Source organism: Streptomyces nogalater, assembly GCF_039532885.1.
Lineage (GTDB): Bacteria > Actinomycetota > Actinomycetes > Streptomycetales > Streptomycetaceae > Streptomyces > Streptomyces nogalater.
Map to the genome: position 1 here is coordinate 55,447 of NZ_BAAASM010000069.1, position 112,624 is coordinate 168,070.

Annotated in this window: 104 protein-coding genes, 2 tRNA genes, 1 other RNA gene and 1 riboswitch (1 of these 108 cut by a window edge); of the genes, 34 read left to right on the top strand and 73 right to left on the bottom strand. The window is 71.7% G+C overall.

Annotated elements, in window-relative coordinates:
• Positions 1-711 carry the 3' portion of an LLM class F420-dependent oxidoreductase gene (locus ABD350_RS34055; RefSeq protein WP_344352948.1) on the top strand. Its footprint begins 156 nt before the window's first position, so the window shows 711 of its 867 coding nt (coding positions 157-867); its start codon lies beyond the left edge, outside the window; it ends in the stop codon at positions 709-711.
• A 133-nt stretch (positions 712-844) separates the two neighbouring features.
• Here ABD350_RS34055 and ABD350_RS34060 read toward each other — a convergent pair whose 3' ends face one another.
• The 4 genes from ABD350_RS34060 to ABD350_RS34075 form a co-directional block, all read right to left on the bottom strand.
• A complete protein-coding gene (locus ABD350_RS34060; protein WP_344352949.1) occupies positions 845-1,702 on the bottom strand; it encodes a fumarylacetoacetate hydrolase family protein in 858 nt (285 codons plus the stop codon).
• A 137-nt stretch (positions 1,703-1,839) separates the two neighbouring features.
• On the bottom strand, positions 1,840-2,550 hold the full coding sequence (locus tag ABD350_RS34065) for a YidC/Oxa1 family membrane protein insertase (RefSeq protein ID WP_344352951.1): 711 nt from the start codon (positions 2,548-2,550) through the stop codon (positions 1,840-1,842).
• A gap of 193 nt (positions 2,551-2,743) precedes the next feature.
• On the bottom strand, positions 2,744-3,070 hold the full coding sequence (locus ABD350_RS34070; protein WP_344352953.1) for a DUF6412 domain-containing protein: 327 nt from the start codon (positions 3,068-3,070) through the stop codon (positions 2,744-2,746).
• A gap of 43 nt (positions 3,071-3,113) precedes the next feature.
• Entirely contained in the window at positions 3,114-3,653 is a 540-nt protein-coding gene (locus ABD350_RS34075; RefSeq protein ID WP_382466913.1) for a winged helix-turn-helix transcriptional regulator, read from the bottom strand.
• A 159-nt stretch (positions 3,654-3,812) separates the two neighbouring features.
• Between ABD350_RS34075 and ABD350_RS34080 the strand changes: the two genes are divergently transcribed.
• The 3 genes from ABD350_RS34080 (at position 3,813) to ABD350_RS34090 (ending at position 8,029) form a co-directional block, all read left to right on the top strand.
• Entirely contained in the window at positions 3,813-5,222 is a 1,410-nt protein-coding gene (locus tag ABD350_RS34080) for an MFS transporter (protein WP_344352956.1), read from the top strand.
• Positions 5,223-5,553: 331 nt separating this feature from the next.
• On the top strand, positions 5,554-7,026 hold the full coding sequence (locus tag ABD350_RS34085; protein ID WP_344352957.1) for a glycoside hydrolase: 1,473 nt from the start codon (positions 5,554-5,556) through the stop codon (positions 7,024-7,026).
• 103 nt (positions 7,027-7,129) lie between these two features.
• Positions 7,130-8,029 (top strand): LAETG motif-containing sortase-dependent surface protein, encoded by a 900-nt coding sequence (locus tag ABD350_RS34090; protein ID WP_344352959.1) that lies wholly within the window; start codon positions 7,130-7,132, stop codon positions 8,027-8,029.
• Positions 8,030-8,066: 37 nt separating this feature from the next.
• On the opposite strand, the gene ABD350_RS34095 is transcribed toward ABD350_RS34090, so the two are convergent.
• Together ABD350_RS34095 and ABD350_RS34100 are read right to left on the bottom strand one after the other, a co-directional pair.
• Positions 8,067-8,801, bottom strand: coding sequence for a TIGR03943 family putative permease subunit (locus ABD350_RS34095; RefSeq protein WP_344352960.1), 735 nt, complete (start codon positions 8,799-8,801; stop codon positions 8,067-8,069).
• Positions 8,798-9,790, bottom strand: a complete 993-nt coding sequence (locus ABD350_RS34100) for a permease (RefSeq protein WP_344353081.1) — start codon at positions 9,788-9,790, stop codon at positions 8,798-8,800. The genes ABD350_RS34095 and ABD350_RS34100 overlap by 4 nt, the downstream gene beginning before the upstream one ends.
• Positions 9,791-10,224: 434 nt before the next feature.
• Between ABD350_RS34100 and ABD350_RS34105 the strand changes: the two genes are divergently transcribed.
• Positions 10,225-11,238, top strand: coding sequence for a tetratricopeptide repeat protein (locus tag ABD350_RS34105; RefSeq protein ID WP_344352961.1), 1,014 nt, complete (start codon positions 10,225-10,227; stop codon positions 11,236-11,238).
• A gap of 24 nt (positions 11,239-11,262) precedes the next feature.
• A complete protein-coding gene (locus ABD350_RS34110) occupies positions 11,263-11,727 on the top strand; it encodes a very short patch repair endonuclease (protein WP_344352962.1) in 465 nt (154 codons plus the stop codon).
• Here the strand turns inward: ABD350_RS34110 and ABD350_RS34115 are convergent.
• The 5 genes from ABD350_RS34115 to ABD350_RS34135 all read right to left on the bottom strand — a co-directional run bounded on the left by ABD350_RS34115 (position 11,656) and on the right by ABD350_RS34135 (position 16,662).
• Positions 11,656-13,008, bottom strand: coding sequence for a DNA cytosine methyltransferase (locus ABD350_RS34115; RefSeq protein WP_344352963.1), 1,353 nt, complete (start codon positions 13,006-13,008; stop codon positions 11,656-11,658). The genes ABD350_RS34110 and ABD350_RS34115 overlap by 72 nt on opposite strands.
• 166 nt (positions 13,009-13,174) lie before the next feature.
• Positions 13,175-13,738, bottom strand: coding sequence for a class IV adenylate cyclase (locus ABD350_RS34120; RefSeq protein ID WP_344352964.1), 564 nt, complete (start codon positions 13,736-13,738; stop codon positions 13,175-13,177).
• A 10-nt stretch (positions 13,739-13,748) separates the two neighbouring features.
• Positions 13,749-14,411 (bottom strand): class I SAM-dependent methyltransferase, encoded by a 663-nt coding sequence (locus tag ABD350_RS34125; protein ID WP_344352965.1) that lies wholly within the window; start codon positions 14,409-14,411, stop codon positions 13,749-13,751.
• A 551-nt stretch (positions 14,412-14,962) separates the two neighbouring features.
• On the bottom strand, positions 14,963-15,865 hold the full coding sequence (locus tag ABD350_RS34130) for a radical SAM protein (RefSeq protein ID WP_344352966.1): 903 nt from the start codon (positions 15,863-15,865) through the stop codon (positions 14,963-14,965).
• 104 nt (positions 15,866-15,969) lie between these two features.
• The gene (locus tag ABD350_RS34135) at positions 15,970-16,662 is read right to left on the bottom strand and encodes an HAD family hydrolase (protein ID WP_344352967.1); all 693 of its coding nucleotides are present in this window, start codon (positions 16,660-16,662) and stop codon (positions 15,970-15,972) included.
• Positions 16,663-16,757: 95 nt separating this feature from the next.
• On the opposite strand from ABD350_RS34135, the gene ABD350_RS34140 reads away from it, so the two are divergent.
• Complete coding sequence (locus tag ABD350_RS34140; RefSeq protein ID WP_344353082.1) at positions 16,758-17,531, top strand: helix-turn-helix transcriptional regulator; 774 nt, start codon at positions 16,758-16,760, stop codon at positions 17,529-17,531.
• Positions 17,518-17,985: an NUDIX hydrolase gene (locus tag ABD350_RS34145; RefSeq protein WP_344352968.1), complete on the top strand. Its 468-nt coding sequence runs from the start codon at positions 17,518-17,520 to the stop codon at positions 17,983-17,985. The genes ABD350_RS34140 and ABD350_RS34145 overlap by 14 nt, the downstream gene beginning before the upstream one ends.
• On the opposite strand, the gene ABD350_RS34150 is transcribed toward ABD350_RS34145, so the two are convergent.
• The 4 genes from ABD350_RS34150 to ABD350_RS34165 all read right to left on the bottom strand — a co-directional run bounded on the left by ABD350_RS34150 (position 17,973) and on the right by ABD350_RS34165 (position 22,632).
• Positions 17,973-18,536 carry an HD domain-containing protein gene (locus ABD350_RS34150; protein ID WP_344352969.1) on the bottom strand — a complete coding sequence of 188 codons (564 nt, stop codon included), beginning with the start codon at positions 18,534-18,536 and terminating at the stop codon, positions 17,973-17,975. The genes ABD350_RS34145 and ABD350_RS34150 overlap by 13 nt on opposite strands.
• Positions 18,537-18,641: 105 nt before the next feature.
• Positions 18,642-20,447: a DEAD/DEAH box helicase gene (locus ABD350_RS34155; RefSeq protein WP_344352970.1), complete on the bottom strand. Its 1,806-nt coding sequence runs from the start codon at positions 20,445-20,447 to the stop codon at positions 18,642-18,644.
• Positions 20,444-21,877: a ParB N-terminal domain-containing protein gene (locus ABD350_RS34160; RefSeq protein ID WP_344352971.1), complete on the bottom strand. Its 1,434-nt coding sequence runs from the start codon at positions 21,875-21,877 to the stop codon at positions 20,444-20,446. The genes ABD350_RS34155 and ABD350_RS34160 overlap by 4 nt, the downstream gene beginning before the upstream one ends.
• Positions 21,878-21,933: 56 nt before the next feature.
• Entirely contained in the window at positions 21,934-22,632 is a 699-nt protein-coding gene (locus ABD350_RS34165) for a hypothetical protein (RefSeq protein ID WP_344352972.1), read from the bottom strand.
• Between the two features lie 345 nt (positions 22,633-22,977).
• Here ABD350_RS34165 and ABD350_RS34170 point away from each other — a divergent pair, with 345 nt between their 5' ends.
• Positions 22,978-23,979, top strand: a complete 1,002-nt coding sequence (locus ABD350_RS34170; protein WP_344352973.1) for a helix-turn-helix domain-containing protein — start codon at positions 22,978-22,980, stop codon at positions 23,977-23,979.
• Between the two features lie 23 nt (positions 23,980-24,002).
• Here the strand turns inward: ABD350_RS34170 and ABD350_RS34175 are convergent, their stop codons facing one another.
• Complete coding sequence (locus ABD350_RS34175) at positions 24,003-24,635, bottom strand: ATP-binding protein (RefSeq protein WP_344352974.1); 633 nt, start codon at positions 24,633-24,635, stop codon at positions 24,003-24,005.
• 217 nt (positions 24,636-24,852) lie between these two features.
• Here ABD350_RS34175 and ABD350_RS34180 point away from each other — a divergent pair, with 217 nt between their 5' ends.
• The 3 genes from ABD350_RS34180 (at position 24,853) to ABD350_RS34190 (ending at position 26,591) form a co-directional block, all read left to right on the top strand.
• Positions 24,853-25,698: a helix-turn-helix domain-containing protein gene (locus tag ABD350_RS34180; protein WP_344352975.1), complete on the top strand. Its 846-nt coding sequence runs from the start codon at positions 24,853-24,855 to the stop codon at positions 25,696-25,698.
• The gene (locus ABD350_RS34185) at positions 25,699-25,914 is read left to right on the top strand and encodes a DUF397 domain-containing protein (protein ID WP_344352976.1); all 216 of its coding nucleotides are present in this window, start codon (positions 25,699-25,701) and stop codon (positions 25,912-25,914) included. It begins immediately after the preceding gene.
• Between the two features lie 71 nt (positions 25,915-25,985).
• Positions 25,986-26,591 (top strand): DUF5753 domain-containing protein, encoded by a 606-nt coding sequence (locus tag ABD350_RS34190; protein WP_344352977.1) that lies wholly within the window; start codon positions 25,986-25,988, stop codon positions 26,589-26,591.
• A 64-nt stretch (positions 26,592-26,655) separates the two neighbouring features.
• Here ABD350_RS34190 and ABD350_RS34195 read toward each other — a convergent pair whose 3' ends face one another.
• Together ABD350_RS34195 and ABD350_RS34200 are read right to left on the bottom strand one after the other, a co-directional pair.
• Positions 26,656-27,141 (bottom strand): DUF2267 domain-containing protein, encoded by a 486-nt coding sequence (locus ABD350_RS34195; protein WP_344352978.1) that lies wholly within the window; start codon positions 27,139-27,141, stop codon positions 26,656-26,658.
• Positions 27,142-27,461: 320 nt separating this feature from the next.
• A complete protein-coding gene (locus ABD350_RS34200; protein WP_344352979.1) occupies positions 27,462-27,890 on the bottom strand; it encodes an Hsp20/alpha crystallin family protein in 429 nt (142 codons plus the stop codon).
• A 167-nt stretch (positions 27,891-28,057) separates the two neighbouring features.
• On the opposite strand from ABD350_RS34200, the gene ABD350_RS34205 reads away from it, so the two are divergent.
• Positions 28,058-28,360 (top strand): hypothetical protein, encoded by a 303-nt coding sequence (locus ABD350_RS34205; protein WP_344352980.1) that lies wholly within the window; start codon positions 28,058-28,060, stop codon positions 28,358-28,360.
• An 87-nt stretch (positions 28,361-28,447) separates the two neighbouring features.
• Here the strand turns inward: ABD350_RS34205 and ABD350_RS34210 are convergent, their stop codons facing one another.
• Positions 28,448-29,404 (bottom strand): GlxA family transcriptional regulator, encoded by a 957-nt coding sequence (locus ABD350_RS34210; RefSeq protein ID WP_344352981.1) that lies wholly within the window; start codon positions 29,402-29,404, stop codon positions 28,448-28,450.
• A 153-nt stretch (positions 29,405-29,557) separates the two neighbouring features.
• Here ABD350_RS34210 and ABD350_RS34215 point away from each other — a divergent pair, with 153 nt between their 5' ends.
• Positions 29,558-30,019: a hypothetical protein gene (locus ABD350_RS34215; protein ID WP_344352982.1), complete on the top strand. Its 462-nt coding sequence runs from the start codon at positions 29,558-29,560 to the stop codon at positions 30,017-30,019.
• 13 nt (positions 30,020-30,032) lie between these two features.
• Here ABD350_RS34215 and ABD350_RS34220 read toward each other — a convergent pair whose 3' ends face one another.
• Positions 30,033-31,568 carry an MFS transporter gene (locus ABD350_RS34220; RefSeq protein WP_344352983.1) on the bottom strand — a complete coding sequence of 512 codons (1,536 nt, stop codon included), beginning with the start codon at positions 31,566-31,568 and terminating at the stop codon, positions 30,033-30,035.
• 61 nt (positions 31,569-31,629) lie between these two features.
• Complete coding sequence (locus tag ABD350_RS34225) at positions 31,630-32,943, bottom strand: DUF445 domain-containing protein (RefSeq protein WP_344352984.1); 1,314 nt, start codon at positions 32,941-32,943, stop codon at positions 31,630-31,632.
• Between the two features lie 740 nt (positions 32,944-33,683).
• Between ABD350_RS34225 and rdgB the strand changes: the two genes are divergently transcribed.
• Positions 33,684-34,286 carry an RdgB/HAM1 family non-canonical purine NTP pyrophosphatase gene (gene rdgB, locus ABD350_RS34230; protein ID WP_344352985.1) on the top strand — a complete coding sequence of 201 codons (603 nt, stop codon included), beginning with the start codon at positions 33,684-33,686 and terminating at the stop codon, positions 34,284-34,286.
• A gap of 4 nt (positions 34,287-34,290) precedes the next feature.
• Here rdgB and ABD350_RS34235 read toward each other — a convergent pair.
• Positions 34,291-34,377, bottom strand: a tRNA-Leu gene (locus tag ABD350_RS34235).
• 46 nt (positions 34,378-34,423) lie between these two features.
• Positions 34,424-34,891 (bottom strand): thioredoxin-dependent thiol peroxidase, encoded by a 468-nt coding sequence (gene bcp / locus ABD350_RS34240; RefSeq protein ID WP_344352986.1) that lies wholly within the window; start codon positions 34,889-34,891, stop codon positions 34,424-34,426.
• Between the two features lie 103 nt (positions 34,892-34,994).
• Between bcp and ABD350_RS34245 the strand changes: the two genes are divergently transcribed.
• From ABD350_RS34245 to sugE, 3 genes are all read left to right on the top strand, one after another.
• A complete protein-coding gene (locus ABD350_RS34245) occupies positions 34,995-35,324 on the top strand; it encodes a DUF3618 domain-containing protein (RefSeq protein ID WP_344352987.1) in 330 nt (109 codons plus the stop codon).
• A 23-nt stretch (positions 35,325-35,347) separates the two neighbouring features.
• Positions 35,348-35,707 carry a GroES family chaperonin gene (locus ABD350_RS34250; RefSeq protein ID WP_030610388.1) on the top strand — a complete coding sequence of 120 codons (360 nt, stop codon included), beginning with the start codon at positions 35,348-35,350 and terminating at the stop codon, positions 35,705-35,707.
• A 49-nt stretch (positions 35,708-35,756) separates the two neighbouring features.
• A riboswitch (guanidine-III (ykkC-III) riboswitch) is annotated at positions 35,757-35,826 on the top strand.
• 33 nt (positions 35,827-35,859) lie between these two features.
• Positions 35,860-36,180 carry a quaternary ammonium compound efflux SMR transporter SugE gene (sugE, locus tag ABD350_RS34255; protein ID WP_344352988.1) on the top strand — a complete coding sequence of 107 codons (321 nt, stop codon included), beginning with the start codon at positions 35,860-35,862 and terminating at the stop codon, positions 36,178-36,180.
• 21 nt (positions 36,181-36,201) lie between these two features.
• On the opposite strand, the gene ABD350_RS34260 is transcribed toward sugE, so the two are convergent.
• The gene (locus ABD350_RS34260) at positions 36,202-38,619 is read right to left on the bottom strand and encodes a transglycosylase domain-containing protein (protein ID WP_344353083.1); all 2,418 of its coding nucleotides are present in this window, start codon (positions 38,617-38,619) and stop codon (positions 36,202-36,204) included.
• A gap of 1,520 nt (positions 38,620-40,139) precedes the next feature.
• Between ABD350_RS34260 and ABD350_RS34265 the strand changes: the two genes are divergently transcribed.
• The 3 genes from ABD350_RS34265 to ABD350_RS34275 are packed head-to-tail and all read left to right on the top strand — an operon-like array spanning position 40,140 to position 42,724.
• Positions 40,140-40,940, top strand: a complete 801-nt coding sequence (locus ABD350_RS34265) for an ABC transporter permease (RefSeq protein ID WP_344352989.1) — start codon at positions 40,140-40,142, stop codon at positions 40,938-40,940.
• Positions 40,933-41,760: an ABC transporter permease gene (locus ABD350_RS34270; protein WP_344352990.1), complete on the top strand. Its 828-nt coding sequence runs from the start codon at positions 40,933-40,935 to the stop codon at positions 41,758-41,760. The genes ABD350_RS34265 and ABD350_RS34270 overlap by 8 nt, the downstream gene beginning before the upstream one ends.
• Positions 41,741-42,724, top strand: coding sequence for an ABC transporter ATP-binding protein (locus tag ABD350_RS34275; RefSeq protein ID WP_382467094.1), 984 nt, complete (start codon positions 41,741-41,743; stop codon positions 42,722-42,724). Before ABD350_RS34270 ends, ABD350_RS34275 begins: the two co-directional genes overlap by 20 nt.
• Before the next feature lie 42 nt (positions 42,725-42,766).
• Here ABD350_RS34275 and ABD350_RS34280 read toward each other — a convergent pair whose 3' ends face one another.
• From ABD350_RS34280 to ABD350_RS34290, 3 genes are all read right to left on the bottom strand, one after another.
• Positions 42,767-43,174: a hypothetical protein gene (locus ABD350_RS34280; protein ID WP_344352992.1), complete on the bottom strand. Its 408-nt coding sequence runs from the start codon at positions 43,172-43,174 to the stop codon at positions 42,767-42,769.
• A 178-nt stretch (positions 43,175-43,352) separates the two neighbouring features.
• The gene (rph, locus tag ABD350_RS34285; RefSeq protein ID WP_344352993.1) at positions 43,353-44,087 is read right to left on the bottom strand and encodes a ribonuclease PH; all 735 of its coding nucleotides are present in this window, start codon (positions 44,085-44,087) and stop codon (positions 43,353-43,355) included.
• A gap of 77 nt (positions 44,088-44,164) precedes the next feature.
• On the bottom strand, positions 44,165-44,398 hold the full coding sequence (locus tag ABD350_RS34290; RefSeq protein ID WP_030782705.1) for a PTS sugar transporter subunit IIB: 234 nt from the start codon (positions 44,396-44,398) through the stop codon (positions 44,165-44,167).
• 155 nt (positions 44,399-44,553) lie between these two features.
• Between ABD350_RS34290 and ABD350_RS34295 the strand changes: the two genes are divergently transcribed.
• Together ABD350_RS34295 and ABD350_RS34300 are read left to right on the top strand one after the other, a co-directional pair.
• Positions 44,554-45,840: a PTS transporter subunit EIIC gene (locus tag ABD350_RS34295; RefSeq protein WP_344352994.1), complete on the top strand. Its 1,287-nt coding sequence runs from the start codon at positions 44,554-44,556 to the stop codon at positions 45,838-45,840.
• A 179-nt stretch (positions 45,841-46,019) separates the two neighbouring features.
• The gene (locus tag ABD350_RS34300; RefSeq protein ID WP_344352995.1) at positions 46,020-47,282 is read left to right on the top strand and encodes a PTS transporter subunit EIIC; all 1,263 of its coding nucleotides are present in this window, start codon (positions 46,020-46,022) and stop codon (positions 47,280-47,282) included.
• Positions 47,283-47,343: 61 nt separating this feature from the next.
• On the opposite strand, the gene ABD350_RS34305 is transcribed toward ABD350_RS34300, so the two are convergent.
• Positions 47,344-48,096 carry an MBL fold metallo-hydrolase gene (locus tag ABD350_RS34305; protein ID WP_344352996.1) on the bottom strand — a complete coding sequence of 251 codons (753 nt, stop codon included), beginning with the start codon at positions 48,094-48,096 and terminating at the stop codon, positions 47,344-47,346.
• A gap of 239 nt (positions 48,097-48,335) precedes the next feature.
• Here ABD350_RS34305 and ABD350_RS34310 point away from each other — a divergent pair, with 239 nt between their 5' ends.
• A complete protein-coding gene (locus ABD350_RS34310; protein ID WP_344352997.1) occupies positions 48,336-48,794 on the top strand; it encodes a type II toxin-antitoxin system PemK/MazF family toxin in 459 nt (152 codons plus the stop codon).
• Here ABD350_RS34310 and ABD350_RS34315 read toward each other — a convergent pair.
• The 8 genes from ABD350_RS34315 to clpS form a co-directional block, all read right to left on the bottom strand.
• Positions 48,791-49,252 (bottom strand): hypothetical protein, encoded by a 462-nt coding sequence (locus ABD350_RS34315; protein WP_344352998.1) that lies wholly within the window; start codon positions 49,250-49,252, stop codon positions 48,791-48,793. The two genes, ABD350_RS34310 and ABD350_RS34315, sit on opposite strands and share 4 nt — an antisense overlap.
• A 66-nt stretch (positions 49,253-49,318) precedes the next feature.
• Positions 49,319-50,269, bottom strand: a complete 951-nt coding sequence (locus ABD350_RS34320) for a PLP-dependent cysteine synthase family protein (RefSeq protein WP_344352999.1) — start codon at positions 50,267-50,269, stop codon at positions 49,319-49,321.
• A 17-nt stretch (positions 50,270-50,286) separates the two neighbouring features.
• The gene (locus ABD350_RS34325; RefSeq protein ID WP_344353000.1) at positions 50,287-50,565 is read right to left on the bottom strand and encodes a MoaD/ThiS family protein; all 279 of its coding nucleotides are present in this window, start codon (positions 50,563-50,565) and stop codon (positions 50,287-50,289) included.
• A 95-nt stretch (positions 50,566-50,660) separates the two neighbouring features.
• Complete coding sequence (locus ABD350_RS34330; protein WP_342447365.1) at positions 50,661-50,756, bottom strand: putative leader peptide; 96 nt, start codon at positions 50,754-50,756, stop codon at positions 50,661-50,663.
• 79 nt (positions 50,757-50,835) lie between these two features.
• Positions 50,836-51,258 (bottom strand): M67 family metallopeptidase, encoded by a 423-nt coding sequence (locus ABD350_RS34335; protein WP_344353001.1) that lies wholly within the window; start codon positions 51,256-51,258, stop codon positions 50,836-50,838.
• A 146-nt stretch (positions 51,259-51,404) separates the two neighbouring features.
• The gene (locus tag ABD350_RS34340) at positions 51,405-52,829 is read right to left on the bottom strand and encodes an amino acid permease (RefSeq protein WP_344353002.1); all 1,425 of its coding nucleotides are present in this window, start codon (positions 52,827-52,829) and stop codon (positions 51,405-51,407) included.
• 328 nt (positions 52,830-53,157) lie between these two features.
• On the bottom strand, positions 53,158-53,763 hold the full coding sequence (locus tag ABD350_RS34345; protein WP_344353003.1) for a DUF2017 domain-containing protein: 606 nt from the start codon (positions 53,761-53,763) through the stop codon (positions 53,158-53,160).
• A 9-nt stretch (positions 53,764-53,772) separates the two neighbouring features.
• Positions 53,773-54,090: an ATP-dependent Clp protease adapter ClpS gene (gene clpS, locus ABD350_RS34350; protein WP_344353004.1), complete on the bottom strand. Its 318-nt coding sequence runs from the start codon at positions 54,088-54,090 to the stop codon at positions 53,773-53,775.
• Between the two features lie 57 nt (positions 54,091-54,147).
• On the opposite strand from clpS, the gene ABD350_RS34355 reads away from it, so the two are divergent.
• Both ABD350_RS34355 and ABD350_RS34360 read left to right on the top strand, forming a co-directional pair.
• Positions 54,148-55,494 carry a nicotinate phosphoribosyltransferase gene (locus tag ABD350_RS34355; RefSeq protein ID WP_344353005.1) on the top strand — a complete coding sequence of 449 codons (1,347 nt, stop codon included), beginning with the start codon at positions 54,148-54,150 and terminating at the stop codon, positions 55,492-55,494.
• 94 nt (positions 55,495-55,588) lie between these two features.
• On the top strand, positions 55,589-56,182 hold the full coding sequence (locus ABD350_RS34360; RefSeq protein ID WP_344353006.1) for an isochorismatase family protein: 594 nt from the start codon (positions 55,589-55,591) through the stop codon (positions 56,180-56,182).
• 62 nt (positions 56,183-56,244) lie between these two features.
• On the opposite strand, the gene ABD350_RS34365 is transcribed toward ABD350_RS34360, so the two are convergent.
• The 4 genes from ABD350_RS34365 to ABD350_RS34380 form a co-directional block, all read right to left on the bottom strand.
• Positions 56,245-56,577 (bottom strand): hypothetical protein, encoded by a 333-nt coding sequence (locus ABD350_RS34365; RefSeq protein WP_344353007.1) that lies wholly within the window; start codon positions 56,575-56,577, stop codon positions 56,245-56,247.
• Positions 56,578-56,698: 121 nt separating this feature from the next.
• A complete protein-coding gene (locus tag ABD350_RS34370) occupies positions 56,699-59,056 on the bottom strand; it encodes an immune inhibitor A domain-containing protein (protein ID WP_344353008.1) in 2,358 nt (785 codons plus the stop codon).
• A gap of 411 nt (positions 59,057-59,467) precedes the next feature.
• The gene (locus ABD350_RS34375; protein ID WP_344353009.1) at positions 59,468-60,154 is read right to left on the bottom strand and encodes an RDD family protein; all 687 of its coding nucleotides are present in this window, start codon (positions 60,152-60,154) and stop codon (positions 59,468-59,470) included.
• 99 nt (positions 60,155-60,253) lie between these two features.
• Entirely contained in the window at positions 60,254-61,984 is a 1,731-nt protein-coding gene (locus ABD350_RS34380) for an RDD family protein (RefSeq protein ID WP_344353010.1), read from the bottom strand.
• Between the two features lie 233 nt (positions 61,985-62,217).
• On the opposite strand from ABD350_RS34380, the gene ABD350_RS34385 reads away from it, so the two are divergent.
• Positions 62,218-62,631: an SsgA family sporulation/cell division regulator gene (locus tag ABD350_RS34385; RefSeq protein WP_344353011.1), complete on the top strand. Its 414-nt coding sequence runs from the start codon at positions 62,218-62,220 to the stop codon at positions 62,629-62,631.
• 23 nt (positions 62,632-62,654) lie between these two features.
• Here the strand turns inward: ABD350_RS34385 and ABD350_RS34390 are convergent, their stop codons facing one another.
• Positions 62,655-64,061 carry an FAD-binding oxidoreductase gene (locus ABD350_RS34390; RefSeq protein ID WP_344353084.1) on the bottom strand — a complete coding sequence of 469 codons (1,407 nt, stop codon included), beginning with the start codon at positions 64,059-64,061 and terminating at the stop codon, positions 62,655-62,657.
• Positions 64,062-64,153: 92 nt separating this feature from the next.
• Between ABD350_RS34390 and ABD350_RS34395 the strand changes: the two genes are divergently transcribed.
• On the top strand, positions 64,154-65,620 hold the full coding sequence (locus tag ABD350_RS34395; RefSeq protein WP_344353012.1) for a tetratricopeptide repeat protein: 1,467 nt from the start codon (positions 64,154-64,156) through the stop codon (positions 65,618-65,620).
• A gap of 9 nt (positions 65,621-65,629) precedes the next feature.
• Here the strand turns inward: ABD350_RS34395 and hppD are convergent, their stop codons facing one another.
• Complete coding sequence (gene hppD, locus ABD350_RS34400) at positions 65,630-66,778, bottom strand: 4-hydroxyphenylpyruvate dioxygenase (RefSeq protein ID WP_344353013.1); 1,149 nt, start codon at positions 66,776-66,778, stop codon at positions 65,630-65,632.
• A 122-nt stretch (positions 66,779-66,900) separates the two neighbouring features.
• Here hppD and ABD350_RS34405 point away from each other — a divergent pair, with 122 nt between their 5' ends.
• Positions 66,901-67,374 carry an Lrp/AsnC family transcriptional regulator gene (locus ABD350_RS34405; RefSeq protein WP_344353014.1) on the top strand — a complete coding sequence of 158 codons (474 nt, stop codon included), beginning with the start codon at positions 66,901-66,903 and terminating at the stop codon, positions 67,372-67,374.
• Positions 67,375-67,456: 82 nt separating this feature from the next.
• On the opposite strand, the gene ABD350_RS34410 is transcribed toward ABD350_RS34405, so the two are convergent.
• The 4 genes from ABD350_RS34410 to ABD350_RS34425 form a co-directional block, all read right to left on the bottom strand.
• Entirely contained in the window at positions 67,457-68,248 is a 792-nt protein-coding gene (locus ABD350_RS34410; protein WP_344353015.1) for a YlbL family protein, read from the bottom strand.
• 55 nt (positions 68,249-68,303) lie between these two features.
• Positions 68,304-68,945: an IclR family transcriptional regulator gene (locus ABD350_RS34415; protein WP_344353016.1), complete on the bottom strand. Its 642-nt coding sequence runs from the start codon at positions 68,943-68,945 to the stop codon at positions 68,304-68,306.
• A gap of 389 nt (positions 68,946-69,334) precedes the next feature.
• Positions 69,335-71,143 (bottom strand): DEAD/DEAH box helicase, encoded by a 1,809-nt coding sequence (locus tag ABD350_RS34420; RefSeq protein WP_344353017.1) that lies wholly within the window; start codon positions 71,141-71,143, stop codon positions 69,335-69,337.
• Between the two features lie 140 nt (positions 71,144-71,283).
• Positions 71,284-72,729 (bottom strand): MFS transporter, encoded by a 1,446-nt coding sequence (locus tag ABD350_RS34425; protein WP_344353018.1) that lies wholly within the window; start codon positions 72,727-72,729, stop codon positions 71,284-71,286.
• A 177-nt stretch (positions 72,730-72,906) separates the two neighbouring features.
• Between ABD350_RS34425 and ABD350_RS34430 the strand changes: the two genes are divergently transcribed.
• Positions 72,907-72,978, top strand: a tRNA-Cys gene (locus tag ABD350_RS34430).
• Positions 72,979-73,128: 150 nt separating this feature from the next.
• Here ABD350_RS34430 and ABD350_RS34435 read toward each other — a convergent pair.
• The 8 genes from ABD350_RS34435 to ABD350_RS34470 form a co-directional block, all read right to left on the bottom strand.
• On the bottom strand, positions 73,129-74,991 hold the full coding sequence (locus ABD350_RS34435) for a DUF262 domain-containing protein (RefSeq protein WP_344353019.1): 1,863 nt from the start codon (positions 74,989-74,991) through the stop codon (positions 73,129-73,131).
• A 508-nt stretch (positions 74,992-75,499) separates the two neighbouring features.
• Positions 75,500-76,657 (bottom strand): SUKH-4 family immunity protein, encoded by a 1,158-nt coding sequence (locus ABD350_RS34440; RefSeq protein WP_344353020.1) that lies wholly within the window; start codon positions 76,655-76,657, stop codon positions 75,500-75,502.
• Between the two features lie 400 nt (positions 76,658-77,057).
• Positions 77,058-79,367, bottom strand: a complete 2,310-nt coding sequence (locus ABD350_RS34445; protein ID WP_344353021.1) for a xanthine dehydrogenase family protein molybdopterin-binding subunit — start codon at positions 79,365-79,367, stop codon at positions 77,058-77,060.
• Positions 79,364-82,093 carry a 2Fe-2S iron-sulfur cluster-binding protein gene (locus ABD350_RS34450; RefSeq protein ID WP_344353022.1) on the bottom strand — a complete coding sequence of 910 codons (2,730 nt, stop codon included), beginning with the start codon at positions 82,091-82,093 and terminating at the stop codon, positions 79,364-79,366. Before ABD350_RS34450 ends, ABD350_RS34445 begins: the two co-directional genes overlap by 4 nt.
• Entirely contained in the window at positions 82,090-82,983 is an 894-nt protein-coding gene (locus tag ABD350_RS34455) for an FAD binding domain-containing protein (RefSeq protein ID WP_344353023.1), read from the bottom strand. Before ABD350_RS34455 ends, ABD350_RS34450 begins: the two co-directional genes overlap by 4 nt.
• Before the next feature lie 281 nt (positions 82,984-83,264).
• Entirely contained in the window at positions 83,265-84,902 is a 1,638-nt protein-coding gene (locus ABD350_RS34460; protein ID WP_344353024.1) for a beta-N-acetylhexosaminidase, read from the bottom strand.
• Between the two features lie 193 nt (positions 84,903-85,095).
• Entirely contained in the window at positions 85,096-85,386 is a 291-nt protein-coding gene (locus ABD350_RS34465) for a DUF3039 domain-containing protein (RefSeq protein ID WP_093696521.1), read from the bottom strand.
• 29 nt (positions 85,387-85,415) lie between these two features.
• Entirely contained in the window at positions 85,416-85,988 is a 573-nt protein-coding gene (locus tag ABD350_RS34470; RefSeq protein WP_030610520.1) for a YqgE/AlgH family protein, read from the bottom strand.
• 275 nt (positions 85,989-86,263) lie between these two features.
• Here ABD350_RS34470 and murA point away from each other — a divergent pair, with 275 nt between their 5' ends.
• Positions 86,264-87,604, top strand: a complete 1,341-nt coding sequence (gene murA, locus ABD350_RS34475; protein WP_344353025.1) for a UDP-N-acetylglucosamine 1-carboxyvinyltransferase — start codon at positions 86,264-86,266, stop codon at positions 87,602-87,604.
• 204 nt (positions 87,605-87,808) lie between these two features.
• Here murA and ABD350_RS34480 read toward each other — a convergent pair whose 3' ends face one another.
• From ABD350_RS34480 to ABD350_RS34520, 9 genes are all read right to left on the bottom strand, one after another.
• Positions 87,809-88,090: an HU family DNA-binding protein gene (locus ABD350_RS34480; protein WP_023550134.1), complete on the bottom strand. Its 282-nt coding sequence runs from the start codon at positions 88,088-88,090 to the stop codon at positions 87,809-87,811.
• Positions 88,091-88,413: 323 nt separating this feature from the next.
• Positions 88,414-89,829, bottom strand: a complete 1,416-nt coding sequence (locus ABD350_RS34485; protein ID WP_344353026.1) for an NAD-dependent malic enzyme — start codon at positions 89,827-89,829, stop codon at positions 88,414-88,416.
• 731 nt (positions 89,830-90,560) lie between these two features.
• Positions 90,561-92,912 carry a HelD family protein gene (locus ABD350_RS34490; protein ID WP_344353027.1) on the bottom strand — a complete coding sequence of 784 codons (2,352 nt, stop codon included), beginning with the start codon at positions 92,910-92,912 and terminating at the stop codon, positions 90,561-90,563.
• Positions 92,913-93,004: 92 nt separating this feature from the next.
• Entirely contained in the window at positions 93,005-93,772 is a 768-nt protein-coding gene (locus ABD350_RS34495) for a zf-HC2 domain-containing protein (RefSeq protein WP_344353028.1), read from the bottom strand.
• Positions 93,773-93,834: 62 nt separating this feature from the next.
• On the bottom strand, positions 93,835-94,446 hold the full coding sequence (locus tag ABD350_RS34500) for a sigma-70 family RNA polymerase sigma factor (protein ID WP_344353029.1): 612 nt from the start codon (positions 94,444-94,446) through the stop codon (positions 93,835-93,837).
• Between the two features lie 159 nt (positions 94,447-94,605).
• Positions 94,606-95,199: a CGNR zinc finger domain-containing protein gene (locus tag ABD350_RS34505; protein ID WP_344353030.1), complete on the bottom strand. Its 594-nt coding sequence runs from the start codon at positions 95,197-95,199 to the stop codon at positions 94,606-94,608.
• Positions 95,200-95,429: 230 nt separating this feature from the next.
• Positions 95,430-96,581, bottom strand: a complete 1,152-nt coding sequence (locus ABD350_RS34510) for a uroporphyrinogen-III synthase (RefSeq protein ID WP_344353031.1) — start codon at positions 96,579-96,581, stop codon at positions 95,430-95,432.
• 86 nt (positions 96,582-96,667) lie between these two features.
• A complete protein-coding gene (locus ABD350_RS34515) occupies positions 96,668-98,038 on the bottom strand; it encodes a nitrate/nitrite transporter (RefSeq protein ID WP_344353032.1) in 1,371 nt (456 codons plus the stop codon).
• A 478-nt stretch (positions 98,039-98,516) separates the two neighbouring features.
• Positions 98,517-99,302, bottom strand: a complete 786-nt coding sequence (locus ABD350_RS34520) for a hypothetical protein (protein ID WP_344353033.1) — start codon at positions 99,300-99,302, stop codon at positions 98,517-98,519.
• Between the two features lie 172 nt (positions 99,303-99,474).
• On the opposite strand from ABD350_RS34520, the gene ABD350_RS34525 reads away from it, so the two are divergent.
• Positions 99,475-99,810, top strand: coding sequence for a hypothetical protein (locus ABD350_RS34525; RefSeq protein WP_344353085.1), 336 nt, complete (start codon positions 99,475-99,477; stop codon positions 99,808-99,810).
• On the opposite strand, the gene ABD350_RS34530 is transcribed toward ABD350_RS34525, so the two are convergent.
• Positions 99,725-100,777, bottom strand: coding sequence for a LysR family transcriptional regulator (locus ABD350_RS34530; protein WP_344353034.1), 1,053 nt, complete (start codon positions 100,775-100,777; stop codon positions 99,725-99,727). The genes ABD350_RS34525 and ABD350_RS34530 overlap by 86 nt on opposite strands.
• An 83-nt stretch (positions 100,778-100,860) precedes the next feature.
• On the opposite strand from ABD350_RS34530, the gene ABD350_RS34535 reads away from it, so the two are divergent.
• Positions 100,861-102,078, top strand: a complete 1,218-nt coding sequence (locus ABD350_RS34535; RefSeq protein ID WP_344353035.1) for an MFS transporter — start codon at positions 100,861-100,863, stop codon at positions 102,076-102,078.
• Between the two features lie 64 nt (positions 102,079-102,142).
• Here ABD350_RS34535 and ssrA read toward each other — a convergent pair.
• The 5 genes from ssrA to ftsE form a co-directional block, all read right to left on the bottom strand.
• Positions 102,143-102,512: a transfer-messenger RNA gene (gene ssrA / locus ABD350_RS34540) on the bottom strand.
• Between the two features lie 113 nt (positions 102,513-102,625).
• Positions 102,626-103,168 (bottom strand): SsrA-binding protein SmpB, encoded by a 543-nt coding sequence (gene smpB / locus ABD350_RS34545; RefSeq protein WP_344353086.1) that lies wholly within the window; start codon positions 103,166-103,168, stop codon positions 102,626-102,628.
• A gap of 81 nt (positions 103,169-103,249) precedes the next feature.
• Positions 103,250-104,446: a S41 family peptidase gene (locus ABD350_RS34550; protein WP_344353036.1), complete on the bottom strand. Its 1,197-nt coding sequence runs from the start codon at positions 104,444-104,446 to the stop codon at positions 103,250-103,252.
• Between the two features lie 68 nt (positions 104,447-104,514).
• Positions 104,515-105,432, bottom strand: coding sequence for a permease-like cell division protein FtsX (gene ftsX, locus ABD350_RS34555; RefSeq protein ID WP_344353037.1), 918 nt, complete (start codon positions 105,430-105,432; stop codon positions 104,515-104,517).
• Between the two features lie 36 nt (positions 105,433-105,468).
• Complete coding sequence (gene ftsE / locus ABD350_RS34560; protein ID WP_030610589.1) at positions 105,469-106,158, bottom strand: cell division ATP-binding protein FtsE; 690 nt, start codon at positions 106,156-106,158, stop codon at positions 105,469-105,471.
• A 290-nt stretch (positions 106,159-106,448) separates the two neighbouring features.
• Between ftsE and ABD350_RS34565 the strand changes: the two genes are divergently transcribed.
• Positions 106,449-106,649, top strand: coding sequence for a hypothetical protein (locus ABD350_RS34565; protein WP_030782860.1), 201 nt, complete (start codon positions 106,449-106,451; stop codon positions 106,647-106,649).
• 82 nt (positions 106,650-106,731) lie between these two features.
• Here ABD350_RS34565 and ABD350_RS34570 read toward each other — a convergent pair whose 3' ends face one another.
• The 4 genes from ABD350_RS34570 to ABD350_RS34585 all read right to left on the bottom strand — a co-directional run bounded on the left by ABD350_RS34570 (position 106,732) and on the right by ABD350_RS34585 (position 112,274).
• The gene (locus ABD350_RS34570; protein ID WP_344353038.1) at positions 106,732-107,727 is read right to left on the bottom strand and encodes a hypothetical protein; all 996 of its coding nucleotides are present in this window, start codon (positions 107,725-107,727) and stop codon (positions 106,732-106,734) included.
• Between the two features lie 302 nt (positions 107,728-108,029).
• Positions 108,030-109,136: a peptide chain release factor 2 gene (gene prfB / locus ABD350_RS34575; RefSeq protein ID WP_344353039.1), complete on the bottom strand. Its 1,107-nt coding sequence runs from the start codon at positions 109,134-109,136 to the stop codon at positions 108,030-108,032.
• Positions 109,137-109,196: 60 nt separating this feature from the next.
• The gene (locus ABD350_RS34580; RefSeq protein ID WP_344353040.1) at positions 109,197-110,423 is read right to left on the bottom strand and encodes a serine/threonine-protein kinase; all 1,227 of its coding nucleotides are present in this window, start codon (positions 110,421-110,423) and stop codon (positions 109,197-109,199) included.
• Positions 110,424-110,534: 111 nt separating this feature from the next.
• The gene (locus ABD350_RS34585; protein ID WP_344353041.1) at positions 110,535-112,274 is read right to left on the bottom strand and encodes a serine/threonine-protein kinase; all 1,740 of its coding nucleotides are present in this window, start codon (positions 112,272-112,274) and stop codon (positions 110,535-110,537) included.
• Positions 112,275-112,624: the final 350 nt, after the last annotated feature.

Sequence of the window (112,624 nt, forward strand, 5' to 3'; positions counted from 1 at the left end):
GCTGACCACGCGGCCCCGCTCATCGGCGCCACGCGCCGTGTCGTCGTCGGCACCAGCATCCAGAGCGTCTGGCAGCAGGACGCCGCCACCACGGCGGCCGGCTTCGCCGAGCTGGAGACGGCCCACCCCGGCCGGTTCGCGCTGGGCCTCGGGGTGAGCCACGGCCCGCGGGTGAAGGAATACCGCCGCCCGTACACGGCCATGGTCGAGTACCTGGACGAGCTGGACCGGGCGGGCGTGCCCGCCGAGCGGCGGGTGCTGGCCGCGCTGGGCCCCCGGATGCTGGAGCTGTCCCGGGACCGCGCGGCCGGCGCGATCCCCTACCTGACGACGCCGGAACACACCGAGCAGGCCCGGCGGATCCTGGGCGCGGGGCCGCTGCTGGCCCCCGAGCTGAAGGTGGTCCTGGAGTCCGACCCGGCCCGGGCCCGGGAGACGGCCCGCGCCTATCTGGCCCGCTATCTGGAACTGCCCAACTACACCAACAACTTCCTCCGGCTCGGCTTCACGGAGGCGGACGTCGCCGGCGGCGGCAGTGACCGCCTCATCGACGCGGTCTTCGCCTGGGGCGACGAGGCCCGGATCCGCGAGCGCGTCACCGCCTTCCACGAGGCGGGCGCGGACCACGTGGCCCTCCAGGTGGTGACGGCGGACATCGGCGAGGTCCTGCCGAGGGAGGAATGGCGCCGGCTGGCCGCCCTGCTGGGGTAGCCGGGCCGCCGCGTCAGGGGGCGCGGGAAGCCGCGCGACCGGCCCGGAGCCCCACGCACGGGCGACGGCGCCACCGCGGTTCCCGGCGCTCCCGGCGCTCCGGGCGGCACTCCCGGCACTCCCGGAAAAGCGGCTACGCGTCCTTCAGTTCCTGCCGCTGCCGGCCGAGCCCCGCGATCTCCAGCTCCACCACGTCCCCGGCGCGCAGATACGGCTTCGGCTCGGGCGCGCCCATCGCCACCCCGGCCGGCGTGCCCGTGTTGATGACGTCGCCGGGGTACAGGGTCATGAACCGACTGAGGTAGCGCACGACCTCGCCGACCGGGAAGATCTGCTCGGCCGTCGTACCGTCCTGCTTCAGCTCTCCGTTCACCCACAGTCGCAGCGACAGGTCCTGCGGGTCGGCGATCTCGTCGGCCGTCACCAGCCACGGCCCCAGCGGGTTGAACGTCTCGCAGTTCTTGCCCTTGTCCCAGGTCCCGCCCCGCTCGATCTGGAACTCCCGCTCGGAGACGTCGTGCGCCACCGCGTACCCGGCGACGTGCGCGAGCCCCTCCTCCGCCGAGTCCAGGTAGCGGGCCGTACGGCCGATGACGACCGCGAGTTCGACCTCCCAGTCGGTCTTCACCGAGCCGCGTGGCACCAGCACCGTGTCGTCCGGCCCGACCACCGTGTCCGGTGCCTTGAGGAAGACGACCGGCTCGGCGGGCGGCTCGGCACCCGCCTCCCGGGCGTGGTCGTGGTAGTTCAGCCCGATGCACACGACCTTCCCGATGCGGCCGAGCGGGGGGCCGATCCGCAGCCCGGCCGCGTCCAGCGCGGGCAGCTCACCGGAGCCGGCCGCCGCCCGGATCCGGGCGAGCGCCTCCTCGTCGGCGAGGAGCGCGCCGTCGATGTCGTCCACGAGGCCCGACAGGTCCCGGAGGGTCCCCTCGGCGTCGAGCAGTGCGGGGCGCTCGGCCCCGGCCGTACCGACTCGCAGCAGCTTCACGGTCACCATCTCCCTCGATCGCGGGCGCCCGCCGATGTGTGCAGCCATCGGAGGACTGGCCGATCCTCCAATTCCCCCGTCCAGTCCGCAAGACCCTGTTCAGGTACTGGACCGTAACCCGGGACGTCCGGTACCGCTCAGCGGTACAGCAGGGACTGCTCCGCCGCGCTCCACGCCGTACTGGTGACGACGTACAGTGCGGCGGCCAGCGGGACGACCGCGACCGTGACGAGGGTGAAGAAGGACAGCAACGGCGCCACCCGGGTGACCGCGGCGAGGCCGGGCACCTGGTCGCCGCCGGCGACCGGGACCGGCTGTGCGGCCATGGTGCGCCGGGTACGCCGGTAGTTGACGGTGGCGACGGCCGCGACGAGGGCGAACAGACCGAGGTAGACCAGTCCGGCGGGGCCGAACGCCCCGCCGTCGGCGAGCGCGTCGGTCCAGCGTCCGCCGAGCGGCGCCGCGAACAGCCGGTGGTCCAGGAGGGAGTTGGCATCGCCGCCGATCGTGGTGCTGGAGAAGAGGTGGAACAGCAGGAAGAAGGCGGGCAGTTGGAGCAGGCCGGGCAGGCAGCCGGAGAGCGGTGAGACCTTCTTACGGGCGTGCAGTTCCATGACCGCCCGCTGGAGGCGCTCGGGGTCGCGGGCGTGCCGGGCGCGCAGCGCGTCGATCTCCGGCTGGAGCGCGGCGCGGGCGCGCCGGCCGCGGGCGGCGGCCCGGGACAGGGGGTGGACGAGGAGCCGTACCAGCGCGGTGAACAGGACGATCGCGGCGGCCGCCGCGGAGGCGTGGAACAGCGGGGTCAGCAGGTCGGCGAGGTGCTCGACCAGACGGGCGAAGACGGACATGGGTGAGCCCTCCGGGGGTCTCGTCGTGCCGGAAACGGCCGGGAATCAGCAGGGGATTTCGGCGGGGAAACGGCGTGACGAGCCGCGCGGGATCATCCGTCGGCGGATGCGCGGACGTGCGACCCTGCGGCCTCACGGGTGCGCGGACGTACGGATACGCGGGTGCGCGGACGTACGGATACGCGGACGTGCCCTACGCGGCGGTCGTCGCCACTCCGGCGTGTCCGGGGGCCCTGGGCCGTCGCCGGCCGGGTGCGTCGGGGTCGCGCTGGGGCAGGAAGGCCGTACGGCGGGCCCGGTCGCGGATCGCGGTGCGCACGCGGGTCGGGGGTACGACGGGTACGCGCCGCGCGGCCAGCACGGCGCAGGCGGCGAGCGTCGCGGCGACGGCGGCGGTCGCGGCGAGGGCGACGGCGGTGGTGAGACCGCCGGTGCCGAGGAGGGCGGTCTGGAGCAGCAGCAGCTGCGCCACGAACAGCAGGAAGGCTAGGGGGCGGAGGGCGACCGCACTGCCGCGCATCACGTCTCCCCCTCTCTCCTTCGGACTCTCCTTCGTACCGCCGTCAGTGTGCCAGATGCGCCGGTTCGGTCTCCAGGGGCTCCAGCAGCCGCTTCGGCCGCAACAATGCCCTGCTGACCGGGTCGTTGGGAGCGGTGTCCAGTTCCGGCCCCGGCACCATGACGACGTCGGCGACCGGCACGGGGGTTCCGCAGTCGGCACACGTTCCGTACGGTCCGATGTCCCCGCCGCAGTCCGCGTGCCGGAAGGAACGCAGCCGGCCGGCGCCGGCGTGCTCGCGCCCCCACTGGCTCAGGGCGCGCAGGGCGGGCCACAGGGCCGCACCGCGCTCGGTGACGACGTACTCGTCCCGCGGCGGTGCCTCCTGGTACCGGCGCTTTTCGAGGATGCCCTGCTCGGTGAGCGTGCGCAGCCGGTCGGAGAGGACGGCGCGCGGGATGCCCAGGTGGACGAGGAAGTCGTTGTAGCGCCGGACGCCGTAGATGGCGTCGCGGACCACGAGCAGCGTCCAGCGCTCGCCGACGACCTCCAGCGCGCGGGCGATCGAGCACTCCTGCGTCGCGTAGTCCTTGCCCAGTGCCATGCCGTCCACTGTAACCGCACACGGCGAATCGGTTCAGTGAACGAACCGACAGTGCTACGGTGACGGCGACCGAGGTCGATTCAATGACCGAACCCACGCGCACGGGCTCCGCCGGGCCGGTCCGGACCGGACGACGGCCCCGGAAGGACACGACAGACCATGCCCCGGCCCGACTCCGCGACCGGCCCCGCCGCCCCCGGCACCCCACCGGGGGACTCCCCCGCCACCTCCGGGCAAGCGCCCGCACATCCCCGCGCCACCCTGGCCCTGACCAGCGCCGCGACCGCCTTGGCCCTCATGTCGTACACCGCCCCGATGGTGACGCTTCCGGACACCGCGAGCGATCTGGGCACCCCGCTGTCCGCCCAGGCCTGGCTGCTCAACGGCACCCCGCTCGGCCTCGCCGCCCTGCTGCTGGTGGCCGGCAGCCTCGCCGACGACCACGGCCGCCGCCGGATCTTCCTGGCCGGCACCCTGGGCCTCGGCCTCACCACCGCCCTCGCCGCGGTGACCACCTCGACCTGGCAGTTCACCCTGGCCCGCATCGCCCAGGGCTCGGCCAGCGCGGCCCTGCTGGCCAGCGCGCTCGGCCTGATCGTGCACGCCTTCCCCAGCCCGCGCGGCCGGCTGCACGCCACCGGGGTGTGGGGCGCGTTCGTCAGCGGCGGCATCGCCGCGGGCCCGCTGCTCGCGGGCGCGCTGCCGCACTGGCGGCTCGCCTACGGCCTGCTGGGCGCCGCCGCACTGGTGGTGGCCGCGCTCGGCGCCCGGGGACTGACCGAGTCACGCGCCCCGCGCGGCGGCCGGCCGGACGTGCTCGGCGCGCTCACCTTCGGCCTGGCGCTCGCCGCCCTGGTCGCGGCCCTCACCCTGGGCCGGGACGGCTGGCTGCGCGCCCCGGTAGGCCTGCTGCTCGCGACGGCCGTGCTGCTCGTCGCCGCCTTCGCCGCGGTGGAGCGCCGGGCCGCCACCCCGATGATCGACCTCGGGCTGCTGCGCCGGCCCCGCTTCCTGGCCTCCTCCGCGGGCGGCCTGTTCACCGGCCTCGCCGTGATCGGCGTGTTCAGCTACCTGCCGGCGCTGCTCCAGCAGGCCCTGCGCCTGTCACCCCTGGCCACGGCCTGGCTGTTCCTGCTCTGGGCCGGGCTGAGCTTCGCCGTCGCCCTCCAGGTCAGGCATCTGTCCGGCCGCCTCGCCCCGCGCACCCAGCTCGCCCTCGGCTTCATCCTGCACGCGGTCGCCGTGCTGACGATGCTCGGTGCCGTCGGCGCCGGTTCCTGGCCCCGGCTGCTGCCCGGCCTCGTCATCGGCGGGGTCGGCAGCGGGCTGCTCAACGGCGCTCTGCCGCTGCTCGCGGTGGAGTCGGTGCCGCGCGAGCGGGCCGCTATGGGCTCAGGCGCCCAGCAGACCTTCCGCTACATCGGCTCCTGCGCGGGCGTGGCCCTGACCATCGCCCTCGCCACGTCGGCCGGCGACCTGGCCCGGGGCGCGAACCTCGCCCTGCTGGTGTCGGCGGGGCTGGCGGCGGCGGGCGCGGTGAGCGTACTGGCATCACGCAAGGATGCGTGACCCCGCCCGGGGTGCTCGTCGTACCCGTACGCGGGCCCGGCCGGCGAGCACGGGACGGACGGGCCGTACGACCCCCACGCCCCGGGGCCGTCGTACGCGGCAGGACCCGGCCGATGCCGCAGGGGTACGCCGCCGAGCGCGGCTCCGTCCCCAACCGGCCGCGGGCATCGGACGGACCGGCTTTCTCGATGGGTTTGAGAAAGGGCCGTCACAACCCTCGACAGCGTCGTCCGGCAGCCCTGATGCTTCCTGTTGGCATGCCGGGGGGACGAGGCGGCACCGCTTCCAGGACGCGGTGCCGCGGCCGCATGGAGAGGCAGCGAACGCATCCATGATCCGACGCAGAACACTGCTGGCCGCCACGGGCGGCGGCCTGCTCGGCGGCGCACCGGCCACGGGCACGGCCCGGGCGGACTCGACGGTCACCGTCGACCCGTCGGTGTCGTACGGCACATGGGAGGGCTGGGGCACCTCCCTGGCCTGGTGGGCGAACGTCTTCGGCACGCGGGACGACTTCGCCGACATCTTCTTCACGACCAAGGACACGACGTACGACGGCACCTTGCTGCCCGGCCTCGGCCTGAACATCGCCCGCTACAACCTGGGCGCGTGCGGCTGGAACAGCGTGGGCGGCGAGACGATGGCCGTCTCCCCGAACATCCCCTCCTTCAAGCAGATCGAGGGCTACTGGCAGGACTGGACCGACGAGAACCCGGCCTCCGCGGCCTGGAAGTGGACGGCGGACGCCGCCCAGCGGGCCATGCTCGTGAAGGCCACCCGGCGCGGCGCGGTCTCGGAGCTGTTCGCCAACTCCCCCATGTGGTGGATGTGCGCCAACCACAACCCGTCCGGCGCGGCCGACGGCGGCGACAACCTCCAGCCCTGGAACCACCGGCAGCACGCCGCCCACCTCGCCGCCGTCGCCCTGTACGCCCGGCAGCACTGGGGCGTGGACTTCGCGACGGTGGAGCCCTTCAACGAGCCTTCCTCGTCCTGGTGGACCGCCACCGGCACCCAGGAGGGCTGCCACATCGACGCGGCCACCCAGGCGGCCGTACTGCCGTACCTGCGTTCCGAGCTGGACAAACGGGGCCTGGCCGGCACCCGGATCGCCGCGTCCGACGAGACGGGCTACGACCTGGCCCGCACCACCTGGAATTCCTTCTCCGCCACGGTCAAGGGGTACGTCGACCGGGTCAACGTGCACGGCTACCAGGGTTCCGGGGGCCGCCGCGACCTGCTGTACACGGACGTCGTGACCACCTCCCGCAAGGCCCTGTGGAACTCCGAGACCGGCGACGACGACGCCACCGGTCTGACGACGGCGAGCAACCTCCTCTACGACTTCCGCTGGCTGCACCCCACGGCCTGGGTGTACTGGCAGGTGATGGACCCCAGCGCGGGCTGGGCGGCGATCACCTACGACCCGGCCACCCGGCAGCCGGGGGCGGTGCAGACGAAGTACTACGTCCTGGCCCAGTTCACCCGGCACATCCGTCCCGGCATGACGATCCTGGACACCGGTGTGAGCTACGCGGTGGCGGCCCTGGACCGGCCGGCGAAGCGCCTGGTGATCGTGGCCGCGAACACCTCCGCCTCCGCCCGGACCCTGACGTTCGACCTGTCCCGCTTCACCGCGGTCACCGGCGGCCCGGACGGCCTGGTCCCCCGCTGGAACACGGTCACGACGGGCGGCGACCGCTACACCCCCCACTCCGACATCCGCCTGAACGGCAGGACGCCGGCGGTCGCGTTCGCGCCGAAGTCGGTGCAGACCCTCCGGATCGACGGCGTCACCGGGTAAGCCCGACGCTCCGGCCGTACAACCCTGGGCACCGCCGGCCTGTCCTCAAGGTGTACGAAAAGCAACGTCTTGATGCTCTCATCACACCGTGAGGACCGCTTCCATGAAGTACCGTCCGGCCGTGATCGCGGCCGCCGCCTCCGCCGCCCTGCTCGCCGGGACGCCCGCCGCCGGGGCGGCGGAGGGGGACCGTGGCTCCCTGCCCGCCTGCACCGACGTGTCGACCGCGTACGGCGACTACGAACAGCGCGATCTGAAAGCGGCGCTCGACATCACCGCCGACGCGCTGGTGCCGGGCGGCGACTGGACCCCGGCCAAGGGCTCCGTGACCAACCTCGGCAGGCGGGACCTTCCCAAGGTCGACATACACGCCTACCCCTGGCTCCAGACCGAGGACCCGGAGTTCCAGAGCATGTTCAAGTTCGTGGAGGTGGAGATGCGCACGGCGGACGGCGCCTGGCAGCCGGTGAACGACACCGACGCCGTCCTCTCCGTCCCGGTGCCGTCCGGCCGGACCCTGTCCTACGACCTGAGGGTGCGGGTGATCAAGGACGTACCGGCGCGGCTCTACAGCTCCGAATTCAACTTCCTGGCCTCCTTCGCGGACGTGTACCGCTTCCCCGACACCGGCAAGGAGGTGGAGTGCGGGGCCAGCGCCACCGGCTACGACAGGTTCGAGATCCGGCGCGCGACCACCACTCCCAAGCCGACCCCGAGCTCCGCCCAGCCGACGCCGACCGCGTCCCGGTCCTCCGCCACCCCGACGGCCGCACCGGCCTCCGCGTCCCCCACGGGGTCCCCGGCCACCACCCCGTCCGCCTCCGCCTCCCCGACCTCGACGGCGTCGGCCGCCCCCGTCCCCGCGTCCGTCCCCTCCGCCACGGGCGGTGAGCTGGCCGAGACCGGCGGTTCCGACGCCACCCTCCCGCTCGCCGCGGCGGCCGCCGGCCTGGCCGTACTGGGCGCCGCAGCGGTGGCGTTCGCCCGCCGCCGCAGGAACTGACGGACCGGCCGTCGTACGGTGCGACCGCGTGACGGTGTCACCGGGTGACGGTTTCCCCCGGCGGCAGGGCGTCCTGGTAGCCGTTCGTGGGCCGGGGGACCTTCGTGACCGTACGGGCGTCCAGCGCGACCGGCGCGGACGCGGTGCCGAGCGTCCCGCCGGGGTGCCAGGTCCCGGTGACCGTCACCCAGGTGTCGGCGGGCGGCACGGGCCCGCCGTGGACGCGCACCTTGACCGACTGGGCGTCCGCCGCGCAGCAGTTGAGCACGAGCCGGGTCAGCTCCCAGCCGTCGCCGTCGCGGGGGGTGACGAACCCGGTCATCCGGACGACGCGCCCCTCGATGGCCTGACCCCGGTCCTCCCGCACCCGGCTGGTGAAGTCGGAGAGGGTCATGGGCAGGGGCGAGGTGCGCGGCAGCGGACCGAAGTCACCGCGGTGGGCGACGGGCTTCGCCGACTGCCGGGCCGCGGTGAAGGCGCCGAGGGCGGGCGGGGCGTAGCAGAGCAGGCTGAGGGCGGGAAGGAGCAGCAGCCAGGCGACCCCGGGCGGCCCGGAACGACCGTGCCCGTGCCCGTGCCCGTCATCGCCGTCCGTCCCCCTGTCGAGGACGGCACTCGCGAGCCCCAGCAGGAGCAGCACGGCCCCGGTGGCGATGAGCGGGGGCCGCATGCCCTCCTTGACGTACCGCAGGTACAGGTCCGTGACCAGGGAGACGTGCAGCAGCCCGAGCCCGCACAGCACGAGCAGCCCCGCCTGGAGCGTCCGTCTCACAGCAGCACCCCTCCGGCCAGCGTCGAGCACGCGACGGCGACGACCGCGGTGGCGGCGGAGAACCGTACCGCGAAGGCCCGCCCGAAGGTTCCCGCCTGGAGGGCGATGAGCTTCAGGTCGACCATGGGCCCCACCACCATGAACGCCAGCCGCGCCACGGGCGGGAACCCGGTCAGCGAGGCGGCCAGGAAGGCGTCGGCCTCGGAGCACACCGCGAGCAGGACGGCGAGGGCGGCGAGGAACAGCACGGACAGCCAGGGCGAAGTGGAGAAGGTGTCGAGCACGGAGCCCGGGACGGTGACGTTGAAGGTGGCCGCGGCCATGGCGCCGACCACCAGGAACCCTCCGGCGTGCAGGAAGTCGTGCTGGAACCCGCGCCGGAACTCGTCCCACCGGCTGTGTCCCGCCCGGTGCCCGGTGTGCCGCGCGACGGGTCGCAGCCACTCGGCCCGCCCGAACCGCAGCCACAGCCAGCCCATGACGACGGCGGTGGCGAGGGAGGCGAGCAGCCGGGCGAGCACCATGGCGGGGTTCCCGGGGAACGCGATCGCGGTGGCGGTGAGCACGACCGGGTTGACGGCGGGCGCGGAGAGCAGGAACGCGAAGGCGGCGGCCGGGGTGACGCCGCGGCTGATGAGACTGCCGGCGACCGGCACGGAGGCACACTCGCACCCGGGCAGCACGACCCCCGCGACACCGGCCACCGGGACGGCGAGCGCGGGCCGGCGCGGCAGGACGCGGCGGAAGACGCTCTCCGGCACGAAGGCGTTGATCGCCCCGGACAGGGCGGTGCCCAGCACCAGGAACGGCAGCGCCTGCACGGTCACGGCGAGACACACGGTCCGCCAGGCCTGCACGGCCGGGACGTCCCCCCACCGCCCGAGCGCGAAGACGAGAACCCCGGGGAGGACGGCGGCGCCGAGGAGCAGCAGGGGCCAGAAGGGGGGCGGGGCGAGCGTCCGGGGAACCGGCGCTTCGGCGGCCGACATTTCGGCGGCAGATACCTCGGCGGCAGACGCCTTGGCGACAGGCACCTCGGCGGACGACGTCTCGGCGGCAGGCGCTTCGGCGGCAGGCGTCTCGGCGGCGGACACGTCGGCGGACGACGTGTCATGGGTACGGGTCAGCGTCGTGCGGCGGGCCGGTGCGTGAAGGACCGGCACCTCTCGCGCCGTCTTTTCAAGGACGGGCCCCTCCTGGGGATCAGCCGCGCCGCCCAACGGCTCACCCCCTTCCCCGAGACCGCTCGGCTCCGGTACCGGGACCACCCCGCCCCTCTCCCGCACGCGCCGGCCCCCTGTCCTCCCGGGCCCCGGTGGGCCCTTGTGTCCGCCCGCCCGAAGATAGCGGTCGGCCACGGCCGCCCGTCGCCTGCCCCCTGCGCGCCTCACGTTTACCGGCGCCCGGCAGTACGGTGTCCCCCATGCGCCCCGACACGCCTGCCGAGAATGTCGACCACACCGCCGAGGCGGCACGCCTGGAGCGGACCGCCGGCCTCTACCCGGAAGACGCCGAGACCCTCCTCCTGCGGGCGGCGGCCCACCTGGAGCTGGCCGGCGACCGCCCCGCGGCCACCACGCTCTACGACCGCCTGCTGTCGTCCGCCGCGGAACTGGCCGACCCCGCCCTGGTCCGCGCCCTGAAGGCCTCCAACCTGTGGGAGTACGGCCACGAGGCCGAGGCACGGGCGATCATCGAGGGCATCCGCGCGACGGCCCCCCGGGACCCGGCCCCGTGGGTGATCGCGGCGGAGGCCCTGGAATCGCACGACGAGCTGGAGGCGGCGGCGGAGACGTTCACCGAGGGAACCCGCCTGCTGATCCCCGGCCGGACGGAAGCCCCCCTTCCCGCCACCCACCCGCTCCTCCACGGCCGCCACCGCGTCCGCCGCATGCTGGGCCTGCCGCACGACGACTGGGACACCCTGGCGGACACCGTGCACACGGGCCCGGTCCCCCTGGACGAACTCCACGACCCGAAACGGGTGTGGTCGCTGGGCTCGGACAACCCGGCGGAACTGGAGGCGGAGATCTCCCGCCTGCGCGCGGAACTGGGCGCCTACCGGGAGGCGCTGTCCCGCCCGTTCCCGGTGGCGGTCCTGCACTGGCCCGCCCCCGAACTGGAGGAACTCCTCACGGCGTACCCCACCCTGTCCACGGAGTACCCGTCCCACACCGAGCACCTGGCGACCATAGAGTCCTCCTTGCGCGAACTGGCCTCGTCGGGCACGGCCAACCTGGGCATCGTCACCGGCACGGTCCCGTCCTACGAGGCCTTCGCAGCCTCGGAGGCCACCTCCCCGACCGACCCCACCCTGCTCCCGCAGTACGCGACGACCCTGGCGGCCCGGGGGCGTGCGGTGGCTTGGCCTCCGGGGAGGGGGGCGGGGTGCTGGTGCGGGGAGGAGCGGGCTTACGCGGAGTGTCATGGCGTGTGAGGCCAGCGGGCTAGGCTTATCAACGTGTCCGAAGAGCTTCCGTGGAAACCACCAGCAGGCTCCTGGGCCTCATCCGCGGCACGTCGTCGCAACATGCAGGCGATCCGCAGCCGGGACACCAAGCCAGAGACACTGATACGGCGGTTGGTACACGCCCGGGGGCTGCGCTATCGCGTGGCCGCACGCCCTTTGCCAGACCTTCGCCGGACGGCGGACATGGTCTTCGGTCCGGCGAAGGTAGCGGTTTTTATCGACGGCTGCTACTGGCACGGCTGCCCCGAGCATTACGTCCCGCCAAAAACTAACTCCGGCTACTGGTCGGAAAAGGTACTCCGCAATGTAGAGCGGGACCGGGACACCAACCAGCGCCTGGAGAATGCCGGGTGGCTCGTGCTCCGCTTCTGGGAGCACGAGCCGTCAGACGCCTGCGCGGACAAGATCGCTGCGGCTGTGCGACGCCGGAGGGCTGTCAACGGCAGGGACACCTGACACCGGAAAAACCATCTGCTCCGTCTGAGGCGCCCTTGAACCGGCACTCGCGGTATCGAGCTCGTAATCGCGGAGCAGCTCATCGCGGTGCTCAGGCCGCAGCACAGCGGCGATAGCACGCCCGACCGCTTCCGCCACGGGAGGCGGGAAGGCATTGCCCACCTGGCGGTACTGAGCAGTCTTCCGCCCCTGGAACTTCCAGTCCTCCGGGAACCCCTGGATGATCGCGGCCTGCTGCACTGTCAGCATGGGGCCGGCGGGACGGAACAGATCCCGTTCCGGGTCACACTTCTTGGGCTCGTTGGCCACACCCATCCCGTCTACGCCCAGCTGTGCCCAGGCCCGCTTCGCCCTGGTCGGCCCAAGGTCCGCGCCGCCGTGCTTCCTTGAGCCCCCCACGAGAGTGGGAGCGACTCCCGGGCCCAGCTCCGCCGCCTCTGTAGCCTTGCGCAGCCAGTCCAGATACACCTGTTCCCCGGTACGCTCTCCCGGCTTCGCCCGCTCCCCGTGCTTGTTCTTGTTCCAGTACATCCGGCAGCGCTCCTCCATGCTGGCCGCCAGCTCTCCGACTACGGTTGCCCGCTTGCCTTTAAGCTTGGATGGCCACACGAACTGGGCACCGGACTCATTCAGCACGCTTTCATGGATCACGACCAGGATGGCCCGTGGACGCAACTGCGGGACTCCGAAGTTACTCGCATCCATTCGGCGCCACACCTTACGCATGACACGGTCCTGCTCTACAGCAGACCAGCTTTCCTTGATTTCAGGAACCACATAGCCCAGGTCACGCAGCATACCGAGAATGTCTCGACGATAGTCAATGAAAACCTCCGGAGGTTCGAGAATACCCCGGACGTTCTCAATCATCACCGCTCTCGGCCGCAGCTCATCGATAATCCTCAGCGCATCCGGGAACAAGTCGCGCTCGTCATCCTTACCCAAGCGTTTCCCGGCCAGCGAGAAGGGCGGGCATGGGACGCCACCAGCCAGGAGATCCAAGTCCCCCTTCTTAATTCCGGGGGCGGCATTTACCTCCGACTTAAGGAATTCCTTGACATCCATGGGGTTGAGCTCGCTGGCCCGCCGCTCGCCCCACCCCGGCCAGCTGGCCACGTTCGCCCGGAGGGTGGCTACCGCGTGCGGGTCCCACTCCACGAGATCGAGATGCTCGAACCCCGCATTATGCAGCCCAACGGCTTGCCCCCCCGCGCCCGCGCAGATCTCCACCGAGGTCAGTGGCCGGGCGAACTGCGGACGCTCACGACCGCTGGCGCTCATAGTGTTCCTTCCAGGATTGACTCAAACCGGGTCAAGTGTCCCAGAAGACCATTGATCACTTGCTCGCTCCTGAGCACTCGACACCCACGAGTGTCCCACTGTCTCAGCCCTGGCCCCGAAGGGACCAGGGCTGAGGCCATAGAGCATGTGCACCCCTGCGGTCGCTCTAGCCGCGGTGCTTGTCCGTGCCGGAGAACAGCAGGGTCGGCTCGGCGAGGATGTCGCGGCCGGCCTCGCTCTTGTAGATCTCATCAACGCTGCCGAACCGGGCTTCGGAGTAGTCAAGCCCCAGAAGATCGGCGGCCTGCCGGACGGACGCCTCGTCGGGCCCCTCGATCTCCAGAAATGTGGGGAGTCCGGGCCAGGTGTCGAAGTCGAAGGCGACCTCTCCCAGGCGCCACTCCTCGCGGTAGTTCTCCTGGTAGCGGACCTCGGTGAGGCCGACCCGGCGAAGGATGCCGGCCATGGCATGCAGGTCGGCTACCTCGGTCTCGATCTCCTTGGTGCCGTCGATCGTCGTGGCGTCGGTGACCTGCTTGAGCGTAAGCGTCGAGCGGGTGCCCTCGTTCCTCAGACGGAGCCACGCCCCGCCCTCAAGGGAGTCGTTCTCGAAGATCTTGCGGGTGAGGAGGGTGCGGGGGAGCGCCTGGACGGCACCGAGAGCAGCCAGTCTGGCCTGCAGGCCGGTGACGTCGACGGCCAGGAACTTCGCCTCGTACTCGTGCTTCATGGTCCTTCTCTCAGAGACGGTCGGTGAGGGTGGACGAACGGGCCGCCAGAAGCAGACCCATGCGATGGATGTGGTCGTGCGGCTGGCCGATGTGAGGCCGCTCGGTGAACTCGTTCGTGCGCAGGGTGAGCAGCACGTCCCAGTCGCCGGGGAAGTGACGGCGCAGGCGCTCCGGAGAGGTGTAGTGCTCCACCAAGTGATGGCGCTTTCCGACGGGCATCATGAACTCCGCACCGAACACACCGCCCGGGCGGACCAGGCGCTGCATGCGGTCGACGAACTCGGCGAGCGTGCGGTGGTGGTTGGCACTGTAGTGCCACGAGCAGCTCGTCCAGACCGCCTCGCACAGCACGTTCAAGGGTTCCCCCGCGAGAAAGTCCTCTTCGATCACCTGCACACGGTCACGGAGTTCCTCCACCTTGAGCCGGTCGGTCAACCCCATAGCGTGCACCTGGTTGTCACCCGGGAGGTGTACCTCACCTCCGTGCACAGCGAGCGCGTCGCGCTCGATGGCCACTACGCGGTACCCAGCCGCGGCCAGGGGCAGGACGAACTTGCCGTCGCTCGCACCGACGACCGCGACGGTGGAGTCAGGAGCAACGCGTTCCCGCAGGACCGCGAGGAACTGCGGGAAGAAGGTGAGGGTGTGCTCCCACAGGCTCTGTGTCCGCACGGGAGTGCGCTCCTTGCGTATCGGTGGCGGTGATCACGCGGAGGACCTCTTCGGGGGTGAGCCCCGTGGTGTCGATGCGATGTGCCGGGAACGAGGCGTAGGCATCTGTCACTCGGTCCGTGACCGTTTCCAGCAGCGCGTCCCATCGCGATACCGGCTTGTTCCGTGCTGCGAGGCGCCGTCGGCGTTCGTCCTCAGTACAGAGGAGGTGGTAGGTGACGGGTGTAGGCAGCCAGGCCGGCAGGGTGACTCCGAGCCGGGCGCCCAGGGCCCGATGGCTGGTGAGGCACCGGGCGAAGTAGCTCTCCACGACAACCGGAACACCGTTTCTGAGGTGGTACTGGATCTCTTCGGCCGCTGTGAACAGTGCCGAGAGATAGAGACACATCCGCGCTTCGACGTTCGTGCGCTTGTCCATCTCGCGCCTGAGGGGCTGGCAGAAGGCCGGCACGGTAGGGACGAGGGCGGCTTGGCGGGCAGCGGCGAGCATCGGCGCGATCGTCGACTTCCCAGTGCCTCGTAAGCCTTCCAGGCTTTCGAACGTCGGCTGGTCAGACACGGGCGTACACCACGTCCGGTACCGGGAGCGTGAACTCGTCGGTGGCGGAGGGCCGGTGGACGATGCGGTTCGCGGTCTTCTCGTACCAGAACGCGTGGGAATCCTTGCCGACCGCCTTGCAGGACATGGTGAGCGCACCGCGCGGGTCTGCCTCAATGCGGTCGATCTCGCGAAGGCCGCCGGACGGAGCGCAGACCTCCGGAGCACCGTGCTCGGAGAGGTCCTCGTCGACGATCACCTCAAGCGGCAGCCTGGTCTGCGCGAGCTCTTCACGGAGCCGGCCGTAGGCGGTCGTGTCCGTGACCAGCAACTCCGGGTGATCGGCGGCATTGCCTACCGGCCGCAGGTGGTGGAGCTTCAGCTGCTGGACTCCGAGCTGCCCGAGGATGCTGGCGAGAGCGAGGACCTCTCCGATGTTCTGAGAGGTCACGGTCATGGTCGCGCCCGCCGGAACACCGAGGTCCCGTGCCAGGCTGAGCGCGCTGAGGGCACTCTGATAGCTGCCGCGCTTGCGGATGCCGTCGTTTGCCGAGCCGACACCCTCCAGAGAGACCCGGAGCAGGTCCAGGTGCGGCGCGATCCCGGCCAGGTGGCGCTCGATCCGGTAGCCGTTGGTGCAGATCTCGACGCGCAGGCCCAGCTCCCGCTTGGCGTGCCGGACCACCTGGGGGAGCTCCCGGTAGACGAACGGTTCCCCGCCGAGGAGGGTGACGGATTCCGTACCGTACTCGTCTCGCATCAGGGTGAGCAGGCTGACGGCTTCCCCGGCGGTGAAGGCGTCGGAGTACTGAAGCCGCTCGCCGTGGAAGCAGTGCAGGCATGTGAAGTTGCAGCGGTACAGCAGCTGCAGATACAGCATCCGGATTCTCCGGATCCCGGTGATATCCGCGATCACATGGGCTCCTTCGGCTGACTGCCTGTGGGAACCCTGATGGTGGCCGTCCGCGAGGGGACCTCGTCACCGCGTTCGGGGACGGTCCGAGGACGTCCTGGGACGTTTTACGTGCCCGCGAAGGACTCCAGGACGCTGATGACCCGCCTGGTGTCTGACAGGTCGGGCAGGATCTCGTGGGCGCCGGCAGCGGCCAGCTCTTCAGCACTGTGGACGCCGGAGGCAACCGCGAGGATTCCGGACCTCGTGGCCAGGGCGGCCTCCACATCGCGGGGAGTGTCTCCCACCAGGACGACGGGCACATCGGCCGGAACGCCACGGAGCCGCTGCATGCGTTCGCGGGCGACCGCGACAAGTTCGGGGCGGAGTCCGGCGTCCGCTCCGTAGGCGCCCACAGGCAGGTCCAGCAGGGCGTCGAGGCCGAAGGCCGACAGCTTCACCCGCGCGTTGGCGACGATGTTGCCGGTCAGGACGGAGGATACCCAGTCACTACGTGCGGAAGCGGCCTTCAGTACCTCGTGGACCCCTGGCAGAACCGTCCCGCGCATACGCAGATCATTCAGGCGTTCCTGCCCTGCCCGTGTGAGAGCGTCCTCGATCACGGGCCAGTCGGGCACGGGAAGCCCGGCGCGAAGAAACATGTCGCGCATGATGAGCCGGTCCGTGCGCCCCTCGGTGCGCGCCGGCTCCGACGGTTCGCGTCCCGCGAGCGATGAGAAGGCAGCAGCGTATATCTCCTTGCTGACCCCCGCGTTCTCGATGAGGGTGTGGTCGATGTCCCACAGGACGATGAGCTCCATGGCGCCAGGGTAGGCAGTTGGCCGTACTCCGCTGTCTTGACAACGTCCCATAACGTCCTTGCGTGATCACGCAGCGCCCCGCTTCGATGGCTGCCGTGAACGACCGACTGCACTCTGTGCTCGCGCAGCGCGGTGTCTCACCCGAATCGCTCGCGGAAGTCTGCGAGGTGGACCCGAAGACGGTGAGCCGCTGGCTGGGAGGGCGTGTTCCTCACGCACGGCATCGCTTCCGCGTCGCCCGTCATCTGCGCGTGGAGGAGACTTTCCTCTGGCCGGCGCCGCCTCGGCGGTCCGGCCAGGCGCGTGACGGGTCAGGCACCGGGGTGGTCGGCGCCTACCAGAACCGGGCCAGCGTGCCGAGAGAGGTCTGGCTCTCACTGCTGCGAGAGGCCCAGCACGAGATCAGCGTCCTCGTCTTCTCCGGTACGTTCTTCGCGCAGTCCAATCCGCACGTAGCCAAGATGCTCTCCGAGCGCGCTGCGGAGGGGGTCCGGGTACGTCTGTGCTTCGGTGATCCGGACGGTCAGGCCGTCGCGATCCGGGGCCGAGAAGAGGGCATCGGCGACACCCTGGCCGCCAAGATCCGCGCATCACTGACGTATTACCGGCCCCTGCTGGGCGAGGCTGGGTGCGCCGTACGCCTCCACGACACCACGCTCTACACGTCCATGTTCCGCTACGACGACAACCTGCTGGTCAATCCCCACATCTGGGGGCAGCCGGCCAGCGCCAACCCCCTGCTCCACCTCAAGAGGGCCGAATGCACTGGGTGGTTCGACAGTTACGCTCAGAGCTTCGACTGCGTCTGGGCCGCCGCACGGCCGTGGACACCCGACCACGAGAGGACCGCCGCCCATGGGCAGGACTGAGTACTACAACGACCCGGCCGCCCCGAAGGCAAACACCCTCATCCCGGCAAGCAACCTGCTCGTCGTCGACGAGACCGGCGCCATCCTCCTCCAGCGCCGCCGCGACACCGGCCAGTGGGCGCTTCCCGGAGGCGCCCAGGACATCGGCGAGACCGCGGCGGAGTGCGCGGTACGCGAGTGCCTGGAGGAGACCGGCATCATCGCCGAGATCACCGGCTTCCTCGGCGTATACACCAACCCCAATCACATCGTCGCCTACAGCGATGGAGAGGTCCGCCAGCAGTACGAGAACACCTACATCGGCCGCCCCATCGGCGGAACTCCCACGATCAACGACGAGGCGGACGGGGTGCGCTTCGTCCAGCCCGCCGACCTCGACCAGTACGACATCCACCCGAGCATGCGCCAGCAGATCGGGCACTACCTGGCCGGCACCTATCCCTACCTCGGCTGAGCCGCCAGCGCTGCCTCGGTCCTCCGCACGGAAGCGAGGAGCTCCGGCGCCGCACGGCGGATGAACCGGCCAACCACACTGTCCGCGCCATACCGGCTGATGATCTCCGCGATCCGCTCCCGCGCACTGGTCCGGCCGCCGTCGGGCGTCGTCGTCATGTCGCAGTACACGAGAGCGTCCATCAGCAACGGCTCCTCCAGCAACGGAAACTCCAACGCCAACTCGTCCCGCAGCCCGCGCTCCTCAGCCTCCAGCAGGGCAAAAGAGTGGTTCGCGACCAGCCGCACCAGCCGCTCGTCGGCCCCGTGCTCGTCACGGAGGAACCTTGCCCCGTCCAGCGGATGGAATCCCGTCACGGCCAGCCGAGGCGCGTACCCGACGTCGTGCAGGGTGGCGGCAGCGGTCAGCAGGCCGGCGTCCGCGCCAAGAAGCTGCCGGATACCCACCGCGCGCTCAGCCACTCCTCGCGTGTGCGCCCACCGCCGTGGAAGCGCGGCACTGAGCTCGGTTTCCGCTATCCGCGTCGCCCACTCCGTCATCAGTTCGGCCATGCCGGGCTTCCTGCCCCGAAGGGCCCCAGGCCATTCAGGTCACGCAGCCTGGCGTCGTACCGGTGAACCCACCGGCACGACGCAGTCTGACCGGGCGCACCCGCCTCACGCACCGCCGATGTGCCGGAGCAGCGCCTCGATGTCACCGGGCGCCAGTCCAGCCGCTACGGACGGCTCTTCCTCCAGGTCGGCCAGTTGCTGAACCGTGGGGTCATCAAGGATCTTCCCCATGAATTCAAGCTTCTGGTCCAGCCGCACCTCAACGACTTCGTCGATCGTGCCGCGTGCCGCGATCACGGTGACCCTGGTTTCCGTGCCGGGAGCGAGGCCGAGACGGTGGATCCGGTCCAGGCTCTGCAGGTAGCGGCCGGCCATGAAGTCCCGGTCCACGTACACCGCGTCGTGGCACACGTGGTGAAGACTGATCCCCTCTCCCAGGGTCGCCGGGTTGGAGATCAGTACCATGCAGCTGGGATCCTCACGGAATCGACGCAGCTGTTCCTCCCGGTCGGGCGTGCCTCCGTGCACCACAGCCGGGCTGTACTTGTCCAGCATCTGGGCCAGGGTGGTCAGGCTGCGCACGAAGGTCGTCCACACCAGGGTCTTGCGGCCCTGCGCGGCATTCTCGGCGATGATCGCCAATGCTTCCTTGTACTTGGGAGACAGCTCGTAGTCTGGCAGGTTCTGCATCAGCGAATACAGGGAGCTGCCTGCCGGGATCTCCAGCGGAGGCAACTGGTAGGCAAGCGGCTCGTGCCTGGTGGCGCCCTCCAGCAGCAGGGCCGGGCTCGTCGCCGCCATCAGCAGGCGCAGCGCTGTCTTGCCGAGCGCGCTCAAATCGTCGCGTGCGGTGCCGTTGGACATGCCGCCCACCAGAGAGCTGTAGATCTCGGCGTGCAGGGCTGGCATATCGACGTAGCGCATCCGCAGGGTCATCGGCGGCAGGCCGAGCTCCTGCTTGGTCGTGCGGGTGAACAGCGGCCGCAGGACCGTGCTCGCGTAGGCGAGGTCTCCGCCCGCTACCGCCCTGGTGACCGCCCGCTGGCCGTGGCCCGGCCAGACGAAGCCCATGAGGTTCTCCAGGTCCTTGGCGCCGTTCGGAGCTGGCGTTCCGGTCAGGATGAGCCGGCGTTCAGCGAGCGGGCCCAGCGCCATGCATGCGGCACCGTACGTGCCACGGGCACCGAGCTTCATCCGGTGGGCCTCGTCCAGGATGATCATGGACGGGGCGGCCTTCAGCCAGTTCGCCAGGAGCGGCAGTGAACGGTCCAGGCGCTCGTAGTTGACGATGAGCACCTCGGCCCACTCGTCCAGAGAGCCGTCGAGCACATGGGTGCGCAGGGGGTAGTTGAAGCAGACGGCGGTCTCGTAACGCCAGGACTCATATGCCGACTTGGGGCAGACCACCAGCAGTCTGCTTGCGCTGCCCCGGGCCCGCTGAGCGGCGTAGACCGCGAGCGCCACGCGGGTCTTGCCGGCGCCGGGCACACTGAAGTTCGCACCGTGCCCGAGTGAGAGCAGCTTGGCGACGTCACGGCGCTGGAAGGCGTTGAGGTCTTCCTTCCAGGTGTCTCCGAGCATGCTCAGTACGTCATCGGCAGCAACCTCCGGAGGTGCCGCGGAGCCGGCCAGCCGCTCTTCGACCAGCCTGGAGTCCTTGACCACTCCGGACACAAGGTTCCGGAGTTCCGCAGCCCACTCGACACCGGACGGGTCGGGCCAGCTGCTGAGTACGGGCAGGTTGACCAGGAGCTCGTCCAGAGCCACCGAGGCGGAGAGCGGGCCCAGCTGGCCGCCGGTACGGAACCGGGCGGCCAGCTGGACAAGGTCCTGCCGGTACTGCTCTGTGGTCCGCAGGACCACACGGGTACGCGAGTCATCGAACCCGAGGTGCAGGGACGTTTCCGTCACTGGGTGCCCTCCGCGGTGGCGGCTGCGTGGAGCCAGGAGACACCGTCACCGGGGTTCGGGATCCCGCGCCCGGCCTGCTGGGCGAGCTTGCGCAGACTGGCCCGGAGCTTGAGTACGGCCTCGTCGAAGGCCTCCTCGTCCAGGCTGTTCGAGGTGCGGGCCTGAACCAGCTCGATGACGCACTGGTCGATGTTGACGCAGGCGTCCGCGAGCCGGGCCGGCGCGAGCTGCTTGCGCTTGCGGAGCCGCGCGTCACGGCCAGCGTTTTCGATCGCGCGGTCGAAGGCGTCCTTGGCCTGGTCGAGCAAGGCCTGAGCCGAAGCCTTTTCGCTGTCGGGCAGCCCTGCGGTCGTATCGCGGACCGTGGCTGCCGCCCGGAGGATACGGTCGTTCAGCGCACGGGCCGCCGAAACCGCCGACGTGGTCGCCGGCACCTCCAGGTCCAGCCCGGGGATGGACACCGCCTCAGGCTGGGCACCGGTCCCGCTGTCAGCCAGCTCGGACGGCAGCACTTCCTCCAGGTACCCCTCCTTCAGGAATGTCTCGTCGATGTGACGAAGGTCCGTCTTCGAGAAGTTCAGCAGAATGGCGGCCAAACGCCGCTCCTTCAGGATTTCGGCCTGGTCCCGGTCCAGGGTCTCCAGCTTCGCGTACAGACGCTGGAGTTCCTTGAGACGCTCCTGCGCCCCCTCCCAGTCAACGAGCCTCAGCGCGACTCCCCCGCCGCTCGCGCTGCGGTCGTTCAGCTCCTTGATCGTGCTGAGGATCCACCGCTCCTGGTGGTACGTCGCGGTCCGGATCCGGAATTCCTTGGCGATCTGCTCGGGCGTCCGGCCCATCGCCGCCTGCTCTTCCATGGCGATCAGCCGATTGATGTAGGAGTAGTCACGCCGCTGGTCCTGACGGAGCTGGAGCGCCAGCTCCACAGCGTCGATGTCGGCCTGCGTGAACGACGAGGGGAGCACGCCCACCCTCATCGACTGCTTGCCCAGCTCCCGCAGGGCGACGGCACGCGTGTTGCCGTTCACCAGGACGCCGTGGTGGGTGACGAGGCCCGGCTCGTTCTGGCCGAACTTGTCCAGGTCCTCCTTCAGCTTGTCGAAGTCCGGATCCCGCAGATCCGGGTCAGAAGGCTTGGCCTGGAGCAGGCTGCGCAGGTAGTCCTGGCCGGCTTCCCCGAAGGGGTCCTTGTCCAGATTGCGGTCCTGGTCAGGCTTGTGGGTGCGCTGGGCACGGATCCGGTGCGTACCCGGGTTGAGGTAGAGATCGTTCAACGGCAGATCGATGACGTCGACGTGGATCTGCTGCCCGTTCCAGTCGACCGTGACAGTCTCCCGGGTGCCTCCGGCGGCCCTCACCTCCTCCAGCCTCTTCCTGATCAGCTCACTGACCGTCTCCGCGCGCGGCGGCGGCGGGAACTCCCGCACCATGTCCTTCCCCGTCCCTTCTGTTGCCGGTCGTGTCAGTCTGCGTTGCCGGTCCTGGATCAGTCGGCCAGGTCGCCGATGGCCTGCGCTACCGCGGCGCGCGACTCCTGGGGAAGCGTCCGGTAGATGCCCCAGATCTTCTCGATCGGGCTGAACGTCCGCTGGTCGGCAGCGATCCACTTCGCGAAGAGGCGACGCTCCACCGACGAGAAGTTCTCCACGTCGTCGAGCAGCGCCCCGAGGTCAACCTCACGGTCCGCCCCGCCGCCGGTCCCGCACTTCTTGCACTCGGTCACGAGCTGGTAGTCGGCAGTCCCGTCAGACTGGAGCACCTTACGCCGGGAGACGTTGAGCTTGGCGAGCTCGATTCCACCGTCCTCGTACGCTTCGCCGGCACTGATGCCGCACGACCGGCACAGGTGGCTGTCGTCCTGGAGAACCTTGGCACGCTGGGCGGCGGTCAGGCTGGACTTGTGCTTCGGCGCCTTGGACGCGCCAGGAATCCAGACATCGGCACCCCGGGTCACAAACCGCTGTTCCTGCTGGAGCAGGGAGGGGTCGTCGCGGCTCGTGTCGATCCGCCAGCCGTGGTCACGCAGGTCCCTCAGCCTGCGGTCGATCTGCGCGACGTCCGGGAAGGCCTCGCGCAGCTGGGCCTTCGTGAAGATGTTGCCCTCCCCCACGACAGAGACCAGCCACAGCGCTGCCCGGACCATGCTTCCGAACTTCTTGTCCTGGTACGACGGAATTTCATTCATATAACGCCTCCCATGAACTCGTGCCAATGGCACGCCTTTTCATTCGGAGAGTACTGCGCCCGCAACTGACAGTGCACGGCACACGGTCTCCGCGTTCCCCCGCCCCTCGGCGGCTTACCCAGCTGACACCACAACAGCTCGGAAGTCCAGCCCCTTTCCGAGTTGCGCGGGCTAAGCATTTTCTGCGGACTGGACTTGCTCGTAACGAGCAAGTCCAGTCCGCAGAAAAGTGGCGGGAAAGACTGGCGCAGAAGGGCCAGGATGGGGGCACAATTGGCCGGTCACAGACGGGGCTTGGGATGGCACGCTGGCCGCACCTAAGCGCACCCAGGGAGGGGTAATCGCATGTCATCAGCTGGACGCAGTCCGGTCAGGGGGGGCTGGCTGGACCCCGGCAAGGAGTTCAAGGAGGGCGTCCGCCCCGGAAAGCGCCGACTCGGTTTGGCGCTCCGTGAGTTGTGCCGCCAGCTGCAATCGGACGATCCGGGAGAATCAGGAGGAAGACCCCTCAAGCAGGCAGAGGCGGCAAAGCGGCTGGGCTGCGCCGCTGATGAGCTGTCGCGCTATCTGAATGACCACAGAATTCCCCCGCAGGACTTCCTTGAGCGCTTGCACAAGCAGGCTTGCGCCGACGCCGCCATCAGCGGCCAGGACGTTGCCATCCCCCTCGAAGCCCTGCTGGGCCTCCGAACCAGTGCCGTAGCTGAAAAACGAGGCTGCGAGTACTGCCAGGAGATGGGCGGACGAATCAACTCGCTCATCCAGCAGGTGAACGCCCCCTGCCCGGCGTGCGCGGCGCACGAGCGGCAGCAGGAAGCCCGTCGGCGGCAGAGAAAACAGCTCGCCGCCCGGTTGCGGTCCGCCCGGCGAGAGGGGGCAAGACTGCGGATGGAAGTCGCCGACCTGAAGATGACCGTGGCCGATTTGAAGGCCGAGCTGGCTGAAAAGCTGGCCAGTGAAGCCGGCCCGCGAGAACGTCTGGCGGCACAGGACGCCAGTGCTCAGCTGCCGGTCCCCCGTCGGCCGGGGGACCGGCAGCTGAGCACGAGAGACATGTCGGCGGCACGGCAGCTAGTGGCACAGGCTGAGGAGCTGGACGGATCGGGCCGGGAAGACCTCGCCTTCACCTTGCTCCGGCAGGGCACAACAGAGTTGCTGACCCCGGCCGAGACCGCGCTGGTCGTAGTGGAGCTGAGGTACCGGCAGCGTGACCGGCTGGCCGACGACCTGATCCACGTCTACGGCCGGGACCAGGAGGACCAGGACGTCATGGCGGTGGCCCTGGAGCTGCATGAGAAAGGTGCGCCAGATGATGCCGGCGCTGTATTGCGAGCGGCGCTCGGGTAACGCGCCGGCACTGCCCCCGTCCGTCAGGCGGCGTCCGCCTCACCCTCGTAGTACATCTGGGCACGGTCGAGGAAGTCATCCGGGTCATGCCCGCGGGCGGCGGTCCAGTGGAGCAGGTCAGCGATCAACTCGACCGCGGACTCATCAAGGCTGGCTTCGCGGCTACGCCCTTGCCGCCTGGGAGCGTCCTCAGCGCTCTGGTACCTCTCCAGCGCCTGGACAGCCCGCTCAATCCGACGGCAGTCCATGCCCAAGCCGAGTGGGATCTCGCACCAGACCGCCTTGCCGACGGCGGTCAGAAGCACGCCCCAATCAGTGGCCAGGCCGGCCACGAGGTGCAGACCCCGGCCGCACTCGTCGTCGTGTTCCGCCTTCTTGGCGGATGGAAGGGCGGGGCTCCTGTCGTGGACCTCCAGCCGCAGCCGGTCGCCCTTCCATTCCAGCACCAACGTGGCCGCCGCGCCGTCACCTACGTGCTTGACGACATTTGTCGCCAGCTCGGTGACGATCACTTCGGCCTCGTCGGTTACTGCCGGCATCCCCCACCTTGCCAGCTGTCTGGCGGCCGTGTGCCGCAGCGGGCCTACCTCAACCGCCGCCGCTTTGAAGGGCAAGACGCAGCGCAGTCGGCCATCGGTCGTTCCGGAGATGGGCATGACCACCCTCCCTCCCAGGCTACGCACATGCCCGCGCCTGCCGTATCCGAACGGCTGCAGTGCGTAGCGGTCTGAGCTAGAGCATGGCACAGGAGAACTCTCACCATGCAACTTCTCACGGGCCTCGATCGAGTGAATCCGGTGGTGAGGCCAGTTCAGCGCTCCCTAGCCTGAGGGATCTCCGGGCCGCGTACCCGGCCCACGGTGAAGGAGCCGAATGTCCGAGCGAACCACCACACGCCGACGCCAGCTTGGCGCGACCTTGCGCAAGCTGCGTGCTCGCAAAGGGCTGACGCTTGAGGAGGCCGGACGGCTCGTCGGCGTCTCAAAGGCGACGGTCAGCCGGTACGAAACCCAGGCGGGTCCGGTCAGGTGGATCGTCGTTGAAGCTCTGTGCCGGGAGTACGGAGCGACTGAGGCCGAGGCGAAGGCCGTGATCGGCCTGGCGAGGGACGCCAAGCAGCAGGGCTGGTGGAACTCCTTCGCGGACTCCATCCCCGAGAGCATGAACCTGCTGCTCACCCTGGAGGACGAGGCAGTCCGCGAGAGCCACTTCTCCTGCGTCTACGTGCCCGGTCTCCTCCAGACGAGGGCCTACAGCACCGCGGTTCAGAAGGCCAACGAAGTACCTCTGGGCCAAGAGGAGATCGAGCGTCTGGTCGACATCCGCATGAAACGGCAGGAGATTCTCACCCGTCCGAAGCCGCCACGGCTGTGGGCGATCCTCGATGAGTCAGTCATCCGCCGTGTCGTCGGATCGTCCCGGATCATGAAGGAGCAGCTCGGCCGACTGCTCGAAGCGAACGCCTCGCCCCACATCACCCTCCAGATACTGCCGTTCGCCAAGGGAGCTCACGCCGCGGCGCTGGGAAGCTTCGTCATCATCGGCGGGCCCGAGCCGGCCCTCGACGTGGTGTATGTCGACTTCCACGCCGGCTCTCTCTTCCTGGAGAAGGATGAGGAACTGGACCGCTACAGACTTGCGTTCGAGTACCTTCAGGCACAAGCGTTGGACATGGAAGCCTCGTCCGCCATGATCCACGGTGCCCTCAAGGAGCTGTGAATGTACGTCGGCGCTCAGCCCGAGTCCGAGCCCAGGTGGTTCAAGTCGTCGTACAGCGGTGGCAACACAACCGAGTGCGTTGAGTGTGCGCGCACCGGCACCGGCATCCGCGTCCGGGACTCGAAGTGCGCCGATGGGCCGGTCCTCACCGTTCACTCTGCCGCCTGGCTCTCCTTCGTGGCGTCGTTGGCTCAGCCACGGCCGCAGGACGGCTGAGGGCGTTCGGCATACAGCAGCGCCTTTGAGGAGCTGGAATACAGAACCGTGTTCTCGTGAGGAGAGACAACGTGACCAGCGCGATCCCTTGGCAGCAGCGGCTGTCCACCGGCACGGAAGACATCCAGGACGAAGTGATCCGCTGGTACCAGCAGACGCGGCACGGCAAGGCGTACGTCCCCGGCATGATCTGGGGCACGCTTCAGACCGATGCCTACGCGACTGTCATCCTCCGCAGGGTTGTCACGTTCCTCGGCGTGCCGGACGACGTGCCGGCAGGAGTGGCCAAGCGCATGGAGCGTCAACAGGTCCTCTACGACGGGGAACATCACTACGACGTCATCCTCGGCGAGCAGGCCTTGTACACGAACGTCGGGGGCCCAGGGGTCATGCGCGAACAGATGGAGCGCCTGCTCGGCGACATGGACCTGCCCTCGCTCCGTCTCGGCATTCTCCCGGCCACCGCCGAGGTGGACGTCGTCCCCATGCCCGGCTTCAACATGTACGACGGCCGGCGAGCCCACTATGAACTCGTCTCGTCCGGCGTCGACGTAACCGACCCGGACGAAGTCGCCTTGCACGACAAGGCATTCGACGCCATGAGCCGTGCGGCCAGTTATGGAGATGCCGCCCGCGGTCTGATCAGCAAGGCCCTGGCCTTCTGGAGCGAGGGCTAACGCATCGGGACGTTTCCCTGGGCGCCGTCCATTGCCTTCGCGGCGCCCAGGGCCCCCGTACCGCCTACGCCATAGCCGCCAGTTCCGCCCGTCCGAACAGCAGCGCGTAGCCCGGGGGCAGTTGGGTCAGGACCCGTGTGGTCAGGGGTTCGCCGATTCGGGTGGCGAGGACGCTCAGGACCGAGCTGACGTCCCAGCGGGCCGTGGCCGGGGTCGCGCCCTCGATGCGGGTGGCGACCGAGTCGACGAACTCGCGGGCCGTCAGGGGGTGGGACGCGGGGATCTGGGAGGCGATGACCCGGCCGGCCTCGCGCGGGAGCGCCTGCGCCAGGTTCACGCGTTCGTCGCCGGTGACGTGGCCACCCAGGGCCGACAGGACGATGCGGGTGATGCGTTCCGCCTCCGCCCTCGTCGTGTACTGGCCCGCCTCGCGCACCGCCTCGGTCAGCTCCAGCCAGCCGGTGTCCTCGGCCGCGTCCCGGGTGCGGGGGCGGGGCGGAGGGGTCTGGGCGGGGACGGTGATTCTCGGCTGCGGGGTGGTCACGGTCATCGTGCTGGCTCCTCCTCCGGAACACTGCGGGGCACCGGCAACCGGGTACCCCGTAACGCGACGGGCATGAGCGGGAGTTCGGCCAAAGTGCGGCGTGTGGTGTCTCTGGTGGTGTGTGGTTCCTTGTGGCGTGTTGTGCTGATTTATCGGCGTGTTGCCGGGTGTGGGCTTCCTCGTCGGGTGATGCGGCAAGGGGGCGCGTTCGCCCGCGCCCCCCGCCCGGTCGCGTCCCGGGTCCCGCTCCGGCCGCGGGACGCGTCCGCACCGGCGACGGCCGCCGGCCGGCGGCAATGCCGGCCGGCGGGCGGTGCCGGCCGGGCTCAGCCGCTGATCTGCCTGCGGCCCGATCCTCCGCCGGTGATCTGGATACGGCGGGGCTTGGCCTGTTCGGCCACCGGGATGCGCAGGGTCAGGACGCCGGCGTCGTACGAGGCGTCGATGCGGTTCGTGTCGAGCGTGTCCCCCAGGAACAGCTGGCGGGTGAAGGTGCCCGTCGGCCGCTCGGCCACCAGCATCTCCGCGTCGTCCGGAGCGGGGCCGCGCCGTTCGGCACGGACGTCGAGGACGTTGCGCTCGACGTCCAGCTCGATCGTCTCGGGGTCGATGCCGGGCAGGTCGAAGTGGACGAGGAACTCGTCCCCGGACCGGTAGGCGTCCATCGGCATCACGGCCGGGCCCGCGGCGTTCGCGCCGAGCACCTGCTGCGCGAGCCGGTCGAGTTCACGGAACGGATCCGTGCGCATGAGCATCACAGGTCACTCCTCTCTTCAGGCGCTGCGTGCGATGCCCTTCGGCTTCTTATATAACTCTCCGCTGGAAACTTGACAAGCCTCGACTCAGGTTCATTCCGCCCTCCGACCTGCGCGTTAGCCTCGGGGCGGACATCACGGATAACGAGGGTTACCAGGAGGCACTCATGGCCAGGGTTCCCAGCGCGGTCGTCGCCGCCACCGGGCTCGTCGGCGGCTACGGCGTCGCCCGTTGGACCAAGAAGCGGCAGCTGGGCGGGGCCGTGCTGGCCGTCGCCGGGGCCGCCGCCGCGCAGCAGTGGCGCGCGCGGGCCGGCGGGAAGGCCGCGGGCGCGCTCACCGCCGCGTACGTCGCCGCCTTCGCCGGCTCCCACCCGCTGGCCAAGAAGGTCGGCGCCTGGCCGGCCGTCCTCGGTGTCGCCGGCGCCGTCGCCGCCGCCTCCTGGGCCGTCGCCGACCGCAAGGCCTGACGGCCACAGAGCAGCATTGGCCGCAGAGCAACCGGCCACAGCAACACAACGGCTACCGCGCTACTGCGGCTACGGTTACCGCTGCCCCTACGACGCCCTCCCCTCCGCCCGGAACGCCCTCCGGTACCCCTGCGGGCTCGTGCCCACCACTTTCCGGAAGCGTTCCCGGAAGGCCGTGGGGGAGCCGAAACCCGTCTGGGCCGCGATCCGTTCCACGGGGTGGTCCGTCGTCTCCAGCAGGTACTGGGCCCGCCGCACCCGGGCCCGGTGCAGCCACTGGAGCGGCGTCGTACCGGTCTGGTCGCGGAAGCGGCGGTTGAGGGTACGGGTGCTCATGCCGGCCTTCGACGCCATCTCGTCCAGCGTCAGATCACGGTCGCAGTGGTCCTCCAGCCAGCGCAGCAGCGGCTCCAGGGTCGCGCCGGCCGGTGCCGGGGGCAGGTCCCGCACGATGAACTGGGCCTGCCCGCCCTCCCGTTCCAGCGGCATCACGGACATCCGGGCCGCGTGCGCCGCGACCGCCGAGCCGAAGTCCCTGCGGATCATGTGCAGGCACATGTCCAGGGCCGCCGCCGCGCCCGCCGACGTCAGGAACCGGCCGTTGTCGACGTAGAGCACGTTCGGGTCGACGGTCACCTCCGGGTACCGCGCCGCCAGTTGTCCGGCCGCGTACCAGTGGGTCGTCGCGCGCAGCCCGTCCAGCAGGCCCGTCGCCGCGAAGAGGAACGCGCCCACGCAGATCGACGCGATCCGGGTGCCGTTCGCCGCCGCCGCGCGCAGCGCCTCGGCCACCCCGGGCGGCAGCGTCTCCGGCAGGTCCGCGACGCCCGGCAGGATGATCGTGTCGGCCTCCGCGAGCGCCTCCAGGCCGTACGGCGCGCGGACCGTGAAGGCCCCCGCCGCGACCTCCTCCCCCACCCCGCACACCCGCACCCGGTACGGCCGCCGGCCGTCGGGCAGCCGGGCGCAGCCGAAGGTGTCGACGGGGGCGGACAGATCGAACGGGATGACGCCGTCCAGCGCCAGTACGGCCACGGTGTGCATGGCAGGAAGCTAGCCGTACGACGGGTTGCCGCCAACCCCCGCCGAGCAGGAGGAACGCGGGGTGTACGCCTGCCGGTACCGGTGGCGGGAATCCGTCGGCAGGTGGCAATCCGGCCGCTTCTGCGTGCTCCCGCCGCGCCCTAGCGTCGCCCCGTGACCAAGTTCCTCCTCGCCGTGCACGTCATTGCCGCGATCCTCGCCATCGGGCCCGTCGCCGTCGCCGCCAGCATGTTCCCGCCCGTCGCCCGCCGGGGCGCGGCCGCTACCGGCCCCGGCTCCACCGACGCCACCGCGAGCCTTCATCTGCTGCACCGGATATGCCGTGTCTACGCCGTCGTCGGCGTCGTCGTCCCCGTCTTCGGTTTCGCCACCGCGAGCCGCATGGGCGTGCTCGGCAGCGCCTGGCTGATCGTGTCCATCGCGCTGACCGTCCTCGCCGCCCTCGTCCTGGCCGCGCTGATCCTCCCGGCCCAGACGGCCCTGCTGGAGGCCGGTGGCGGCGGCACCCGGAACCCCACCGCCCGGCTCGCCCAGTACACCGGCCTCTTCAACCTCCTCTGGGCCGCCGTCACCGTGCTGATGATCGTCCGGCCGGGCTCCACCACCGGCGCCTGACGCTCGTCGACGCTCACGGCCTGCTGGCCGCCGGCGGTGCCGTAGGGCCACTGCCCCGGGAAGGCCGCGCCGCCGCCTTCGCCCGGCTCGCCACCGCCGTCAGCGGGCGGGCGATGTCCTCCAGGGAGCGGCGTTCGGCCCGTACCGCCAGGAACGCCGCGACCAGGCCGGCCGCGCACATCAGCGCCGCGCCGATGGAGAACGCCAGGACCGTGTCGCGCACCCGGCCGGTGCCCGTGAGGTCGGCGAACAGCAGCGGGCCGCTGATGCCGCCGGCCGCCGTGCCGATCGCGTAGAAGAAGGCGATGGACATGGCGCGGGTCTCCATCGGGAAGATCTCCGACACCGTCAGATAGGCGCTGGAGGCGCCCGCGGAAGCGAAGAACAGCACCGCGCACCAGCAGGCGGTCAGCGTGGCCGCGTTCAGCGCGCCCCGGTCGAACAGCCAGGCCGTGCCGAACAGCAGCAGGCCCGACAGCAGGTAGGTCGAGGAGATCATCACACGCCGGCCGACCGTGTCGAAGAGCTTGCCGAGCAGCAGCGGGCCGCAGAAGTTGCCGGCCGCGATCACCGCGAAGTAGTAGCCGGTGCGGTCGGAGGGGATGTCGTAGAACTTGGTCAGGATCGCGCCGAAGCCGAAGGTGATGGCGTTGTACAGGAACGCCTGGCCGATGAAGAGGGAGAAGCCGAGGACCGCGCGCCTGCGGTAGCGGCCGAAGACCGTGCGGGCGATCTCCAGGAAGGAGACGCTCTTGCGCTGGTGGATCTCCAGCTCGCCCTCGGCGTCCGGCAGCCGTTCGCCGCGCTCTTGCTCCACCCGGCGTTCGATGCCGGAGACGATCTCCTCGGCCTCCCGGTCCCGGCCGTGGATCAGCAGCCAGCGCGGGCTCTCCGGGACGTGCCGCCGTACCAGGAGGATGACGAGGGCGAGGACGGCGCCGAGGGCGAAGGTCAGCCGCCAGCCGAGGTTCGCGGCCAGCAGGTCGGTGTTGAGCGCGACGATCGACAGCAGGGAGCCGCCGACCGCGCCCAGCCAGAAGCTGCCGTTGATGATCAGGTCGACCCGGCCGCGGTAGTCCGCCGGGATCAGCTCGTCGATCGCGGAGTTGATCGCCGCGTACTCGCCGCCGATGCCGAAGCCGGTCAGGAAGCGGAACAGGAAGAACCACCAGGCTTCCCAGGACACGGCGGTCAGGGCGGTCGCGGCCAGATACACCGCCAGGGTGATCATGAAGAGGTTCCGGCGGCCGAACCGGTCGGTCAGCCGGCCCCAGAACAGGGCTCCGGCGCAGGCGCCCGCGACATAGAGCGCGGCGGCGACGCCGGTGACCTGCCCGGAGGAGATCGCCAGGCCGCTGCCGGACTCCGACAGCCGGCCGGCGATGTTGCCGACGACCGTGACCTCCAGGCCGTCCAGGATCCATACGGTGCCCAGCCCGATCACGACGGACCAGTGCCAGCGGGACCAGGGCAGCCGGTCCAGCCGGGCGGGGATGTTCGTGGTGATCGTCCGGCCGGTCCGCGCCGGCGGCGTCTCCGCTTCGCTCATGGGCTCCCTCCTCGTCGAAGGACGGAAATCCGGGTGCCCGCAGCGCGCCGGAACAGTCCGGTCAGGCCCCCAGGCCGCGCGAGACCGCGTAGATCAGCAGCCCCGCGAGGGACCCCACCACCGTGCCATTGATCCGGATGAACTGCAGGTCGCGGCCGATGTGGGCCTCGATCTTGCGGGTGGTGTGCTCGGCGTCCCAGCCGGCCACGGTGTCCGTGATCAGCGAGGTGATCTCCGTGCGGTACGTCGTCACGACGTGCACCGCCGCGCCCTCCACCCAGGCGTCGACCTTGTCCTGCATCTTCTCCTCGGACGCCATCCGCGCGCCCAGGGACAGCAGCGCGGACCGCACGCGCCGGCGCAGTTCGCTGCGCTCGTCCTCCGCCGCGGCCACGATCATCGACCGTACGGCCGTCCAGGCGGACGCGATCAGGTCCTGCACCTCGCCGCGGCCCAGCACCTCGCTCTTGAGCCGCTCCACCCGCGCCCGGGTGTCGGTGTCGGACTGGAGGTCGGAGGCGAAGTCGGTGAGGAAGCGGTCCAGCGCGCCGCGCGCCGGGTGCGAGGGCATGTCCCGCATCTCGGTGACGAACCGCAGCAGCTCCTTGTAGACGCGCTCGCCGACCTTGCGGTCCACGAACCGGGGGGTCCAGCCGGGCGCGCCGCCCTCCACGGCCACCATCACGTCGGCCCGGTGCAGCTCCAGCCAGTCGTGGGCGCGGGACACCACCAGGTCCACCACCCGCCGGTGCCCGCCGTCGGCGACGACCTTCTCCAGTGTCTTGCCGATGCCCGGCGCGATCTCCTGGGCGTTGGCCCGCCGGGTGACCGCCTCGCCGACGACCGCCTGCACGTCCGAGTCGCGCAGCACGGTCAGGGCGCCGCGCAGGGCGGTGGCCAGTTCCGCCGTCACCCGGTCGGCGTGCTCGGGTTCGGCGAGCCAGGCGCCGAGCCGGCTGCCGATGCCGACCGCGCGCAGCCGCTGCCGTACGACGTCCTCGGAGAGGAAGTTCTCCCCGACGAACTCGCCCAGCGAGACGCCCAGCTGGTCCTTCTTGGTGGGGATGATCGCGGTGTGCGGGATGGGCAGTCCGAGCGGGTGCCGGAACAGGGCGGTGACCGCGAACCAGTCGGCGAGCGCGCCCACCATGCCGGCCTCGGCCGCCGCCGCCACATAGCCGGCCCAGGTCCCGGCGCCCGCGTGCCGGGCGGCCTCGGCCAGGACGTAGACCACCGCGACGAACAGCAGCAGGCCCGTCGCCGTGAGCTTCATGCGCCGCACCCCGCGCCGGCGCTCCTCGTCGGCGGGGGTGAACGCCGTCATGGTGCGGTACGACGCGGCCCGCTCCGGTGTTCTCGTCTCGGTAGGTTCCATCAGCTCCACCCGTCCGGTGATCCCCGCCCACCATTGTCCCCGCCTGTCCGACTCCCGGGACAGAACAGGAGTTCCCGGCGCCGGTACCCACGACCGGGGCCGGGCAGGCGTGGCCGGGGCGGGGCAGGCACGGCCGGGGCCGGGCAAGACGGCCGGAGCCGGGCAAGCACGACCGGGGCCGGGCAGGAACGGCCGGAGCGGGGCAAGACGGCCGGAGCCGGGCAAGCACGACCGGAGCCGGGCAGGCACGACCGGAGCCGGGCAGGAACGGCCGGAGCGGGGCAAGACGGCCGGGGCCGGGCAGGCGCGACCGGAGCCGGGCAGGCACAGCCGGAGCCGGGCAGGCACAGCCGGAGCCGGGCAGGCACAGCCGGAGCCGGGCAAGCACGACCGGGGCCGGGCAGGAACGGCCGGAGCCGGGCAAGACGGCCGGAGCCGGGCAAGACGGCCGGAGCCGGGCAGGCACGACCGGAGCCGGGCAGGCACAGCCGGAGCCGGGCAGGCACGACCGGAGCCGGGCAAGCACAGCCGGAGCCGGGCAGGCACAGCCGGAGCCGGGCAGGCACGACCGGAGCCGGGCAAGCACAGCCGGAGCCGGGCAGGCACAGCCGGAGCCGGGCAAGCACGACCGGAGCCGGGCAGGCACAGCCGGAGCCGGGCAGGCACAGCCGGAGCCGGGCAGGCACAGCCGGAGCGGGGCAAGCACGACCGGAGCCGGGCGGGGAGGAATACTGTCGGGCATGACCCGCTTGATCCTCGCCACCCGCAACGCCGGAAAGATCACCGAGCTGAGGGCGATCCTCGCCGAGGCCGGACTGCCGCACGAACTGGTCGGCGCCGACGCCTTCCCCGAGGTCCCCGACGTCAAGGAAACCGGCGTCACCTTCGCCGAGAACGCCCTGCTCAAGGCGCACGCCCTGGCCCGGGCCACCGGGCTGCCGGCCGTCGCCGACGACTCCGGGCTGTGCGTGGACGTGCTGGGCGGCGCCCCCGGCATCTTCTCCGCCCGCTGGTCCGGCCGGCACGGCGACGACGAGGCCAACCTCAGGCTGCTGCTCGCCCAGCTCTCCGACATCGCCGAGGAGCACCGCGGGGCCCACTTCGCCTGCGCGGCGGCCCTGGCGCTGCCGGACGGCACCGAGCGGGTGGTGGAGGGACAACTGCGCGGCACGCTGCGGCACGCCCCGGCGGGCACGAACGGCTTCGGCTACGACCCGATCCTCCAGCCGGAGGGCGAGACGCGGACGTGCGCGGAGCTGAGCCCCGAGGAGAAGAACGCCATCAGCCACCGGGGGAAGGCGTTCCGTGCCCTCGTCCCCGTGGTGCGGGAGCTGCTGGGCTGATCTCTGGTGCGGCCGGAGGGACTCGAACCCTCACGGGAGTTACCCCACTGGGACCTAAACCCAGCGTGACTGCCAATTCCACCACGGCCGCCTGGTGCTGCCCGGCCATGCTAGCGGCCGGGCAGTGCCCGCGGTCGTCAGATGCCCAGATCCTTGATGATCTTGGCTACGTGGCCGGTGGCCTTGACGTTGTACAGGGCCCGTTCGACCTTGCCGTCCTCGTCCACGACCACCGTGGAGCGGATGACGCCGACGACCGTCTTGCCGTAGAGCTTCTTCTCGCCGAAGGCGCCGTACGCCTCCAGGACGCGCTTGTCGGGGTCGGCCAGCAGGGTGACCCTCAGGGACTCCTGGTCGCGGAACTTCGCGAGTTTCTCCGGCTTGTCCGGCGAGATGCCGATGACGTCGTAGCCGGCGGAGGCCAGGACCTCCAGGTTGTCGGTGAAGTCGCAGGCCTGCTTGGTGCAGCCGGGGGTCAGGGCGGCCGGGTAGAAGTAGACGATGACCTTGCGGCCCTTGTGGTCCGAAAGGGACACCTCGTTGCCGTCGGCGTCGGGGAGGGTGAAGGCGGGGGCAACGTCCCCGGGCTGGAGTCGCTCGCTCATCGGACTAGCGTAACCGGGGGCCCTTGCGGTGCGGTGCGGCCATGAGCTGACAGACTGTTCGTCAAAGCAGCAGCAGATTTCGGCAGACTTCGGAGGCCGTACGGTGGCGGACACGTCGGACACCAGAACCCCGGCGCAGATCGAGGCGGACATCAGGCGCCGCCGTGAAGTGCTGGCCGAGACGCTCGACGAGATCGGGGTGCGGGTGCATCCGAAGACCATCGTCGGGGATGCGAAGGCCAAGGTCGTCGCGAACGTCGATCACACGGTCGGCCGGGCGTACGTGCAGGTCAATCGCGTCGTCAGCGAGGTAAGGGCGCGGTTCACGGACGAGGAGGGGGCGCCCCGCCTGGAGCGGGTGGTGCCCGTGGCGATGGTCGTCGTGGGGGTCGTGGGGCTGCTCGCCCTGGGGGCCCGGCGGCGCAGGGACTGACCGGGAACAGGTAGGTTCGACGCGTGAGCGCCAACAGAAACGAGCAGAGCACTCCCCACCACGACAAGCTGCCCATCCGGATGCTGCACGACCGGGTTCTCGTGCGGCAGGAGACCGGTGAGGGCGAGCGGCGGTCGGGGGGCGGCATTCTGATTCCCGCCACCGCTGCGGTCGGGCGGCGGCTGGCCTGGGCCGAGGTCGTCGCGGTCGGCCAGAACGTCCGGACGGTGGAGCCCGGCGACCGGGTGCTGTTCGACCCGGAGGACCGGGCGGAGGTCGAGGTGCGGGGCGTGGCCTACGTCCTCATGCGCGAGCGTGACCTGCACGCCGTCGCCGCGGACCGCTTCGAGGGGTCGGAGGACTCCACGGGGCTGTACCTGTAGCACGCGGAAGCGAGAGGGCCGGTGACCATCGTCACCGGCCCTCTTTGCCGTGCACTTGCTAGCGTGGAGGGAACCCGACGAGACGCGCCGTACCGGGTCCAAGGCAAAGACGACGCACCCCCAAGAAGAGTCACTGTCTCGGAGGTGCCGTCATGGCCTGGATCCTGCTCGTCGTCGCCGGTCTGCTGGAAGTCGCCTGGTCGATCGGGATGAAGTACACCGAGGGTTTCACCCGCCTGGTCCCGAGCCTGTTCACCGGCGCCGGCATCGTCGCCAGCATGGTCCTGCTGTCCTACGCCGCGAAGTCCCTGCCCATCGGTACCGCCTACGGCGTCTGGGTGGGCATCGGCGCGGCCGGTGCGGCGGTGCTCGGCATGGTCGTACTGGGTGAGCCGGTCACCGCCGCCCGGATCTTCTTCGTGTGCCTGCTGCTGGTCGCCGTCGTCGGCCTGAAGGCCACCGGCGGTCACTGAGCCGCCGGTGGCTCCGGCGCGTCAGAGGCCGGGGCCGCCCCCGGCGCCCCCGTCCGTGGCGGTGGTGCCGCCCGCGTCGGTGCCCCCGCCCGGCGTGCCGCCCCCGGTGGCCGTACCGCCGCCGGGGGTGCCGCCGCCGGTGGTGGCGGTGCCGCCGCCGTCCGTGGCCGGTCCGCCGCCGGTCGTCGTCGTGGTCCCGCCGGTGGTGGGCGTGCCGCCGGTGGCCGTGCCGCCGGTCGCGGGGGCCCCGCCGCCGGTGGTCTGGCCACCGTCGGCGGGCGTGCCCGTGGTGGCGCCGGCCGTCGGGGTGGCGGACGGGCCGCCGGTGTCCTGGCCGCCGTCGGTGGCGGTGCCGCCGGTGTCCTGGCCGCCGTCCGTGCCGGGCTCGGCCGTGCCCGAGGTGGCCGGGGGCTCCTGGATCCGGTCGGCGCCCTGCTGGAGCCGCAGGTCGAAGTCCTTGACCGGCTCGCCCTCCAGCGCGTCCCGCGTGTACTGCGCCCAGATCTCGGTGGGCGCGCCGCCACCGTTGATACGGGCCTGGCCGAGCGCGCCGTACAGCGGCTGGTGCTTGGCCGTCACCGGGTCCTGGCCCATCACCGCGACCACCGTGGCCAGCTCGGGGGTGTAGCCGGCGAACCACGCGGCGGTGTCGCTCTCGGCGGTGCCGGTCTTGCCGACGGCCGGACGGCCCGCGGCCTGCGCGGCGGTGGCGGTACCGCTCTCGACCACGCTGCGCAGCACCGAGGTGGTGGTGTCGGCGGCCTCCCGGCTGACGGCCTGCTTCACGTTCCGCTCGGGCAGCTTGATCTCCTCCCGGCCGTTCTTGGTGATCGTCTTGACCAGGCTGTACGTGCCGTGCTTGCCGTGGTTGGCGAGGGTGGCGTAGGCCTCGGCCATGTCCAGGACGCTGGCGGTGGCGGTACCGAGGGCGATGGACGGGTACGGCTGGAGGTCCGGGGTGTCGGAGGGCAGACCGAGGTCGACCGCGGTCTGCTTGACCTTGGCGGGCCCGACGTCGACTGCCATCTGCGCGTACACCGAGTTCACCGACAGGTCGGTGGCCTTGCGGACGGTGATCGGGCCGTACGACCGCTGGTCCTCGTTCTCGGGGCCGTAGGCGCCGCCGCTCCAGCCCTGGACGGGACGCCGGTTGGTGCCGTCGTAGACCGTGTTCGGGGTGATGGTGCGGCCGTCCTGGGTGGTGGACCCGTTCTCCACGGCGGAGGTGAACACGAACGGCTTGAACGTCGAGCCGACCTGGAAGTCACCGCGGGTCGCGCCGTTGGTGTACTGCTTCACGTAGTCGATACCGCCGTACAGCGCGACGACCTCGCCGGTCTTGGGGTCGACGGAAGCGCCGCCGGCCCGGACGTAGGTGTCGACCTTGTTGTTCTTCTTGTCCAGCTTGCTCATCAGCTGGTCGTCGACGGCCTTGACGAACGCGTCCTGCCGGTCCTTCTGGATGGTGGTGGTGATGCGGTAGCCGCCGGCCTCCAGCTCTTCGGCCGTGATGACCTTGTTGGTGATCAGGTACTGCCTGACCGCCTCTACGAGATAGCCGCGCTGTCCGGACAGACCCGTGGAGAGGATCTGCTCCTTGGGCATGGGGAACTTCATGCCGGTGCGCTCGGCCTGGCTGAGCCAGCCCTTCTTGACCATGCCGTCCAGGACGTAGTTCCAGCGGGCGACGGCCGCGTTCCGGTTCTCCGGGTGCGCCACGACGTCGTACTCGCTCGGCGCGTTGACGAGCGCGGCGAGGTAGGCGGCGCGGGCCGGGTCGAGGTCGGCGGCGTCACGGCCGTAGTACGCCTGGGCGGCGGCCTGGATGCCGTAGGCGCTGCGACCGAAGTAGCTGGTGTTGAGGTAGCCCTCAAGGATCTCGTCCTTGGACTTCTCGCGGTCCAGCTTGATCGAGATGAAGAACTCCTTGGCCTTGCGGGTGACCGTCTGCTCCTGGGCCAGGTAGTAGTTCTTCACGTACTGCTGGGTGATGGTCGAGCCGGACTGCTTGCCCTTGCCGGTCGCGGTGTTCCAAGCGGCGCGAACCATCGCCTTGGGATCGACGGCGGACTCGGAGTAGAAGTCGCGGTCCTCGGCGGCCAGGATGGCGTGCTGCGCGGCCTTCGAGATCTTGGCGAGGCTGACGTTCTCGCGGTTGACCTGGCTGTCGCGTGTGTCGCGGGCGATCTGGGAGCCGTCGGCGTAGAGGTAGACGTTCGCCTGCTTGGTCGCGAACGCGTTGGCCGGCGGGATCTTCACCAGGGAGTAGCCGATGAAGAACACGCCGATGATCAGCAGCACGCCGACGAGGCAGGTGCCGAGCACCATGCGCCAGGTCGGCAGGAGCCGCCGCCAGCCGGTCCGCTTGGGCCGCTTGCCCTTCTTGGAGTTCTTCGCCTTCTTCCCCGTGGGCGCGTCCCCGTCGGCGGCGGCGAGCACGGTGGTCTCGGCTTCGGGAGCATCCGGGGAGTCCGGAGTGGCCGGTGTGCCCGGGGTGCCCGGGGTGCCCGCGGAGGGGGACGCGGTTTCCGTACGGGGGCCGGGTACGCCACGGGTGGCCTTGGGGCCGCGGGCCTTGGCCCCGGGAGCACCGGCACCGGCACCGGCTGCGGACGCCGACGCGGATGCAGATCCGGCGGATCCAACTGCTCCGGCTGCTCCCACGGCGCCTGTCGTCCGGGCGGCCCGGGCGGCGCGGGCGGCGGCCGGTGAGGAGGCACCGGTGGTGCTCGTCGTACCGGCCGCCGGTGTGGCACCGGTGGGCCTGCCGCCCTGAGCACCCGCACCTGCTCCGGCACCGGCGGACGTGGGGCCGGTGGGCCGGGTGCCCTGGGCGTTGGGGGTCTGCGCGGAACGCTTGCCGTCGGCGCGGCGGGGCGCACCGGCGCCCGGCTCCGCCGGGGAGGAGGAGGGGGCCTTCGTACCGGGTGCGCCCGGCTCGCCCGCGCGGGGCGCGCCGATCCGCCGGAGCACCTGGGTGGTCTCGGGCGCCTGCCCGGCCCCGGCACCTCCGGCACTCCCGGCACCTCGTGCGACACCGCCCGCCCGGCCGGCACCCTGCTCACCGCCACGGCCGGCATCGCCCGCCGCGCCGGCAGGCCGCTTGTCGCCCCCTGGCCCGGCGGTGTCCTGGCCGGGCCGGGTCTCGCGGCCCGGGTTCCCGCCGGAGCGCTCCGCGGACGCGGGCCCCTCGGCGGACCCGGGCGGGGTGACGCGCCGGAGGATCTGGGTGCTCTCGGGCGACTGGGCCCGCCCGGCACCGGCCGGTCCGCCCGCCTTCGGGGCGCCGGCCCCGTCGGCGGAGTCCGTGCCCCCCTTGTGGTCCGCGCGGGCGTCGCGCGCCGCCTGCCGGGCGCGCGCCACGGACGCGGTCCGGTCCTGGTCCGTCCGGCCCGCGGCCCCGGCGCCGTCGGCGGACCGTCCGCCCGGCCGCCCGAAGCGCTCCCGGCCGAAGTCGTCGCGGTCCGGCGCGCCCGGCGCCCTGCGGGCACCCTCGGCACCACCGGTGCCGCCGGTGTTCCCGGCACCACCGATGCCCCCAGCGCCCCGGACACCGCCGGCCCGGCCGGCGCGCTGCCGTCCGGTGTCCTCGGTGTCACCGGCCCCGCGCGCCCCCTCGGGGCGTCGAGGCCGGCCGGTGTGCTGTTCGGCGGCCTTCTCCTCGTGGCCCCCCGGCTTCCCGGGCCCTTCAGCCGGCAGCGGCTTTTCCGGCGCCACGCCTTCGTTCGGCTGCTGCGGCTGCGGCTCGTCGCTCATGTCGTGCACGGACTCCTGTTTCGCGTCGTACGTTCCCGTACGCCTCGTACGCTTCTGCGCTCCCCCTGCTTGAAGACTCTCGCACCTGGCGTTCCGTTCCCGGATTCCGGCACGGTTCCGGCGGAAAACACGTGGCCGACCGCCGGGTCACCGGACTAGGCTCCTGCGCTTCGGTGTCGAGTGGTCCGAGGAGGTCGACTGGCGTGGGCGCGGGACGGTTGTACGCGGCTGTCGCGGCAGGGGGGTTCCGACGGTACGCGACCTATCGTGCCGCCACTGCGGCAGGGGTGTTCACGAACACCGTCTTCGGCCTCATTCTCGTCTACACCTACCAGGCGCTGTGGGACGAGCGGCCCCATCTCGGCGGCTACGACCAGGCACAGGCGGTGACCTACGTCTGGCTCGGGCAGGCCTTCCTGTCGACGCTGGCGATCGGGGGCGGCGGGGTCGAGGACGAGTTGATGGAGCGGATCCGCACCGGGGACGTGGCGATCGACCTGTACCGGCCGGCCGACCTCCAGTTGTGGTGGCTGGCGGCGGATCTGGGCCGGGCGTTCTTCCAGTTGCTGGGCCGGGGCGTCGTACCGTTCGTGTTCGGCGCGCTGTGCTTCCCGGTGGCGCTGCCGGCCGACGCGGGCACCTGGGCGGCGTTCCTGGTGGCCGTCCTCCTCGCGATGCTGGTGGGTTTCGGCATCCGGTACCTGGTGGCGCTGAGCGCGTTCTGGCTGCTGGACGGCGCCGGGGTGACGCAGATGGCGTGGCTGCTCGGCGTCTTCTGCTCGGGCATGCTGCTGCCGCTGAACGTGTTCCCGGGCGCGCTCGGCGAGGTCGTCCGGGTGCTGCCCTGGTCCTCGCTGCTGCAAGCCCCGGCGGACATCCTGCTGGGGCACGCCGACCCGCTGTCCACCTATCTGTTCCAGGGCGCCTGGGCGGTCGTCCTGCTGGGTGCCGGGCGGCTGGCGCAGTCGGCGGCCACGCGCCGGGTGGTGGTGCAGGGTGGCTGAGGGGCGGGCCCGGTCCCTGGCCGAGGGTGTCCGGGCGTACCGGCTGATCGCGGCGATGTGGGTGCGGTCCACCATGGCCTACCGCGCGTCCTTCGCCATGACCACGCTCGGCAACTTCGCGGCGACCTTCCTCGACTTCGTCGCGATCATGCTGATGTTCTCCCGGGTGGACGCGCTCGGCGGCTATCCGCTGCCCGAGGTGGCGTTCCTGTACGGGCTGTCCGCGACCTCCTTCGGCCTGGCGGACCTGCTGATCGGGTCGATGGAGCGGCTGGGCCGGCGGGTACGGGACGGCACGCTGGACACGCTGCTGGTGCGCCCGGCACCGGTGCTGGCGCAGATGGCGGCCGACCGGTTCGCCCTCAGACGGCTGGGCCGGGTGACGCAGGGCGCGCTGGTGCTGGGCTGGTCGCTGACCCGGGTGGACATCGACTGGACGGCGGACCGGCTGCTGCTGATGCCGGTGATGGTGGCGAGCGGCTGCGGGATCTTCTGCGCGGTGTTCGTGGCGGGGGCCGCCTTCCAGTTCGTGGCGCAGGACGCCTCGGAGGTGCAGAACGCCTTCACCTACGGCGGGACGACGCTGCTCCAGTACCCGCCGACGGTGTTCGCGAAGGAGCTGGTGCGCGGGGTGACGTTCGTGCTGCCGCTCGCCTTCGTCAACTGGCTGCCCGCCACCTACGTGCTGGGCCGGCCGTATCCGCTGGGCCTGCCGCGGTGGACCGCGTTCGCCTCGCCGCTGGTGGCGGTGGCGTGCTGTGCGCTCGCAGGGCTCGCCTGGCGGGCGGGACTTCGTTCGTATCGCAGCACAGGGAGCTGACGTGGGCGACTTCATCACGCTGGAGAACGTCGAGAAGGTCTTCCGGGTACGCCGCAAGACCGGGTTCCTGCGGCGGGAGCGGCACGAGGTGCGGGCGGTGGACTCGCTGTCGTTCACCGTGGCCCGCGGGGAGATGGTCGGGTACATCGGGCCGAACGGGGCCGGGAAGTCGACCACCATCAAGATGCTGACCGGGATCCTGACGCCGAGCGCCGGGCGGCTGCGGGTGGCGGGCATCGACCCGGCGCGGGAGCGCACGCGCCTGGCGCACCGGATCGGGGTGGTGTTCGGGCAGCGGACCACGCTGTGGTGGGACCTGCCGCTGATCGACTCCTACCGGCTGGCGCACCGCATGTACCGCATCCCAAACGCCCGTTACCGCCGGAACCTGGACCGGCTGGTGGAACTGCTGGACCTGGGCGCCCTGTTGGACGTGCCGGTGCGGCAGCTGTCGCTGGGGCAGCGGATGCGCGGGGACATCGCGGCAGCCCTGCTGCACGATCCGGACGTGCTGTACCTGGACGAGCCGACGATCGGCCTGGACGTGGTGTCGAAGGCCAGGGTGCGGGAGTTCCTGCGGGAGGTGAACGCAGAGCGCGGCACGACCGTGCTGCTCACCACCCACGATCTCCAGGACATCGAGCAGTTGTGCTCCCGGGTGATGGTGATCGACCACGGCCGGCTGGTGTACGACGGCCCGCTCGCCGGACTGCGCGAGGCCGGGGAGAGCGAGCGGACGCTGGTGGTGGACCTGGAGCGGGAGCTGCCGCCGGTCGAGGTGCCGTCGGCCCGGGTGGTGCGGGTGGAGGGGCCGCGGCAGTGGCTGGCGTTCCCGGCGGGGCAATCGGCGGCGCCGCTGGTCGCGCAGCTGGCGGCCCGCTATCCGCTGGTGGACCTGTCGGTGCGGGAGCCGGACATCGAGGCGGTCATCGCCAGGATGTACGCGGAGAAGACGGTGTCGTAGACCGCCGGCGTGCCAGGACGCGCACAGCCGGGACGTGCACAGCTAGGACGTGCACACCTTCGTCAGTTCCCCGGCCGCGTCCGTCACCGGGCTCACATCCGGTGTCCCGTCCCCGTTCCTGATCGCCGTACGGACGTTGTCCACGGCCTTGCCGAGATCGTCCACGGCCTTGTCGACGTCGGCGTCGTCGGTCTTGTCGCCGATGGCGCGCAGGTTCTTCTCGATGGAGTCGAGCGAGGCGTCGGCCTGGGAGGGGTCGTTCGCGGCGTTCTCCACGGCCTGCTGGAGGTCGGTGACGCTGTCGGCGATGGCGTCGGCGGTCTGTACGCAGTCCAGTGCCTTGTCGACGGCGTCGCAGCCGGTGGTCAGGCCGGCGGTGAGCGCGACGGCGGCCATGGTGGCGGCGACGACGGCGATCCGGCCCCGGCGTGGGCGTCGGCTGGCGGGCATGGCGGGTTCCCCTCCCCTGGGACGGCTGGCCGGGCGCGCGGGGGTGAAGCCGTGCGCCCGTACCCACAGGGACGCCACCGGGACCCGACGGGTTGCCCGCGGGACCCGGTGAGTTGCAGGCGGAACCCGGTGAGTCGCCGGCGGGTCCGCGCCGGTTCGTCAGGCCCGCGCCGGTTCGTCAGGCCCGCGCCGTCTCCAGCGCCGCCCGCTGGATCGCGGCCAGCTCGGTGCAGCCGCCGACGGCGAGGTCGAGCAGGGCGTTCAGTTCGTCGCGGGCGAAGGGCTCGGCCTCGGCGGTGCCCTGGACCTCGACGAAACGGCCGTCGCCGGTGCAGACGACGTTCATGTCCGTGTCGGCGCGCACGTCCTCCTCGTAGCAGAGGTCGAGCAGCGGGACGCCGCCCACGATGCCGACGGAGACGGCGCTGACGGTGCCGGTGAGCGGCTGCCGGCCGGCCTTGACCAGCTTCTTGCCCCGGGCCCAGGCGACGGCGTCGGCCAGCGCCACGTAGGCGCCGGTGATCGCCGCCGTGCGGGTGCCGCCGTCGGCCTGGAGGACGTCGCAGTCGAGGACGATGGTGTTCTCGCCGAGCGCCTTGTAGTCGATGACGGCGCGCAGGGAGCGGCCGATGAGCCGGGAGATCTCATGGGTGCGGCCGCCGATCCTGCCCTTGACGGACTCGCGGTCGCCGCGGGTGTTGGTGGCGCGGGGCAGCATGGAGTACTCCGCGGTGACCCAGCCCTCGCCGCTGCCCTTGCGCCAGCGCGGGACCCCCTCGGTGACGGAGGCGGTGCAGAAGACCTTGGTGTCGCCGAAGGAGATGAGGACGGAACCCTCGGCGTGCTTGCTCCAGCCGCGTTCGATGGTGACCGGGCGGAGCTGTTCGGGCGTACGGCCGTCGATGCGAGACATGCGCCGAGCCTAGCCGTAGCGGACGAAGGGGCTCCCCCCGCGTCGGGAGGAGCCCCTTCAGGGTGAACCGGTCCGGCTCACATCATGTCTTCGATCTCCGCGGCGATCGGGTCGGCGTCGGTGCCGATGACGACCTGGATGGCGGTGCCCATCTTCACCACGCCGTGGGCGCCGGCGGCCTTCAGGGCGGCCTCGTCGACCAGGCTCGGGTCGGACACCTCGGTGCGCAGCCGGGTGATGCAGCCCTCGATCTCCTCGATGTTGTCGATGCCACCGAGCCCGGCGACGATCTTCTCAGCCTTGCTGGCCATGTTCCTTCTCCCTGCTCCGAACCGCTTTGTCGCAGTAACCCACAGTTGGCCCATCTTTGCGAGCGGTCATGCCGTCCGTGCCCAATGATGGCGATCACAACAGCGGAACCGTCCGCCGACTGGTCTACACCACCGTGGGGAGGGTCGCCAAACCCATGAGCGCCGAGAGTACGGCCGGTCCCGTCCGGGCCCGCTGGAACGGCCTGTTCCAGGGTCTGCAGAAGATGGGCCGCAGCCTCCAGCTGCCCATCGCCGTGCTGCCGGCGGCGGGCATCCTGAACCGGCTGGGCCAGCCGGACCTGTTCGGCGCGGACGGCCTGGGCTGGACGGACGTCTCCAAGGTGATGAGCGGGGCGGGCGGCGCGCTGCTGGACGGACAGCTCGGGCTGCCGCTGCTGTTCTGCGTGGGCGTGGCGATCGGCATGGCGAAGAAGGCGGACGGTTCGACCGCGCTCGCGGCGGTGGCCGGTTTCCTCGTCTACTACGGCGTGCTGCGGCAGTTCCCCGAGGCGTGTCCGGCGGGCGCGAAGGTGGTGGTGACGGGTTGCCAGGCGGCCGGCGGCACGGTGTCCGCGTTCACCTACCAGAACCCGGGCGTCTTCGGCGGCATCATCATGGGGCTGCTGACGGCCTTCTTCTGGGCCCGCTACCACCGCACCCGCCTGGTGGACTGGCTGGGCTTCTTCAACGGCCGCCGGCTGGTGCCGATCATCATGGCGTTCACGGCGATCGTGTTCGCCGTCGTGTGCCTGCTGGTCTGGCCGGCCGTCGGGGGCGCCCTGGAGGGCTTCAGCGGGTGGCTGCGGGACGCGGGCGCCTGGGGCTCGGGCGTGTTCGGGGTCGCCAACCGGGCGCTGCTGGTGGTGGGCCTGCACCAGTTCCTGAACGTGCCGATCTGGTTCCAGTTCGGCAGCTACACCAAGCCCGACGGCACGGTGGTCCACGGCGACATCAACATGTTCCTCCAGGGCGACCCGGGCGCCGGCCAGTTCACCTCGGGCTTCTTCCCGGTCATGATGTTCGCGCTGCCGGCCGCCGCGCTGGCCATCACGCACTGCGCGCGGCCGGAGCGGCGCAAGGAGACCGGCGGTCTGATGCTGTCGGTGGCGCTGACCTCGTTCGTGACCGGCATCACCGAACCGCTGGAGTACTCGTTCCTGTTCGTGGCGCCCGCGCTGTACGCCGTGCACGCCGTGCTCACCGGGGTGTCGATGGCGGTGACCTGGGCGCTGGGGGTGCACGACGGGTTCAGCTTCTCGGCGGGGCTGATCGACTACGTGATCAACTGGAACCTGGCGACGAGACCCTGGGCGGTCATCCCGATCGGCCTGTGCCTGGCGGTGGTGTACTACGTCGTCTTCCGCGTCGCGATCACCCGGTTCGACCTGCGGACACCGGGGCGGGAGCCGGCGGAGGAGGCGGAGGACGTCACCAAGGTCTGAGGGCGTGTCACCGCCGGGTCCGAAGGGCCACGGCGTGTAGCGCCGCGGTCGCGGAATCACGGGTTCCTTACGCCGCCTTCATCGTGCTACAACAGGTCTACACCACAGGTGGTGTAGACCAGAGACGCTGCCGTCCCCTTCCATGGTTCCCGGGCGGCGCCCTGCCCGATGGAGGAAGTATGACCACCGCCACCGAGTCGGCGGCCCCGGCTGCGAAGCCGGCGAAAAAGAGGGGCGCGGGCCTGCTCCAGGGCCTGCAGAAGGTCGGCCGCAGCCTGCAGCTCCCGATCGCCGTCCTGCCGGCGGCGGGCATCATGGTCCGGCTCGGCCAGAACGACATCTTCGGCAAGGACGGCCTCGGCTGGGACAAGGTCGCGACCGTCTTCAGCGCCGCGGGCGGTGCCATCACCACCAGCCTCCCCATCCTGTTCTGCATCGGTGTGGCCATCGGCTTCGCCAAGAAGGCGGACGGCTCCACCGCGCTCGCCGCGCTGGTCGGCTTCCTCGTCTACGACAAGGTGCTGCAGGCCTTCCCGGTGACCGAGGAGCACATCGAGAAGGGCAAGATCGTCGCCGCGACGTACAACGACCCTGGTGTGCTCGGCGGCATCATCATGGGTCTGCTCGCGGCCGTGATGTGGCAGCGGTTCCACCGCACCAAGCTGGTGGACTGGCTCGGCTTCTTCAACGGCCGCCGGCTGGTGCCGATCCTGATGGCCTTCGTCGGCACGCTGGTCGGCGTCCTCTTCAGCCTGGTCTGGGAGCCCATCGGCGAGGGCATCACCAGCTTCGGCGAGTGGATGACCGGCCTCGGCTCCGGCGGCGCCGCCCTGTTCGGCCTGGTCAACCGCGGTCTGATCCCGGTCGGCATGCACCAGTTCGTGAACACCGTGGCGTGGTTCCAGCTCGGCGACTTCAAGAACGCCACCGGTGAGATCGTGCACGGCGACATCACCCGGTTCCTGGCGGGCGACTCGTCCGCCGGCCTCTTCCAGACCGGCTTCTTCCCGATCATGATGTTCGGTCTGCCGGCCGCCGCGATCGCCATCGCGCACTGTGCCCGCCCCGAGCGCCGCAAGGCCGTGATGGGCATGATGGTCTCCCTGGCTCTGACCTCCTTCGTGACCGGTGTGACCGAGCCCATCGAGTTCACCTTCATGTTCATCGCCCCGGTCCTCTACGTCATCCACGCGGTGCTGACGGCCGTGTCCATGGCGGTCACCTGGGGGCTGGGCGTCCACGCGGGCTTCAACTTCTCGGCCGGCGCGATCGACTACCTGCTGAACTGGAACCTGGCGACCAAGCCCTGGCTGATCATCCCGGTCGGCCTGGTGTTCGCGGCCGTCTACTACGTGGTCTTCCGGTTCGCGATCCTCAAGTTCGACCTGAAGACCCCGGGCCGCGAGCCCGAGGAGGAGGTCGAGGACCTCACCAAGGCGTGAGCGAGGGGTGACGAAGGGCCCCGGAGCCGATGGCTCCGGGGCCCTTCGCGTTCTCCTCGTCTCAGATCTCGTACGTCCGCCGCGGCGCGGCCAGCTCCACCGGTCCGGGGAACGCCTCGCGCGCGTGCCGCAGGTTGACCTCCGGGTCCGTCCACGGCGGGATGTGGGTCAGGAGCAGCCTGCGGGCGCCCGCGCGGGCCGCCGTCTCGCCCGCCTCGCGGCCGTTGAGGTGCAGGTCGGGGATGCTCTCCTTGCCGTGCGTGAACGCGGCCTCGCACAGGAACAGGTCGGTGTCCCGGGCCAGCTCGTCCAGTGCCTCGGTGACACCCGTGTCGCCGGAGTACGTCAGGGACTTCCCGCCGTGCTCGACGCGGATGCCGTACGCCTCCACGGGGTGGCGGACCCGCTCGGTGTGCACGGTGAACGGGCCGATCTCGAAGGTGGAGGGCTTCACCGTGTGGAAGTCGAAGACCTCGCTCATGGAGGAGGCGGAGGGGGTGTCCGCGTAGGCCGTGGTCAGGCGGTGTTCGGTGCCCTCGGGGCCGTAGACCGGCAGAGGCTCGCACCGGCCGCCCTCGTGGCGGTAGTAGCGGGCCACGAAGTACGCGCACATGTCGATGCAGTGATCGGCGTGCAGGTGGCTGAGGAAGATAGCGTCGAGGTCGTAGAGACCGCAGTGGCGCTGCAGCTCGCCCAGGGCGCCGTTGCCCATGTCGAGGAGCAGCCGGAAGCCGTCGGCCTCGACGAGGTAGCTCGAACAGGCCGATTCCGCGGACGGGAACGACCCCGAGCAGCCGACGACGGTGAGCTTCATGAAGCAGAAACCTCCGTTGGCGGAAAAAGCGGTGGGCAGGGATGGGGGGCCACTCGGGAAGAGGGCTGTCGGGGGTCGTGCGGTTTGTCGAGCGTAAGGCGCGACGGCGCGGGTCGCTCCTCCGCCAGGGGCCGTTGTGGGCGAACTCACCTGCGCTGTCACCGGTTCGGCTGGACCGGGGGCGCACCGGGTTCCCTGGAGGGCGCGCGATGTGCGGCGCACGCCGGTAACGTCGTCGTATGGACACGTCCTGGTGGCTGGCGCTCGCGGCGGTGGTGCTGCTCGCGCTGGTGGCCACGCTCGTCGACGGCTGGGGCCGGGCCCGGCGGCCCGCCGGGCGGCGCCTGCGGCCGCCGGGCCGGGCGGGCGCGCGCACCGGGCACGCGCCGCGGCCGTCCCCCGGGGACATCTGGTGGGCGCACGTGCCGTTCGAGGACCGGCCGGGGCACAAGGACCGGCCGTGTCTGGTGCTGGCCGTGCGCGGCGACCGGGCGACGGTCGCGAAGATCACCAGCAGGTACCACGACGAGCGCAGCGGGGTGATCCCGCTGCCGCCCGGCGCGGTCGGCGACACCCAGGGCCGCCCCAGCTTCCTGGAGACCGACGAGCTGCGCGAGGTCCCGGTGGAGCGCTTTTGCCGCCGGGTGGGCGTGGTCGACCCGGTCCTGTGGGACCAGGTACGGCACCTCGCCGGTTAGCCGACCCGGACGGTGACCGTCCACTCCTCCACGCCCTTGCAGGAGACCTGGTCCGGTGCGGTGGGCTCGGGGCACAGGGGGCGGGAGGAGGTGAGCCGCACCGTGCCGGCGGCCACCGCGCGGTACGCGGCCGTGGCGTCGCCCGGCCGGAGGACGAACCCCGCGTTGATCGCCTCCAGTGCGGTGCCGTCGGCGGTGACCGGCTTCCAGGGGCGGTCCTTGGTGCCGTCCAGGGTGAGCCGGAGTTCGCCGCCCTCGGCCAGGCAGACACTGCGGTGCCGGTCGGCGGCCGTCAGGTTCGCCTGGCCGGTGCAGTCACCGGCGTCCCGGCCGGCCGACGGCGAGCCGGTGCCGGACGGCGCCGGTGCCCGGCCGCCGCTCCCGGTGTCCTGCCGGGAGCCGCAGCCGGCCAGGAGCAGCACGGCCGCCGCGAGGACGAGGGGCGTGGTACGGCGCATGGGGTCCGCCTTTCCGCAGGAGTACTGGTGCGGATGTGACGTACCATCGGCGCGTCCGGATCCCCGCTACGCCCAGAGCTGTCCCTGGAGGGTCGCGATGGCCTCCTCGGTGGTGGCCGCCGTGTAGACGCCCGTGGACAGGTACTTCCAGCCGCCGTCGGCCACGACGAAGACGATGTCGGCGCTCTCCCCCGCCTTGACCGCCTTGGTCCCGACGCCGATCGCCGCGTGCAGGGCGGCGCCGGTGGAGACGCCCGCGAAGATGCCCTCCTGCTGGAGGAGTTCGCGGGTGCGGGTGACCGCTTCGGCCGAGCCGACCGAGAAGCGGGTGGTGAGCACGGAGGCGTCGTACAGCTCGGGGACGAAGCCCTCGTCGAGGTTGCGCAGGCCGTAGACCAGGTCGTCGTAGCGCGGTTCGGCGGCGACGATCTTCACGTCCGGCTTGTGCTCGCGCAGGTAGCGGCCCACGCCCATCAGGGTGCCGGTGGTGCCGAGGCCCGCCACGAAATGGGTGACCGAGGGCAGGTCGGCGAGGATCTCCGGGCCGGTGGTCGCGTAGTGGGCGCCCGCGTTGTCCGGGTTGCCGTACTGGTAGAGCATCACCCAGTCGGGGTGCTCGGCGGCCAGCTCCTTGGCCACGCGCACCGCGGTGTTGGAGCCGCCGGCGGCGGGCGAGGAGATGATCTCGGCGCCCCACATGCCGAGCAGGTCCCGGCGTTCCTGCGAGGTGTTCTCCGGCATCACGCACACCATCCGGTAGCCCTTGAGCTTGGCGGCCATGGCGAGGGAGATGCCGGTGTTGCCGGAGGTGGGTTCGAGGATCGTGCAGCCGGGGGTGAGCCGGCCGTCCTTCTCCGCCTGCTCGATCATGTGCAGCGCGGGGCGGTCCTTGACCGAGCCGGTGGGGTTGCGGTCCTCCAGCTTGGCCCAGATCCGCACGTCGGGGGACGGCGACAGCCGCGGCAGGCGCACCAGGGGGGTGTTGCCCACCGCGGCCAGCGGGGAGTCGTAGCGCATCGCTGCTCGTGGGCCGGTCAGCGCATGCCGCCGGCCACGGCCGGCAGGATCGTGACGTTGTCGCCGTCGGACAGCGGGGTCTTGATGCCGTCCAGGAAGCGGACGTCCTCGTCGTTCAGGTACACGTTGACGAAGCGGCGCAGCTGGTCGCCGTCCACGATGCGGGCCTGGATCCCGGCGTGCCGGGTTTCGAGGTCGGCGAACAGCTCGGCGAGGGTCGTGCCGCTGCCCTCCACCGCCTTCTGACCGTCGGTGTACTGGCGGAGGATGGTCGGGATGCGGACCTCGATGGCCATGGCTCAGGGCTCCTGTCGGAAGGTGTCGTCGGTTCGGTCAGGCGCGCGGCGGCGGCCCGCCGCGGCCGAGGGCCGTACGGCGGCAGCGGCGTGGGTCAACAGAGGGCGCTGTTCAGCCTGCACAGGTCGACGTGCAGCCGCGCCACGAGCAGCGTGCCCGGCGCCCTGTCGCCCACGTCGAGAAGAACCATGGGCTCATCGTATCGATTCCCGGCCCGCCGCCCGGAGTGTGATTCCGTATGCCGGACGGTTTTGGTCCGGCAGGCGAGATCAGTAGGCCGTCACGACCCTGACCTCCTCCTCGGTGACCTGGCCGTCCACGATCCGGAAGGAGCGGAACTGGAAGTCGCCGAGGCCGTCGGTGTCGGCGGTGGAGACCAGGACGTAGTGGGCGCCGGGCTCGTTGGCGTAGGAGATGTCGGTGCGCGAGGGGTAGGCCTCGGTGGCGGTGTGGGAGTGGTAGACGACCACCGGCTCCTCGTCGCGGTCGTCCATCTCGCGGTAGAGCTTGAGGAGGTCGCCGGAGTCGAACTCGTAGAAGGTGGGCGACATCGCCGCGTTCAGCATGGGGATGAAGCGCTCGGGGCGGTCCGAGCCCGCCGGGCCCGCCACCACGCCGCACGCCTCGTCGGGGTGGTCCTTGCGCGCGTGGGCGACGATCTGGTCGTACAGGGCCTGGGTGATGGTCAGCATGGGGGTCAGGATAAGCAGAGGGCCGCTCCGTACCGATGGGTGGTACGGAACGGCCCACATGCCGGACGTCCTGAGCGGCGGCCGACGGGGGCGCCACGAGAGCTCCCGGCGGCCGGACGTCCCTTTTCCGGAAGGTCCGGGTCCGGTCAGCGCTTGTGGAAGGCCGCGGCCTCCGGGTTGCGGCGCCGGAGCACCAGGTAGGTGACGGCGAGGACCAGGCCCCACACCGGCGCGCAGTACAGCGAGACCCGGGCGTCCTTGTCGATGCCCATCAGCACGATCACCATGCCGATGAAGGCGAGCGCGAACGCGCTGGTCCACGGCGCGCCCGGGGCGCGGAACTCCGAGCGGGGCAGTTCGCCGCGGTCGGCCTTGGCCCGGTAGCGGATCTGGCAGATCAGGATGACGATCCACGCCCACATGCCGGAGATGGTCGCGAAGGACACCACGTAGTCGAACGCCTTGCCCGGCCACTGGTAGTTGATCCAGACGCCGACCAGCATCAGCGCGGCGGAGAACGTGGTGCCGATGAGCGGGGTACCGCTCGACGTCAGCTTGGTGAACGCCTTCGGCCCCTGGCTGTTGAGCGCCAGGTCGCGCAGCATGCGGCCGGTGGAGTACATGCCGGAGTTGCAGGACGACAGCGCGGCGGTGAGCACGACGAAGTTGACGATGCCCGCGCCGGCCGGGAGGCCCATCCGCTCGAAGGCGACCACGAAGGGGCTGTTGCCCGCGCTGAAGCTGGTCCACGGCACGACCGACAGGATCATGATCAGCGCGCCGACGTAGAAGACGGCGATGCGCCACGGCACGGTGTTGATCGCCTTGGGCAGCACGGTCTTGGGGTCCTTGGACTCGCCCGCGGTCACACCGACCAGCTCGACGGCGAGGAAGGCGAACATCACCATCTGCAGGGTCATCAGCGTGTCGTCGACGCCGTGCGGGAAGAAGCCGCCCTGGTTCCACAGGTGGGAGACGGTGGCGGTGTCGCCGGCGTCGGAGAAGCCGAGGGTGAGGATGCCGACGCAGATCAGGATCATGCCGATGATGGCGGTGACCTTGACCATGGAGAACCAGAACTCCAGTTCACCGAAGAGCTTCACGGAGATCAGGTTGGCGCCGTAGAGGATGACGGTGAACACCAGGGCCGACAGCCACTGCGGGATGTCGGTCCAGTACGTGATGTACTTCGCCGCGGCGGTGACCTCGGTGATGCCCGTGACCACCCAGAACAGCCAGTACGTCCATCCGGTCACGAAACCGGCGAACGGGCCGATGAACTCGCGCGCGTAATCGGAGAACGAACCCGACACCGGGCGGTACATCAGCAGTTCGCCGAGTGCCCGCATGATCAGGAAGATGACGAGGCCCGCGACGGCGTACGCCAGGATCAGGCTGGGGCCGGCCTTGGAAATGCCCTTGCCCGCGCCGAGGAACAGGCCGGTGCCGATGGCCCCGCCGATGGCGATCATCTGGACTTGCCGGGCTCCGAGCCCGCGCTGATACCCCTCGCCGCCCTCGCCCACGGCCTCATTGCCGTCGTGATGCTGGTCGACCTGCGCTGAGGTCATGTGTGGTGCGCCTTTCTCCATGCCGATCCGGGCCTGTCGTCGGCCTCGGATCGGATCTCGATCCCCCCGGAATGCTGGAGCTGTTGCCTGGCCGACGGTCGTCGGCTCGGTGGCGCACCCGGCCGAACATGGGTGGTGTTGGCCGGGCGGTCGTGAAGATTTATCACGGGCGCAATACTGATCACAGACGGGCGGTGTGAGGCACTGCACAGGTAAAAGCGGACAAACATGGTCCGAAAGTAGCAAAAATGACCGGGATGGTAATCGGATCGTTATCCCGGTTTGAGGCTTCCCTGAGCGAACACCGACTGGAATCAGCCAGTCCGCATCACGGCATCAAGGTCGACACCAAGGTCTCCTGGAGCCCGCCCAGCCAGAGGTACGCCAGCACCATCGGTTTGCGCGGGTCCTCGTCCGGCAGCCGGTAGAGCAGATCCGTGTCGTCCTCGTCGGTGATCTCCAGCCGGGCACCGATCGCCAGCCGGAGGTCGTTGAGGGCGCCGAGCCACTGCCGGGACTCCTGCGGCGTCAGTTTCAGCACCGCCCCGCCCTCCCCGGCCGGGGTGAGCGCGTCCAGGGAGCGGATCACGCCGAGCGCGCTCTCCCGCTTGCCCGCGCGCAGGTCGTTCTCGGTGTAGCGGCGGAACTCGGCGGAGTGCGCCCGCCGCTCCTCGGCCTCGGCCGGCGAGGCGGGAGCCTGCTCGGGGTCGCCGTAGGCGTCCGGGAAGAGCCTCCTGAGGACCGGGTCGGCCGGCGGCTCGCTCGGGCCCTCGGCGAACAGCTCGGCCAGCGGGTCCTCGGGCGCGTCGGCGCCGGGACCGGGACCGATGAGCTCCAGGAGCTGGACGGCCAGCGACCGGATGATGGAGATCTCGACGTCGTCGAGCGCGACGGCCGCGCCGCCGCCGGGGAGCGGTTCGAAGTGTCCGGGCATCTGCGGCGTTTACTTCCGGTCCTGCTGGAGGGTGGCCCACAGTCCGTAGCCGTGCATCGCCTGCACGTCGCGTTCCATCTCCTCGCGGCTGCCGCTGGAGACGACCGCCCGGCCCTTGTGGTGGACGTCGAGCATGAGCTTGGTGGCCTTGTCCTTGGAGTAGCCGAAGTACGTCTGGAAGACGTAGGTGACGTAGCTCATGAGATTGACCGGGTCGTTGTGGACGATGGTGACCCAGGGGACGTCGGGCTCGGGTACGGCGGAGACCTCCTCCACCGTCTCGGTGCGTTCGATCTCTACGGGCGCGGGTGACGTCACACTGACCATGCTGCCACGGCCTCCATAAATCGTCACACCGACGAAAAGGGAGTACGATTCCACGCCATGAACACAGCGGACCTTGGGCTGCCGGTGGACGTTCCCTCGACGGCGCTCTTCACGGACCAGTACGAGCTGACGATGCTGCGCGCCGCGCTGAAGGCCGGTACGGCTGAACGGCGGAGCGTGTTCGAGGTCTTCACCCGGCGGCTGCCGAACGGGCGCCGCTACGGCGTGGTGGCCGGGACCGGGCGGGTCCTGGACGCGGTGGAGAACTTCCGCTTCGACCCGGGCGTCCTCGGCTTCCTGCGCGAGCGGCGGATCGTCGACGAGGAGACCCTGAAGTGGCTCGCCGACTACCGCTTCAGCGGGGACATATGGGGTTATCCCGAGGGCGAGGTGTACTTCCCCGGCTCGCCGATCATGCGGGTCGAGGGCAGCTTCGCCGAGTGCGTCCTGCTGGAGACGGTGATCCTGTCCATCCTCAACCACGACTCCGCGATCGCCGCCGCCGCCTCCCGGATGGCCTCCGCCGCCGGTGACCGGCCGCTGATCGAGATGGGCGCCCGGCGCACCCACGAGCTGGCCGCGGTGGCCGCCGCCCGCGCCGCCTACGTCGGCGGCTTCGCCACCACCTCCGACCTCGCGGCCGGGTTCCGCTACGGCATCCCCACCGTGGGCACCTCCGCCCACGCCTTCACCCTGCTGCACGACCGCGAGCGGGACGCCTTCCAGGCCCAGGTGGAGACCCTGGGCCGGGGCACCACCCTGCTGGTGGACACCTACGACGTCGCCGAGGCCGTCCGCACGGCGGTGGAGGTGGCCGGCCCCGAGCTGGGCGCGGTCCGCATCGACTCCGGCGACCTGCTGCTGGTGGCCCACCGGGTGCGGCAGCAACTGGACGAGCTGGGCGCGACCGACACGAAGATCATCGTGACCTCCGACCTGGACGAGTACGCCATCGCCTCGCTGGCCGCCGCGCCCGTGGACGCCTACGGCGTCGGCACCCAGCTGGTGACCGGCTCCGGGCATCCCACCAGCTCCATGGTCTACAAGCTGGTCGCCCGCGCCGACTCCGCCGACCCGAAGGCGCCGCTGGTGCCGGTCGCGAAGAAGTCCAGCGGCGGCAAGATGTCGGTCGGGGGCCGCAAGTGGGCGGCGCGCCGGCTGGACGCGGACGGGATCGCCGAGGCCGAGGTCGTCGGCACCGGGCCGGTGCCGGCCGAGCTGGCCGACCGGCAACTGCTGGTGCCGCTGGTGCGCGGCGGGACGGTGGTGGCCCGGGAACCGCTGGACGTGCCCCGGGACCGGCACATCGCGGCGCGCGGGAATCTGCCGCTGTCCGCTACCCAGCTCTCGCGCGGGGAACCCGTCATCCCGACGGAGTACGTACACGGGCGCTCGGGTAGCTAAAGCGCGACCGCCGTCCGCCCCTTCCCACCCCTCCCGCACGGGCCCGGAAGTCTCTAGGCTCAGTTACTTCACTCTCAGTCGAAGGACACCCACCATGCGCCGCGCCTTGATCGTCGTAGATGTGCAGAACGACTTCTGCGAGGGGGGCAGCCTCGCGGTGGCCGGGGGAGCGGACGTGGCCGCGGCCGTCACCGAGCTGATCGGCGAGGCGGCGGGCACCGGGTACCGGCATGTGGTGGCCACCCGGGACCACCACATCGCGCCCGGCGGTCACTTCGCGGACGACCCCGACTACGTCCAGTCCTGGCCCGCGCACTGTGTGGCGGGCACGGAAGGCGTGGGCTTCCACCCGAACTTCGCCCCCGCGGTCGCCTCCGGCGCGGTGGACGCCGTGTTCGACAAGGGGGCGTACTCGGCGGCGTACAGCGGTTTCGAGGGCACCGACGAACACGGCGTGTCCCTGGCCGACTGGCTGCGCTCCCGGGAGGTCACGGAGGTGGACGTGGTGGGTATCGCCACGGACCACTGCGTACGGGCCACGGCCCTGGACGCGGCCCGCGAGGGCTTCCGCACCCAGGTCCTGCTGGACCTCACGGCCGGGGTCGCCCCGGAGACGACCGAGCGGGCCCTGGAGGAGCTGCGGGCGGCGGGGGTCGAACTGACGGGCAAGCCGGTGGTCGGCGGCTGAGCGGGCCGGGTACGTCACCCTCAGCCCGTCACCCTCAGCCCTCACCCCCGGCCCGTCGGCCCTCAGCCCGCCACCGCCGGCCCCCGGAGCAGTGCCCGGATGGGGTGCCACAGTTCCGTCGCCATGACGCCGCCGGCCGCCGTGGGGGCCGTGGGTGCCGTGCGCCAGACCAGGCCGTCGGGGTGATGCAGGACCGCCGTGATCTCGTCCGGGGTCGGAGGCGATGCGTTGCCGCGGAGGTACACCGCCCGCAGGCCCAGGTTGCGGAGCCTGGTCAGGGCGCGTGTGCGGTTGGCGGCGTGCACCAGCACCCGCACCCCGGCGGAGCCGTACGGCAGGTCGAGCGCCACCACCACCGTGCCGTTCGGCAGCTTGCTGAAGCCTCCAGCGGTCATGCGGTCACATCCCCGTTCCGGTCGGTGTCAATAAGGGGTCCACAGGACGCACCTAAACACGATCGGCGGCAACCCGCCAGGGGTTGCCGCCGATACGCGTAATGGCCTGCGGTGATGCGGATTACTTCACCGCGGGACCGACCTTGAGGGAGATCGTCGAGCCGTCCTTGGCCTCCTTGACGATCGTGATCTTGGTGTTGGTGTCAGTGACCTTCACGCCACCGGTCGGGTTCGAGGGGTCGTAGTAGGTGCTGGTGTGGTCGTTGAAGACCGGCACGCCCTTCGAGCCCTTGATCTTCAGCGCGACGTCCGCCTTGTGCAGCGTGATGCCGTCCGTGGCGTACAGGCTGAACGGCGAGTCGTAGGCCTGGACACGGTTGCGCAGCAGCGTGCCGTCGGCCCACTTCAGCGCCGTCGGGTGCGAGTCGACGGGGAGGATCAGACCGGTGCCCGGGTGACCGTTGGTGCTGTTGGTGTTGTTGTCCGCCTGGGAGGTGTCCCACTTCCAGATCAGCAGGCCGTTCTGGTACGGGTAGTGCTCGACCCAGTCCGGACGCGACGCGAAGCCGAAGTTGTACGGGCCCGTCTTCAGCGTCTTGTCGTACGACACGTACTGCCGGTTCTCGGCGATGTAGTACTGCTTGTAGTCCTTGGTGAAGGACGCGCCGATGCGGGAGAAGCCGTTCGCGGTCCAGCCGGCGTCCGCCTTCTCGGCGTCGTCCGAGAACAGCGGGGCGCCGTCGGCGGTCACGGTGATCTCGTCGGCGGTGAAGCCGTTCTCCGCGACACCGCTGTCGGTGGCGTAGCGGAAGCGCAGGTCGATCTTCTTGCCCGCGTAGGCGTCGAGCGGGAACGACAGCTTCTTGTGCGTCTCGGAGGAGCCGCTCAGCGCCGGCTTGCCGCCGGCGTCCTTCGGCAGGGCCTGGCCGTCCGCGGTGCCGTCCAGCGCGGTCCAGTTGGCGCCGCCGTCGGTGGACACCTCGGTGTAGACGTAGTCGTAGCCCTGTTCGGTGGCCCACCAGCCGTCCAGGGTGAGGCTCGCCGAGGTCTTGCCGGTCAGGTCCACGGACCGGGTCAGCGTGTTCTTCAGGTCGTTGCCGCTGCCGCTCCACCACTGGGTCGAGCCCTGGGCGGGCTCGACGATCGTGGTGGTGACCGCCTTGTCGGGCAGGTTGACCACGAGGGCCTGCTTGTCGAAGGTGTTGTACTCGGCCGGGCCCAGCTTGTGCGTGGACTGCTTGCCGGCCGTGGCGGTGTCGTAGTTCAGCCAGCCCAGCTGGAGCTTGTCCCAGGCGTTCATGTCGCCGGGCAGGTCGCCGATGGAGTCCTTGCCCCGGCCGAGCCAGGAACCGGAGGACATCAGGGTCCAGAAGCCGGTGGAGTTGTCGCCGCCGGCGGTGTCGTACTCGTCCGGCAGGCCGAGGTCGTGGCCGTACTCGTGGGCGAAGACACCGAGGCCGCCGTTCTCCGGCTGGATGGTGTAGTCGCCGACCCAGATGCCGGTGTCGCCGACCTGGGTGCCGCCGAGCTTGTTGTTCTGCGGGCCGGTGGCGCCGGCGTCGGTGCCGAAGGCGTACCAGCGGTGGGCCCAGATCGCGTCCGTGCCCTGGGCGCCGCCGCCCGCGGACTCGTCCTCACCGGCGTGCACGATCTGGAAGTGGTCGACGTAGCCGTCCGCCTCGTTGAAGTCGCCGTCGCCGTCGTAGTCGTAGCGGTCCCACTGGTCGTACTGGGCGAGGTCCTTCTTGATGTCGGCGTCGGTGCGGCCGGCCGCCTTCTGCTGGGCGACCCAGGCGCCCAGGCCGTCGCTGACGATGTTCCACACGCTCGGGCAGTTGGTGGAACCGCACGCGTTGTTGCCGTAACGGGCTTCGTTGTAGGGGACCTTGACCCAGTCGGTGACCTCACCGGAGACGGAGTAGCGGCCCGAGGACTGCTTCTCGTAGTACTTCTTCAACGACTCGGTGTTCTTGCCGGTGCCGAAGTAGAGGTCCTGGTAGTGCTTGCGGTCGTAGTCCTGCTGCCAGGCCGTGGAGTTGTCCTTGGTGCGGTCCGGCGCGGCGATCTGGTTGTGCAGCGGGCCGGGCGTGCCGCCGAACTTGGGGTCGGTCTTGTCCCCGAATTCCACCAGGATGGTGAAGATCTTGTCGGTCTTCTCACGGCTCAGCTCGACGTACTTGCTCTCGCCCTTGCGGCTCTTGAGCTTGACGACCTTCGAGCCGTTGCGCTCCTGCGCGGTGGCCTTGCCGGATATGAGCTGGTTCAGGGCCTCTTCACGCTGGGCGTCCTGGGTCTTGCTCAGCGGGCCGTCCAGGTCGTGCTCGTGCTGCTTCTCCGGCGCCGGGTCGTGCCGGTCGACGGCGGCGGGCCGGGTCTCGGGGCTGGCCTCGGCGACGGCGAACGTCGCGAACGAGGCGGACGCCGCCGCGAGGGTCACGCCGATGGCGGCCGCTCTGAACGTCCAGGATCTGCTGGTCACTTGAGTTCCTCCCCCGCGCCGCGCACACGGACAGGGGGTTCCGGGCATGGAGGAATCCGTGCGCGCAAGATCAACGCGTGTAGTCAAGTGACGACATTTGACTAGAGGTTTGGCAGAAAAGACAGACCTTGACTTGAGCAGGACAAGTGCACTATGCGGAGGTGGAGTCCGCTTTACGGACAGGCGTCGGCGTGCCGGTCAGGGGGCCGTACCCGTCCGCCCGACGGGCCGGTGACTCCGTGCGCCCCCCGTGCACCGGCACCCTGGGCCAGGGCACGCCTGACGGGCGTCCCGCTCGGAGCGAGGACGCCCGGTGAACCACAACTCGCCTGTTCGCCTACTGGCCTGCTCGCCTGCTCGCCTATGAATCAGGCACGGGCGGCCCGGTGTCCGGCCCCGGCGGCATGCCGCTCAACGGGTGGTGACCACCACCGTCTTGGCCGCCTTGTCGTGCAGGCCCTGTTTGTACGGCTTGTCGAAGAAGCTCCAGCCGCCCGAGACGGCCGTCCAGACACACGCGCAGCAGAAGGCGAACGGCACCCACAGCACCAGGGCGCGGGTCAGCGAGGTCGCCACGGACGGGGTGGCGCCGTTGTCCAGGTTGGCCACCCGCAGGTCGAGCCACTTCTTGCCCAGCGTCTGACCCGATCTGCTGATCATGAAGGTGTCGTAGGCGACATAGACCACGGCCGCGATGAAGGACTGGGCGACGGACCGGCCGACCTCGATCCGGTCGCCGTCGATGGAGTACTCGCGCACACCGAACGGCCAGGTGAGCAGCCAGACGACGATGCCGACCAGGATCATGTCGATGATCCGCGCGAGCGTCCGCTTGCCGCTGTCGGCGAGCGGGGGCATGCCGGCCAGCGGATCGGCGGGATAGCCGCCGGCCCCGGATCCGTACGGCCCGCCGCCGTAGGGGCCTCCACCGTAAGGGCCGCCGCCATAGGGGCCGCCGGGGGGCGGGGGCTGACCGCCGCCGTACGGGGGCGGGGTGTCGTACGGCGAGCCCGGCCCCTGGTCCGACGGGGGCCGCTTCCTGAAGGGGTCGTCCTCGGGGGGCTGCTCTCCGGAGCCGGGGGGCGGTTCGCTGCTCATGGCCCGAGTGGAACCCGGAGGACGCCGCCGCGCATCCGGCAGACGGCCGGACGGAGTACCCGGCCCGTGCCCGGCCGCTGCCCCGGCCCCTCCCCCGGCTCAGCCCGCGACGAACGTGTGCGCCGCCTTGTCGTGCCAGCACTGGCGCCACGGCCGGTCGAACAGACACCACAGCACGCCCACGACACCGACGACCAGCAGCCCCGGCACGCTGAACACCAGCCAGCGGCGCAGCGCGGGACCGAACGCCGGCGGCTCGTGCCCCTCGATGTCCCGCACCTCCAAACCGCACAGCCTCTTGCCCAGGGTGCGACCCCAGCGGGCGGTGGGCAGCACCTCGTACAGGACGCCGGCGAGCAGCAGGACGGCCAGGACGATGCCGAGGCTGGTGCCGGTCGTGCCGTCGATCAGCCACACGGTGACCTGGTGGCCGGACAGCCGGGCCGCGTCGATCTTCTGCTGGACGTGGTCCACGGCCCGGATGCCGAGCGGCACCGCCGCGGCGGCCGTCACGGCGCCCACCACGGCCAGGTCGATCAGCCGCGCCGCGAGCCGTCTGCCGAGCCCGGCGGGGCGGGCGGCGGCCTGCCGGCGCGCGGCGGCCTGGAAGAGGTCCTCCACCGGTGGCTTCCACGGTGCGACGGACGGCTCGTCCCCGCCCCCGGCCAGCTGGTGCACCTGCTGCGCCCAGGACGCCTGCCCGCCGCCGGGCCCGCTGGTCACGGGGGTGGCGACGGGAGCGGGCCCGGACTGCTGCGGCACGGGGGGTGCCACGGCGGACTGGGGTGCCTGGGCGGCCGCCGGGGGTGTCTGGGCGGCGGCAGCGGCCTGGGCGGCGGCCTTTCCGGCACCGAAGCCGGAGGCGGCGGGGGCGCCGGCGGGCCCCTGGGTGCCGAAACCGGCCGGGGCGGCGTCGGGCCCCGGCGGGTCGGAGGGCACCGGGCGGATGGTCATCGTGCCGTCGTCGGTGCGGGCCGCCGCCGGGCCGGGCACCGGGCGCCGGAAGACGAACGTGCCGGGGTCCGGCGCCTCGCCGACCTCGGCCGGGGGCACCGTCGCGGTGCCGTCGGCACGGGCGGCGCCCTGCCCGCCGGAGCCGGCCGGGGAGTCCATCGGCACCCGCGGATCGACCCCCCGGCCCCCACCGCGCCCGCCATCCCCGCCAAACCCGGCCGACCGGTCCCGCTGCCCGGGGAGCCCGGGGGTACCGGGGACGTTGGGGGTACCGGGCTGAGCGGGGGTGCCGGGCTGAGCGGGGGTGCCGGGCTGAGCGGGGGTGCCGGGGAGACCGGGTCCGCCGGACTGGGCAGGCACTCCGGGCCGGGCAGGCCCGCCGGGCTGAACGGGGGCGCCCGGCATACCGGGTCCGCCGGACCGACCAGGAACTCCGGGCTGAACAGCGGCGTCACCCCGGCCGGTTGCTCCCGGCTGACCGGATGCGCCGAGTCCGCCGGGGGCGCCGAGCTGACCTGGCTGACCGGCCTGGGCCCACTGATCAGCCTGTCCGCCCTGACCGAGCGGGCCACCCTGACCGAGCGGACCGCCCTGGCCGAGCGGACCGCCCTGGCCGAGCGGATCCCCCTGGCCGGTGTCCACTGCGGCGGGCGGGTCCTCGTCGAAGAAGTGGGGGCCCGTTTCCTCCACGGTCGGGGTGGCCGGGCGGGCGCCGGGAGGCGGGATGAGCGGCTCGCCGTCCTTCGGCGCCGGACGGCTGGTGCCGGGCACCCAGGAAGCGCCGTTCCAGTACCGGACGTAGCCGGGGATGGACGGGTCCGGGTAGTAGCCCTCGCGGGGCCTGTCGTCGCCGGGTGCCGGGGTTGGGGCGCTCATGTCCGTCGTCCCGTATCTGCTCGGGGGTGGGATGGGGGCCTCCACATCTATCAGACCGGGGCAGTCCGCAGCGCCAGTCCCGCAGGACCCACCCCTTTCCGGGCAACGCCGCACCGGCTTCCCGGGGCCCGCGAAAAAAAGTTCCCCGGACCCGCGTAATGGTCCGGCCCCCGCCCGCTCTCCCCTGGTACGGGCCCGGTCCGAGCGGCCCCGAGCAGAAGGGAGACACCGTCATGCGGCACACCGTGGTGGAGCGGGAGCTGGAGCTGAGGCTGGTTCTGTCGCCGGAGGACAGCGTCCCGGTCCCGGCCCGGCTGACGTACCGCTCCGACGACCCCTACGCCGTCCACATCGCGTTCCACATCAACTCCGAGCACCCGGTGCACTGGACGTTCGCCCGCGAGCTGCTGGTGGAGGGGGTGTTCCGGCCGTGCGGGCACGGGGACGTGCGGGTGTGGCCGGGGAAGTCGGAGGGTCGCGGAGTGGTCCTGATGGCGCTGAGCGCGCCGGACGGCGACGCGCTGCTCCAGGCGCCCGTCGGGCAGGTCTCGGCGTGGCTGGAGCGCACGCTGCGGGCGGTGCCGCCGGGCACGGAAGGCGGTCAGCCGGGCCTCGACGACGCGCTCGACCAGCTCCTCGCACGGTGAGCCGGGCGCCGGGGCACGGGGTGTCAGAACAGCTTGCCGGGGTTGAGGATGCCCAGCGGGTCGAAGGCCTGCTTCACCGCCCGCTGCATCTCCACCCCGACCGGGCCCAGCTCCCGGGCCAGCCACTCCTTCTTCAGCACGCCGACCCCGTGTTCCCCGGTGATCGTGCCACCCAGCTCCAGCCCGAGGGCCATGATCCGGTCGAAGGACTCGCGGGCCCGGCGGGACTCCTCGGGGTCGCGGGCGTCGAAGCAGACGGTGGGGTGGGTGTTGCCGTCGCCCGCGTGCGCGCACACGCCGATCGTGAGGCCGTACTCGGCGGCGATCCGCTCGACGCCGGCCAGCATCTCGCCGAGCCGGGAGCGGGGCACGCACACGTCGTCGATCATCGTCGTGCCCTTGACCGCCTCCAGCGCGGTCAGCGAGAGCCGCCGGGCCTGGAGCAGCATGTCGGACTCGGCCGCGTCCTCCGCCGGCACGACCTCGGTGGCGCCGGCGGCCTGGCACAGGGCGGCGACGGCGGCCAGGTCGGCGGCCGGGTCCGGGGTGTCGAAGGCGGCCAGCAGCAGCGCCTCGGTGGTCTCCGGCAGGCCCATGTGCGCGAGGTCGTTGACCGCCTTGACCGTCGTACGGTCCATCAGTTCGAGGAGGGACGGGACGTGCCCGCCTTCCATGATGCGGCACACCGCGTCGCAGGCGGCGGTCGCCGAGGCGAACTCGGCGGCCAGCACCAGTTGACGGGGCGGTTTCGGCTTCAGCGCCAGGACCGCCCGGACGACGATGCCGAGGGAGCCCTCGGAGCCGACGAAGAGGCGGGTGAGGTCGTAGCCCGCGACGCCCTTGGCGGTGCGGCGGCCGGTGGACATCAGGCGGCCGTCGGCGAGGACGACGTCCAGGCCGAGGACGTACTCGGCGGTGACGCCGTACTTGACGCAGCACAGGCCGCCGGAGGCGGTGCCGATGTTGCCGCCGATGGTGCACATCTCCCAGCTGGAGGGGTCCGGCGGGTAGTACAGGCCGTGTTCCTCGACCGCGCGGGAGAGGGTCGCGTTGATCACGCCCGGTTCCACCACCGCGATCCGGTCGACGGGGCTGATCTCCAGGATGCGGTCCATCTTGGTCAGCGACAGCGCGATGCAGCCGTCGGTGGCGTTCGCGCCGCCGGACAGGCCGGTGCGGGCGCCCTGCGGGACGACCGGGACGCGCAGTTCGGTGGCGGTGCGCAAGACGTGCTGGACCTGCTCGACGGTGCGCGGCAGGACGACGGCGGCGGGCCGGCCGGCCGGGCAGAAGCTCGCCATGTCGTGGGCGTAGGAGGCGGTGACGTCGGGGTCGGTCAGGACGGCCTCGGGCGGCAGGCCGGCCAGGAGCCGGTCGGCGAGGTTACCGGTGTGCGCGTCGCGCGGCGCTTCGATGCGGCTCATGATCACAGCGTGGCACTCGCGGCCATCGGTGTGAACCCCGCCCGCGCCGTCCTTGGGCCACCCGGATGTGCTCGTCATATTGACGCACAGTGAGCGCCATGGACAACCGGCAGTGCGTGGGTACGTCCCTGATCTCCGAGCCGCCGGCGCCGCGCCGGCGGCGGGTGGTGCGGCGGCTGCTGCTCGCCGCGCTGGCGGGCAGCCTGGCCACGGGCGCGGTACTGGTCCTGCTGCCCGGGGAGCCGCAGCGGCACCGGCCGGCCCGGCCGCCCGCCGCCGGCCCGCAGTCCCGGCCGCGGGAGCAGGCGCTGACGGCGGTGACCTACGGCGTGCCGGCCGCGCTGCCCGGGCTGACGGCGCTGATCGGGCGGCAGGAGCAGCGGGTGAGCCGGCGGCCGAAGGACGCCCTGGCCTGGGCGGTGCTGGGGTCGGCGTATGTGGAGCGGGGCCGCCGGGCGGGTGACGCGGCCGACTATCCGCGCGCCGAACGGGCGCTCAAGGCCTCGCTGGAGGCGCGGGGCACGCGGAACACCGAGGCGCTGGACGGGCTGGCCGCGCTGGCGCTGGCGCGCCGGGACTTCCCGGCGGCGAAACGGTACGCCGAGCAGGCGCACCAGGCGGCGCCGAAGCGGTGGTCGGCGTACCCGGCACTGATCGACGCCTACACCGGGCTCGGCGACTACGAGAAGGCCCGCTCCGCCCTGGACAAGCTGCTGGCGCTGCGCACCGACGCGGCGGTGCGGCCGGCCGTGATGGCGCGGGCGGCGGCGGTGTACCGGGACCGGGGCTGGCGCGAGGACGCGGTGGCGCAGCTGACCGACGCGGCGGCCGCCGCGCGCACCCCGGCGGAGCAGGCCGCCTGGCTGGCCGGGGTGGGGCAGCTGGCCTGGGAGCGAGGGGACCTGCCGGAGGCGCTGCGGCACTTCGAGGCGGCGCTGCGGCTCGACCCGGACCAGCGGGCGGCACCGGCGGGGCGGGCGCGGACGCTGGCGGCGCTGGGCCGCACCTCGGAGGCGCTGGCCGCGTACCGGGCCGCCGTCGCGAGCCGGCCGCGCCCGGAGGACCTGCTGGAGCTGGGCGAGCTGTACGAGACGCTGGGGCAGCCGGACGCCGCCGAGGACGCTTACGCGCGGATGCGGGAGGCGGTACGGCTCTCGGTGGCCGGCGGGGTGGACGAGGAACTGCTGATCGGCCGGTTCGAGGCGGACCACGGGGACCCGTGGGAGGCCGTGGAGCGGCTGGAGGAGGAGTGGCGGCGGCAGCCGGGCATCGAGGTGGCCGACGCGCTGGGCTGGGCGTTGCACCGCGCCGGCGAGGACCAGGAGGCGCTGACGTACGCGACCGTCGCGACGGACAAGGCGAAGGGCGGCGGGGTGCGCAGCGCGCTGTACGCGTACCACCTGGGGGTGATCGAGGCGGAGCTGGAGCGGACCGGCCCCGCGCGGCGGCACCTTGAGGAGGCGCTCAGGATCAATCCGTACTTCTCGCCGCTGCGGGTGCCGTTGGCGCAGGAGGCGCTGCGGGAGCTGGGCGACGTACCCGACGAGCCGCCGCCCAGCGAGTAGGGCCCGCCGTTACAGGTTGCCCCGCTTGGCCTGCTCGCGCTCGATCGCCTCGAACAGGGCCTTGAAGTTGCCCTTGCCGAAGCCCATCGAGCCGTGCCGCTCGATGAGTTCGAAGAACACCGTCGGCCGGTCCTGGACCGGCTTGGTGAAGATCTGGAGCAGATAGCCGTCCTCGTCGCGGTCGGCGAGGATCTTCAGCTCGCGCAGGGTGTCGACCGGCACGCGGGTGTCGCCGACCCACTCGCCGAGGGTGTCGTAGTAGGAGTCCGGGGTGTCGAGGAACTCGACGCCGGCCGCGCGCATGGTGCGGACCGTCTGCACGATGTCGTTGGTGTTGAGCGCGATGTGCTGGACGCCGGCGCCGCCGTAGAACTCCAGGTACTCGTCGATCTGGGACTTCTTCTTGGCGATGGCGGGCTCGTTGATCGGGAACTTGACCTTGAGGGTGCCGTCCGCGACCACCTTCGACATCAGCGCGCTGTACTCGGTGGCGATGTCGTCGCCCACGAACTCCTTCATGTTCGTGAAGCCGAGCACCTTGTTGTAGAAGGCCACCCACTCGTTCATCCTGCCGAGTTCGACGTTGCCCACGCAGTGGTCGATGGCCTGGAAGGTGCGCACGGCGGGCGGCTCGACCAGCGGCTCGGCCGCCGTGTAGCCGGGCAGGTAGGGGCCGTCGTAGCCGGAGCGGTCGACGAGGGTGTGGCGGGTCTCGCCGTAGGTGGCGATCGCGGCGAGGACGACCGTGCCGTGCTCGTCCTTCACCTCGTACGGCTCGGTGACGCCCCGGGCGCCGTTCTCGACGGCGTACGCGTAGGCGGCGCGCGCGTCCGGGACCTCGATGGCCAGGTCGATGACGCCGTCGCCGTGCTCGGCGACGTGCCGGGCCAGGAACCGGCCCCAGGCGCTGGTCGGCTTGATCACCGAGGTGAGGACGAACCGGGCGGAGCCGTTCTCCAGCACGTAACTGGCGGTCTCGCGGCTGCCGTTCTCCGGTCCGGAGTAGGCGACCAGCCGCATGCCGAAGGCGGTGGAGTAGAAGTGCGCCGCCTGCTTGGCGTTGCCCACGGCGAAGACGACCGCGTCCATTCCCTTGACCGGGAAGGGGTCGTCCTGCCGGGCGGTCGTGTCGGGAGTGTGGTGTGTGGTCTGCGTCATACCGGAAGGGTGGCCCCGCTCTGCAAGGTGCGCAATAGTTCGCGAATCCGCTGGGCAATGTGCTCAGTACTACGACCGTTCACCCGGTCTTTCTGTACAGGCTGACCATCTCAGGGGGTCCCGTGGCGATCGATCATCTGGACGGGCGGATCATCGTGCTGCTGGCCGAGGAACCGCGCATCGGCGTGCTGGAGATGTCCCGGCGGCTGGGGGTGGCGCGGGGCACCGTGCAGGCCCGGCTGGACCGGCTGCGGTCGAACGGGGTCATCCGCGGCTTCGGCCCGCAGGTGGACCCGGCGGCCCTCGGCTACCCGGTCACCGCGTTCGCCACCCTCCAGATCCGCCAGGGCCAGGGCGCCGACGTCCGCGCGCACCTGGCGACCGTGCCGGAGGTGCTGGAACTGCTGACCACCACCGGCAGCGGGGACATGCTGTGCCGGCTGGTGGCCCGCTCGAACGCCGATCTGCAACGGGTGATCGACCGGGTGGTGGGCTTCGACGGCATCGTCCGCGCCTCCACGACGATCGTGATGGAGACACCGGTACCGCTCCGGGTGATCCCCCTGGTGGAACAGGCGGCACGGGAGGGGAGGTGAGCGGGCGGGGACGGGGACGGGGGCGGGGCGGGGCCTGGCGAGGTGCCCGGGGGCTTGATGGGGGGCGGGGAGGGGCGGGGGGTCAGCAGCTCGGGACCGGGCCCTTGCCCTTCTCCAGTGCCACCAGGGCGTCGACGGCACCCTTGAGCGTGGTCACCGGCACCAGGCGCAGCCCCTTGGGCAGTTCGGCCTCGGCCTCACCGCACTCCGCCTTCGGTACCAGGAACACGGTCGCCCCGTCCCGGCGCGCGGCCTGCGTCTTCAGGGCGACCCCGCCGACCGCGCCGACCTTGCCGGAGCCGTCGATCGTGCCCGTACCGGCGATGGTGCGGCCGCCCGTGAGGTCGCCGCCGCTGCCGTCGCCGTCCAGCTTGTCGATGATGCCGAGGCTGAACAGCAGACCCGCGCTGGGCCCGCCCACGTCGGCGAGGCGCAGCGTGACCTCGACCTTGTCCGCGCTGAGCCCGAGGTGCTTCAGCGCCGCCTGGGTGGCCGAGTCCTGGGACTCGCGCATCTGCGCCAGGTTGTGCTTCTCGATCTCCTTGACGGTGTCCCCCGCCGGGTAGACCGCGTCGCGCGGCATGACGGCCCGGTCGGTGCGGAACCAGTTGCCGATCACGTCACCGAGGGAGATCCGGGCGTCCGGTCCGGTCGCCACGATCGTGGTCATCCGCAGCTGACCGCTGGTCTTCCGGGTCGGTGCGCCGGAGACGGTGATCACCGGGGTGCCCTGGTTGACGCCGAGCACGTTCGCCGTCGAGCCGGGCTGTGCCACGGAGAACGGCAGCGGCGCGAACACGGCCGTGGCGAGCAGGGCCACGACGGGCAGCGCGCTGACGGCGAGGGCCTGGGGGCGTGTGAGACGTGAGAGCACGGAATCAATCTAACGTGAGCGCCCCGGGGGCCCTTGCCGTGTCCGGGTGCCGCGGTCAGCGCAGCGCTTCGGCGACCTCGCGGGCCGCTTCGACCACCCTCTGGCCGACCCGGTCCGGTACGGCGTCGGCCAGCATCACCACGCCCACGCTGCCCTCGACGCCCGTGACCCCGACCAGGGGCGCGGCGGCCCCGCTCGCGCCGGCCTCCAGTTCACCGTGGGTGAGGGTGTAGCCGGGGTCGGCGCACGGCGACTTGCGCGCGGCCAGGATGGCCCTGCCCGCGGCTCCCCGGTCGAGGGGGTGCCGGAAACCGGGCCGGTACGCCACGTGGTAGTCGGTCCAGGTCGGTTCCACCACGGCGACGGCGAGCGCCTCCGAGCCGTCCACCAGCGTCAGGTGCGCGGTCGCCCCGATGTCCTCGGCGAGGGACCGCAGCGCGGGCAGCGCGGCCTCGCGTACCAGGGGGTGCACCTGCCGGCCGAGCCGCAGCACTCCGAGGCCGACCCGGGCCCGGCCGCCCAAGTCCCGCCGGACGAGCGCGTGTTGTTCGAGGGTGGCGAGCAACCGGTATACGACGGTGCGGTTCACGCCCAGTCTGGTGGACAATTCGGTGACGGTCAGCCCATGGTCCGTGTCGGCCAGCAGCTTGAGGACGCGCAGTCCCCGGTCGAGCGTCTGAGAGGTCTCCGCGGTCACGACGCCCACTCCTTCGGCGGTGAGGTCGGCGGGTCCCTGAGCGGCGGATGCGTCACCGAGTCCCGTCGGCGACGCGCTTCAGAGGCCGCCGATCGGCAGGACGGCCCGGCGGCTCCAGGCCCTGTCGCTTCACGGCTGCGCTCCGCGGCGGCGCTGCCACGGGGCGTGTGCGTAGCCGGACAGTAGCGAAGCGGGTTCGCTGAGCGGAAGTCTCAGTCCAGAATCCGGGCAAGGCCAGATCCGGCCTGGCTGCATTCGTCCGGATACGCACACCGCGGCACCATCGAAACAAACGCGAACGGGAGAGGCCTCGAACGGACGGACGGGAGACACGGGGGCGGGTCGGCCGTGCCGACCCTCTCTCTTCCCACACCGCCGCCCACCCACCGTCACTTCATCCGGGTCGCCCACTCCTGCACCTTGGCGATGCGCTGCCGCAACTGTCCCGCCGTGGCCTCCGCACTCGGCGGCCCCCCGCACACCCGCCGCAGCTCGGTGTGGATCACCCCGTGCGGCTTCCCGCTCTGGTGCACATACGCGCTGACCATCGTGTTCAGCCGCTTCCGCAGCTCCATCAGCTCCTTGTGCGTCACCACCGGCCGCCGCTCGGCCGGCAGCTCCAGCAGGTCGGCCTCCGTGTCCGGCTTCTTCCGGCTGTGCGCGATCTGCCGGGCCTGCCGCTTCTGGAGCAGCAACTGCACCTGCTCGGGCTCCAGCAGCCCCGGAATCCCCAGGTAGTCCTGCTCCTCCTCGCTCCCGGGGTGGGCCTGCATGCCGAACTCGGCGCCGTCGTACAGCACCCGGTCGAACACGGCGTCGGACTCCAGCGCCTCGAACGGCAGCATGTCCTGCTCGCCGGTGTCCTCGTCCTGCTGCTTGTTCGCCTCCTCCATCTCCTTCTCGGATTCGGCGTACGGGTCCTCCTCGCCCTCCTTCTTCGGCTTGTCGAGGGCGTGGTCCCGTTCCTTCTCCATCTCGTTGGCGAAGGTCAGCAGGTCGGGCACGGTCGGCAGGAACACGGACGCGGTCTCGCCACGCCGCCGGGACCGTACGAAACGCCCGACGGCCTGCGCGAAGAACAGCGGCGTCGAAATCGTCGTGGCGTACACCCCGACCGCGAGCCGCGGCACGTCGACGCCCTCGGACACCATGCGTACGGCGACCATCCACCGGTCGTCGCTCGCGCTGAACTCGTCGATCTTCTTCGAGGCGCCGGCGTCGTCGGAGAGCACAAGCGTCGCCTTCGTGCCCGTGATCTCCCGGATGAGCTTGGCGTACGCCCGCGCGGAGTCCTGGTCGGAGGCGATGACGAGCGCGCCCGCGTCCGGGATGGCCTTGCGGACCTCGGTCAGCCGCTGGTCGGCGGCGCGCAGCACGCTCGGCATCCAGTCGCCGCGCGGGTCGAGGGCCGTACGCCAGGCCTGGCTGACCGCGTCCTTGGTCATCGGCTCGCCGAGCCGGGCGGCGACCTCGTCACCGGCCTTGGTGCGCCAGCGCATGTTGCCGCTGTAGGAAAGGAAGATCACCGGCCGGACGACGCCGTCCGCCAGCGCGGAGCCGTAGCCGTAGGTGTAGTCGGCGGCGGAGCGCCGGATGCCCGCGTTGTCCTCCTCGTAGGTCACGAAGGGGATCGGGTTGGTGTCGGAGCGGAACGGCGTACCGGTCAGCGCGAGGCGCCGGGTGGCCGGCTCGAAGGCCTCCAGGCAGGCCTCACCCCAGGACTTGGAGTCACCGGCGTGGTGGATCTCGTCCAGGATCACCAGGGTCTTGCGCTGCTCGACCCGGTTGCGGTGCAGCATCGGGCGGACACCCACACCGGCGTACGTCACGGCGACGCCGTCGTACTCCCTGCCGAGCGGCCCCGCGCTGTACTCCGGGTCGAGTCTGATCCCGATCCGGCCCGCGGCCTCGGCCCACTGCTTCTTCAGGTGCTCGGTGGGGGCGACCACGGTGACCTGCTGCACGACGTGGTGGTGCAGCAACCAGGAGGCCAGGGTCAGCGCGAAGGTCGTCTTGCCGGCGCCGGGGGTGGCGACGGCGAGGAAGTCGCGCGGCTGCTCCTGGATGTACTTCTCCATCGCTCCCTGCTGCCAGGCACGCAGCTTGCTGGCGGTACCCCAGGGGGCCCGGCCCGGGAAGGCGGGCGAGAGGTGATGGGAGGAAGCGGAGGCGGCGGAGGATGCGGCGGTGGTAGTCACGGTCTCCGTGGATCAGGGTCGGGCGGCTACGTACGACAACCGGGCCACCCTACCGGCGCCGCCCCGCGCGCACGGCGTGAACGAGGCGGGGTCGCCCCCGGGTGGGAGCGACATCACAGCGGCCCCCTGACCACCACCGGTCACTCGGGGCGCGCGGTGCGTTCCCGCAGCCGCGTGGTCACCCAGGACCCCACCAGCGCCACCGCGGCCATCGGCAGGAAGACGGCGGCGAAGGCGGCGGGATGGCCGCCCTCGCCGGCCGTGGTGGCGGCGGTGCTGCCGCCGCCCAGGGCCGCGAAGGCCGCGCCGGCCGCCGCCAGCAGGACGACGTTGGACAGGGCGTCGGAGATCTGGAGCGCGGCGGAGTTGGTGCCGGCCTCCGCCGGAGCGGACAGCTTCAGCAGCAGCACGCTGGTGGAGGAGATCACCAGGCCCATGCCGAAGCAGCCGACGCCCCACGCGACGGCGACGGTCCACACGGGCACGGAGGGGATCAGCACGCCGGGCGCGGTCACGATCGCGGCGGCGACCAGCACCATGCCCAGGGTCATCAGCCGTTCCCGGTACGGCGTCACGCGCGGCCGGGACTGCACGAACGAGCCCAGCGCCCAGGTGATGCCGCCGGCCGCGAGCGAGAACCCGGCGAGGGTCGGCGACAGGCCGCGCTGGGTGACCAGCATCAGCGGGACGAAGGACTCGGCGGCGATGAAGGCCCCCGCCGCCAGCCCGCGCAGCAGCACGACGGAGGGCAGGCCGCGGGCGGCCCGGTAGGTACCCCGGGGCAGCAGCCCGAGGACGGCGGGCACCAGCAGAGCGGCCCCGGCCAGCCCGGGGAGCAGGGAGAGGAGCCGCAGGTCCTGGGCGGCGTACTGGAGCAGTCCGGCGCCGAGGGAGATCCCGAGCGCGAGCCGGATCCGCCGCCGGTCGAAGGCGCCGGCCCCGGCCCGCTCGTCCACCGGGCCCGCCGCCCGCCGGCGTATCTGGGGCAGGGCGAGGGCGAGCGGGAGCACGACGAGGACCGGGATGCCGAGGAACACCCAGCGCCAGCCGAGCTGCTCGGTGACGGCACCGGAGGCGAGGGGGCCGACGATGGACGGTACGACCCACCCCGCGGCGAACGCGGCCATGATCGCGGGCCGCAGCCGTTCGGGGTAGGCCCGGCCCACGACGACGTACAACGCGACGATGACCAGCCCGCCGCCCAGTCCCTGCACGGCCCGGCCGAGGATGAACACCCACATGGCCTGCGCGGTCCCGGCGACGACGAGCCCCGCGGCGAAGGCCGCGATGCCGCTGGTCAGCGCGGAGAGCGGGCCGCGCCGGTCGGACCACTGCCCGGCGAGCACCATGCCGAAGAGGCTGGTCGTGAAGTACCCGGAGAAGGCGAACGCGTACAGCGCCACGCCGTCCAGTTCCCGCGCGGCGACCGGCATCGCCGTCCCCACGGCGGTCGCCTCGAACGCGATCAGTACGACGACGGACACGATCCCGATACTGAGCGCTCGATAGGCCCGGCTCAGCACGCCGGTCGCCTGGTCGGCCGGGGGATCAAGGACAGCGGGGTCGTGGGATTCGAGGGCGCTCATGCACGTCAGGGTAAGGCCCACAACCGACTATGACCCCTGTCAGGAGCCCCGCCTCCCCTGGTCCCTTGGTCGTACGCCACCACCGCTTTCATGAACGGCGTATGGCAGTCGCGTTGCGGCCCCGACGAATCCCTTGAGCCCCGTCCACCCCGCCCCATACCTTCATCTCACCAACACGGCCGTGTGCCCGAGTGGTTTAGGGACTCGCCTGCAAAGCGAGTTACGCGGGTTCGATTCCCGCCACGGCCTCTACCTGTCTGACCAGGAGAAACGGAAGGGCGACACCCCGGCGGGGTGCCGTCCTTCCGGCTGTGCGTCTCGGTGGCGATGGTCTGAGTCCTGGCCTTGAAGGAAGTGGGGCCACCCTGGCGCTTGAGCTCCTCCGCCAGCGCCGGGTCATCAGTCGGTGTCGTCCTTGGGCTTCGGCCATGCCTGTAGGGCGATACGGGCAAGCCACAAGGTACGCAGCTGAATCCGGTCCTCGTCCCAGCACTCGGCCCAACGCTCGTTGCTCCACTTGTCCCGAAGCTCTTCCGGCGCGGAGAGAACTGACGAGGTCGTCAGCCGCAAAAGGCTGTGAGCGCCCAGGCTGTCCTTCTTATGAGGCCATTCCCGGTTACTCAACGACGGATTGAGCTTCGTGGTGGTGAGCGTGAGATTGCCGAGTTGATGGACCGCCTCATGCCGTCTCTTCAAGCCCTCCTCGCTGTCACCGTCGTTCAGCGGCCAATGCGTCTCCCATTTCTGCGGCAGAATATGCTCGATGTTCAGCCGGGGGTCCGCACTGGAAAGTGCCGGCGCGTGCTCGGTCTTCGGTGTCCGCAGGTGATTCTCCAGTCCAACCAGCAGGGCCTTCAACCGGGCACGGTAGGAACGACGGTAGAGATCGTTGGCGATCAGGGCGGCAAGGAACGTCCGGTCGTCAGGCCACAGCCGGGCGTCGGCCGTTTGATTCAGGAGGCTGCGCACGACGGCGTGACCTGCCCGAGCGGGGTCGCTCTGCTGAGCATCGGCCAGTACCTGGACGAAGAGTCGGTTGTAGTCCTTCGTCGTCATCAGGCACACGGCTCGCCGCATGAGAAAGGAGTCGATGGCGCGGGCCGCGATCGCTCGCTGGTCGCTCGGTACGTCGTCTGTCGCGTGCAGATAGAGCAGCACCGGCCACGGCGTCGTCGTCATGGTCTGCATGCGGTCGAGCAACCGGCCAGTCGGATCGGTCAGCGGTAATTCCCGAACCCGCTGATACGTCTCGGCATAATGCCTGATGTCCCGGATCACGTCCGAAGCCTGCCGGCCACTTTCCGGCAGCCACTTCTTGAAGTCGGCGAACAGGTGCTCCACCAGGACGTCTTGACGCTTTTGAACAGTCAGCCAATAAGCCAGGAGCAGGTCAATCAGGGCACGCCTGATGCGTCCGGTGGTGACCTGACCGCGCCAGGGTTCGGCATCCAGAGGCAGCCAGGCGTTCATCAACAGCTCTTCGGAGTGCTGGTGCTCCCCCTGCGACTCGACGGTCTGGAAGAGCAGGTTCTTCACGAGGTCCGCGGCGTCGAGGCGCACTCCACGATGGTTCAGCGCCTCGAAGATCACCTGCGGGTCGTCACCCGCGTCCAGCACGATCTCGACGAGCTGCATGCGCTCTTGAAGCGTGTAGAACAGGTCGTCGAGCCGCTGGGCCGGGTTGAGTGCGGCCTTGGCCCAATCGCGGATCTCCTGCTCGAACCACACGCGGGCACGGACCAGCCGGTGGTCGGGGGCGGGCGCCGTACCGTTGTCGTCGCTCCCGCGTACGGCCCAGAGGAATGCCGCACGGTCCTGAGGCAGCGGCCAGACCTTGTAGCGGTCGTCCGGGAACGCCTCGTGGACCGTCTCCGCCCGGTTCTCCAGCAGACTCGTGAAACGCCCGACGACGCTGTCGGCGGCGATGTCGTGGGCGACAGCCCGAGCTGCCGCGAAGAGGACCTGCAGCGTGGTCATACGTTGCTGGCCGTCGATGATGTGGGACGAACTGAGACGCCGGGGCGGCCGGTACCGCTCCTGTACGACCACGGCGCCCAGGAAGTAGGTGCGCGGCTTCGACTGCCCCGTACCACTCTCGGGCTCCGTCTCCGCCTCCACTTCCTCCGCCGCCGTCCGGACGTCCATCCACAAGGGCTCCCAGTTGTCCTCCTGATCCCATACATAGGGCCTCTGGAAGATCGGGATCACGCTCTGGTGGTCGTTCGCGAAAACCTTCCCAAGCTTGACGTCGCCAGCCTGCATCGCCCCTCCGGAACCCCAGCACCTGCATGGTCATCGCAGCGTAACGGCGCAGCACCGGATCCGATCGCCCTTCCTGTGAACGTCCGCCGCTATGGCCAGCAACGGGCCCCTCATCCCGGACGAGGCAGTGACCGTCCTGCGGTCCGCGGCTGAGGCATGAGGACTCGCTGACACAGTGACGCAGGCCAACACTGCGCCACCGGCCAGAGACCTGTGGCTGAGCGACAGACCGAGTGGTGGTACTCCGGTAGTCGCCGTTGGATTGTTGCCTGGCCTCGTACAGCCACTCGTCCCGCGGTAGATCGACCGGCGGGCCGGGGTAGGTCCGTTGCCTCATACGGCCGCCCGTACGACAGGGAGCGGTCGCCGGAGGGGCGGTGTCGCCCCGCCCGTCGGCAGTCCGGGTAATCGATGCGGGACTTTGGGGCCGCCGACCGCCCTCCACGAGATGGGCGGTGTCGATATGGTCGGCACGCTCACGGGCGGGGAGGCCTGACCGGGCCTCGGGTCAGTGCACGCCGTCCGTCTCGTCCTGGAGCAGGTGGGTCCAGTAGTGCCAGGTCGTTTCCGGGAGGGTGGCTGTGGGGTCTATGGACTCCAGGGTGTGGAGCATGAGGGCGGCCAGGTGGTCGTAGGCGTGGGTGGCCAGTTCGTGGCCCAGGTGGGTGTCGATCACGCGCTCGTGGTGGATGAGCCACAGGGTGAACGCCAGCGTGGAGACGTCGGTGTTGAGGGGGTGGAGCGTCGCGTCCGGCTCGCTGAAGGTCAGGACCGTGCCCGTTCTGCCGTCCACCACCAGGCTGGTCTCCTCCCTGAGGCGGCCGAGGCGGATCAGGTGGTCGCAGTGGGCCGGGAGGTCGCTGACGGGGCGGTCGGGGTGTTCCTCGGCGAAGTACTCCCGGAGCGTGGGCAGCGGGACGTCCGTGTCGGTGTAGTACAGGAGCGCCGACTCCGGCAGTCCCGTCTCGCGCAGGAAGCGGCGCGTCGGCTCGTGGGTGAGCGTCGGCGGGAAGTCGACCTCCTCGAAGCGGGTCACCCTGCCGTGCCCGAACTCCTGGTCCAGCACGCGCGCGGGCACGTCCAGGGTGAGCCCCGAGGCCGTACCGGGCCCGGCGACCAGGGCGAGGGGGCGGATCAGGGCCGCCGCCTTCCAGTACGGCGGGACCTCGCCGTCCGAGCCCTCCTCGAAGAGGGTGAGGAGACGGCGGGATGCCTCGGTCACGGTCTGCGGGCCGTACTGGCCCGTCAGGGACGCGAACCGGCCGCGCAGGCCCGCCAGTTCCTCGGTGACCGCCGCGAAGCGCAGCAGCGTGTGCAGGGACGACGCTAAGGGGCGCGCGTCGTACGGGTCGCGCAGGAAGGCCGTGGTCAGCTCGCCCGTGGCGCCGTCGAGCAGGATCGACTCGCGCTCCATCCCGGCCGGGGTGAGCAGTTCGCCTATGACGAGCCGGCCGCGCAGCTCCTCCGCCAGACGCAGGGGGCCGTCGGCGGCGTCGGCGAGGGTGCGCAGGCCGTGCGTGCGCAGGGGGGAGAAGGTCAGCAGGTCGGTCACCGCGGGCAGGCCGGTGCCCGCGAGCAGGCCGCGCGTCGGCGCGTGTGTGACGTAGCGGTCCAGTTCCGCCTCGGTCAGCGTGATCGCCGGAACCCCGGCGTCGGTCGTGCTCATCGCTCCCCCGCGATCTTCCCCGTGCGTGACGGGCCCGCGCACACCGTCGTACGCGCCCCGGGCAGGTGCCCCCACCGCTTCGCAGCCTACGCCGCACCACTGACAACGGCCGCCATCAGGCAGGACGCCGGCCGGGCCGGGCACGTTGCCTGCCCGGCCGAGATCGGCGTCCGGGGGCCCCACACCGTCCGGTTCGACCGCCCGGTTCGACCGCCCGGATCAGCGGCCCGGTTCAACCGTCCGGCTCAGCAGCCCGGCTCAGGTGCAGTAGACCCCACCGAGGTCAACGGCCGGTGCCGCCACGGCGAACAGCGGGATCCACAGAGCCGGCCTCCCGGCCCGGGCGAGGGAGCGTGACGCGGGTCGTCCGGAGTGACCGGCGGTGTGTTCAGCGGTGTGCTCACCGGTCCGCGGCCACCGCCGCCTGCGGGCGGATCGGGAGGCGGTTGACCGGGCGGCCGGTGGCGGCGCGTACCGCGGAGGCGATCGCCGCCGGGGCCGTCACCACCGGGACCGCGCTGACCGACTTGGCGCCGAAGGGGGCGACCACGTCCCGTTCCTCGACCAGCTTGACGATCCGGATGTCCGGCGCGTCCAGGGCGGTCGGGAGGGCGTAACCGGTCAGGTCGGGGTGACGGACCAGGCCGCGGGGCGTGCGCAGGTGCTCGGTGAGGGCGATGCCCACCCCCTGGGTGACACCGGCCTCGATCCGGGCCGCCAGCTGGGCCGGGTTGAGGACCCGGCCGACGTCCTGGGCGACCGCCAGCTCCACCACCCGCACCGAGCCCAGCTCGACGTCCACGTCCACCACCGCGCGGACCGCGCAGAACGCGAGGCCCACGAAGGCGTCGCCCTGCCCGGAGGCGTTCAGCGGCTCGGTCGGATGCGGGCGGCACTGGGCCGTGGCCCACAGCTCCTTGCCCTCCAGTGCCTCCGTGACGGTGGTCGACAGCACCCCGTCGTACGAGGTGATCTTCCCGTCGGTGATCTGGAGCAACTCCGTCGACATGCCGAACTTGTGCGCGAGCGGCTGGAGGAGCTGGGTGCGGACCATCTTCGCCGCGCGCTCCACCGCGCCGCCCGACACCCAGGTGTGCCGTCCCCGGCAGCCCGCGCCGGCCGGCGGCTGGTCGGTGTCGACGGGCGCGACGTGGACCTCCTCGATGCCGAGGGTGTCCTGGACGATCTGCCGGGCCAGCGTGGTGAAGCCCTGGCCGGTCTCCACGGCGGCGCACAGCACGGTGGCCACCCCGTCGTGGACCTTGACCGTGGCCGTGGACACCTCGTCGGCGCCCTCCGCGCCCAGCATGTGCACCATGCCCAGGCCGTAGCCGACGCCCCGGCGCACCGCACCCGGTTCGCCCGCGCCCTCGGGTCCGCCGGGCAGCAGCCACTCCTCCTCGGGCGTGTCCTTCGGCAGGGCGGGCAGCGGGAAGTCCCGTACCGCCTGGAGGAGTTCGGCGACGGGTGCCGGGCAGGTCACGGTCTGGCCGATCGGCAGGACGTCCCCGGTCGCCAAGACGTTGCGCAGCCGCAGCTCGGCCGGGTCCAGGCCCAGTTTCCGCGCCAGTTTGTCCATCTGGGCCTCGTAGGCGGCGCACACCTGCATGGCGCCCTCGCCGCGTACGTGGCCGGAGGGCGGGTTGTTGGTGCGGACGGCCCAGCCCTCGATGAACGCGTTCGGGACGACGTAGGGGCCGCACGCGAAGGAGACGGCGGCGGCCAGGGCGTCGGCGGAGGTGTCGGCGTACGCGCCCGCGTCCAGCAGGATCTGCGCCTCGACCTTGACCAGCCTGCCCTCGGCGTCGGCGTGGTGCCGGTAGCGCAGCAGGGTGGGGTGGCGGTGGGCGTGGCCGAGGAAGGACTCCTCGCGGGTCGCCGTCAGCTTCACCGGGCAGCCGGTCCGCAGCGCGAGCAGGCCGAGCGGCAGCTGGAAGCCCTGGTCCTCGCGGTCCGCCGTGGCGCCGGGAACCCCGGTGACGACGATCTTCACCCGGTCGGGTGACAGGCCGTAGCAGGCGGCGGCCGTGTTGCGGTCGGTGTGCGGGTCGGTGGAGGCCAGGTACAGCTCCACCCCGCCGTCCGGGCGCGGCACGGCCAGACCGGCCTCGGCGCCGATGGGGGCCGGGTCCTGGCGGCCGATGCGGTACAGGCCCTCGACCACGACCTCGCCGACCGCCTCCGGGTCGCCGTGGCGCAGCGGGATGTGCCGGATCAGGTTGCCGTCGGGGTGCAACGGCTCGGCCTCGAAGGCCTGTTCCGGGTCGGTGACGGGGTCGAGGACCTCGTACTCGACGATGACGGCGGCGGCGGCCATCCGCGCGGTGTCCGGGTGGTCGGCGGCCACGGCCGCGATGGGCTCGCCGTGGTGGCGTACGACGTCCGAGGCGAACACCGGCCGGTCGGGCGTGCCGCGGCCGTGGCGGGGGGTGCCGGGTACGTCCTCGTGGGTGATGACGGCACGGACGCCGGGCATCTCGCGCGCGTGCGTGGTGTCGATCGACACGATGCGCGCGCGTGCGTGCGGGGAGCGCAGTACGGCCGCCCACAGCAGGCCCTCGGCCCACAGGTCGGCGGCGTACGGGAAGGTGCCCTCGGTCTTGGCGCGGGCGTCGGCGTGCGGCAGGGAGACGCCGAGGCCGAGCGGCGACGGCTCGGCCTCGGGGGCGGGTTCCGGGGCGGTGGTCGCGATGCCGGCTTCGTTGCTCACGCCTGGCCTCCGTCCTGGCCGTAGTGCTGCTGGTCCTGCGGGCCCGGGGGCGTGGTGCCGTACGGGTCCGGCGTGTCGTACTGCTCCGGGGGCCGGGGGGCGGCGAACGCGCCGGGGGCCTCGAAGGCCGACGGGTGGACGCCGCCGGAGCCGGGGGCCGCCTGGTGCGGGATACGTGCCTCGTCCCCGTCCGTCTCGGGGCCGGCGTGGGACGCCTCGCGCTCGGCGACGACCTCCTTGACGGCCTCCAGGACGCCCCGGTAGCCCGAGCAGCGGCACAGGTTGCCGCACAGGGCCTGCCGGGTCTCCAGCTCGGTGGGGGCCGGGTTGCCCTCCAGCAGGTCGTGCACGGTCATCGCCATGCCGGGCACGCAGAAGCCGCACTGCACGGCGCCGCAGCGGGCCAGTGCGCGCTGGACGTCGGAGGGCTGCCCGTCCACGGCCAGGCCCTCGACCGTGCGGACCTCGCTGCCGGCCGTGGTGACCGCCGGGACCAGGCAGGACGCCACCAGCCGGCCGTCCACCTGGACGTTGCAGGCCCCGCACTCGCCCTGCGAGCAGCCGTCCTTGGCCCCCGCCAGACCGAGCCGTTCGCGCAGCACGTACAGCAGCGACTCGCCGATCCAGGCATCCGTGACGGGCCGGTCGGTGCCGTTGACCCGCAGGACGTAGGAGGCGAGGGGGTGGTCGTCGTGCGGCGGCAGGGGCGCGGGGGGCTCTTCGGCGCCGTCGGGTACGGGTTCCCGGGTTTCGTGGGCCTCGGTGGTTCCGTGGGTTTCCTGAGCGGGCTCGGATTCCCGGCTGTCGCCCGGTTCGCCGGCCGGCGGGGCGTCCTCGGTGGCGCCCTCGTCCTCGGACGGCTCCGTGCCGGCGGGCGCCTCGGCGGTCTCCGCGGGGACCGAGGGCGCGGCGGCCTCGGCTACGGCGGCCCCGGCCGGCTCCGCGGTCTCCTCGGGGTCGGCGGGGCCGGCGGTCTCGGCGGGATCGGCGGCGGGTTCCGGGGCCACGGCGGGATCGTCGGCCGCATGCGGCGCTACGGCCGGGTCGGCGACGGGATGCGCGGCTATGGCCGGTTCCGCGGCGGAGTGCGCAGCCGTGGGCGCTGCGGGCCGCACGGTGCCGGACGCGTCGGCCGGGTCCGCCGGATCCGTCGGGACTGCCGCGTCTGCCGACTCGGTCGGGTGGGCCGCGGGAGCCGGGTCGTCGGGCGCCGCCGGGTGGGCCGTCGTCACCGGGTCCCCGGGGGTCTCCTCGGAGGCCGTGTCCGCCGCTGTGGCGGGCGTGGACGCGGTGGCCGGGCCGGTGGGCCGTTCGTGGCCCGCCGGGGCTTCCGCGGGGCGCTCCGGGGCTTCGGCGGGGCCGTGGGCGGCCGCCTCCGGCGCGGTGCCGTGGCCGGCCGGCCGAGCCGCCGGTTCGCCGGGCGCGGCGGACGTGACCGCGCCGCCGTGCGCGACCGTACCGCCGGGCGTGTCGCCGTCGGTCGCGTCGGCGTATTCGGTGTGTTCGGTGTGTTCGGGGTGTTCGGGGTGTTCGGGGTGTTCGGTGTGAAGGTGCCCGGCTACGCGACCGTGCTCGGCGTCCTCCGCCTCGACGGGACCGGCGCCCATCCGGCCGCCGTCGGCGTGCCCGGCATCCGGCAGGGCGCGCCCGGCGTGAGCCGCGTCCGCGTGGCCGCCGTCGGCGTGCCCGGCGCCCGGGTGACCGCCCTCGGCCTCCCCCGCCTCGCCGGAACCGGCACCGACGTACTCGCCCTCGGCACGCCCGGCGTCCGGATAGCCCACGCCGGCATGCCCGGCAGCAGCCTCGACATGCCCGGTGTCGGAGTACCCCGCGCTCGCCGACCCGGCGCCCTCATGACCGGCTTGGACAGGCCCGGCATGCGGATAACCGGTACCGGCGTGCCCGGAGCCCTCGTGCCCGCCCTCGGAGTAACCGGCCTCCCCGTGATCGCCCTCCACATGCCCGGCATCCGGATAACCCGCACCGGCGTGCCCGGAACCCTCATCCGGATAACCCGCGCCGGCATGCCCGGAGCCCTCGTGGCCGTGCTCGGCGTGTCCGGTGGCCGGGTAGCCGGACCCGTGGCCGTCCGTGTAGCCCTCGCCGGGTGCCGCGGGTGGGTGTCCGTACCCGGTTCCGGGGCCGTACGCCTCCGGGCCCGGGCCCGACGGGTGGGAGCCGGTGTGGTCGGGGGTGTCCCACGGGCGTGGCGTGTCCGGTGTGGCCCAGGGGGCGGGGGCGCCGCCGGGCAGGGTGGCGGGCGGGGCGCCGCCCCACTGTTCGACCAGCGAGGACGTGGTGTACTCGCCCGACTCGTCCGGAAGGTCGCCCCCGGCGACGGGAATGGACCACTGCCCGGTGACGTCGTGACCCGGGGCGGCCGGTGCCGCGGGCTCCTCGAAGGTCCACTGCTGGGTGGCGCCGGGCTCGTAGGTGAACCGGTCGTCCGCGGCATGCGACGGGGCCGGTACGGCGTTCGGGTCGGGCCACTGGCCGCCCTCGGGCACCGGCCAGCCGGCCGTGGCGTCGGTGTGCGGGGCGATCGGCGGCGGCACATAGCCGTGGCCCGGCGCGGCCAGCGGGCTGTCGCCGGACAGCAGGGCGTCGATGCCCCCTTCGGGGAGCTGGACGAAGGCGGTGGCGCCGTCGTCGTAGTCGCCCTGGGGCAGCGGGTTCCAGCGTCCGCCGCCCTGGGGCGTGCCCTCTCCGTGCTGGTCGTCGGTCACGACAGCGCCCTCCCCAGTGCTCGTCGGGCCAGCGCGGCGACGGTGCGCCGCAGGTGCAGTACGGCGGGCGGAAGCGGGACCACCGTGCCGTCGGGCTCGGGTGCCGCGTCGGGGATGCAGGCCGCGGCGACGTACTCGCCGAAGGCGTGCAGCGCCTCCGGGACGAGGGCGCGGTCGTTGTCCCAGTCGATGAGACCCGCGATCCACTGTTCGGCCTCCAGGGGCCTCAGCGGCATCGGCGCTATGGCGCCGACGGCGCAGCGCACGCCGCGCCGGGCGGGGTCGAGGACGAGGGCCACGGAGGCCAGCGCGCGGCCCGGGCCGGTGCGTCCGGTGGCCTTCAGGAAGACCTGCGGGGCGTGCAGCAGCGGTACGCGTACGTAGCCGATGAGTTCGCCGCCGCGCAGCATCTCCACGCCGGCCAGCAGGTGCGACACCGGGATCTCCCGGCGGGCTCCGCCCGGGCCCGCGATGATCAGCGTCGCTTCCAGGGCGGCCAGCACCGGCAGCGCGTCGCCGGTGGGGGCGGCCGAGGCGATGTTGCCGCCCAGGGTGCCCGCGTTGCGGATGTGCGGCGGGCCGGCGGCGCGCGCGGCGGCGGCGAGCGCCGGGATGAGGGCCGCGAAGTCGGGGCGGCCCATGCGCGCGTGGGTGAGGCCCGCGCCGAGCAGCGCGTGGCCGTCCTGGTACTGCCAGCCGCGGATCTCGCTGATGCGGCCCAGTCCCACCAGGGCGGAGGGCCGGAGCTGACCGGAGTTGACGGCGGCCATCAGGTCGGTGCCGCCCGCCACGGGGACGGCGGTGGGCATGGCCGCGAGGGCCGCCACCGCCTCGTCCAGCGTCGTGGGCAACGTGACGGCCTGCGCCGTCCGCGGTGCGTGCGTGGTCAAACCGGCTGCCCCTTCCCGCTGCCCCACCTGGTCCCCGCCTGTGTTGCCGTACGGTACGTGCTGACAGGGCGGACGACGCAACTCTGGCACATCTTCGCAACGCCCGAACGCGGGGGTCCGCTAGGAGGCTTTCGCCCACCTCACCGGGGGGTTGATCCGGTTTGGCACGGCATCACCGGTGCGCGCGGATTGCCACTCTTCGGTGATCCTGCCGGGGTTTTTCCGGTACTTGTTCGGGGGACGGGGCACGGCGGGGCGGGGCGGGCCGGGGGTTCGTACGGTCAGCGGTTCGGGGGCGGTCCCTCGATCGGGCGGCCGGGTACGCCGGGGCGGCGCTGCCACGGGCGGGGCCCGGTGGGTGGCCGGTAGGCGACGCCGAGGGCGTCAAGTCGCCGGTAGTGGGCGGTCATCCGGCGTTCGAAGTCCGCGTAGTCCCGGTCGGCGGGGGCGGGCAGCGGGCTCCAGGCGACCTCGGCGAACGCGGCGAGGCGGGGGAAGGCCTGGTAGTCCACGCGCGCGGAGTCCTCCAGCACCTCGCTCCACACGTTGGCCTGGGTGCCCAGCACATGCCGGGCCTCCTGCTCGGTGAGCCCGGCCGGTACCGGTTCGAACCGGTAGACGTCCTCCAGGGTGCGCACGAAGCCGATCGGCACCGGTTCGTCGTCGCCGGGGGCCTGCCGGTGGTCCAGGTAGACGTACTGCTCCGGGCACATGACGACGTCGTGGCCGGCCCGCGCGGCGGCGATGCCGCCCGCGTAACCGCGCCAGGAGGCGACGGCCGCGCCCGGCGCGAGCCCGCCCTCCAGGATCTCGTCCCAGCCGATGAGGCGGCGCCCGCGCGCGGCGAGCCAGGCGTCGAAGTGCCCGATGAACCAGGACTGGAGCGCGTCCTCGTCGGTGAGGCCGAGGTCGGCGATGCGGGTCTTGGCGGTGACGGACTCGGTCCACTGCTCCTTGCGGCACTCGTCGCCGCCGACGTGCACGAACGCGGAGAACTCGGCGGCGTCGGCGGGGAACAGCTCCAGGACTTCCTCGAACACCCCTTCGTAGAAGCGCAGGGTGGTGTCGGTGGGGGCGAGTACGTTGGACGAGATGCCCCAGGTGTCCCAGACGGAGAGGGCGGTGGTGTCGATGACGTCGGTGTTGCCGAGTTCGGGGTACGCGGCGATGGCGGCCTGCGAGTGGCCCGGCACGTCGATCTCGGGGACGACGCTGATATGCCGTTCGGCGGCGTAGGCGACGATCTCCCGGATGTCGTCCTGGGTGTAGTAACCGCCGTGCGGTTTGTCGTCCCACAGCGGTGAGGCCCGGTGGCCGAATTTGGTCCGCGAGCGCCAAGAGGCGATTTCGGTCAGTTTCGGATAACGCCTGATCTCGATCCGCCAGCCCTGATCGTCCGTCAGATGCAGGTGCAGGACGTTGAGTTTGTGCGCGGCCATCAGGTCCAGATAGCGCAGCACGCCCTCCTTGGGCATGAAGTGCCGGGCGACGTCGAGGAGCAGACCGCGCCAGCGGAACCGGGGGGCGTCCTCGACGACCCCGGGAGGCACGGAGAGGGCCGCGGCCGGGCGCAGGGGGGCGCGGCGGAAGGCGTCGGCGCCGAGCAGCTGGCGCAGGGTCTGGGCGCCCCAGAACACGCCGGCCGGCCCGCCGCCGCGGATCTCCACGCCGTCCCCGGCGCCGGCGGCCAGCCGGTACGCCTCGGGGGGCAGGGAGTCGTCCAGGAGCAGCCGTACGCCGTCGGGGGCGTCCGGCGGGCCGGGGCGCAGCGGCAGGCCCAGGGCCGCGCCGAGGGCGGCGCGCAGCCAGCGCTCGGTGCGTTCGGTGCCCGGGGCGGCCCACAGGGTGGTGTCCGGGCCGAGCGGCACCCCCGGTCCGGTGGGCTCCTCGACGGCGCGCGGTGCCGGAATCAGTTCCACGTCCTCAGCCCCCTGAAGAGGTCGTTGCAATATGCGCAACGGTCGTTGCACAAAGCGGCACCTCGAAGGCTAGGCACTGCGCCGGGCCCCCCACAAGAGGTCTGGACCAGTCGGCGGCCGGAAAACACGAAGATCCCCGGGACGCGCCACCCGCGCGCCCCGGGGACCTCACCGCCTCCGGCCGGGCCGGGGACTACTTGTCGCCGCCCTTGCCCTTGCCCTTGTCGTCGCCGCCGCTGCCCATGGACTCGTAGATCTCCTTGCACATCGGGCAGACGGGGTACTTCTTCGGGTCGCGGCCCGGCACCCAGACCTTGCCGCACAGCGCCACGACGGGGGTGCCGTCGAGGGCGCTCGCCATGATCTTGTCCTTCTGGACGTAGTGGGCGAAGCGCTCGTGGTCACCGTCACCGTGGGACACCTGCGGCGTCGGCTCTACGAGGGTCCCCGTACCAGTCCCGCGCTCGGGCTCGAGAGTGCTCATAACAGCCAGGGTACTGAAGGTCACACGCATCAGTTGAGCGAAGGGTCGTCCGGATACGTGGCCACCATCGCCAGCTCGCTGCGCTGGCGGCGCAGCACCTCGCGCCACAGCCGTTCCGGGGCCGGCGAGGACACGTCGCCCGGCTCGGACTCCACGACGTACCAGGCGCCCTCCACCAGCTCGTCCTCCAGCTGGCCGGGACCCCAGCCCGCGTACCCGGCGAAGATCCGCAGGCTGCCCACGGCCGAGGCCAGCAGCTCCGGCGGGGCCTCCAGGTCCACCAGGCCGATCGCGCCGTAGACCCTCCGCCAGCCGAGCGGCGCCCGGTCGCCGTCGGCGCCGCCCGGGATGACCGCCACGCCCAGCGCCGAGTCCAGCGACACCGGGCCGCCCTGGAAGACCACACCGGGCTCGCCGGCCAGGTCGGCCCAGCCCTCCAGGATGTCGCCGACGACCACGGGGGTGGGACGGTTCAGGACGACACCGAGGGAACCCTCCTCGTCGTGGTCGAGGAGGAGCACCACCGCACGGTCGAAGTTCGGGTCCGCCAGGGCGGGAGTGGCCACGAGCAGCCGCCCTGTGAGCGAGGACACCTCGGTCATGCCAGACATGATCCCGCATCTTCCCCCGGTGTGGGGAGCCAATCGGGGGCACGCAGGTGAAGCAGGTGGGGACCGGTACACGCCCCCGGCGCGCACCCGGGACACCGGTGACCCCATGTGCCCGAAAGGGAACGGTTCGTGTTGTGACACAGCTATGACGGACTGGCCGGGTACTGGGCTTACGGGAGGGGGGTAATCGGCGATTACCCTGTCTTCCCGGCCCCTGCGCACAGTGATCGGCCGGCCCCTGACCAACTCATCGGAACGCGAGATTCATGACCGTCAACGACGATGTCCTGCTTGTCCACGGCGGAACCCCGCTGGAGGGCGAGATCCGTGTCCGCGGTGCGAAGAACCTCGTGCCGAAGGCCATGGTCGCCGCCCTGCTGGGCAGCGAGCCGAGCCGACTGCGCAACGTTCCGGACATCCGTGACGTGCGTGTCGTCCGCGGCCTGCTCCAGCTGCACGGGGTGACGGTCCGTCCGGGCGAGGAGCCGGGCGAACTGGTGCTGGACCCGACGCGGGTCGAGAGCGCCAACGTGGCCGACATCGACGCCCACGCGGGTTCCAGCCGCATCCCGATCCTCTTCTGCGGCCCGCTGCTGCACCGTCTCGGCCACGCGTTCATCCCCGGTCTCGGCGGCTGCGACATCGGCGGCCGGCCCATCGACTTCCACTTCGACGTGCTGCGGCAGTTCGGCGCGACGATCGAGAAGCGGGCCGACGGGCAGTACCTGGAGGCTCCGCAGCGGCTGCGCGGCACGAAGATACGACTGCCGTACCCGTCCGTCGGCGCGACCGAGCAGGTGCTGCTGACGGCCGTACTGGCCGAGGGCGTCACGGAGTTGTCCAACGCGGCCGTCGAGCCGGAGATCGAGGACCTCATCTGCGTGCTGCAGAAGATGGGCGCGATCATCGCGATGGACACCGACCGCACGATCCGCATCACCGGTGTGGACAAGCTGTCCGGCTACACCCACCGCGCCCTGCCGGACCGCCTGGAGGCCGCCTCCTGGGCTTCGGCGGCGCTCGCGACCAACGGCGACATCTACGTCCGCGGCGCCCAGCAGCGCTCGATGATGACGTTCCTGAACACCTACCGCAAGGTGGGCGGCGCCTTCCGGATCGACGACGAGGGCATCCGTTTCTGGCACCCCGGCGGACAGTTGAAGTCCATCGCCCTGGAGACGGACGTGCACCCCGGTTTCCAGACGGACTGGCAGCAGCCGCTGGTGGTGGCCCTGACCCAGGCCACGGGCCTGTCCATCATCCACGAGACGGTCTACGAGTCCCGGCTCGGCTTCACCTCCGCGCTGAACCAGATGGGCGCGCACATCCAGCTCTACCGCGAGTGCCTGGGCGGCTCCGCCTGCCGCTTCGGCGCCCGCAACTTCCTGCACTCCGCGGTCGTCTCCGGCCCCACCAGGCTCCAGGGCGCCGATCTGGTCATCCCCGACCTGCGCGGCGGCTTCTCGTACCTCATCGCGGCCCTCGCCGCCGAGGGCACGTCCCGCGTCCACGGCATCGAGCTGATCAACCGCGGCTACGAGAACTTCATGGACAAGCTCGTCGAGCTCGGCGCGAAGGTGGAACTCCCGGGCAAGGCACTGGGCTGACGGTCCGGGTATGCCGAAGGGGCGGCCCTCCTGCGAAGGAGGGCCGCCCCTTTGACGTACTCGGCTGAGCCGTGCCCCAGAGGGGCGCGGGGCCGTGGCGATCTGCGGCTCCGTCGCGGAGCGCGACCAGCCACAGCGGACCCGCAGTCACCCACGGCGCTCCGTCGAACGGCGCTACGTGGGCCGGCGCTCAGAGCGGAGCGATTACTTGCCCTTGGCGGCTTCCTTGAGCTTGCTGCCCGCGGTGACCTTCACGCTGTAGCCGGCCGGGATGTTGATGGGCTCGCCGGTCTGCGGGTTGCGCGCGGTGCGAGCGGCACGGTGGGTGCGCTCGAAGGTCAGGAAGCCAGGGATGGTGACCTTCTCGTCGCCCTTGGCGACGATCTCGCCGACGGTCTCGGCGAACGCGGCCAGCACGGCGTCGGCGTCCTTGCGGGTCACCTCGGCGCGGTCGGCCAGCGCGGCCACCAGCTCACTGCGGTTCATGTTGTTACTCCCGTATTTTTCTTGCCGTTGGGGTGTGCCACGCGGCGTTGCCGCCCGAGGCACTGCGATGCCGATGCGCTCGCGCCCTTGGGGGTGCCCCCGGGGGACGTAGTCCCTGGGGGAGCATCCTGCCCCTACCTGCGGCGGGAAAGCCAATCCGGCACCCGTAGGAGTCGTGAGAACACCCTGGGGAGTCACACGAAAAGCGCCTGCTCGGCCGTCACCCTAGAGCGCGCCCGGCATCCGGTGGTTCCACGACGCGCCGGTGCGGGGGGCCGCCGTGGTGATACTCACAGCCCCCTGCACAGTACGTCACGCCATGGTCAGGCCGTCGCACCGGCCGCCTTGGCGGCCTCCCGGACCGCCCCGGCCACGGCGCCGGCGACCTTGTCGTTGAAGACGCTGGGGATGATGTAGTTCGGGTTCAGCTCGTCCTCGCTCACCACGTCGGCCAGGGCCTTGGCGGCGGCGAGCATCATCTCCGTGTTGACGGTGCGGGACTGCGCGTCCAGCAGGCCGCGGAAGACGCCCGGGAAGACCAGCACGTTGTTGATCTGGTTCGGGAAGTCGGAGCGGCCGGTGGCCACGACGGCCGCGGTCTGCCGGGCGATCGCCGGGTCCACCTCGGGGTCGGGGTTCGCGAGCGCGAACACGATGGCACCCTCGGCCATGGCGGCCACGTCGGTGCCGTCCAGCACGTTCGGGGCGGAGACGCCGATGAAGACGTCGGCGCCGCGCACGGCCTCCTTCAGGGTGCCGGTCAGGCCCTCGGGGTTGGTGTTGTCGGCGATCCAGCGCAGCGGCGAGTCGGCCGGGGCGTTCACCAGGTCCTCGCGGCCGGCGTGCACGACGCCGTGGATGTCGGCGACGACGGCGTTCTTCACGCCGGCCGCCAGCAGCAGCTTGAGGATGGCCGTACCGGCCGCGCCGGCACCGGACATGACGACCCGGATGTTCTGGATCGCCTTGTCCGTCACGCGCAGCGCGTTGGTCAGGGCGGCGAGCACGACGATGGCGGTGCCGTGCTGGTCGTCGTGGAACACCGGGATGTCCAGGGCCTCGCGCAGCCGGGCCTCGATCTCGAAGCAGCGCGGCGCGGAGATGTCCTCCAGGTTGATGCCGGCGAAGCCCGGGGCGATCGCCTTGACGATCTCCACGATCGCGTCGGTGTCCTGGGTGTCCAGGCAGAGCGGCCAGGCGTCGATGCCCGCGAAGCGCTTGAAGAGGGCCGCCTTGCCCTCCATGACGGGCAGCGCGGCCTTGGGGCCGATGTTGCCGAGGCCCAGTACGGCGGAACCGTCCGTCACGACCGCAACGGAGTTGCGCTTGATGGTGAGGCGGCGGGCGTCCTCGGGGTTCTCGGCGATGGCCATGCAGACGCGGGCCACGCCGGGCGTGTAGACCATGGAGAGGTCGTCACGGTTGCGGATGGGGTGCTTCGACGCCATCTCGATCTTGCCGCCGAGGTGCATCAGGAACGTACGGTCGGAGACCTTGCCGAGCGTGACGCCCTCGATGCCGCGCAGCTTCTCGACGATCTCCTCGGCGTGCGCCGTGGAGGTGGCCGCGATGGTGACGTCGATACGGAGCTTCTCGTGGCCGGACGCGGTGACGTCGAGGCCGGTCACCGAGCCCCCGGAGGACTCCACGGCGGTGGTGAGCTGCGAGACGGCCGTTCCGCTCGCGGGCACCTCCAGCCGGATCGTCATCGAGTAGGAGACGCTGGGCGCCGTTGCCATGGCCGACTTCCTCTGCTTTCACCGTGTCGCGAGTTGTGCCGTCCGATCGTCGCACCTACCACTCAGTACGTGGTAGTCGCCCTGGATTACGGACGTTTTGTTCACGCGACATTCCCTGCGGGATACGTGGTTTCGGAAAACTACTTCCACCATACGAGAAACGATCGGGCGTGGAAAGAGGCCGCCGGGGCAAAGAAAGAGGCCCACGTCACATCCGTGACGTGGGCCTCCACGCTTATGACACCGACCCGCCATGCTCGCCTCGCGGCAAGTGGTCGCTCGTAGCGACGAAGGTTGGGCCCGGGGGCTTGGATCGGGCCGGTGCCACACCAAGGCTAACAAACCCTCGCCCAGGGCCATTCCCCCTGCACGGGATTCCCCGAAATCCTCCCGCGAGCAGCCCCGGAACGCCGCCCGGGCAGCCCGACCCGCCCGGCACTCCCATGCCCGACTCCGCCCGCCGGCCCCTGGACGGACAACCCCGCCGGCAGTCTCCGAGCAGGCCCGGTACCCGCCCAACAGACCATGCCCGGCCTCGCCCGGCAGGCCCTGGGAGCAGTCCGGTCCCCCGCCCCTCAGTCCCTGAGCAGACCCGCCCCGCCCATTCGTCCCGTGCCGGACCCCCGCCCGCCGGTTCCTGGGCGGACAGCCCCGCCGGTGCTCTCCGGGCGGGCCCGGTGCCCGCCCGGCAGGCCCCGGGGCAGGGCTGGGGGCGGTCCGGCCCCCGCCCCTCAGTCCCTGAGCAGGTCCGGTACGCCCGCCGTGTTCGGTTCGTCCCGCTGGCCCGAGACCACCGTCAGCTGCTGGGTGGCCCGGGTCAGCGCCACGTACAGCACGCGCAGGCCGGCCGGTGACTCGTCGGCGATCTCCGCGGGCGATACGACGACCGTCGCGTCGTACTCCAGACCCTTGGCCTCCAGACTGCCGAGGGCCACCACCCGGTCGCCCAGCCCGGCCAGCCAGCGCCGGGCCTCCTCGCGCCGGCCCATCGCCACCACCACGCCGACCGTGCCGTCCACCAGGCCCAGCAGCCGCTCGGCCTCCGCGCGCACCGTCCGCTCCAGGGAGTCCGCCACGACGGTGAAGCGCGGCTCCACCCCGGTGGACCGCACGGCGGAGGGCGCCTCGGCGCCGGGCATGGCGAGCGCGAGCACCTTCGCGGCCAGCTCGGCGATCTCGGCCGGGTTGCGGTAGTTCACGGTGAGCTGGAAGCGGCGCCTGGGCCGGGTGCCCAGCGCCTCGTCGCGGGCCTCGGCCGCCTCGTCCGGGTCGGACCAGGAGGACTGCGCCGGGTCCCCGACGACCGTCCAGGTGGCCTGCCGGCCGCGGCGGCCGACCATGCGCCACTGCATCGGCGTCAGGTCCTGCGCCTCGTCCACGATGACGTGCGCGTACTCGGTGCGCTCCTGCGCCAGCCGCTCGGCCCGCTCGCGCTGGGTCTCCTCGCGCACCGGCATCAGCTCCTCCAGGCCGGTGAGCTGGTCCAGCGGGTCCAGTTCGCGCTTCTTGCGGGGCCGGGCCGGGGCGCCGAGGATCGCCTGGAGCTCGTCGAGCAGGGCGATGTCGTGCACGGACAGGCCGTCCCGCCTGAGCGAGCGGGCGACCTTGCGGACCTCGCCGGGGTTGAGCACGCGCCGGGCCCAGCGGCCGAGGCGCTTCTCGTCGGCCATGGCGGCGAGCACGGCCTTCGGGGTCAGTTCGGGCCACCAGGCGTCGAGGAACGCCAGGAAGGAGTCCTCGCCGGTGACGTCCTCGTCGAAGGAGGAGCGCAGCTCGGCGGCCAGCTCGGGGTCGGTGTGCCGGGCGGCGCCGCCGGAGCGGGCCCACAGGGCGTCCAGCAGCAGCTTGCGGGCGCGCGGGCGGAGCAGGTTGACCGGCGCGGTGCCGCCGAGCGCGGTGCGGCGGATACGTTCCAGCTCGTCGGCCTCCAGTTCGATCCGGCGCCCGAAGGCCACGACACGCAACCGGGAGGGCGGGCCGTCGGCGGGCCGGCGCTCGTCGTCCTCGGCGTCGGCGGGGGCGGCCGGGCCCAGTTCCAGGGCGCCCCGGGCGGCCTTGCGCAGCACCTTCAGCATCCGGGCGGAGCCCTTGGCGCGGGCCACGGCCGGGGAGTCGTAGACGGTGGCCTCGGCGCCGTCGACCAGGGAGCCGATGGCGCGGATGGCGACCTGGCCCTCCTCGCCGAGCGAGGGCAGCACGCCCTCGGTGTAGGCGACCAGCAGCGGGGTCGGCGAGACGATCAGGATGCCGCCCGCGTAGCGCCTGCGGTCCTGGTAGAGCAGGTAGGCGGCGCGGTGCAGGGCGACGGCGGTCTTCCCGGTGCCCGGGCCGCCCTCCACGTAGGTGATGGAGGCGGCGGGGGCCCGGATGACCAGGTCCTGCTCGGCCTGGATGGAGGAGACGATGTCCCGCATGGTGTGGCCGCGGGCCTGGCCGAGGGCGGCCATCAGGGCACCGTCGCCGATGACGGGCAGCTCCCGGCCGTCCAGGCAGGCCGTCAGCTCCGGCCGCATCAGGTCGTCCTCGACGCCGAGCACCCGGCGCCCCTTGGACCGGATGACCCGGCGCCGCACCACCCGTCCGGGCTCCACCGGCGTGGCCCGGTAGAAGGGCGCGGCGGCCGGCGCCCGCCAGTCGATGACCAGCGGGGAGTAGTCCTCGTCGAGGACGCCGATACGGCCGATGTGCAGCGTTTCGGCGATGTCGGCGGTGTTGTCCTCGCGCACGGCGCCCTCGGCGGGCTCGACGGCCGTGTAGGCGCCGTCGGGCCCCTTCTTGCCGTCCTTGCCGAGCAGCAGGTCGATCCGTCCGAAGAGGAAGTCCTCGAACTCGTTGTTGAGCCGGTTGAGGTGGACACCGGCCCGGAAGACCTGGGCGTCCCGTTCGGCGAGCGCGCCCGGGGTGCCGACCTGGCCGCGCTGGGCCGCGTCGCGCATCAGGAACTCGGCTTCGTGGATCTTCTCCTCAAGCCGCCGGTACACCCGGTCCAGGTGTTCCTGTTCGACGCTGATCTCCCGGTCACGGACGGAATCGTGTGTCTCGTGTACCGAGCCGACCGCGGACTGCTGAACCTGAGCGGCCACCTGGCCCCCTTCTGACGTGCTGGGCAGCCGTCAACCGTACGCGAAGGGGACCCGTCGAAGCTACGGGGCGGTCACCCGGGGGCGCGCCCGGGCTACGCGTCGACCTCCACCAGCTTCCGCCCCTCGAACGTCACCACCTCGAAGTGGTCGATCTCGTCGGGCCGGAAGGCCGCCGCCCCGCCGATGTAAAGCGGTTTCCGTGCGGTCTCGGCCGTCGCGTCCGGGATGCCGTACCCCCGGTCGGGCACCGTCCACGACGACATGGTCACGCGCTGGCCGTTCTTGGCGACGAGCACCAGGGAGCACTTCAGCGGGCCCTTGACGTTCTTCAGCTCCAGCACCGCCTGGGTGCCCCAGTCCTTGCCGGTCATGGCGACGGTCGCGCTGACGTGCGTCGAGGCGTCCGTGGCGGACCTGCGGTCGGACATGGTGCGGAACGCGGACTGGGCCGGTGGCGCGGCGACCTGTCCGTCCCCGTCCGAGCCGCCGCCGGCCGCGACCGCGGCCAGCGGGCCCGCGATGACCAGGGCCGCCGCGGCGGCGATCATGTAGAAGCCGCGGCGGCGCTTGCGGGCGCGCTGCTCGGCGACCTCGTCCACCAGGTTCTCCACCAGCCGGGGGCCGGGCCGGGCGGCCAGCGACTCGCCGATCGCGGGTGTGCCGCCGGAGCCCGGCAGGTCGGCCAGCGCGGCGAGCATCGGCTCCATCCCGGCCAGCTCGTCCAGTTGCCGGGCGCACCACTCGCAGCCGGCGAGGTGCGCCTCGAAAGCGGTTGCCTCGGCGTCGTCGAGGATCCCGAGGGCGTAGGCGCCCACGGTCTCGTGTTCGCTCGGCACCGAAGATCCCTGGCTGGGGTTCATGGCCCCAGACATACCCGGACCACCCGGTCCGAATCCCCGCTCTGCCCCGTACCCGCTGCTCATCACGCCGTCACCCCCCGCTCCTCCAGTGCCAGCTTCATCGACCGCAGGGCGTAGAACACCCGGGAACGGACGGTTCCGCTGGGTATGCCCAGTGTCCGGGCCGCCTCGTTGACGGTACGCCCTTTGAAGTACGTCTCGACAAGTACCTCCCGGTGGGCCGGGGTCAGGTCGTCGAGCGCGTCCGACAGCGTCATCAGCCACAGCGCCTTGTCGATCTCGTCCTCCGCGGGGATGACCTCCAGCGGCGACGGATCGACCTCCTGCGGCCGGGCCTGCCGGCTGCGGTGGCCGTCGATGACGATGCGGCGCGCGACCGTCACCAGCCAGGGGCGTACCGAACCGGTCGCCCGATTGAGCCGACCGGCGTTCTTCCAGGCACGGATGAGCGTTTCCTGCACGACGTCCTCGGCGCGCTGCCGGTCACCGGCGACCAGCCGCAGGACGTAGGCGAGCAGCGGACCGGCGTGCTCCCGGTACAGCGCGCGCATCAACTCCTCGTCCGGCTCGGCGGACGGTGCGGGCACGCGGGGTTCCGAGGGGTGTGAGGCCAGGCGATGTCGGGCCCTTGTTCCACGGTCCTTGGCCACGGCCGCATCCTTGCGCACGCCCACCTCCGGTGTCCGGGGGATCCCCCAGTCGGTCGCTCGCCCACCCGTACGCAGCGGGGCGGTGGGGCGTTCAAAGCGGAGGCACGGATTTCCCGAAGGCGCGCAGCGGACCGGGACATGCCCGCACATTTCCACCGCGGGATCTTCACCCGCGTCTCACGGTCAGGCGCGGGCGAGCGCGGCCCGCCGCCGGTGCCGGGCGACCCGTTCCCGGTTGCCGCACACCTCGCTGGAACACCAGCGCCGGCGCCGCCCCCGGGAGGTGTCGAGGTACACGAGGGGGCAGTCGTCCCCCGCGCACTGCCGCAGCGAGGCCCGTGCGACGGGGTCGGTGAGCAGTTCCACGGCGTCCCGGGCGACGACGGCGAGCAGCCCGGCACACCCGGGCGGCCCCGCCAACTCCCGCACCAGGATCCCGTCTTCGCCGGGTACGGCGACGGGGGCGGGCGGCACGGCCCGGGCGGCCTGGTTGACCCGCCCGAGCGCGCCCCCGTTCCCGGGCGCCTCCCCGCCCAGCAGGCCGCGCACCAAGGACGCGACGTCCGCCCGCAGTTCACGGAAGGCGGCCGGCCAGGAGGCGTCCGCGTGCCCGAGCGGGGTCCCGTCCGGCACCAGCCCGGCACCGGTGATCCACCCGCACAACGCCCGTACCCCGTCCAGGCGTTCGTCCGGATGCAGGGTGGCGAGCAGGTCCAGGCACACCCGCCCGGCATCGAACCGCGGCGGGTACGCGGGCGTGCCTCCACCGAGTGCCATGTGCCAGTCACCGCCTAGGCAGAAACCGCGCGGGAGCGTGACGCCCCGCGCACGGACGGCATACGGGGCCACCACGCCCCGCCTCCTCCACAGTGCCCGGCGGGGGGTCGGGCCGGAAGCCCCCGTGCGGGGAACGGGTCGCCCGCCACGGTTCGGGGTTCCGCGCGGCCATGGCGGAATCCGGCGCCGCCGGGCCGCCCCCCGGAGCCGGTGTGGTGGGGCCGGTCGTCCTAGGTGTCCGCGTACTTGGTGTCCGCCGCCGGGTCGAGGGCCAGCCGGTAGCCCCGCTTCACCACCGTCTGGATCAGCTTCGGGGTGCCGAGGGCCGTGCGCAGGCGGGCCATGGCCGTCTCGACGGCGTGTTCGTCGCGGCCCGCGCCGGGCAGGGCCTTGAGCAGGTCCGCGCGGGGGACCACCCAGCCGGGGCGGCGGGACAGGGCGCGCAGCAGGGACATCCCGGCCGGCGGGACCGGCTTGAGTTCGCCGTCGACCAGGACCGCGTGGCCGCGGATCTCCACCCGGTGCCCGGCGACGGGCAACACGCGGGCGCGGGCCGGGAGTTCCTGGCAGAGCAGCTGCACCAGGGGGCCCAGGCGGAAGCGTTCCGGCTGGACCGTGTCCACCCCGTGGGCCTGGAGGGGCAGCGCGGTGACCGGGCCGACGCAGGCGGGCAGGACGTCGTGGGCCAGCGCCGACAGCAGCTCCTCCAGCAGGCCGCGGTCCTGCGCGCGGGAGAGCAGGGAGGCCGCGGCGGGGGCGCTGGTGAAGGTGAGGGCGTCCAGGCCGCGGCCGACGGCCGCGTCCAGCAGGCGGTCCAGCGGGCCGGTGTCCTCCGGGGGCAGCCAGCGGTACACCGGCACCGGGAGCACCTCCGCCCCGGCGGCCCGCAGCGACTCCACGAAGCCGGGCAGGGGCTCGCCGTGCAGCTGTACGGCGACCCGGCTGCCGTCGACGCCCTCCTCCAGGAGCCGGTCGAGCACCTCGGCCAGGGATTCCGAGGTGGGCGACCACTCCTCGGTGAGTCCGGCCGCCCGGATGGCGCCCTTGACCTTCGGGCCGCGCGCCAGCAGCCGTACCCCGCGCAGCCGGCCCACCAGCTGTTCGCCGAGGCCCCAGCCGTCGGCGGCCTCGACCCAGCCCCGGAAGCCGATCGCGGTGGTGGCCACGACGACGTTCGGCACCCGGTCGATGATCTCCTTCGTGGCGGCGAGCAGTTCGCTGTCGTCGGCGAGCGGCACGATCCGCAGCGCGGGAGCGTGCAGGACGGTGGCGCCGCGCCGCTGGAGCAGGGCGCCCAGCTCCTCGGCCCGGCGCGCGGCGGTGACGCCCACGGTGAATCCGGCGAGGGGTCCGTGCTCGGGTTGCTGCTCTTCGTCGTACATGGGCTCTCCTAGCTGACCGGCGCGCCGGACGAGCCTGTCAACACTGCGTGACAGGCTCGGTTCGGCTTGATGTCACCGGTGTTACGTCACACCTCGGCATAGCTGAGCTGGGCCTTCTCCTCGGACGCGGACGCCGTGGCCGGAACCTGCCCGATCGGGCGGCGAAGGTATACGGCCCAGGTGATCGCGAAGCAGAGGCCGTAGTAGGCGAGGAACGCGACGAACGCGCCGGTCCCGGAGCCGTACGCGAGGAAGGACTGCCGGAAGGCGAGGTTGATGCCGACCCCGCCGAGCGCGCCGACCGCGCCGATCAGCCCCATGGACGCGCCGGACAGCCGCCGGCCGTGGGCGACGGCCGCCTCGCCCCTGAGCCCCTTGGCCAGCGCCTTGGCCTGGAAGATGCCGGGGATCATCTTGAACGTCGATCCGTTGCCGAGGCCGCTGAGCACGAACAGGACGACGAACACCGACACGAACAGCGGCAGCGACTTCTGCATGCCGGCGACGATGAGGACGGCGGTGGCGGCGGCCATGCCGACATAGTTCCACAGGGTGATCCGGGCGCCGCCGTAGCGGTCGGCGAGCCGGCCGCCGAGGGGACGGATGAGCGAGCCGAGCAGCGGGCCGATGAAGGTGAGGTAGGCCGCCTGGAGCGGGGTCCGGCCGAACTGGATGGTCAGCACCTGGCCGAAGGCGAAGCTGTAGCCGATGAACGAGCCGAAGGTGCCGATGTAGAGCACGGCCATGATCCAGGTGTGGCCGTCCCGGGCGGCGTCCTTGGCCGCGCCGGTGTCGTTCCTGACGGAGGCCAGGTTGTCCATGAACAGCGCGGCGAGCACGGCGGCCACGACGATCAGCGGGATGTAGATGCCGAGCAGCACGCGCGGGCCGCCGCTCGCGCCGATGATGGCGAGCGCGGCGAGCTGGATGACGGGGACGCCGATGTTGCCGCCGCCCGCGTTGAGCCCGAGCGCCCATCCCTTCCTCCGCAGGGGGAAGAAGGCGTTGATGTTGGTCATGGAGGAGGCGAAGTTGCCGCCGCCGATGCCGGCCAGCAGGCCCACCAGGAGGAAGGTGGAGAAGGAGGTGCCCGGCTTCATCACCGCGAAGGCGGCGATGGTCGGGACGAGCAGCAGACTCGCCGAGACGACCGTCCAGTTCCGGCCGCCGAAGACGGCCACGGCGAAGGTGTACGGCACCCGGACGACCGCGCCGACCAGCGTGACCACCGAGGTCAGCAGGAACTTGTCGGCGGGGGTCAGTCCGTACTCGGGTCCCATGAACAGCACCAGCACGGACCACAGGGTCCACACGGAGAACCCGATGTGCTCCGAGAGCACGGAGAACCACAGGTTCCGGCGGGCGATCCGCTCCCCGGTCGCGTTCCAGAACGCCTCGTCCTCCGGATCCCAGCGCTCGATCCAGCGGCCACGACGGGTTGGGGCTGGGGCTGTCATCACGCCTCCACGGTGCTCCGGCTGCTCGGTCTGCCGACCACTGACTCGGTTGACTCGGTCCGAAGGTAGAAAGGGCGCGTTTCCGCCCTGTGGCAGCGGGTGACCGGAAGGGAACGTTGCTCTCACTCGGACGGCGGGCCCCCGGTGAGGCCCCCGAGCCGCCGGCACGGTCCCCGCCGGCCTCGCACCGCGGCGGCTTCCCCGCGCCCCGGTCGGCGGGCCGTCCCCGACGGGCCACCGTCCCCGCGCGTCGGCGTAGCGCGGTGCGAGCCCCGGCCCGCGCCCGTTTCCGCCGTCCGCCGGGGCGGTGGCACCCGGCCCCGGGGCTGCTCCCCGAAGGGCGCGGGAGTACGGGGGTGACGGTCCCGGACCCCGGCGAAGACGTATCCCGGCGTCGCGGGAGCGGACGGCTTCCCGCCCCCGGCGCGGGCCGGCCGTTCGGCTACGCCGGGGTCAGGTCACGGCAGCGGGACCGGTGTCATCCCTTGAGTTCGTTCGCGTCGATGACCTCGCCGGCCGGCGGGGCCGCGACGGTCACGGGCTTGTCGAACGCCGAGTACTCCAGCGAGCCCGGCTCCTTGCCGCCCTCGGTGCTCATCTTCAGCGCGTAGGGCTGTCCCTCGGCGGCCACGAGGAGCGTCTGCTTCTCGGCGCCCTTCTTGCCCGTGAGCGCCACGGCGCGCGTGCCGTCGACCTCGGTTTCCGGGCCCCTGGTCAGACGGGTGTCGTCCTTGTCCTTCTCGAACATCACGCCGGCGTCGCAGAAGGGGAACTCCTCGTTCGCCTCCGCGCCCGAGCCCAGCTTGAACCAGCGTCCCTTGACCAGCTGGGTGAAGGCCTTCGTCTCCTCGGGCGACGAGCCGTCCTCCTCGCCCGACTGCTGCCAGAACTTCTCGTCGCCCTTCATGTACATCACGCCGTCGGCCTTCCGGATCTCGGCGGACCCGTCGCCGCGGGTGAAGGTCCCCTCGCAGTCGCCCTTGGCGGCGACGGCGAAGTCGAATCTCATGGCCGTGCCGTCGATGGTCATGTCGCCCTTGACCTTGAACGACTTCAGCTTGGTCATGGCCACGCGGGACTTCTCGGAGATCTGGTCCCCGGTCAGCCCTTCGAACGGCTTCGCGGGCGACGCCGTGGCGGAGGCGGACGCCGAGCTGCCCTTCTCCTTGCCGTCGTCCTTCTTGTCGTCGCCGCCGCACGCGGTGAGCGTCACGGCCGCCGTCGCGCACAGGGCCGCCGCAGCCAGAAGAGTACTTTTGGTCATCTTTGCCACTCCTTTGGAATTCCGGTCCGCTGGTGTGACTCGGCGGCCGGGCGAAGAGATGCGGCGACCGGGGGGTGATCCCGGCCACTCCTGGGCGGGGAAACCCGGACAACCCTCTGGACCTGCTCAAGTGGTTTGGAGGGCGCCGTCCGTGGGAGCCAGCATGATCCACATGAAGGGACTCGCGGGATTCGGCAGGAAGCAGGACTGTGTGCTCGTCATCCGGGACTCGGATGTCGTGCTGGAGGCGTTGCGGGAGGCTCTGGGTGAGGCCCCGGCCGAGGAGCGGGCCGGGCTGGAGCGGGCCGTCGCGGTGGTCAGGGGTGTCGCCGGGGCGGACGAGGGGCCGCTGCGGGCCGCGTGGGTGCGCGAGCGGCTCGCCGGGGTCGGGTTCGCCGGGGACCTCGGCTCCGTCGCCGCGATCAAGGCGCTGCGCCAGGCCGAGCCGGACCTGAGCCTGCTCGCGGCCGTCCAGCTGCAGCGCGACGCGGTCGCGCATCCGGCGTAGGACCGGCCCCCATGGTCGCCTCGTCCTCCGCCGGGAGCCACGCGTCGGCCGGGCGGCGCAGCCAGCCCTCCGAGCGAGCCGTCTTTGCCGCCGCCCGTCTGAGCGCCGTCAGGCCGGGGTGGACCAGGCCCTTGCGCCAGACCAGGGAGACGGGGGACAGCGGGACGGGGGCCACGAGGGGCCGGCGGACCGCGCCGGGCATGGACGGGAAGTCCACCACCGCCAGGACCGGGTTCCCGGTCTTCGCCATGACGCGGGCGAACTCCTCGTCGCCGACGGCCATCGGCAGCGGCGGGGCGAGCCGGATGCCCCGGCCCTCGAACAGGCGCAGGGCCAGGTCGGTCCACTCCCGGGTGCGCGGGTTGCCCGCGCCGGCGTACACCGTCTCCCCGGCCAGCGCGGACACCGGGACCTCGGGCAGGGACGCCAGCGGATGCCGCTCGGGCAGTACGACGGCCATCGGCTCGTACCGCACCGGCTGCTGCGCCAGGGCCGAGCGGAGTGCCGGGTCGAGTCCGGCGAAGCGGCCGAAGGAGGCGTCCAGGCGGCCGGCCAGCAGATCGGCGGCGGCGCCGGTGAGACCGCTCTCGTAGCGGGCCATCAGCTCGCAGTCGGGGGCCAGTTCGCGGGCCCGGTACAGCACCCGGCGGCCGGTGGCCAGGCCCGCCGAGTTCAGGTCGACCAGCAGCGGGCGGGCCTGGCCGGCCGCGAACGCGGCGAGCAGGTCGTCCTGGGCGGCGAGGACCCGCCGCGCGTGCGGCAGCAGGCGTTCACCGTCGGGCGTGAGGGTGACCTGCCGGGTGGTGCGTACGAACAGCTCCGCGCCCAACTCCCGTTCCAGGCGCCGCACATCGCGGCTGAGTGCCTGCTGGGCGACGTAGAGGCGGGCCGCGGCCCGGGTGAAGTGCAGGTCCTCCGCCACGGCCACGAAGGCGCGCAGCAGACGCGGGTCTATGGAAACGGGCACGGAGCGAATCTACAACGCGGGTGCGTCAATCGGCGCCCGGCAGGTGTTGGACCCGGTGATCCACTCCGGGCGACCGTGGGGTCATGCCTCCACCGACCGCCCAAGACCGCCGGATACGGAAGAGACCGAGCCGACTCTCCGGGTACCGACGGCTGTTCGGGCTTCCCGGAGCCGGTGCCTTCACCGCCGGCAATCTCCTCGCCCGCCTTCCGATGGGCATGTTCAGCGTGAGCGCGGTCGTGATGATCGCCGGTTCCCGGGGCTCGTACGCCCTCGCCGGAGCCGTCACCGCGACCGGACTCGCGGCGACCGCGCTGGCCGGGCCCTGGGTCGCCCGGCTGGTGGACCGGCACGGGCAGGCCCGGGTCGCGCTGCCGGCCACGGTCGTCTCCGTGCTCGGCAGTCTCGCGCTGCTGCTGTGCGTCCGCTACGACGCCCCGGACTGGACCCTCTTCGCGGCCTACGCCTCCACCGCGACCACCCCGAACATCGGCGGCCTCTCCCGCGCCCGCTGGGCCCATCTGCTGCGCGACGAACCCGACGCGCTGCACACGGCGAACGCGTTCGAGCAGGCCGCGGACGAGCTGTGCTTCATGCTCGGGCCGGTCCTCGCGTCCTTCCTGGCCGGGACGTTCTTCCCGGAGGCGGGCACGCTCACGGGGGCGGTGCTGCTGCTCACCGGGATGCTGCTGTTCACCGCCCAGCGGGCGACCGAGCCGCCGACGACGGCCCGTTCGCAGGCGCCGTCGCCGCTGCGCAGCCCGGGCATCCCGCCGTTGCTGGTCTGTTTCCTCGCGACCGGGGCGGTGTTCGGTGCCATGGAGGTCGCCACGATCGCCTACGCCGACGCGCGGGGACAGCGCGCTGCGGCCGGAGCCGTGCTCGCGCTCCAGGCGGCGGGCTCGTGCGCGGCGGGGCTGGCGTACGGGGCGGTGCGGCCGGCCGGTCCCCGGCTCGTGCGGTGCCTGGCGGCGACGGCCGTCCTGATGGTGCTGCCCTGGGCGGCGGCCGGTACCGGCTCGCTCGTGGTGCTCGCCGGTGCGCTGCTGGTCGCGGGCATGGCGACCGCGCCGACCATGGTGACGGCGATGGCGCTGGTGCAGCGGCGCACCCCGGCCGACCGGCTGAACGAGGGCATGAGCCTGATGGTGACCGGGCTGCTCGCCGGGATCGCCTGCGGTTCGGCGACGGGCGGCTGGGCGACCGAGCACCTCTCCCCCGTCGCCGCCTTCGCCGTACCGGCCGCGGCGGCCTTCCTGGCCCTGGCGGCCGGTGTGGCGGGCGGCCGGGAGCGGGCATGACGAAGGCCCCGCCGCGCGGAGCGGCGGGGCCTTCGCCCACATGGGGTCGGCCCCCTCGGGGGCCTCGTGGAGATGGCGGGAATCGAACCCGCGTCCAACGGTGCGGAATCAGGGCTTCTCCGTGTGCAGTCCGCTGCGATTTTCTCGGCCCCGGAGATCACGCGGACAAGTCTCCGACGGGCTCAGTCACTGTTTGATTTCCCTCTATACCCCGTGACCGGGTCTAGAGGTTTAGTTCCCTAGCTGATGCCAGGATCCGGGTCGGGAACAGCCCCGGGCTGACACTTCGCAAGTCGCTACTTAGGCAGCGAGGGCGAAGGAATCGCGCTTGGTGTTGGCGATTATTTTTTGCGACATATGGTTTACGAGATCATTGCCGCTTCCTCGACACGCTTCCCCTGCTTCGACAGCCGCTGTCGAAACCGATCATCCCCATGTTGATTTTTCAATCCCCTCCGTGGAGGGTTCACGCACCCTCTGTGGAGTGCACGGCCATCGTACGTGACCAACGCCCGACGATGCCAGCCTATTCCCGTCGGCCGGCCGGCTAGGCGCCGCGCTGCCTGCGCTTCGCCGCCGCGATCGCCCGGGCCGCCTCCCGCCGGTCCTGCTGCTCCCGCAGCGTCTGCCGCTTGTCGTACTCCTTCTTGCCCCGCGCGAGGGCGATCTCGGCCTTCGCCCGGCCGTCCTTGAAGTAGATGGCGAGGGGCACGATCGTGTGTCCCGTCTCCTGGGACTTCGACTCCAGCTTGGCGATCTCCTCGCGGTGCAGGAGCAGCTTGCGCTTGCGGCGCGCGGAGTGGTTGGTCCAGCTGCCCTGGTGGTACTCGGGGATGTGGGCGTTGTGCAGCCACGCCTCGCCCCCGTCGATCTGGACGAACCCGTCCGTCAGCGAGGTCCGGCCCTCGCGCAGCGACTTGACCTCGGTGCCCATGAGCACGAGCCCGGCCTCGTAGGTGTCGATGATCGCGTAGTCGTGCCGGGCCTTCTTGTTCTGGGCGACGATCTTGCGCTTGCCGCCCTTCTCGCCGTCCCTGGCCTTGGCGGCCCCGCCGCCCTGCTTGGGCTGGGACTCCTTCGGTACGTACATTCCCTTGCTCATAGTGCCGCCCATTTTCGCACCACACAGGGGTGGTGAGTACAGCCGATTACGCGGGGGCGCACGGCGGGGCTACGACGGGTCGCCGAGCCCGGTGAGGACCGTCCTCGCCCGCGGCAGGGCCTGCTCGGGCCTCGCCTCCAGGTCCGGGGTGATGCCCCGGCCGTCGACCGTGCGGCCGGACGGGGTGCGGTAGTGGCCGACGGTCAGCTCGGCCACCGAGCCGTCGGGCAGCTTCACCGGCATCTGGACGGAGCCCTTGCCGAAGGTGCGCGAGCCGATCACCACCGCGCGGCCCCGGTCCTGGAGGGCGCCGGTGAGCAGCTCGGCCGCGCTCATGGTGCCGCCGTCGACGAGGACGACCAGGGGGCGGGCGGTGTCGCCGCCCGGGTCGGCGTGCAGGGCGCGCTGGGCGCCGTCGACGTCGTAGGTGGCGACCAGGCCGCCGTCCAGGAAGGCGGAGGCGGTGGCCACGGCCTCGGTGACCAGGCCGCCGGAGTTGCCGCGCAGGTCGAGGACGGTGCGACCGTCGGCGGGGGCGGCGCGCAGGGCCGCGCGGACCGCGCCGGCGGAGCCCTTGGTGAACGCGGAGACCTTCACGACGGTGACCCCGCCGGACAGCCGGCGCACGGTCACGGGGTCGGTGGACAGCCGGGCCCGGCGCAAGGTCCTCGTCCACGCGCGCGTGCCGCGCTCCAGGCCGAGGGTGACCGTCGTGCCGGCCGGGGCGTCCGCCGTGCCGTCGCCGGGGGTGGCGCCGCGCAGCAGGGCGATCACCTCGGTGACCGGCCGGCCGTCGGTCCGGTGGCCGTCGACGCTGCGCAGCCGGTCGCCGGCCCGGATCCCGGCGTCGGCGGCGGGCGAGCCGGGCCGCACCCGGGTGACCTCGATCCGGCCGTCCGGCTCCTGCCGCGCCCACAGGCCGACGCCCGTGTAGCGGCCGTCGAGCGCGTCCTGGAACTCCGCGTACTCGCCCTCGGAGTAGACCGCGGCCCAGCGGTCGCCGCTGCGGCTGACGGCCCGTTCGGCGGCCTCCGTCGGGGACTTGCCGGCGGCCATCGCCTCGGCGGCGGCCTCCCGCACGGCCTCCGGCCGGACGGCCGGGCCCGCCGGGTCGGCCGGTGCGGCGACGGCCCTGCGCTGGGGGGCGCCCGGCCCCGGGAAGGCGCCGGTGGCGGCGCCGGTCACCAGCACGCCGGCGAAGACCAGTGTCAGGGCGGCGCCGCGGCGGACGCGGCGGGGACTACAGAGGGGATCACGGCCTGACATGGCGGTGAGTCTAGGACAACGGCAAGGGCCGTACGGACGGTTGCCCGTACGGCCCTTCTTGGCATGTGTCACACCTTCAGATACTTGCGCAGGGCGAAGAACGCCGCCAGGGACGGCATCAGCACGCTGGTCGCCAGGATCAGCGGCAGCTTGGTCAACACCGCGTCCCAGCCCACGAAGTTGATGAGGGTCAGCTTGTGGGACAGGTCCATGCCGTGGTCGATGGTGAAGTACCGGCCGAGCACGAGGGCCACACAGGCCAGGCCCCCGCCGATGAGTCCGGCGACCGCGGCCTCGGCGATGAACGGCGCCTGGATGTAGAAGCCCGAGGCACCGACCAGGCGCATGATGCCGGTCTCACGCCGGCGGCTGAACGCCGAGACGCGCACGGTGTTGACGATCAGCAGCAGGGCGACGATCAGCATCATCGCCATCACGCCGAGCGCGCCCCGGTTCATCAGGTTCAGCAACTGGAAGAGGTTGTCCAGGATGCCCTTCTGGTCCTGCACCGACTGCACGCCGTCCCGCCCGTTGAACGCGCTCGCGATCACCTGGTACTTCTGCGGGTCCTTGAGCTTGATCCGGTACGACTCCTGCATCTGGTCCGGCGTCAGCGAGCCGGCCAGCGGGGAGTTGCCGAACTGCTCCTTGTAGTGCTTGTACGCCTCGTCCTGGGACTCGTAGGTCACCTTCTCGACGACCGGCATCCGCTTGAGGTCCACGAGGATCTGCTTCTTCTGGTCCTCGGTGACCGCCCCCTTGGCGCAGTGCACGTCGTTCTCCGCGTCGTGCTTGTTGCACAGGAAGATGGAGACGTTGACCTTGTCGTACCAGTAGCCCTTCATGGTGCTGACCTGGTCGCTCATCAGCAGCGAGCCGCCGAACAGGGCCAGGGACAGGGCGACGGAGACGATGACGGCGAAGGTCATCGTCAGATTGCGGCGGAGACCGACACCGATCTCCGACAGGACGAACTGGGCGCGCATGGCTACTTCTTCAGGCCTTTCGGGAACTGGGTGCGGTCAGTGCTGGTAGCCGTAGACGCCGCGGGCCTGGTCGCGGACGAGGCGGCCCTTCTCCAGCTCGATGACGCGCTTGCGCATCTGGTCCACGATGTTCTGGTCGTGTGTCGCCATGATGACGGTGGTGCCCGTCCGGTTGATCCGGTCGAGCAGCTTCATGATGCCGACGGAGGTCTGCGGGTCGAGGTTGCCGGTGGGCTCGTCGGCGATGAGCAGCTTGGGCCGGTTGACGAACGCGCGCGCGATGGCGACACGCTGCTGTTCACCGCCGGACAGCTCGCCGGGCCTGCGGTCCTCCTTGCCGCCGAGTCCGACGAGGTCGAGCACCTGCGGCACGGACTTGCGGATCTCGCCGCGGGACTTGCCGATCACCTCCTGGGCGAAGGCCACGTTCTCCGCGACCGTCTTGTTCGGCAGCAGCCGGAAGTCCTGGAAGACGGTGCCCAGCTGGCGGCGCATCTGCGGCACCTTCCAGTTGGACAGGCGCGCGAGGTCCTTGCCGAGCACGTGCACCTGGCCGTGGCTGCACCGCTCCTCGCGGAGGATGAGCCGCAGGAAGGTGGACTTTCCGGAGCCGGAGGACCCCACGAGGAAGACGAACTCGCCCTTCTCCACCTCCAGGGAGACATCCCTGAGTGCGGGGCGGGTCTGCTTGGGGTAGACCTTGGAGACGTTGTCGAATCGGATCACGGATGCACCACGGGTCGCCGGGGGTAGATGAGCGTGACCATACGCGAACCGGGTGCGCAAGCGCAGGCGCAGGTTGAGGTTGGGCAAGACTTGTACGTTTTTGTACCTCCCGGTGTGCGTACCCCCCGACTCCCCCCGCGTGCGGGCCCCGCGCACGGTCGGCGGGAACCTGGCACAGTGGAAGGAAGACGAAGTACGACGGGAGCGCCGAGAGCGCCGGGAACGCCGGGGAACGTTCCCGCTCCCGTGAGCGTTGGACATGTGATGGCCGGTGCAAGGAGGGCGAGCGCATGACGTACGACCGGTTGGTGTGCGCGAACTGCGCGGCGCCCGTGAGCGAGGGCCGGTGCCCGGTGTGCCGTGCCAACCGCGAGCGACTGCAGCAGGAGGGCTTCTTCGGGGGCCTGAACGGGCTGAACCCGATGGCGTTGATCGCGCTGCTGGCGGTGCTGATCGCCGCGGTGGCGCTGCTGGCGCACCAGACGGCGTGAGAGCGCCGTAAGGGCCCGGAGCGCCGAGCTCCGGGCCCTTACGTGTGCGCTGCGCGTGCGCTGGGTGAGCGTGGGACTACGCTCAGGCCGCGACGCCGCCCCGGCCGTTGACCAGGCGCGGCAGCATACGGAAGCCGATACCGCCGGCGATCATGGTCGCGGCGCCGACGAGCAGGAACGCGGTGTGCCCGGCGCCGGTCTCGGCGAGCTGCTTGTCGCCGCCCTGGGCCACGGTGTCGGAGCCGGTGTCGGTCAGCGCCGAGGAGCCGGCGTCCTGCGGGACGGTGTTGTTGCCGCCGCCGTTGGGCGTGTTGTTGTTGCCGCCGGTGCCGGTGCCGCCGTCGGTGGAACCGCCGGTGGAGCCGGAGCCGCCCGTGGTGCCGGTGGTGCCGGTGCCGCCGTCGGTGGAACCGCCGTCGGTCGAGCCGCCGCCGACGGAGCCGCTGGTGCCGCTGTCGCCACCGGAGCTGTTGCCGCCGTTACCGCCGGAGTTGCCGTTCCCGCCGTCGGTGCCGCTGTCGCCGCCGTTGCCGCCCGAGTTGCCGTTGCCGTTGCCGCCCGAGTTGCCGTTGCCACCGGAGTTGCCGTTGCCGCTGTCGCCGCCGATGACACCGCCGATGGTCGCGTTACCGCTGGTGGAGGCGTCGCCACCCGAGGCAGCGGCACCACCCGCGGCCGCAGCACCGCCGGACGCCGCGTCGCCGCCGGAGGCCGCGGCACCACCCGCGGCAGCGTCACCGCCGGACGCCGCGGCACCACCGGAGGCCGCGGCACCACCCGCGGCCGCAGCGCCACCCGCGGCAGCGTCGCCACCGGAGGCCGCGGCACCGCCCGCGGCCGCGGCACCGCCCGTGCCGTCGGTACCGCCGTCGGTGCAGATGGCGATCGGGCAGTCGCCGTCGCCCCCGCCGGTGTTGTCGCCGTCGGCGCCGACACCGCTCACGCCGAGGCTGATCGGACCCGCCTGGACGTCGAGGTCCAGGGCGGAAGCCGCGCCCGCCGCGGTCAGCGACGCACCGGCCGCGATCACGGCGCCGGCGGCTATCCGCGCGACCCGGATCCGCGTCTTCTTCGTCATATGGTTGCTACCCCCAGTAGCTGTTCGTCAATGAGGCGGCGCATGGGGCGGGCGTGCCGTGATCGACGGAGGCAGCTGGTGACGAAGTGTGCGTCAACTCGATCCCCCGGTTCACATGCGCCCCGCGAGTACGCATGCCGCCGCCCCACCCTTCCGATTTTTCAAAGCAACGTCAAGGGCGTTGCGGGCGCATTGTCCGAAGGGACGGTGTTTACGGGGAATTGAAGCCTGTGAGTGTGATGTAAAACCTGGACAAAACAACAACTGCCGCCCTGTGGACGGCAGTTGTCATGTCGACAAAGTTACTTCTCCTGCTGCTTGCGCCAGCGAATCCCGGCCTCCAGGAACCCGTCGATCTCGCCGTTGAACACGGCCTCCGGGTTGCCCACCTCGTGCTCGGTGCGCAGGTCCTTGACCATCTGGTAGGGGTGCAGCACGTACGAGCGCATCTGGTTGCCCCAGGAGTTGCCGCCGTCGCCCTTGAGGGCGTCCATCTTGGCCTGCTCCTCCTGCCGGCGCCGCTCCAGCAGCTTGGCCTGGAGGACGTTCATCGCGGTCGCCTTGTTCTGGATCTGCGACCGCTCGTTCTGGCAGGAGACCACGATGCCGGTGGGCAGGTGCGTGATGCGGACCGCGGAGTCGGTCGTGTTGACGCCCTGGCCGCCGGGGCCGGAGGAGCGGTAGACGTCGATGCGCAGCTCGGACTCGTCGATCTCGACGTGGTCGGACTGCTCGACCACCGGCAGCACCTCGACACCGGCGAAGGAGGTCTGGCGGCGGCCCTGGTTGTCGAACGGCGAGATGCGCACCAGGCGGTGCGTGCCCTGCTCGACGGAGAGGGTGCCGTAGGCGTACGGCGAGTGCACGGCGAAGGTGGTCGACTTGATGCCGGCCTCTTCGGCGTACGACGTCTCGATCAGCTCCGTCTTGTAGCCGCGCTGCTCGGCCCAGCGCAGGTACATGCGCTGGAGCTTCTCGGCGAAGTCGGCCGCGTCGACGCCGCCGGCCTCGGCGCGGATGTTGACGAGCGCCTCGCGGGAGTCGTACTCGCCGGACAGGAGGGTGCGGACCTCCATCTCGTCCAGCGCCTTCTTCACCGAGACCAGCTCGGACTCGGCCTCGGCACGGGTGTCGGGGTCGTCCTCCTCCTCGGCCATCTCGAAGAGGACCGCGAGGTCGTCGATCCGGCCACGCAGCGCCTCCGCCTTCCTGACCTCGGCCTGGAGGTGGGAGAGCTTGCTGGTGATCTTCTGCGCCTCGTCCGGGTTGTCCCACAGGGACGGGGCCGCCGCCTGCTCCTCAAGCACGGCGATATCTGCCCTCATCTTGTCGAGGTCCAGGACGGCCTCGATCGACTCCATGGTCGAGGAGAGGGATTTCAGCTCTTCGGATACATCGACGACTGCCACGCCTTCCAGCGTAACGGCTGTGGCAAGCGACCTCGGCCGTGCCGCGTCCGCCCCCGGGTCTCAGGGGGCGGAGGTGCTGTGGGTGTCCGGTGGTGCCTGGTCCTCCCCGTCGGCGGAGGCGAACCACACGCCGACGCCCACGGCGGCCGCGACCAGCACCCCGGCCACGCCCAGGGTCACCCGGCGCCGCCGCACCGCGGCCCGGTGGCGGGCCGAGCCCGGGCGGGGCGCGCCGGCGGCCCGGGGCACGCGGGCGGTCCCGTGGGCGCCGCCGGCCAGCTCGTCCGGCGCGGGCACCCGCATCGACGTGTGCGTGTCCCGGTTGGAGTCCGGCTTGGCGCCGGGGACCAGGGACACCGCGCCGCGCCGCCGTACCGGCTCGTCCTCCGGGGCCGCCGCCGGTCCGGGCTCCTCGGCCTCCTCCTCGGACGGTCCCGGCTCGTCCACCTCCAGCGGCGGCAGCCCGGCCAGCGTGGGCAGCTGCTCGCGCAGCCGCGCCGCCAGCTCCGAGGCGCGCAGCCGGGAGGCGGGGGCCTTGGCCAGGCACTGGACGAGCAGCTGCCACAGCTCCTCGGGGATGCCGGGCAGCGGTACGACGGTCTCGGTGACGTGCCGGCGCAGCACCGCGCCGGGGTGCCCGCCGCCGAAGGGCGTGAAGCCGGCCAGCAGCTCGTACAGGACCGTCGCCAGGGCGTAGATGTCCACGGCGGCGCGCGGCGGGAGGCCCTCCACGATCTCCGGGGCCAGGTAGTCCGGGGTGCCGATGATCTTCGTGGCGCGGGTGCGCTTCGGCGAGTCGATCAGCTTGGCCACGCCGAAGTCGGTGAGCAGCGCGGGGTGGGCGCCGCCCGGTCCGAGCGGGCCCTGCATGTCCAGCAGGACGTTCTCGGGCTTGACGTCCCGGTGGACGACCCCGGCCGCGTGGGCGGCGGCCAGCGCGTCGGCGACGTCGGCGACGATCGCCACGGCCGCCTCGGGGGCGAGCCGCCGCTCCCGTTCCAGCCGGGTGCGCAGGTCGGTGCCGCGCACCAGGTCCATGACCAGGGCCAGGTCGTTGCCGTCGACCACCAGGTCCCGCACGGTGACGATGCGCGGGTGCTCCAGGCCGAGCAGCGCGGTGCGCTCCTGCACGAAGCGTCCGACGAGCTCCTGGTCGGAGGCGAGGTCCTCGCGCAGCAGCTTGATGGCGACGGGGCCGTCCGGTCCCTCGCCGAGCCACACCGTGCCGGCGCTTCCCCGCCCCAGGATCTGGTTCGCGGTGTACCGGCTGCCGATCTTCCGTGCCAAGACTGCTCCTACAGACGCGTGTTGTCGTTAAAAGTACGCGTCCGGCGAGCCAACCTTCTCCGCGGAGGCGGAAATCACCCGGCAGATGTCGACAAATCCCCAACCTGACGGTCAGTTCCCGGAGGAACCGCCCAGGTCGTTGATCCAGCCGCCCACCTTGCCGGCCCAGTCGGTCAGCTGGTCCCAGTAGCCCTTGCCGGTGCCGATCCAGTCCTGGAGCGGGGTCAGCTCCCAGACCAGCCAGCTGACGACCACCAGGATGACGATCGTGAACAGGCAGCCCTTCAGGCAGCCGAGCCCGGGGATCTTCATCGGGTTGGCGCCGCGCTGCCGGGGCGCCCGGGGCTCGCGCGCGGGCCGCTGCGGCTCGGGCGGGGCGGGCGGCGCGTACCGCTGCGGCTGCTGGGGCTGCGGCGGCTGGGGCGTGGCGTAGCGCTGGGGCTGCTGCTGCGGGTAGCCGTAGCCGGGCGCCTGCTGCGGGCGCTGCCGGCCGCGCGGCTGGGGCTGCTGCGGGCGGGGCTGGGGGGCCGGGCGCGGCTGCTGCTGCGGCCGGGGGGCGACCTGCCGCTGGGGGCGGCGGCGCAGCGGGTCGTCCTCCGGGTCCAGGTACTGGATCTGCGTCTGCTCGTTGCGGTCGCGGGCGGCGCGCAGCTGGTTCTGCCAGGGGTGCGGCTGCTCGGGCTGCTGCCCGTACTCCCCTTGTTGCCCCTGTTGCCCCTGTTGTCCCTGCCGGTTCGGCGGGACCGGCGGCAGGACGGCGGTGGGGTCCGCCGCGCCCGTGTTCGGCAGGACGGCGGTGGGGTCGGCGGCGCCGGCCGGGCCGCCGGTGTGCGGCAGCACGCTGGTCGCGCCGTTCGGGTCGTACGCCCCCGTCGGCGCGTTCGTCGGCAGCACCTGGGTGGGGTCGGCGGCGCCGGGCGCGTCCGGGACGGCGGTCGGGGCCGGGTCGGGGGCGAGGAGCGCGCCGACGCCGTCGGCCGCGGCGATCTGCGCGGCGTTCGCGTGCACGCCGACGCCCTCGGCGACCACGCGCAGGGCCCGCGCGAGGTTCTCGGCGCCGGGCCGCTCGTCCGGGTTCTTGCGCAGGCAGCGCTCGATGACCGTCCACAGCGGGTCCGGGACGGTGGAGGGGCGGCGCGGCTCGGCGCTCAGGTGCTGGTGCAGCACTTCCAGGGCGGTGGACCCGGCGAACGGCGGACGGCCGGTGACCAGCTCGTACAGCAGGATGCCGGCGCCGTAGATGTCCACGGCGGAGGTCTGCGGGCGGCCCTCGGCGGACTCCGGGGCGACGTACGCGGGCGTGCCGACGAACTCCTGGGTCCGGGTCAGGCCCGGGGAGTCGGCGAGGCGGGCGATGCCGAAGTCGGTCAGCATCGGGTGCATCTCGCCGTTCTGCTGCAGGAGCAGCACGTTGGCGGGTTTCAGGTCGCGGTGGACGACGCCGTCGGCGTGGCTCGCGGCGAGGGCGTCGGCGATCTGCGCGGTCAGCAGGGCCGCGGCGACCGGGGTGAGGGGGCCGTTCTCGCGCAGGTAGCGGTGCAGGTCGGGGCCGTCGACCAGGTCCATCACCAGGGCCAGCAGATCGCCCTCCACGACCAGGTCGCGGACCCGGACGATGTTCGGGTGGGTGAGCCGCAGCAGCACGGAGCGCTCGCGCAGGAAGCGCATCACGATGTCCGGATCGCTCGCCAGCTCCTCCTTGAGGACCTTGATCGCGACCGTTTCGCCCGGCTGTCCGGGCACGGCGGCCTCGGCGCCCGCCGTCTCGCGCTGGCGGGCACGCCAGACGGTGCCTGTGGCGCCGCGTCCGAGCGGCTCCTCAAGCAGGTACTTGCTGCCGACTGGCCGCACGTCACGCGCTCCCTGCTGGTTGCTGTCGCTTGCTCTCCGGTCCCGGTGGCCCGGTGTTCCGCCCCACTGTAGTGCCGTGCTACGGGGCACCACCTACGCGTTCCCGGGCATCCTCGGGGCGCTCGGGGCGGGGTTCGACGGGAAGACGCCGGTCGCGGTCCTCTGGTTGCCCGGGGCCGGACGTGACCGATCTCAACTGATCGCCGGCGGGGTCCGGGTCCGGCACTTTTGGGGGCAGAGCCGACCAATCAAGATCACTTGTCATCGGGTTCCGGGCGCGTTGCCGACGGCAGGTGCGAGGATGCCTCCAGCAGTCCGCCGGGACGGTTCCGGCGGCCGCTGGCCGACGT

Bases quoted from the DNA above. Each gene is read 5' to 3' on its own strand.
- rdgB (WP_344352985.1), top strand. From the start codon at position 33,684: ATGACCCGCTTGATCCTCGCCACCCGCAACGCCGGAAAGATCACCGAG.
- ABD350_RS34515 (WP_344353032.1), bottom strand. From the start codon at position 98,038: ATGACAGCCCCAGCCCCAACCCGTCGTGGCCGCTGGATCGAGCGCTGG.
- ABD350_RS34325 (WP_344353000.1), bottom strand. From the start codon at position 50,565: ATGGCCATCGAGGTCCGCATCCCGACCATCCTCCGCCAGTACACCGAC.
- ABD350_RS34565 (WP_030782860.1), top strand. From the start codon at position 106,449: ATGACGTACGACCGGTTGGTGTGCGCGAACTGCGCGGCGCCCGTGAGC.
- ABD350_RS34315 (WP_344352998.1), bottom strand. From the start codon at position 49,252: ATGCGCCGTACCACGCCCCTCGTCCTCGCGGCGGCCGTGCTGCTCCTG.
- ABD350_RS34495 (WP_344353028.1), bottom strand. From the start codon at position 93,772: ATGAACCCCAGCCAGGGATCTTCGGTGCCGAGCGAACACGAGACCGTG.
- ABD350_RS34380 (WP_344353010.1), bottom strand. From the start codon at position 61,984: ATGAGCGCCCCAACCCCGGCACCCGGCGACGACAGGCCCCGCGAGGGC.
- ABD350_RS34320 (WP_344352999.1), bottom strand. From the start codon at position 50,269: ATGCGCTACGACTCCCCGCTGGCCGCGGTGGGCAACACCCCCCTGGTG.
- sugE (WP_344352988.1), top strand. From the start codon at position 35,860: ATGGCCTGGATCCTGCTCGTCGTCGCCGGTCTGCTGGAAGTCGCCTGG.
- ABD350_RS34120 (WP_344352964.1), bottom strand. From the start codon at position 13,738: ATGAAGCACGAGTACGAGGCGAAGTTCCTGGCCGTCGACGTCACCGGC.
- ABD350_RS34520 (WP_344353033.1), bottom strand. From the start codon at position 99,302: ATGACCAAAAGTACTCTTCTGGCTGCGGCGGCCCTGTGCGCGACGGCG.
- ABD350_RS34195 (WP_344352978.1), bottom strand. From the start codon at position 27,141: ATGACCGTGACCACCCCGCAGCCGAGAATCACCGTCCCCGCCCAGACC.
- ABD350_RS34510 (WP_344353031.1), bottom strand. From the start codon at position 96,581: ATGTACGACGAAGAGCAGCAACCCGAGCACGGACCCCTCGCCGGATTC.
- ABD350_RS34115 (WP_344352963.1), bottom strand. From the start codon at position 13,008: ATGAGCGCCAGCGGTCGTGAGCGTCCGCAGTTCGCCCGGCCACTGACC.
- ABD350_RS34525 (WP_344353085.1), top strand. From the start codon at position 99,475: ATGAAGGGACTCGCGGGATTCGGCAGGAAGCAGGACTGTGTGCTCGTC.
- ABD350_RS34385 (WP_344353011.1), top strand. From the start codon at position 62,218: ATGCGGCACACCGTGGTGGAGCGGGAGCTGGAGCTGAGGCTGGTTCTG.
- ABD350_RS34365 (WP_344353007.1), bottom strand. From the start codon at position 56,577: ATGACCGCTGGAGGCTTCAGCAAGCTGCCGAACGGCACGGTGGTGGTG.
- rph (WP_344352993.1), bottom strand. From the start codon at position 44,087: ATGTCTCGCATCGACGGCCGTACGCCCGAACAGCTCCGCCCGGTCACC.
- ABD350_RS34205 (WP_344352980.1), top strand. From the start codon at position 28,058: ATGGCCAGGGTTCCCAGCGCGGTCGTCGCCGCCACCGGGCTCGTCGGC.
- ABD350_RS34080 (WP_344352956.1), top strand. From the start codon at position 3,813: ATGCCCCGGCCCGACTCCGCGACCGGCCCCGCCGCCCCCGGCACCCCA.
- ABD350_RS34070 (WP_344352953.1), bottom strand. From the start codon at position 3,070: ATGCGCGGCAGTGCGGTCGCCCTCCGCCCCCTAGCCTTCCTGCTGTTC.
- ABD350_RS34395 (WP_344353012.1), top strand. From the start codon at position 64,154: ATGGACAACCGGCAGTGCGTGGGTACGTCCCTGATCTCCGAGCCGCCG.
- ftsX (WP_344353037.1), bottom strand. From the start codon at position 105,432: ATGCGCGCCCAGTTCGTCCTGTCGGAGATCGGTGTCGGTCTCCGCCGC.
- ABD350_RS34175 (WP_344352974.1), bottom strand. From the start codon at position 24,635: ATGCCCATCTCCGGAACGACCGATGGCCGACTGCGCTGCGTCTTGCCC.
- ABD350_RS34305 (WP_344352996.1), bottom strand. From the start codon at position 48,096: ATGAAGCTCACCGTCGTCGGCTGCTCGGGGTCGTTCCCGTCCGCGGAA.
- ABD350_RS34180 (WP_344352975.1), top strand. From the start codon at position 24,853: ATGTCCGAGCGAACCACCACACGCCGACGCCAGCTTGGCGCGACCTTG.
- ABD350_RS34535 (WP_344353035.1), top strand. From the start codon at position 100,861: ATGCCTCCACCGACCGCCCAAGACCGCCGGATACGGAAGAGACCGAGC.
- hppD (WP_344353013.1), bottom strand. From the start codon at position 66,778: ATGACGCAGACCACACACCACACTCCCGACACGACCGCCCGGCAGGAC.
- ABD350_RS34375 (WP_344353009.1), bottom strand. From the start codon at position 60,154: ATGAGCAGCGAACCGCCCCCCGGCTCCGGAGAGCAGCCCCCCGAGGAC.
- ABD350_RS34330 (WP_342447365.1), bottom strand. From the start codon at position 50,756: ATGGTTCTTCTCGACGTGGGCGACAGGGCGCCGGGCACGCTGCTCGTG.
- ABD350_RS34480 (WP_023550134.1), bottom strand. From the start codon at position 88,090: ATGAACCGCAGTGAGCTGGTGGCCGCGCTGGCCGACCGCGCCGAGGTG.
- ABD350_RS34310 (WP_344352997.1), top strand. From the start codon at position 48,336: ATGGACACGTCCTGGTGGCTGGCGCTCGCGGCGGTGGTGCTGCTCGCG.
- ABD350_RS34135 (WP_344352967.1), bottom strand. From the start codon at position 16,662: ATGGAGCTCATCGTCCTGTGGGACATCGACCACACCCTCATCGAGAAC.
- ABD350_RS34210 (WP_344352981.1), bottom strand. From the start codon at position 29,404: ATGCACACCGTGGCCGTACTGGCGCTGGACGGCGTCATCCCGTTCGAT.
- ABD350_RS34440 (WP_344353020.1), bottom strand. From the start codon at position 76,657: ATGAGCACGACCGACGCCGGGGTTCCGGCGATCACGCTGACCGAGGCG.
- ABD350_RS34340 (WP_344353002.1), bottom strand. From the start codon at position 52,829: ATGACCTCAGCGCAGGTCGACCAGCATCACGACGGCAATGAGGCCGTG.
- ABD350_RS34425 (WP_344353018.1), bottom strand. From the start codon at position 72,729: ATGAGCGCCCTCGAATCCCACGACCCCGCTGTCCTTGATCCCCCGGCC.
- smpB (WP_344353086.1), bottom strand. From the start codon at position 103,168: ATGTACGTACCGAAGGAGTCCCAGCCCAAGCAGGGCGGCGGGGCCGCC.
- ABD350_RS34160 (WP_344352971.1), bottom strand. From the start codon at position 21,877: ATGGTGCGGGAGTTCCCGCCGCCGCCGCGCGCGGAGACGGTCAGTGAG.
- ABD350_RS34185 (WP_344352976.1), top strand. From the start codon at position 25,699: ATGTACGTCGGCGCTCAGCCCGAGTCCGAGCCCAGGTGGTTCAAGTCG.
- ABD350_RS34355 (WP_344353005.1), top strand. From the start codon at position 54,148: ATGAACACAGCGGACCTTGGGCTGCCGGTGGACGTTCCCTCGACGGCG.
- ABD350_RS34165 (WP_344352972.1), bottom strand. From the start codon at position 22,632: ATGAATGAAATTCCGTCGTACCAGGACAAGAAGTTCGGAAGCATGGTC.
- ABD350_RS34145 (WP_344352968.1), top strand. From the start codon at position 17,518: ATGGGCAGGACTGAGTACTACAACGACCCGGCCGCCCCGAAGGCAAAC.
- ABD350_RS34335 (WP_344353001.1), bottom strand. From the start codon at position 51,258: ATGCTGACCATCACCCAGGCCCTGTACGACCAGATCGTCGCCCACGCG.
- ABD350_RS34225 (WP_344352984.1), bottom strand. From the start codon at position 32,943: ATGGAACCTACCGAGACGAGAACACCGGAGCGGGCCGCGTCGTACCGC.
- ABD350_RS34280 (WP_344352992.1), bottom strand. From the start codon at position 43,174: ATGCCCGCCAGCCGACGCCCACGCCGGGGCCGGATCGCCGTCGTCGCC.
- ABD350_RS34470 (WP_030610520.1), bottom strand. From the start codon at position 85,988: ATGACCGAGGTGTCCTCGCTCACAGGGCGGCTGCTCGTGGCCACTCCC.
- bcp (WP_344352986.1), bottom strand. From the start codon at position 34,891: ATGAGCGAGCGACTCCAGCCCGGGGACGTTGCCCCCGCCTTCACCCTC.
- ABD350_RS34290 (WP_030782705.1), bottom strand. From the start codon at position 44,398: ATGGCCAGCAAGGCTGAGAAGATCGTCGCCGGGCTCGGTGGCATCGAC.
- ABD350_RS34105 (WP_344352961.1), top strand. From the start codon at position 10,225: ATGCGCCCCGACACGCCTGCCGAGAATGTCGACCACACCGCCGAGGCG.
- ABD350_RS34465 (WP_093696521.1), bottom strand. From the start codon at position 85,386: ATGAGCACTCTCGAGCCCGAGCGCGGGACTGGTACGGGGACCCTCGTA.
- ABD350_RS34295 (WP_344352994.1), top strand. From the start codon at position 44,554: ATGAGCGCCGAGAGTACGGCCGGTCCCGTCCGGGCCCGCTGGAACGGC.
- ABD350_RS34170 (WP_344352973.1), top strand. From the start codon at position 22,978: ATGTCATCAGCTGGACGCAGTCCGGTCAGGGGGGGCTGGCTGGACCCC.
- ABD350_RS34300 (WP_344352995.1), top strand. From the start codon at position 46,020: ATGACCACCGCCACCGAGTCGGCGGCCCCGGCTGCGAAGCCGGCGAAA.
- ABD350_RS34065 (WP_344352951.1), bottom strand. From the start codon at position 2,550: ATGTCCGTCTTCGCCCGTCTGGTCGAGCACCTCGCCGACCTGCTGACC.
- ABD350_RS34485 (WP_344353026.1), bottom strand. From the start codon at position 89,829: ATGGCAACGGCGCCCAGCGTCTCCTACTCGATGACGATCCGGCTGGAG.
- ABD350_RS34360 (WP_344353006.1), top strand. From the start codon at position 55,589: ATGCGCCGCGCCTTGATCGTCGTAGATGTGCAGAACGACTTCTGCGAG.
- ABD350_RS34550 (WP_344353036.1), bottom strand. From the start codon at position 104,446: ATGTCAGGCCGTGATCCCCTCTGTAGTCCCCGCCGCGTCCGCCGCGGC.
- ABD350_RS34435 (WP_344353019.1), bottom strand. From the start codon at position 74,991: ATGCAGGCTGGCGACGTCAAGCTTGGGAAGGTTTTCGCGAACGACCAC.
- clpS (WP_344353004.1), bottom strand. From the start codon at position 54,090: ATGGTCAGTGTGACGTCACCCGCGCCCGTAGAGATCGAACGCACCGAG.
- ABD350_RS34150 (WP_344352969.1), bottom strand. From the start codon at position 18,536: ATGGCCGAACTGATGACGGAGTGGGCGACGCGGATAGCGGAAACCGAG.
- ABD350_RS34345 (WP_344353003.1), bottom strand. From the start codon at position 53,763: ATGCCCGGACACTTCGAACCGCTCCCCGGCGGCGGCGCGGCCGTCGCG.
- ABD350_RS34200 (WP_344352979.1), bottom strand. From the start codon at position 27,890: ATGCTCATGCGCACGGATCCGTTCCGTGAACTCGACCGGCTCGCGCAG.
- ABD350_RS34085 (WP_344352957.1), top strand. From the start codon at position 5,554: ATGATCCGACGCAGAACACTGCTGGCCGCCACGGGCGGCGGCCTGCTC.
- ABD350_RS34090 (WP_344352959.1), top strand. From the start codon at position 7,130: ATGAAGTACCGTCCGGCCGTGATCGCGGCCGCCGCCTCCGCCGCCCTG.
- ABD350_RS34075 (WP_382466913.1), bottom strand. From the start codon at position 3,653: ATGGCACTGGGCAAGGACTACGCGACGCAGGAGTGCTCGATCGCCCGC.
- ABD350_RS34505 (WP_344353030.1), bottom strand. From the start codon at position 95,199: ATGGCACTCGGTGGAGGCACGCCCGCGTACCCGCCGCGGTTCGATGCC.
- ABD350_RS34570 (WP_344353038.1), bottom strand. From the start codon at position 107,727: ATGACGAAGAAGACGCGGATCCGGGTCGCGCGGATAGCCGCCGGCGCC.
- ABD350_RS34220 (WP_344352983.1), bottom strand. From the start codon at position 31,568: ATGAGCGAAGCGGAGACGCCGCCGGCGCGGACCGGCCGGACGATCACC.
- ABD350_RS34100 (WP_344353081.1), bottom strand. From the start codon at position 9,790: ATGTCGGCCGCCGAAGCGCCGGTTCCCCGGACGCTCGCCCCGCCCCCC.
- murA (WP_344353025.1), top strand. From the start codon at position 86,264: ATGACCGTCAACGACGATGTCCTGCTTGTCCACGGCGGAACCCCGCTG.